Source organism: Pseudomonas sp. ANT_H4, assembly GCF_008369295.1.
GTDB lineage: Bacteria > Pseudomonadota > Gammaproteobacteria > Pseudomonadales > Pseudomonadaceae > Aquipseudomonas.
Genome location: NZ_VOBG01000011.1, coordinates 112,135 through 203,322, shown reverse-complemented (window position 1 = coordinate 203,322; position 91,188 = coordinate 112,135). Strand labels below are relative to the sequence as shown.

Below are 91,188 nucleotides of genomic sequence, written 5' to 3'. Positions count from 1 at the left end.
CGGCGCCGCCGCTCCTGACCCAAAAGCTCACCACTCTTATCGTTGCTATTAGTCATAAACATAACCGTTTGCCTATCCCTTATCGTAAGGGGGAAACGGTGTCCTGTCTTTCATGGGGCTCGTTCAGTTTGATCTTACGCGATCTTGATTACTACCTTACCAAACGCCCCTCTGGCCAAATGTTCGTAAGCTTGGCGTGCTTGATCAAACGGATAGACGTGATCGATTACCGGGCGAATCTTGTGCTCATTCAAGAATTCGTTCATGCGGTCAAATGAGGAGCGTGGAGCAACGGCAATGCCACGAATCGTTGTTTGCCGAAAGATCAGAGGCATCAAGTTCAGCGCAGAGGTTTGGCCCGTCAGAAACCCGATCTGTGCGATACGCCCTCCTGCCTTTGTCGCAGCAATGGATTGATTGATGCCATCCCCGCCTGCCACATCCAGAAGGAGATCCACCCCCTTGCCATTGGTGAGTTTTAGCACTTCTTCTGCCCACTCAGGGTGAGTGCGATAATTCACGCCCGCAACAGCACACAGTTTTTTTACAGCTTCCAGGTTGTCATCTTGACTGGAGGTGACGATAACTTTGGCACCCAGTGCCATTGCAATTTGTGCTGCGAAAACAGAAACACCTCCAGTACCCTGAACCAAAACAGTTTGGCCGGCCTCGATCTGACCAAAATCAACGAGCGCATACCATGCCGTCAGAGCAGCAATTGGAAGGGTCGCCGCTTCTTCATCTGACATGTTGTCGGGGGCACGTACCGCGCTGTCCTCGTGGATGATCATGTATTCCGCCAGCCCGCCCGGTAATGGCGAGCCGAAGCAATAGTTGGGCTCATCTGGCCCTGGCATGCCATCCAGCCACCGCGAGTAAAGGTGTGAGTTCACGCGGTCTCCGATAGCGAAGCGGGTGACGCCATCGCCGACTGCCACGACAGTACCCGCCGCATCGCTTACGGGAATTAGTGGCTTGGGCACCATATGAGGCTCATAAATACCGTCAACGATTGCCTTGTCCCGGAAGTTGAGCGATACAGCGCCCACTTTTACCAGCAGTTCTCCAGCCTTGGGCACAGGTGTTTCAGTCTCCCCCTGTACCAGGTTGTTCAATCCGAAATCTTTCAGAAGCCACGCTTTCATTTTCTGTCTCCAGCAATTTTGAATGTGCAGAGGGAGGCAGGTTCCTCCTTTGCGCTGAGGACATTGTTGAGGTATCGCGACTCTAGATAAATGTGCAGAAACCAACAGGATTGTTATCCTGTTAAGCAATAATCACCCCAATGCCATGCTTGCCGAGAAAGATATTTATGGAGCTTCTACAGTCGATGCAGGTGTTCGCCAAGCTGGCGGAGTTGGGTAGCTTCACCAAAGTTGCTGAGGCCATGCAGGCAGGACGCCCGCACGTCACACGCACCATTCAGGATCTGGAAGCCTCGCTGGGTGTACGTCTGTTTCAACGCACTACGCGTAAAGTGAAACTGACTGCTGAGGGCGAGCGGTTTTATGAGCGTGTCAAAGAGATTTTGGTAACCATCGCAGAAACCACATCCATGTTCGACCGTAGTGGATCGACGTTGCGGGGACGGCTTCGCATTGACATTCCCACTGCATTTGCCCAGCACAGTTTCGTGGAAAGCCTGAGAAGATTTACGGAGGCATTTCCCGAAATCGAGCTTGCGCTGGGCGTGACGGACCGCGCGGTAGATCTCGTAGCCGAGGGCATCGATTGTGCACTGCGAATTGGTGAACTCCCGGACTCAAGCATGGTAGCGAGAGAAATTGGCACCGCCACCATGGTGACCTGTGCATCTGCAGGTTATCTCCAGGCGTGTGGGGTACCCAAAACCCCACAAGATCTAAAAGATCACCGATGCGTCAGCTTCATCTCCGGTCAAAATAACAGACCGCTGCCTTGGCATTTCTCGGTGGACGGCGAAGATCGTCCTCATACGCCTCATGGAGGTATCACGGTGAATCAGTCGAATGCCTACGTGCAATGTGGTGTTGCAGGCTTCGGCATTGTTCAAGCTCCGGGAATCACTGTTGAGACATTCCTAGCAACAGGAGATTTGGTTGAAGTGCTCAGAGCATTTCGTCCAAGGCCGCGCCTTGTATCCGTGCTGTACCCCAGTAGAACGCATCTTGCACCACAGGTGGATGCATTTGTGGACTGGCTGAAGGAGCATTTCCCCGTGCTTCACCCCAACTGGTTCAACGCTCATTAAACTGCGCACGTAGGCTGATTCGGCGGTGAATCATTAAGGCTGAAAAGAGAGCAGAGACAGGTTCTGTTCGTAAGGTGTGTTGGACAGTTAATCGGAAATAACAGTCCTGTTTCTTCCGCTGGATTTGGCGATATAAAGTGCCTTGTCAGCAATGTCGACCAGGTCTTTAGGCGTCTCAGTCATTGTGCCTGACAATGCGCTAATGCCAATGCTAATGGTCACTACTCCCATAGGAGATTCAGTGTGTTGAATTGCATTGCGCTCTAACTCAGTTCGAATTTTTTCGGCTACGAGGAAGGCGCCAACGTAATCTGTGCCTGGAAGTACGATGGCAAATTCTTCTCCGCCGTATCGTGCAGCAAGGTCGCCTGCCCGAGTGACATTCTTTTTTATTATGGTACTCACGATCTTGAGGCATTCATCGCCTTGTACGTGACCGTAATGGTCGTTGTACTTTTTGAAGAAATCAACATCAATCATGATGAGTGCGGTGTCATCTGATTTTCGGTTTTTTCTGCTGATTTCGGCTTCGATAAAAAAGTCGAATTGACGGCGATTGGAAAGTCCCGTTAATCCATCTTCAAGAGCAAGTAGGCCAAGAGCTTTGTTAGCTTCGATGTAAGTTTTTTGTGAGAGCTGTAATTCTTTTTGTGCCTGAATTTGTTGGCTCATGAGTTTTATTAGTCGATATCCCAGGAGGCTCAGCACCACCAATAATAGGGATGATATAAATATGCTGTCGAGGGACTCGCTACGCCAATTCGCAAGTACTTCATTTTTATCAAATGCAGTAATAATTACAAGGGGGTAGCCATTGACACGGCGAAAGCTGACGACTCGCTCTACACCATCGACAACTGATTTTGTTGTTGCAGTCCCCGAATTTACCGAAGGGACTAATAGGGAAAACACTTGTCCGTTTGAAATATCCGTGCCGACGTCAGCGTCACGAAACGGCTTTCGGGCTAAAATTTTCCCCGTTGAGGATGCAAGGTTAATAATGCCATTGCTCCCCATGTCTATGTCATCGTAAAGGGTGATGAAATATTTAAGATAAATCGTAGCTATCGTGACACCGGCAAAGCTGCCGTCAGGATGATTTATTCGTCGCGATACTGTTGTGATCCATTCGTTTGTTGATCGGCTGCGTATAGAGGGGCCAATAAAAGTAGCCGGGTCGGTGTGGTCGCGGTGGTAAATAAAATAATCGCGGTCTGAGTTGTTTGCACCCGCTGGTATTATGCCGTTTGAGTTAAACAGCCAACTCCCATGCTCGTCATAAATAAAGAAGCCATGTATTTGAGGTAGGTGTTTTTGTTGTATTTTTAGTATCCCCCCCAAGCTTTTTAAATTCTCCGCGCTGGTACCTTCTGCTTCCAGCTGTTCCTTGACCCCCAAAATCACTATGTCAGCTTCAGTTAGAGTAGCCCCTATGCTGGATGACAAGGTTTTGGAAAGGTTTGACATCTCGGTTGTTTTGTTGTTCAAGTGGCTCTCTAGAGAGCTAAAAACTCCCCAAATACTTATCACTATCAATGAGAGGCATACCGCGGCAATAAAGAGGACAATATGACTGACTTTGAGTTTGGCATTAGCCCACTCGACGTGAAAAATAGTGGTGATTTTTTTTAACATAAAATCCTCCATGCTTCCTTTCTAGTAATCTTGAGCATATCCGATTTTTTCTGAGGAGAATTTTTTAAAAAAGTGGCGGGTGGATTAGTTGGGTGGGTTGTATTCGGCCTACATGCGGCCTTAGTGTGGCGAATTGGACGGTAGATTCATGATCCCAGGAGACTGAAGGTATTTATCGACCGCCAGAATCGCCCAGGGCTGATCAGCAAGAACAGTCGTGCCTTCGTCAGCCCGAGTGAATGCCAGGCTGAGTTCGATGCGCAGTCGTGTAACACGCCACAACGCCGCGGCCCGTCCGCCCAACAGTGAGGGGCGCGCTCGTGAGGTCGGTGTGTCGTGTTGCCACTGGTGCTGATCGGTGCGCTCGTTGGCGCGGCCGTAGATTGAGTCCCGCTCAATCGAAGCGAAACGAGGCGCCGTAGGCCGAGCCTGGCAGGCGATCACCGCCATCGACGCTGAGGCGCGAGCGCAACGTGCCGGCCTGCGGTCCGCTGCGATACAGCCCGCGCTTTTGCAGCGCCGGGATCACCCATTCGACAAAGTCATCGAGTGAACCGGGACTGATCAGCGGGTTAAGCATGTAGCCACTGGTGCCGGAGATTCTTGCGTGTTCCTCGATCTGTGCCGCCACCTGTTCCGGTGTGCCGACCAGGATCAGGTCGCTGCCGCGGGTCACGTTGGCGAAGCGTTGCCTGACCTCGCCGGCGGTCAGCGGCTTGCCGCTACCATCGGGTTTCATGACGTAGGAGGTCATGCCTTCGGTCTGGGTGGACAGCGCCTCGTTGTCGGCATAGCGACTGATATCAATGCCGGTGTCGCCCGCATAACTCACCAACTGCGCTTGCAGGTGATAGTTGCTTTGCAGGGTTTCGTACTTTTTCTGCGCCTCGATGGCGGTGGCGGCTGTGACGATCCGTAGCACGGTCAGCGACTTGACGTCCTCTGCCCTGCGACCACGGGCTTGGGCCTGGCGCCAGATATCTTCCAGCCCCGCGCGTATTTCCAGTGGGTTGGATTTGGCGATAAACACCAGCTCTGCGTGCTTGGCAGCGAACTGACGCCCACGCGCTGACCAGCCCGCCTGGATCAGCAGCGGTGTGCGTTGCGGCGAGGGTGATGTCAGGTGCGGCCCGGCCACCCGATAATGCTCGCCGGCATGGTGGATGGGCCGCACCCGTGAGCCATTGGCATAGGTCTGTGTGAGCTTGTCGGCCACCACAGCATCATCGGCCCAGCTGCCTTCCCAGAGTTTGTACACCACGTCGAGAAACTCTTCGGCGCGCTCGTAGCGGTCGTCGTGCTTGATCATTTGCTCAAGACCAAAGTTGCGCGCGGCGCTGGACAGATAAGACGTGACGATGTTCCAGCCGATGCGCCCATCGGACAAATGATCCAGGGTGCTGAAGCGCCGGGCATGAGTGAACGGGTGTTCGTAGCTGGTGGTGACGGTGACGCCGAAGGCCAGTTTTTCGGTCAGGGCAACCAGTGCGGGAATGATCGTCAGCGGATCGTTGGCCGGCGCCTCGACGGCCCACTTCAGCGCCATCGCTTCGCTGGCGCCGAACACGTCGTAGAACCCTAGGACGTCGCCGAAGAACATCAGGTCGAGATTGGCTTCATCAGCGGTGCGTGCCAGGTTTGACCAGTATTTCAGGGTGTTGATGCCCAGTCTTTCGTCGGCCGGATGGGTCCACAGGCTGGGCGCGCCGCCGCAGCCGACACTGGCTTGTTCGTAGAGTCCGAATAACAGCGGTTTTGGATCTGACATGGTGCTTCCTGCATGCAAAGTGTGGGCGATGCACTATCGCCCGTGAAGGTAGGCCTTGGCGTAGTGCCGTTCCAGTCGCGCCTGGATCAGCTCCAGGCCAATGGACATCAGCCAGTAGATGACGGCGGCGGTGGTGAGCATTTCGATGTAGCGGTATGACGAGCGTCCGTAGGACTGCGCCAGGAACATCACCTCCCAGACCCCCATGACCGAGACGAGCGAAGAATCCTTGAGCATGGAAATGAATTGGCTGGTGGTCGGTGGAATGATGGTGCGCATCGCCTGGGGCAGGATGATCTGCCAGAACGTCACCGCCGGGCTCATGCCCAGGGCTGCCGCTGCCTGACGTTGGCCCGGCGAGACGCCGATGATGCCGGCGCGAAAGATCTCGCTCAGGTACGCCCCGTAATTGAGCGACAGCGCGATGATTCCGGCACTGATGGCGCCCGGAACCACACCCAACTGCGGCAGGCCGAGGTAGATCAACAGAATCTGGATCAGCAGCGGCGTACCCCGAAAGAACGAGGCGTAGAAACTGGCAATGCCAAAAGCCACCGCGCTTTTCGACAGGCGCGCCAGGGCCGTGGCAAAGCCCAAGGCCAGGGACAACCAGATCGAGCAAAAACACAAGAACAGCGTCAGCGCCGCACCTTGCAAAAAACCGTTGGGTGACAAGTGCAGTCCCACCAGGTTCTGCCACTTGGCGGCAACAATCGCAAACTTCAGGTCGAAGCTCATGAACAGCCCGGCAAACAGGCACAGCATCACGGCCCAGGTCAGCCACAGGCGAACCTGGAATGACAGCCACTGACGCTTGATGGGCGGTGGTTTGACGAGAGAGGGAGGTGTTGGAAATACACTCATTGGCTGATATCTGAACCGATCCATTTTTGGGAGATATTTGCCAACGTGCCATCGCTTTTAAGCTCGGCCAGCACCTGCGTCAGCTTGGCGTCCCACTGCGGGTCACCTTTCTCGGTGGCCACCACGTTGGGCTCGGCGTAAAGCGCAGCACCGGTGATCTTGAAGCGTGGGTCGTGATCAATACGCTCCTTGGCCGTCACCAGGTTGGTGACCATGGCATCCAGGCGTTTGCCGGTGCCCAGAGCCAAATCCTGGAAGGCCACGATTTCATTGTCATACGGCACGGCTTGAACGGTATTGAACGGGTAGTCGATAGGCGTGTTGGCACCCTCGATGACCAGGTCCTTGTTCAGATAGGCCTCATAGGTCGATGCGCTGCCAACACCGACTTTTTTCCCGGAAAGGTCGGCAGCCGACTTGATCGATTGTTCGTCGGCGTTGACCACGACCACCGCCGGGGAGGCGTAATACTCGACCGGAAAGTTGAACACTTGTGCCCGTGCGGCGCTGGGGGTCATGGAACAGATACACACGTCATAACGGCCTTGCCAGCGTCCTGCCGCGATCACTTCCCAGGACGGCGTCTCCAACTTCAACTTGACCCCAAGTTTCTCGGCAACGGCCTTGGCAACATCGACGTCGAATCCATCCAGTTGGTTTTGTTCGTTGAGAAAAGAGAAGGGCGGGTAGTTCTCCATCAGTACGCCGACCAACTGTTTGGATTGGGTGATGCGGTCCAGCGTCGGCCCGGCAAATACTGCCGGGCTCGCCAATAGCAGGGCCAGGCCCAAGGGAACAACAGGGCGTAAATTCATATGGACACCAAGGTAAGTTAATAGGCGTTTTTTATATTAAAACGCGATAACCAATTTATGTTTAATGATTTTATGTGCTGTTGAGTAGGGTTTTAGTTATATGTTTTTTAAACTGTTGCTCAGCCAACAGTGACTATAAGCAACCGATAAATACTGAGTGTGCATTTGTTAATTCGATTCTGGGCTTGGCGTGGGCTTGCGTGACCTGCCGATCAACCGGGTCTTCCAAGCTCAGACCTCATCAAGGATAGGCACATGCGCCTGCGACAACCTTTGCTTCTTCTCTGCCCTCGCCTGCTCGGCTTTGGCGCGGCCATGACCCTCAGCCAACTGGCCCCGGCCCAAGACTCTATAGGGACTCTCCAACTGGCCCCGGTCGAAGTGACCAGCACCGAAATCAGCGAGGGCGAAGCGGCCCAGGCGCAACTGAAAAATGTACCGGGCGCTACCAACTACATCGATCTCGATAGCGTCAAGCAAGGCCGGGTGAGCACCAACGAAGACGTGCTCAAATACCAGGCCGGTGTCTACGCCAAGGCGGCGAACAACGAGGGGGTGAAGATTTCCATTCGTGGTTCGGGGATCAATCGCGGCCCTGGTGGCCATGCGTCCGGGCTGTACGAGACCTTCGACGGCCTGCCACTGACCGGCCCTGGCGGCACGCCTTATGAGCTGAAGGACCCGTTGTGGCTCAGCCGGGTCGAAGTGCTGCGGGGCGCCAACGGTTTTGATCGCGGGGCGCTGGCGTTGGGCGGGGCGATCAACTACGTCACCCGCACTGGCTACGATGCACCCAAGTTGCAAGTGCGCTATGAGGCCGGCAGCCATGGTTACGCTCAGCGGGAGATCAGTTCCGGGCAGGTGCTGGGCGATGCCGACTATTACATCAGCCTGACCGACTCCGAATACGACGGTTTTCAACACCAGAGCGCGGGCAGTGGCAAGGGCGTGGCGGCCAACGTTGGCTACCGCTTCAATCCCGACCTGGAAACCCGTTTCTACTTGCGCTACCGGGAAACCGCCAACGATAGCCCCGGCAAGTTGACCCGCCAGCAGATCAGCCATGACCCTCGCGCGGCTAACGCCCTCAACCAGGCCCGGGACTCCAAACGCCTGCAACCAGGCTCGACCTGGATCGCCAACAAGACCACCTTGCGTCTGGATGACAACGCCAGGATCGAGGCCGGACTGGTTTATCACGATTACCCGATGGACCTGCGCGAAGGCACCAACCGCCTCAAAGTTGCCTACACCGATATCAGCGGCACCTTGAATTACATTCGCCAGGACACCCTGTTCGGTCGCGACAGCAAGACCACTGTCGGCCTGCGTACCACCCAAGGCATGCCCAATAACGGCGCTTCTGAATATGTGCGGGTGCCGACCGACAAGACGGCCCCCTATGCTCCCGGCACCAAGACCCGCGACTATAGCTACCTGGGTTCCGACACCGTGCTGCATATCGGGAATGACCTTGAACTGGTGCCGGACCTTTGGCTGACCACCGGCCTTGCGGCGATCTATACCCGCCGGGAAACCGAGGTCACCTATCCGGATACCCATGCGCCCTTGAGCAAGCACGACTGGGATTACGCCCCCCGCGTCGGTTTGCGCTACGACTTCAACCCGCAACTACAGGTGTACGGCAACCTCAGCCGCTCGGTCGAGCCGCCCCATGCGTGGTCGATGATCTGGGGTTCCAACAAGTTTTTCCCGGATAAAAGTGGTCCGGCCAGCGGCTTGGCGCGTGAAGGCGTGGACCTGCAAAACCAAACCGCAACCACCCTGGAAGTGGGCGGGCGCGGCGAAGAATGGTTTGGGCAATGGGACCTGGCGCTGTATCACTCCGAGGTGCGCCACGAGTTGCTTACCGTGGAAACCCAGGCCGCGAGCCCCACCCAATCTCAGGTGCTCGCCGAGTCAAATGCCAGCCCCACAATTCACCAAGGCATGGAGCTGAGCCTGATCAGCCCGCTGTGGGACGGTGGCAACACCGGCAAGCTCGCCCTGCGCCAGGCCTACACCTACAGCGATTTCCACTACCGCAACGATGACCGTTTTGACGACAACATGCTGCCGGGCATCCCCAAGCACTATTACCAGGCGCAACTGCGCTACAGCCATCCCACCGGTTTTTACACCAGCCTCAATGGCGAGCACTCGTCGCGGGTTGCAGTGGACTATGCCAACTCCTACTACGCGGCGGCCTACACGCTGCTGGGTGCAACCGTCGGCTACGACGCGCCCAAGCAGGACTGGCAAGCCTGGGTTGACCTGCGCAACCTCACCAACAAGCGTTATGCCAATACGATAACGCCGGGTTATGACGACAAGGGCCGCGACGTTGCACGCTCCACGCCCGGTGACGGCATGGGCGTGTACGCCGGGGTTTCATGGAGTTTGCGTTAAGGCCAGGCCTCTACCCGTTTTTTGAGAGTGCTGATATCTGTGGCAAGCCCTAATGCCGGTAAGTTAAGCGAAGGTGATCCACTGTAGGAGCGAGCTTGCTCGCGATGGTCGCTAACGATAACGCGGAAAACCTGGCACCCCGTGGGTGCCTCAAGTTTTTCGCGAGCAAGCTCGCTCCTACAATTCGGCATTAGGGCTTGCCCGCGCTGGGCTGCGCAGCAGGCCTGAAACCAGTCACCACGGACGGTCTGAAAAGTCGTAGTGACCTGATTGGGGGTACTTTGCGGCCCAGTGGGAGCAAACCCCTCGCACCGAAGGCAATTTGCTGGCCCCGCTGTTACAAAATAATCGCCAAAATCACTTTTATTTTCAGGTGGTTAGGTGGGGTTTAAATGCGCATTGTAACAAGCACGCTGATCGCCTTATCCCTGGCGGGCGGGGCTGTGTCTGCCCAGGCAAAAGAGCTGCGCGAGAACGATCGCTTCATGTGCAGTTGGGGGGCGGGCACGGCGGCAAGGGCCCAGGAACTGAAGTTGTCCGGCGTTTCGCTGTATGCCGCACGACAGAAGATTCAGACGTACAAGTTCAACAAGTCCTGGATGCACATGATGGCCATGGGCATTACCGAACAGACCTACGACAGCCCCTCGCGCCTCAAGCCACCGGTAATCCGCAAGAGTTTTTATGAGGAATGCGTCCGGTACAAACTGGCGCGTAAATGACCCGGCCGATTCAGTCGTGGCAGAAGGCGTGGTCGCCTAGCCCCTTACAAAACAACCACAATCATTGTGTTTATTTACCCTCGCGCCACTCCCTACAATCCAGCGTTTCAATGGAGGAGGTGGCTATGACGTCGGTCGTCAGGGTGGCAACGGTTGGGGATATTGAAGTGCTCTTCGAGATCCGCACCTCGGTGGTGCAGAACCATTTGAGTCGTGAGCAAATGACTGAGTTGGGCATAACCCCGCAAGTGCTGGCGGATAGCATCAATGAGTCGCCCTGTGCCTGGATCGCCGAGGTCCAAGGCAAGCCTGTGGCGTTTTCCATGGTGGATCTCGCTGAAGGCGAGGTATTTGCCATGTTTGTCCTGCCTGCTTATGAGAATCGCGGGCTGGGCCGGTTGTTGATGGCCGTGGCCGAGCAGGCGTTGTTCGAACACCACGAAGAGATTTCCCTCATCACCGATGGCCGGGGTGACGTCAGGGCCAACGGGTTTTACCAGCGACTCGGTTGGTCGGTCATCGATGACGTCGACGGTGACGACGTGCGTTACCAGAAGCGTAGGGCCTGAAGCTGCGGCGACACCGCTCAGTGCCCATATTCGATCTGCCGCTGGCCGTCATTGTCAGGAATCAAGTGCTTCCACCGGCATCGGATGAGAGGTCGCTACGTGGTTTTTTTGGCGCCATTGAACAGGCAGTTTTGCGAAATTGTGGGGTAGCTAACACTTTCGTACTAATTGTCCGCGCACGGTGTAAAAGCTCATCTAATCTAGACGGATAAAATCCGCCGAGTCAGGTCCCAGGAAGGGTGTCCAGCATGATCTCGATCGTTGAATTCAGTCGCATCATGGAGTCCGGCTTCCTGCCGCTTTCGTGTGACTGCACCCTGAGCAAGGACGGCTCGCTGCGGATTCGCATCTTTGAACCCGAGTCTGGGCGGGTGGACTTGCTGCTGACGGGTGTGTCCACCAACGTCCTGGACAGCATCCGCTCCATCTCCAATTTGATTGGCGAGCTGCGTACCGAAATCAAGGCCGGTCGCCGGGGTTTTGCGGCGGTGGGGTAGGGGGCGCAGAGCGTTCCAGGGCAATACTATCCGTAGCGTGTGCCTGGCGGCGCCTAGAGGCGGCGCAGAAAGGACCTGACAATACGCTTGGTGGCCTGCGTGGTATCCAGTTGGTCGATGTCTCCGTAGGCGTGCCACTGACAGTCGATGATTTCGCTGCGTGGCTGGGCTTCGTCGATGTTCACCACTGAAGCCTCAAACACGTGATGCACGGTGTTGTCCGCCGTCAACTCCTGCAGATACAGCAAGCCATCGACGTTCAGTCCGGTTTCTTCCTCCAGCTCACGAGCGGCCGCGCCGACCGGCAGTTCATTGCGCTCGACCTTGCCGCCTGGCAGCGCCCATTTCGATCTGGCCTTGCGCACGAAGAGGATGCGCCCTTCGTGTTCGCAGATGACTGTTGCCCGTATTTTCATCGTCTGTGCCCCTGCAGTTGGATGATTGTCATAAAAGTGTAATGCAATTGTCATGATGGATGTTTGAGGCGCAGGCTGGAGAGGACGTGGGAAAACGCAGATACTGCCCCACTGGAAAAAACACGACGAAGAGGGATGCAGATGAACACCGTGCGCTGGGGCATGATCGGCTGTGGCAGTGTCACTGAGATCAAGAGTGGACCGGCATTCTACAAAGCGCCAGGTTCTGCCCTTGTGGCCGTGATGGGGCGCCGGGAGGAGGCGGTGCGCGATTATGCGGCACGCCATGGCATTACCCGGTTCTACACCAATGCCCAGGCGCTGATCGATGATCCCGAGGTGGACGCGGTGTACATCGCCACACCGCCCGACAATCACCTTGAATACAGCCTGCTGGTGGCCGCCGCTGGCAAGCATTGCTGTGTCGAAAAGCCCATGTCGTTGAACGCCGAGCAGAGTGTGCTGATGCAGCGCACGTTCGAGCGGGCAGACCTGCATTTGTTTGTCTCCTACTACAGGCGGTCGCTGCCGCGTTTTCAGCAAGTGCGGGACTGGCTGCTGGACGGGAAAATCGGCGAGTTGCGTCACCTCACCTGGACGTTGTGCAAGCCGCCGTCCCCGGCTGATGAGAGTGCAGGTAACTGGCGTACCGACCCTCAGGTCGCCGGTGGCGGTTATTTTGCTGACCTGGCCAGTCATGGCTTTGATCTGTTTCAGTTCCTGGCGGGGGACATTGTCGATGTTGCCGGTTTCAGTGCCCACCAGGCTGGGCGTTATGCGGCTGAAGATGCCGTGACCGCCAGTTGGCGTTTTGCTTCGGGGGCCCTGGGAATGGGCTGCTGGAACTTTGTTGCGGATCGGCGGGAGGATCGGGTCGAGTTGATCGGCAGCAAGGGGCGCATTACGTTTTCGGTGTTCGATGAGCAACCGTTGCGGCTTGACGGTGTGTTCAACCTGACCCTGGAGGTACCTAACCATGCGCATATCCAGTGGCATCACGTGCTGGGGATGAATGCACATATCCGGGGCGAGGCGCAGCATCCGGCGGTGGCGATCGAGGCGCTGAAGACGGATCGGATCATGGATCGGATTCTGGGCCGTAGTGTGGCCTAGCGAGGCTAGGCTGGCGGCAACACAGCCATAGCGTGTTGAATTTGCTCTTTAGCCAGCTTCACCACGTTTTCCACGGTAAACCCGAACCTGGCCTGCAGCTTGGTCAGCGGTGCCGAGGCGCCGAAGCGGTTCATCACCACCTTGGCCCCGGTCTGCCCCACATAACGATCCCATCCCAGGGGCCCAGCCTGTTCTACGACCACCCGCGCTTTCACCGCCGGCGGCAAGACACTGTCGCGATAGGCTTGGTCCTGCTCTTCAAACAGCTCCCAACTGGGCATCGACACCACCTGCGCTGTCACGCCATCAGCCGTCAGCTGTTCATAGGCGTCCACTGCCAGACTGACTTCGCTGCCGGTGGCGATCAGGATGACTTCGGGCTTCCCGGCGCCGGCCAGCACATAGGCGCCACGGGCCGTACCTGACGCCGCTGCGTATTTCGTGCGGTCCAGGGTCGGCAAGGCCTGGCGCGACAGTACCAGACAACTGGGCCGATGGGTCTGGGCCAGGGCGACTGTCCAAGCCTCCAGGGTTTCATTGGCATCCCCCGGACGCAGGGTCAGCAGCCCCGGCGTGGCGCGAAGTTGGCTTAGGTGCTCGATGGGCTGGTGGGTCGGGCCGTCTTCGCCGACGCCGATGGAGTCATGGGTAAACACGAAAATCACCGGCAGTTCCATGATCGCTGCCAGGCGAATCGGTGGCTTCATGTAGTCGCTGAACACCAGGAAGGTCGAGGTGTACGGGCGCAGATAGGACAGTGCCATGCCGTTGGCAATGGCGCCCATGGCGTGCTCGCGAATGCCGAAGTGCAGGTTGCGCCCACTGTAGTCCTCGGCACTGAACCGCCCGGCACCGTCGAAGGTCAGGTTGGTCTTGGTGGACGGCGACAGGTCTGCCGAACCGCCCAGCAACCAGGGAATCTGCTGGGCGAACGCGTTCAGCACCTCGCCACCCGAAGCGCGGCTGGCGACGCCTTTGGCATCACTGGCAAAACGGGGCAAGCCCTTCTGCCAATGCTCAGGCATTTCCCCGGTGCGCATCCGGCGCAGTTCGTCGGCCAGTTCTGGTTCGTGCTGTTCAAGATGGGCCAGGGTTTGTGTCCAGTGCTTGTACAAAGGCTGGCTGCGCTCCACGAGCGCATCACGCAACACGGTGCGCGCCTCATCAGGCACCAGGAAACTGGAATCCTGAGGCCAGCCATAGACGGCCTTGGTCAGGCGAATTTCCTCGTCCCCCAGGGGCTCGCCATGGGCAGCGGCGGTATTGTGCTTGTGGGGCGAGCCATAACCGATAACGCTATCGACCACGATCAAGGTCGGTGCGCCCGTATTGCGCTGGAACGTTTGCAGGGCGTTGCTCAGGGCCTGCAGGTTATTGGCGTCGGTCACGTGCAAGGTGTGCCAGCCGTAGGCCTGGAAGCGCTTGATCACGTCCTCGCTGAAGGCAAGCTCGGTATGGCCTTCGATGCTGATGGTGTTGTTGTCGTAGATCCAGCACAGGTTATCCAGCTTCAGGTGGCCGGCCATGGACGCGGCTTCGCTGCTGATGCCTTCCATCATGTCGCCGTCGCCGCACAGGGTGTAGACGTTGTAGTCGAACAGCACCTGGTCATCGCGGTTGAAACGCCGGGCCAGCCAACGCTCGGCCATGGCCATGCCGACGCTGTTGGCGCAGCCCTGGCCCAACGGCCCCGTGGTGGTTTCGACGCCGGTGGTCATGCGGTATTCGGGGTGGCCCGGGGTCTTGGAATCCATCTGCCTGAACTGCTTGATGTCATCCAGGCTGATGGCCGGGAGGCCGGAGCGTTTGCCGTGCTCGTCAATCTCCACCACGCCGGCCAGGTGCAGCAGCGAATACAGGAGCATCGAGGCATGACCCACCGACAACACGAAGCGGTCGCGGTTAGGCCAGTCGGCGTGTTCGGGGTGGTAGCGCAGGAAGCGGCTCCACAGGGTGTAACCCACCGGCGCGAGGCCCATGGGCGTGCCGGGATGGCCGGAGTTGGCCTTCTGCACGGCGTCCATGGCCAGGGTGCGAATGGTGTTGATGCATTGGGTGTCGCAAGCGTTGGCGGCGTGATTCATTGAACCGGTTCTCCCTCGGGTGGCGATCTACAGTGGAGGCCGCTGGGGAGTAAAGGTTTTATCCATCAACCTGTGCCGCGACGAACGGGAACGCAAACACGACAGGCTTAATCTCAAACATGACAAAAGCCCCTCGGATGGGCTAGCTTCAAAGTGTATTCAGTCATTGATCAACTTGCGGAGGTACTCCATGCCAGTGAAACACGACCTGTATCAGGACCTGGATCTCACCAAGGAAGACATTCAAAAACGCAGGGCGGACGACAAGTATCTGGATTCGCTGCTCCACCAATACGACAGTGCCGACAAAGAGGTGGTGGACTTTGAGTCATCCGGCGGCGTAGATGAAGAGCTAGAGAAACTGAAAAAGAAACGCTTGTTGGTCAAAGACAAGATCGTTAACCAACTCGGTTCCTGAGGGTCAAGAGGATCGCAAATATTTGTTCAGAATTGTTTGAAGGACAGCGGTGATACCGCTGTCCTATCATGCCAACCGTTCGCCCGACCCTGGGGTACGTTGACTGCGCATGGAATGCGTTGTGGCGTCGGGCGAACTCTTTCCCTTCACGCCAGTGCCGGCAACCCCAGCGCCGTGGCGCACTCAGCGAGCGAGCGTTGTTGGGTCTCGCCATACAGCTGCAGCTCATCAATAGTCCAGCGTCCCAGGGCCTTTTCAAATTCCGCCTGATTGGAGTTGGTCGCATAGTGAGTTTGTGCGGCATCCCCCAGGTTCGACTGGAAAATTCCCGCTGCACTTACCGGCAGGAAATCCTCATATACCAACGGCTCCACATCCACATGACCGGTCGCGATCAGTTCGCTGAGGCTGCATGACGGATCAGCTTGTGCTCCACGACCCTTGTCGGTGACGAAGTAGCGAAAGAACGCCAACCCTTGCTCACGCATCTGCCGATGATCATCCGGGAAGGCCTCGAAGTGCTGCGCCATCAGCTCGGTGTAGCGTGAGGCATTGGCTTCATTGGGAAATGCCCCCAAGTCATCGCGTGCAGCATTCAGCAGTTGGTCGTACAGCGCCCGGCCCTTGGGCGTCAGCGCCACGCCGCGCTGTTCGATCTCGCCGAAGCGTGCACTGTGACTGCCTTTGGCGTCAGTAAAGGTAATGGCTTCGTCCAATGCCTTGAAACTGGTCTGGCGCAACAGGATCGGGCATTGGCGCCGTGGTGGGCCTTCGATCACGGCCTTTGGTGTGATGCCTTTGCCGGGCATGGCGGCCTGCACCTGGTCGATGTCCAGGGTGCGCGGTGTCAGGTGGTTGATGTGCGGGCCCTTGAACGCCACCACATCGGCGACCAACCGGTGCTGATTGCTCAACTGCTGGTACTGGGCAGCGCTGACGGTGGCGGTGTGGTGCCAGCGAAAGGTTTCCAGGGCTTGTTGGATAAACTGGTCGGCGTCTGCCTGCTCAAGGCCGCCGTCGGCTTCACACTGCTCGATCAGCGCCAGGGCGCGAGGGGTGAAGATCGAGCGCTTGGCCAGTGCCGCCTGGGCAAAGGCGCGCAGTTCAGGGTTTTCGATCAGCTCCAGGCGTAGCAACGAGGTGAAGACCCGAAATGGGCTGGTCTGCAACGCGCTTTCATGCACGGCGCGAAAGGCCGTGGAATGCACCGGCACCCCGGCCGGGGTCAGGTCGTAGTAACCCACCGGCTGCATGCCCATCACTGCAAACAGACGGCTAATGGTCGCCAGTTCGAAGGCGGTGCCCAGGCGGATGGCGCCGTGGCGTTCCATGTCCAGGCGCTGGATTTCCCCGGTGCGCTGCAGTTGCCGCGCCAGGCCGGTGTCTGTCGCCAGCACCCGTGCATTGGTCTCGGCTACCAGTTCCATCAACGCGCCATACAGCGGCACTTCATCGCGATACATGTCGGACATGGCCTTGGAGAAGCCTTTGCGGATGTCGTCTGGGCTGACATGACGGGCGGTTGGCATAGAAAAATTCCTGGCAGCTGTTAGAAGGGCTTGGCCGTTTGCGCTGATTTTGTTGGGCGCCGCGATGCCTTGCAAACGAAGATTCCTCTGGACTTCATTCTGCAAATGAATGAGCTGAACCGGAGCTGAACTTGATTGTGTTCCCGTGCATCTGATCGACCGTGGGCTCTACACTGGCCCTTACCTCAGTGCGCGATGGAAGACTCGATGACGGCCAAGCCTTTGACGAACATTCTGCAAACGATTGAAGGCCAGCGCTTAGCTAAAGATGACGCCGAGCGCTGGCGCGACTGGGGCCCCTACCTCAGTGAGCGGCAATGGGGCACGGTGCGCGAGGATTACAGCGCCGATGGCGATGCCTGGCGCTACTTCCCCCACGAACACGCACGCAGCCGCGCCTATCGCTGGGGCGAGGATGGCCTGGCGGGTTTCAGCGACAAGGCGCAGCGCTGGTGCCTGGGCCTGGCGCTGTGGAACGAGCGCGATGGCATCATCAAGGAGCGCCTGTTCGGCCTCAACAATGCCGAGGGCAACCACGGCGAAGACGTCAAGGAACTGTACTTTTTCCTCGATGGCGTTCCCAGCCATGCCTACATGCGCATGCTCTACAAATACCCTCACGCCGCCTTTCCCTATGACGACCTGATCAGCGAAAACGCCCGCCGTGGCTTGGCGGATGCCGAATACGAAATCCTCGACACCGGGGTGTTCGAAGACAATCGCTATTGCGACGTCAGCGTCGAATACGCCAAGCACCAGCCCGACGACCTATTTATGCGGGTGACCGTGCACAATCGTTCCGATCAGCCGACGCGCTTGCAGGTGATGCCGCAGGTGTGGGCGCGCAATGACTGGAGTTGGACGGCCGATGTACCCAAGCCCGAACTGCGTCTTGAGGGCGAGCGGGTGTTGGCGCGTCACCCTGAGTTGCTTGACCGCCACCTCAGTGCCTGGGGCCAGGACGGCGTCGAATGGCTGTTTTGCGAGAACGAAAGCAACTTCCCAATACTTGACGGGCAGCCGGCGCCGGGCCAGTTCAAGGACGGGATCAACGATTACGTGGTGGCCGGCGCTGAGACGGCGATTCGCTGGGACGCGGGGACCAAGGTCGCTGCCCGTTTTATCCTTGAGTTGGCGGGGCTGGAAAGCAAAACCTTATACCTGCGCTTTGCCCCGGTGGATGCGCCACATGTCAACGCGCGCAAGCTGTTCGAGCAGCGCCGCCAGGAGACCGACGATTTCTATGCGACGCTACAACAGGGCATAGCCGACGATGACGCGCGCAATGTTCAGCGCCAGGCTCTGGCGGGGTTGCTGTGGTCCAAACAGCTGTATTACTTCGATGTCAAACAGTGGCTTGATGGCGATCCCGCCCAACCCGCACCGCCGCCCGAGCGCCTGCATATCCGTAATATTCATTGGCGGCACCTGTCCAACTTTGACATCGTCTCCATGCCCGACACCTGGGAGTACCCGTGGTACGCCTCCTGGGACCAGGGTTTCCAGGCGGTGGCCTTTGCCCTGATCGATCCTGGCTACGCCAAGCAGCAATTATTACTACTGGTGAAAGATCGCTTCATGCACCCCAACGGCCAATTGCCGGCCTACGAGTGGCGTTTCGACGATGCCAACCCGCCGGTCCATGCCTGGGCCAGTTGGCGGGTGTATCAGCAGGACAAGGCGTTGACCGGCGTGGGCGACCTGGACTTCCTGGAGCGGATCTTCCACAAGCTACTGCTGAATTTTTCCTGGTGGGTCAACCGCAAGGACGCCGAGGGCCGCAACCTGTTCCAGGGCGGGTTCCTGGGGCTGGACAATATCGCCTTGTTCGACCGCTCGGCCACGTTGCCCCCCGGCTATCAATTGGATCAGGCCGACGGTACCGCCTGGGTTGCTGCCTATGCCCTGGACCTGATGCGCATCGCCCTGGAACTGGCCAAGCGCAATGGCGTGTATGTCGACATTGCGGTGAAGTTCTTCGAGCACTTTCTTTACATTGCTGGCGCCATTAATCGGGTCGATGACAGCGCTGAAGGCCTGTGGGATGAGCACGACCAGTTTTTCTATGACGTGCTGCACCGCCCCGACGGCCACAGCGAGCCGGTACGCCTGCGCTCCATCGTCGGCTTGATGCCGCTGTTTGCCGTGCTGGTGCTGGAGCAGCACGAGCATGAAGGGCTGGAAGGGTTGCGCGAGCGCTTGCTGGGCTTTATGAAGCATCGGCCGGATTTGGCCAAGCTGGTGTCGCGCTGGAACGAGCCGGGGCAGGGCAATCGCCTGTTGCTGGCGTTGCTGCGGGGTGAGCGGACCAAGGATTTGCTCAAGCGCATGCTCGATGACACGGAGTTCCTCTCGGCTTTTGGTGTGCGTTCACTGTCCAAGTCATACGCCGAGCAGCCGCTGGCGCTGAAGATGAATGGCGATACGTTGTGTGCCCGCTATGAGCCGGCGGAGTCCGACTCGCGGCTGTACGGCGGTAACTCCAACTGGCGTGGGCCGTTGTGGATGCCGGTCAACTACATGTTGATTGAGTCGCTGCGCGAATTTCACCGCTATTACGATGACAATTTTTCCGTGGAATACCCGACGGGCAGCGGTTATCTATCCTCTCTGGAAGAGGTGGCCGACAGCCTCAGCCAACGCCTGACGCGACTGTTTTTGCGGGATGAAAATGGCTTGCGCCCGTCGATGGCGAGTTACCCGCAATTGGAGGCAGACCCGCACAGCCGTGACATGGTGTTGTTTCATGAGTACTTTCATGGCGAAACCGGGCGTGGTTTGGGGGCTTCGCATCAGACGGGGTGGAGTGCGTTGGTGGCGTTGCTGTTGCAGCCCAGGGTCTGAAATGAAAAATCCCGCCAGAAGGCGGGATTGGTCTATCCAGGGTTTCCCCTTGGATCAGGCCGGGAACAGCTCGCTCAGCTTCATCGCCAGCATCATGTCGCCTTCGGCGCGCAGTTTGCCGCCCATGAAAGCCTGCATGCCGTCGGTGGAACCGTCGACGATGCCTTTCATGGTCTCGGCGTCCATGACCAGGGTCACTTGGGCGTCGTCATTTACGCCTTCTTTCAGTACGCAGGTGCTGTCCTTGACGATCAGCGAGAAGTTCTCGGTCTCGTCGATACGGAAACCGAACACCAGGTCCAGGCCGGCAGCAGCGGCTGGGTTGAATTTGGCTTTCATTGCTTCTACGGCTTTAGCTACGTCAGTCATGGTTCGATCCTTTTATGGGTGATTCCAGCGACCCAGGGGTCACGGTTGGCCGCAGCTCATCGGAAAGTGATGAGCTGCGGCGCCTTCAACAGTTGCAAGTGGGTATGGCTGTTGAAGGAAGCCAGTGCCACCTCGCGACTACGGAACTTCAAGTGGTTGAGCGAGGTGTTAACGATTTGCCAGTTCAATTCGAAGGCCTGGGTGGCAGGCATTCGGGTAATCAGGTGGAGCAGGGCGGTGATGGTGCCGCCGGAGGTAAACACGGCGATCTTGTCGCGGTTATCGGCGGCTTCAAGGATGCGTTGCAAGCCCCCCTGGACGCGTTCGATAAACCCCAGCCAGCTTTCCAGGCCCGGTGGATCATAAGTGCCGGCGAGCCAGCGTTCGATGATCAGGGCGAAGATGCGCTGGAATTCACTGCGGTTTTGCGCGGCATTGCGCAGGATATCCAGGGCTTCGGGTTCGCTATTGAGCAGGTCAGGGAGCAGGGCCCGGATGATGGCGTCGGCGTCGAATTCGTTGAAGGCACTGTCGATTTCCAGGGTAGGAACTGAAAGGCCGAGGGCGCTGAATTGTTCGAAGGCGCTGGTCGCGGTGTGCTGCTGGCGGCGCAAGTCACCCGAAACACAGCGGTCGAAGGTCAGCCCCAGTTCTGCCAGGTGGCTGCCCAATACTTGCGCCTGCTGCACACCAATGGGCGACAGCACGTCATAGTCGTCTGCACCGAAGGAGGCCTGGCCATGTCGAATCAAATAGATGCTGCCCACGTCCGTTCACCCGGTACGTTGAAAGTCTGGCGAGGTTATGAGGATGCCGAGAAGCTGTCAATGAAAAAACATACGCTTGTTTTAAAAGCTCGTTAGAGGCCCGCTACAAGTGGTTTCATCACTGGCTCCCCGGCAGTCCCGTCGGTATGCTTGGGCAATCCGCGCCCGCACTTGACAGAGGGCGCGCCGCATTTAAGGAGTTGCTGTGGATTTCCTTGCTGAGTACGCAAGTTTTCTGGCTAAAACCGTCACCCTGGTGGTTGCCATTCTGGTGGTCTTGATCAGTTTTGCTGCGCTGCGCAGCAAAGGCCGGCGCAAGAATGCCGGCCAGTTGCAGGTCAGCAAGCTCAATGATTTCTACAAGGGCCTGCGTGAGCGCCTGGAGCAGAACTTGCTGGACAAGGATCAACTCAAGGCCCTGCGCAAGTCTGAAAGCAAGGCCGAAAAGAAGACCAAGAAAAAGCCTGAAGCCAAGCCTCGGGTGTTCGTGCTGGATTTCGACGGCGACATCAAGGCCTCGGCCACCGAAAGCCTGCGTCATGAAATAACCGCGCTGTTGAGCCTGGCCACGCCCAAGGACGAAGTGGTGCTGCGCCTGGAAAGCGGCGGCGGCATGGTCCACAGCTACGGCCTGGCCTCTTCGCAACTGGCGCGGATTCGCCAGGCGGGCGTGCCGTTGACCGTGTGTATCGACAAGGTCGCGGCCAGCGGCGGCTACATGATGGCGTGCATCGGCGAGAAGATCATCAGCGCGCCGTTTGCCATCCTTGGCTCCATTGGCGTCGTAGCGCAGTTGCCCAACGTCAACCGCTTGCTGAAAAAGCACGACATCGACTTCGAAGTGCTGACTGCCGGCGAATACAAACGCACCTTGACGGTGTTTGGCGAAAACACCGAGAAGGGCCGGGAAAAGTTCCAGGAAGACCTGGACATCACCCACCAACTGTTCAAGAATTTCGTTTCCCGCTACCGCCCGCAACTGGCCATTGATGACGTGGCCACCGGCGAAGTCTGGCTCGGCGTCGCGGCGCTGGACAAACAACTGGTGGACGAACTGCAAACCAGCGACGAATACCTGTCCACTCGGGCCAAGACAGCCGAGCTGTACCACCTACACTATGCCGAGCGCAAAAGCCTGCAAGAGCGGGTTGGCCTGGCAGCCAGTGGCTCGGTGGACCGATTGCTGCTGACCTGGTGGAGCCGCTTGACCCAGCAGCGCTTCTGGTAATACGGATCAAGGGTGCGCAGGCCTCGATGAGGCCTGCGGCACTGCTGGTATTGGATGCCTCATCAACGACCCCACCACCAACGCCCCCAGCAAGCCCAACAACCCGCCACACAACACGTTCGGCTGGAGGCGTGTAGGGAAGCAGTTCCAGTCTGCACGAGCGCTTGCTCGATCCAGTCAGGGTCAATCAGGCGGGTGAAACGGTCGAAAGAGGAAGGAGTCAGGTTGGTGGCTTCTTGAAGAGAAAGCTGAAGTGACATCAACCGGCCTAACAGAAAATAAGCGCGCTTCTACAATTGGCTGTGTTGTGTGTCAATTCAGGATGAGCGCTGTCCTGTGGCGAGCGGGCTTGCCCGCGTTGGGCTGCGTAGCGGCCCCCAAACCAGCAGCCTAGGTCGATCAGAGACACCAAAGCGACCGGCCAGGGAGCGCTTCGCACTCCAACGGGAGCAAGCTCCCTCGCCACAGATATAAGCACTCACAAAAAGAAGTGTAGAAACCAATGCTGCAATGGGTGCTATACCAGCCTGGGCTCAATGGAGTCCGCCAGCCTTGTCAGTATCAAGCAGCACGATACGGCCCCGGCATCCAGTACCCCCAACGAACGCTCACCCAACCGGCTGGCTCGACCAATCCTGGCCACCAGATCCTTGGTCGAATCACGCCCCTGTGAGGCGGCGCTTTTCATCGCATCGAGCGCGTCGTTGAAGGACGCGCCCGCCGCGTGGGCCTGCTCAAACGCCTCCACCGCCGGAATCAAGGTGTCCATCAAGCACTTGTCACCCACACCTGCTTCAGTGATGTCCTGCAATGAGGTCAGCCCACCGCGCAGCAAGTGGGCGAAGGTGACAGCATCAATGTCGTCACTGCCCCGCACTTCATCCGCCATGCCGATAAACAGGCTGCCATACAGCGGCCCCATGGAGCCGCCGATGCCTTCCATCAGGCTCAGGGTCAACTCATCCAGCGCCTCGGCCAGGGTCAGTTGCAGGCCTTCAATTGTGCGGCCGCAATGGGCAAAGCCCTTGGCCATGTTGATGCCGTGGTCGCCATCGCCGATGGCGCCGTCGACTTCACTGAGGTATTCGCGGTTGGCGACGATCACGCTCACCAGGTCGGCGACGATGGCGCTGCCGTCGTGGGTGGAGAAATGCTGGCTCATGGTTTATTCCGCCTGGGTCATGCCGATGGAGCGGCAAGGTTGGTCGATCAGGGTTTTCAGTTCGGCGTCCAGGCCCAGCAGGGTCAGGGTCACGCCCATCATTTCCAGGGAGGTGAAGTAGTTGCCGACGTAGCAGCGATGGATCTTCAAACCCTTGGTGGTGAGTTGACGCTCGACCTCGGCGTAGAAAATGTACAGCTCCATCACGGGCGTCGCGCCCAGGCCGGAGACCAGTACCACGACGCTGTCGTCCTGGCTGAAATCACGGTCGGCAAGGATCGGCGCCAGCATCCGTTCAGCCATGGCGGCGGCGGACTCGATGGCGATCACTTCGATGCCGGGTTCGCCGTGGTGGCCGATGCCCAGTTCCATCTTGCCGTCCGGGATCTGGAAGTTGGGCTTGCCCACCGCCGCAATGGTGCACGGCGTCAAGCCGATGCCGATGGAGCGGCAATGATCAACGGCTTTCTGGGCGACGCGAATCACCCCGTCGAGGTCGTAGTGTTGTGCGGCGGCGGCACCGCCGACTTTCCACATGAAGATTTCCCCGGCCACCCCGCGTCTCTTGGCAATGTCGACCTTGGGCGCCGAGGCTACGTCGTCGTTGGCGACCACGGTGCGGATTTGCATGTCTTTGCTGGCGGCCATTTTCATCGCCAGTTTCACGTTCATATTGTCGCCGGCGTAGTTGCCGTACAGGCAGGCCACGCCAGCACCGTGGTCGGCGGCGCGGAAAGCGTCGAAGAAGCTTTTGGCGGTGGGCGAGGAGAAGATCTCACCGACGGCCACGGCGTCTACCAGGCCGGGACCGACATAGCCGAGGAAGGCCGGTTCATGGCCGGAGCCGCCGCCGGTGACGATGCCCACGCGGCCCTGTGGAGACGGCTTGGTCTTGCCGATCACCCGTGGATTGGTTTCGTATTGGCGCAGCTCGGGATGCGCGACCAGAATGCCGCGCAGCATGTCCTCGACTACTTGGTCCGGATCGTTTATCACTCGATTCATAACGCGGTTTCCTGTGTTCTTTTTATAAGGATTGGGCTGCTCACGGTTCCAATACCACTTTAAGCGACTTGTCCCCGCGCTCCATCACCGCAAACGCTTCCTTGAACTGTGCCAGTGGGAATTTGTGGGTCACCACGTCGCGCATGTCAATCTTGCGGTTGCCGATAAAGTCGATGGCTCGTGGGTACATGTACGGTCCCAGGTGCGAACCCAGCACGTCCAGTTCCTTGCGGTCGCCGATGATCGACCAATCCACCGTGGCCTCGTCGTTGAACACGCTGAATTCGACGAAACGTCCCAGCTTGCGCAGCATCGCCAGGCCCTGGTTCACCGCCTTGTGGTGCCCGGTGGCCTCAATATAAATGTCACAACCGTAGCCTTCGGTGATCTCGCGAATCTTCGCCAGCACGTCGACTTCGGCCGGGTTCCAGACTTCGTCGGCGCCCATGCGCAGGGCCAGTTCGGCGCGCTCGGGTTTCATGTCGAGGACGATTAGTTTTTTCGGATTGCGCATGCGCACCGCACCGATGATCCCCAGGCCCAGGGTGCCGGCGCCGGCCACCACCACAATGTCGTCGAAATCGACATTGGCCCGTTCCGCCGCGTGCAGCGAGCAAGCCAGGGGCTCAATGAGGATGGCTTCGTCCGGGGCGATGGAGTCCGGGACATGGTGGATGATGCCTTCCTTGGTGAAGATCATGTATTGGGCCATGGCGCCCTGGACGTTGTTCTGGAAACCGTAAAGGTCATGTTTCTGGCACATCCAGTACTGGCCGTGGTTGCAGAAACGGCAGCCCCAGCACGGCACGATCTGCTCGGAGATCACCCGGTCACCGACCTTCACGCCACGCTTTTCTGCGCCAGGGCCAAGGGCGACTACGCGGCAGACAAATTCATGGCCGGGAATCATTGGCGGTTTGACGTAGCGTGGCTGCTCGGCATCGCCCCAGAACGACGGCGCACCGCGATAGGTCTTGATGTCGCCCATGCAGATGCCACACAGCTCGACCTTGGTGAGGATCTCGTCGGGGCCGGGCGTTGGCACGTCGACGGTTTCCAGGCGGTAGTCTTCCGGGCCGTAGCAGACCACGGCCTGCATGGTGGCGGGGATCACCGGGTTGAGTTGCTCGGGGGTGCGTTCGGTAACGGTGGACATAACGATAAACCTCACGACAAAAAATTGAATTACTGAATGCTGTAGCCGCCGTCGATCACCACGTTTTCACCGGTGATCATCTTCGCGGCGTCGCTGAGCAGGTACAGCGCCAGCCCGGCGATTTCTTCCGGCTGGGCAAAACGGCCCGCAGGGATCTGCAATTTGGCCAGCTCCCCCAGTTCGCCGGCCCAGGCTTTCTTGCCCAGGGCGGTCTCGACGATGGTGGGGGAGATGGCGTTGACGTTGATCTGCGGTGCCCATTCCATGGCCAGGACTTTGGTCATGCCGACGATGGCGGCTTTGCTGGCGCAGTAGGCGACGTGACGGTCCAGGCCGATCACTGCGGCTTGGGACGCGAGGTTGACGATGCGTCCGCTGCCCTGGGCGAGCATGTGCCTGGCGCAGGCCTGGGCCACAAAGAAGCTGGCCTTGAGGTTGATATCGAGGGTGGTGTCCCAGGCGTTTTCGCTGACGTCCAGGGCCTTGTCCAGCAGGGCGACGCCGGCGCTGTTGACCAGGTAATCAATGCGTTTGAAGTGCTCGAACACGTAGTCGACGGAGCTTTGCACCTGGTCCAGTTGGCGCAGGTCGACAGCGATGCCGATATGCCCGGCACCGAGGCTGGCGGCGACTTCGGCCACGGCCGGGTCGCGGTCCAGCAGCGCTACCCGCGCCCCGCGCTCCACCAGCAGGCTGGCACAGGCCAGACCGATCCCGGCGGCCCCGCCGGTGATCACGGCGCAGCGGCCGGTAAGGTCGAAGGCCTGATTCCAGAATCCAGACATGAACATGACTCCTGTGTTGTGGGCTTTCTGTAGGAGCGAGGGGGACGCCTAGTTCTTGCTCGCGAAGGTCGTTAAGGATGACGCGGGAAGCCTGGTACCCCACTGCGCTCTCAGGTTCTTCGCGAGCAAGCTCGCTCCTACAGTGGATCGCGGGTGTTATTTGGTGCCACTGACCTGCTGATACAGTGCATCCGCATTGGCATTGGTCACTGGCACCCACGGCAGGATGTAGTTCTTGTCGGTACCGTCGCCCCATTTCACGTCCTTGGCATAGCGCTCCCAGATCACCGACTGCGGTTTGTAATCCTTGCCGGCCAGCGCGCGCAGGGCGACATCGAGGGCGCCTTGCGACTGGGCCTGGGCGTCTTGCAGGAAGGTGGTGACTTCGTCTTTCTTTGCTGCCTGGATTGCATCCGGCATACCGTCGATAGAGGTGACGGGCACATCCTTGGATGACAAACCATGGGATTTCAGCGCCTGCACGGCGCCGAGGGCCATGTCGTCGTTCTGCGCGATCACCCCGTTGATGCCTTTGGGGTGAGCGTTCAGCCAGTCTTCAGTCAGCGCCAGGGCCTGGGCACGGTCCCAGTTGGCGGTCTTCTTCTCGATGATCTTGATGTCGGGGTGCTTGCCGAGCACTTCCAGTTCACCCTTTTCCCGGTCGATCTGCGCCGACTGGCCAATCGGGCCCTGGATGATCACCACGTTGCCCTTACCCTTGAGCTTGTCGACCATGGCCTGGGCCTGGAGGCGACCGCCCTCCACATCGTCGTTGCCCACATAAGGCACGCTGGCGTCGGCGACCTTGGTGTTGGAGGCGATGACCACCACATCGCTGGCCATGGCCTGTTTCACCGTGCCGACGCCAGCCTTGGTGTCGATCGGCACAAACAGGATTGCGTCGTAGTGCTGGGTCACCATGTTTTCAATCTGGTTGTTCTGGGTCAGCGCGTCGTAGTTGCCATCGAATACGGTTAACTGCACGGTGCCGTCCTTGACCGCTGGGTGCTCCTTCAATTCACGGACCCAATTCTGCATGAACTGGCCCTTGAGCCCGTACACAGCAGCGCCGATTTTGTAGGTCTTGCCATCGGCGGCCAGGGCGATGCTGCTGGCGAGCAGGGAGAGGGCCGCAACAGCGGCAAAGGATGTAGCGAATTTCATGATGAGAACTCCGTTTATTGTTGTGGTCGTTCAGTTCGTTTCAGAGGAAAAGCGACTAGCGTTTTTTCTTGCGCCACACATCAATCAGTACCGCGAACACGATGATCAGGCCCTTGGCGACCTGCTGGTAATAAGAGGAGACACCGAGCAGGTTCAGGCCGTTGTTGATTACGCCGATCAGCAGCGCGCCGAACAGCGTGCCGACAATGCTGCCGGTGCCACCGGACAGGCTGGTGCCACCAATCACCACCGCCGCGATGGCGTCCAACTCATAAGAAGTGCCGGCCTGGGGCAGGGCGGAGGTGGTCCGTGCCGACAACACCACACCGGCCAGGCCTGCGAGCAACCCCGACACCACGTACACCGAAAACATCACCTTGCGCACGCCGATCCCGGAGGTGCGCGCGCTTTTTTCGTTGCCGCCCACCGCATACACGTAGCGCCCGTAGGTGGTGTAGCGCAGCACCATCCAGAAAATCAGCGCGACCACGGCGAAGATGATGATCGGCACGCCAATCGGGCCGATCTTGCCGATGCCCAGCGCCAGGTACGCGTCCGGAAGGTCGGTCACCGGGCTGCCGTCGTTGAGAATAAAGGTCATGCCTCGGGCAATGCTGAGCATGCCCAAGGTGGCGACGAAGGGCGGGATCGACAGGTTGGCGACCATAAAGCCGTTGACCGCGCCGATCGCTGCTCCGGCAAACATCCCGGCGCTGACTGCGGCCAGCAAACCGTAGCCTTGAGCCGCGACGAGCGCGCTGCACAGCCCGGCGAAAGCAAGGATCGAACCCACCGACAGGTCGATGCCCTTGGTCAAAATCACATAGGTCATGCCCACGGCGAGGATGCCGTTGATGGAGGTCTGGCGCAGGATGTCCATCCAGTTACGCCAGGTCATGAAGTATTCGCTGGCGAAGGCCATCACCACGCACAGCAGGATAAACACCAGTGGCAGGCCGAAGCGGTCCAGGGACAAGCGCAGGCGACTGCGCGGGGCAGTGGTGATAGGCGCAGCAATGGTTTTGGCATTCATGAGGCAAGACTCAACAAGGCTTCCTGGGAAAGGGCGGTGTCGCTGCTGATAGTCACCAGCCGGCCGCCCTTGAACACAGCGATACGATCGCTCAAGTGCAGCAGTTCCGGGGCTTCCGACGACACCACAATGGCCGCGCCGCCAGCGCGCACGAACTGGTCCAGCAGGTGATAGATCTCCTGCTTGGCGCCTTCATCGATGCCCCGTGTCGGTTCATCGCACAGCAGGCAGACCGGCTGGGTCGACAGGCACTTGGCGAGCACCACTTTTTGCTGGTTGCCGCCGCTCATGGATTCCACCGGCAGATCCAGGGACGTGGTCTTGATTTGCAGGCGCTTGACCATGTCCTGGGCTAACTGGTTTTCCTTGCGCGCATTGATCAGCGACCAGTTCGACAGCTGCTTGTACGCCGACAACGCGATGTTGGAGAGGATGCTGCCACTGAGCACCAGGCCGCTGTCCTTGCGATCTTCGGTGACCAGCGACATACCGGCGCTGATGGCCGCCTTGGGCAACCCGACTGGCATGGGTTTTCCTTGCAGGGTGACGGTGCCGGAGTCTGGCGTGGTCAGGCCATAGATACAGTTGAGGAACTCGCTGCGCCCCGAACCCATCAGTCCATAGATGCCGAGGATTTCGCCCTGGCGCAGTTGCAGGCTGATGTCCTGGAATTCGCCGCTGCGGCTCAGGCTGTCCACCTCCAGGCAGCACTCGGCGGCGCATTCGCGGCCGACCTTGTGGTCGATCCGCACCAACTCCTGGCCGACGATGCCGCGCACCAAGTGGGCGCGGTCGATATCGGCCATGCGCCCGGTTTCGACGAAAGCGCCATCGCGAAAGATGCTGTAGTCATCGGCAATCTGCGCCAGTTCGCTGAGGCGGTGGGACACATAAACAATGCCGGCGCCGCGAGCGGTGAGGCGGCGGATGGCCTTGAACAGAGTTTCTGCTTCGCGTTCGCCGATGGCCGAGGTGGGCTCGTCCATGATCATCACCTGGCAGTCATGGCTGAACGCCTTGGCGATCTCCACCAGTTGGATCTGCGCCACGCTCAAACGGTGCATGGGGCTGGTCGCGTCGACCTCGAATTCCAGGCTTTCCAGCAGCGCATGAGTGCGCCGGTTGAGCTCCTTGCTATCGACGATGCAACCGGCGCGGCGCGGTTCGCGGCCCAGCCAGATGTTTTCGGCGACGCTCATGTAGGGAATGGGTTCCAGTTCCTGGGTGATCATCGCGATCCCCGAGGCCAGGGCTTCACTGGGCCGGTTGAATTGCACCGGTGAGCCGTTGAGCAGGATGGTGCCGGTATCACGCTGGGTGATGCCCATCAGGATGCTGAGGAAGGTGGATTTACCTGCGCCATTGCCGCCGCACAGGGCATGCACGCTACCGGCACGCAGCGAGAGGCGACCCTCGCGCAGGGCGGGAATGCCGGCGTAGGCCTTGGCGACGTGTTCAGCCTGGAGCAGTAATGGCGTGGCCATCGGCGTGTCCTCGTGCTGTGAGTTCTTATTAGGTGCACAGTCGTGTTGCTCTGTGAGCATATGTGTATCAAATGAAATTCTGATCAGTCAATCTCTTTCACTTAAAAGTTGTAAAAGCCAGGATTTGCGCAAAGCATGCCCTTTTATAGGGCTTTGACTAAAGAGTCAGCTAAATCATGCTTGACAGGAGGAGTGGAATATCCGAGAAATGACTGAGTGAAATTTCACTGATTGATCATCTGATCAGTCTTAAGCACGACCACGGCAGCGGAGCCAAACGCCATGAACACACCTTTCCCGGTGGCTATCGGATGCGATGAAGCGGGTTATGAGCTCAAAGAGCTGTTGAAGCGCTATATCGAAGCGCTGGGCTATCCGGTGACCGACTTCGGCACCCATTCCACTGCGCCGGTGCTCTACCCGGACATTGCCCTGGCGGTGGCCACGGCCATCAATGCCGGGCAGCAGCGCCTGGGCGTGCTGGTGTGTGGCACGGGGATCGGCATGGCCATCTCGGCCAACAAGGTGCTGGGGATTCGCGCGGCCCAGGCCCATGACACCTATTCAGCAGAGCGGGCGCGCAAGAGCAACGATGCGCAAATTCTCTCTATCGGTGCGCGGGTGATCGGCGTGGAGCTGGCGAAAAGCATCGTCAAGTCGTTCCTGGAGTCGGAGTTCGAAGCAGCGCGCTCCGGGGCCAAGGTCGATCGCATCAATGCCATCGAGCGCGATGGGCATCAGTAGTGGACGTGACGGGGCAAGAGTCGGGAGAATGCGCCTTTGACGCCGAAACGGAAGCCCGTCCCCATGAGTGACAGTACCCAGCGCATTGCCAGCGATATCGATCTGATGACCGAAGTGGCGATGCTCTATTACCTTGAGAACGTCACTCAGGAAGCTATCGCCAAGCGCTTCGACCTGTCCCGGGCAAAAGTTAGTCGCCTGCTCAAGCGCGCGCGCGATGAAGGGATTGTCGAGGTGCGGGTGCTGCAGCATCCGGCCATGAACAACGAGCTGGAGCAGGCGTTGGTGGCGCGTTTCCAACTGGATCGCGCGCTGATTGCGGTCGATCACAGCGACCCGGACACCCAGCGTTCGGCCGTGGCCAGCCTGGTGGCCAACTACCTGAATAAAACCTTGAGCGACGGCATGATTGTCGCCGTCGGCATGGGGCGCAATGTCGGCGCGGTAGCCGATAACGTGTTTTTGCCGGTGACTCGCAACTGTACGTTTGTTTGTGCCATCGGCGGTTCTCTCAAGGCCGGCGAATACATGAACCCTGACCATATCTGCCGTCGCCTGGCCCTGCGCTTTGGCGGTGAGAGTGAAAGCTTGTACGCCCCGGCCCTGGTGGCTAACCCGGAACTGCGTGGCGTGCTGATCAGCAACGACACCGTGCGCTCGACTCTGGACCGCGCTCGCCGCGCCGACATGGCCTTGATCGGCATTGGCGATATGAGCGAGAACAGCAACATGGTGCGCATGGGCTGGTTCTCGCCTCAGGAAATCGCCCAGGCGCGGTTGTCCGGTACGGTGGGAGACATGATGGGGTATGACTTTATCGACATTCACGGGCAGCCGGCGGTCAACGCGATTCAAGGGCGGGTGATCGGGTTGACGGTGCAGGAGTTGTTTCGCATTCCCGATGTGGTGGCGATTGCCAGTGAAAACACTAAGGCGGCTGCGACGCTGGGGGCGCTGCGGTCGGGGGTGATCAATACTCTGGCGACCACTGTTACCAATGCGCACACCATTCTGGCGTTGGATGATGCGACCCGTAAAAGCTGAGTGCTGATCGGTGGCGAGCGGGCTTGTCGGATCGCCGCACCGCCCTGCGAAGCAGTCCTAAAACCAACTACTGCGGCCTGACCTTATTGGGGCCGCTGCGCGCCCCAGCGCGGGCAAGCCCGCTCGCCACAGGGCGGGGCATTATTTTTTATAGGGGGCTGTTACAGATCTTGTAATAGTTTTGCGTGGTAGGGGATTTGGCTTTCGGTTGTAGGATTCAAGTCCTTTTTCCGCTACAGGACTTGCATGAACACCCTCTCGGAGCCCCCCAGTCGTCTTTCTCCAAGACATCCGCTGCCGCTGTTCCCGCTGAACGCCTGCCTCCAGGCCAAGCATCCCGTTTTCCGATTGCCCACTGTTTCCCGGCCTTCTGGTCGTGCCTTGCCGTGTCTGGCATTCTGAAATCAATAACGAGATAGAGATATTTATATGGAATGGTTAGCGGATCCAACGGCCTGGCTCGGCCTGTTGACCTTGATTGTGCTGGAATTGGTTCTGGGTATCGACAACCTGGTGTTTATCGCGATCCTGGCGGACAAGTTGCCGCCGGAGCAGCGCGACCGTGCGCGCTTGATCGGTTTGTCCCTGGCGCTGTTGATGCGCCTGGGCCTGCTGGCGAGTATTTCCTGGCTGGTGACCCTGACCCAGCCGTTGTTCGAGGTGTTCGACAAGAGCTTCTCCGGACGAGACCTGATCATGTTGTTCGGTGGTGTGTTCCTGTTGTTCAAGGCCACCATGGAACTGCATGAGCGCCTGGAAGGCCATATCGCCCAGCGCACCGGCAACGCCGCCTATGCGATGTTCTGGCCCATTGTTGCGCAGATCGTGGTGCTGGACGCCGTGTTCTCCCTTGATGCGGTAGTTACCGCCGTGGGCATGGTGGATGAGTTGGCGGTGATGATGATCGCCGTGATCATCTCCATTGGTGTGATGATCATTGCCAGCAAGCCGCTGACCCGCTTCGTCAACGCGCACCCGACGGTGATCATGCTGTGCCTGGGCTTTTTGATGATGATCGGCTTTGCGCTGACCGCCGAAGGCCTGGGCTTCCATATTCCTAAAGGCTACCTCTATGCGGCCATTGGCTTCTCGATCCTGATCGAGGTGTTCAACCAGATCGCCCGGGCCCGGCGCAAGAAATCTGCGCAAGGTACGCGGCCGATCCGCGAGCGTACTGCCCATGCAGTGATGCGCTTGTTGGGCGGGCGAAACCTGGCAGTGGAAGAGGTGGGTGAAGATGTTAGCGACCTGCTGGGTGATGCTCAGGCCAACGAAGGCCCGTTGTTCGACCGCCGTGAGCGGGTGATGATCAGTGGCGTGTTGCAGCTGGCCGAGCGGCCGATCCGCACCTTGATGACGCCGCGAGCCAATGTCGACTATATCGATCTGGCGGATGATCCCGACACCATCCGCTTGAAACTGATGCATTCGTCCTACTCGCGGCTGCCGTTGATCCGCAATGGTGCTATCGACGAGCCCTTGGGCTTTGTGCACAAGAAGGAATTGCTCAAGGAATACCTGGCCGGCAACGAGCCAAACCTGGAGCACCTGGCGCGCCGGGCGATCAACCTGTTGGAGAGCTTTTCGATCCTTAACGCCCTGGAGCAAATGCGCCAGGAATCGACCCACATCGCCTTCGTGATCAACGAATTCGGTGACTTCATGGGCGTGTTGAGCATGACCGACATTCTTGAATCCATTGCCGGTGAATTGCCCGATGCCAGTGAAGTCGAAGGTCCGGACATCGTCGAAGAACAAAGCGGTTTCCGCGTCAACGGTGCCTTGAATCTCAACCTGATCCGCCAGCGCACCGGCTTTCAGGCACAGGCGACCGAGGATTACCAGACCCTTGCCGGCCTGGTCATGAGCCTGCTGGATCGCTTGCCGGTGGTGGGCGATAGCCTGGAGCATGAAGGCTGGCGCCTGACGGTGGCGACGGTGGCGGAGCGGCGGGTGACCCAAGTGCTGCTGGCGCCCGCCGACCCCGTGTAAGAGCGAGGGGGGCGCCTAGTTCTTGCTCGCGAAAAACGGCAGGGCGCCACGTTTTTCAGGCAGCCTGCCGTAGCGGCTAAATGTCTGCTCCAAGGTTGGCTCCTGGGTCCCCCAGGTGCCGAACCCTTTAAGCTTCTCGACCATTTCGCCATTCTGGAAAATCAGTAGGGTGGGGGTGCCAGTCACCTCCGGGTGCCTGGGGGTTTGGGCGGTGTCGAGCACCAGACTTTCCACGGTTTCGGTATATTTTCCGGCAATGCGCATAAAGAGCGGCACGGCTTCCTCGCACGCCGGGCAGTGCTGTGAGACAAACAGCATGAAGACCGCTTTTGGCGTCTTCAGGACCCGCTGGTAATCCTCGTTACTGGCAATAACTGCGGTGGCAATTCCCATGATGATCTCCTTCTCGAAAGCCCGATGGCTCCTGCACTCAAGCTAAGCCAGCAAGCGGATACGGTCTACTGTCAGAACTCACAGGTAGCCAACTGATCCCGGCGGCTATACCTGCATCTCTTTTGTGCGCGTAAAAGACTCACGTGTGCACCCAAATGTGACTTGTCACCGATACGTGGGGCCATCGGTAGCAATCCGAGTTTCGTTATTGGCTTAACGGCGCTTCGTTCGTAAGTCTCTATCTATCTGATTTACAACAAATTTAATCCTTGAATGTTTTTCTGCTACGGCCTGTGGCACACTTTCTGCTGTCTATTCCGTTGTTACATACCAAGTTCCGGTATAGCGGAATATACAACTCCTGGAGTGCTTGTCATGCATCAGCGACCTTCCGTATTCAAAGCGTGTGCTTTTCTCTTCGCCGCATCGGCTTCCCTCGCAAGCGTTGTGCAAGCGGCGGACAGCAAGCTCGACAGCGTGCTCTCCCGTGGGCATCTGATCGTGGGTACAGGCAGTACCAATGCGCCGTGGCACTTCCAGGGAGCGGATGGCAAGTTGCAAGGTTTTGATATCGACATCGGCCGAATCGTGGCCAAGGGGTTGTTCAACGACCCCAGTAAGGTCGAGTTTGTGGTGCAGTCCTCCGACGCGCGGATTCCCAACCTGCTGACCGACAAGGTCGACATGAGCTGCCAATTCATCACCATCACTGCCAGCCGTGCGCAGCAAGTGGCGTTCACCCTGCCGTACTACCGCGAGGGCGTCGCCCTGCTGCTGGCGACCAACAGCAAATACAAGGAAATCGAAGACCTGCAAGCCGCAGGCGACGACGTCACCGTGGCCGTGCTGCAAAACGTCTACGCCGAAGAGCTGGTGCACCAGGCGCTGCCCAAGGCCAAGGTCGACCAGTACGACAGTGTCGACCTGATGTACCAGGCCGTGAACTCCGGCCGTGCCGACGCCGCCGCCACCGACCAGTCTTCGGTTAAGTACCTGATGGTGCAGAACCCCGGCCGCTACCGCAGCCCAGCCTACGCCTGGAGCCCGCAAACCTACGGCTGCGCCGTCAAGCGTGGCGACCAGGACTGGCTGAACTTCGTCAACACCGCGCTGCATGAGGCCATGACTGGTGTCGAGTTCCCGATGTACGCGGCGTCGTTCAAGCAGTGGTTCGGTGTTGACCTGCCAACGCCAGCAATTGGTTTTCCCGTCGAATTCAAATGATCGTGAGCGCGGGGCGGTGCTGCTGGCGCCCCGATTAAGGTACTGCTGACCATGAATTATCAGTTGAATTTTGCCGCCGTATGGCGCGATTTTGACAGTTTGCTGGTGGGGCTCGGTTTGGGCCTTCAACTGGCATTGCTGTCGATTGCCATTGGTTGCGTGATCGGCCTGCTAGCGGCCTTTGCCATGCTGTCCAAACACCGTGCGCTGCGAATCCTGGCGTCGGTGTATGTGACGGTGGTCCGCAATACGCCGATCCTGGTGCTGATCCTGTTGATCTACTTTGCCTTGCCGAGCCTGGGGATTCGCCTGGACAAAATCCCCTCGTTCATCATCACTCTGTCGCTGTACGCCGGTGCCTACCTGACCGAAGTGTTCCGCGCCGGGCTGTTGAATATTCCCAAAGGTTTGCGTGAAGCGGGGTTGGCCATCGGCCTGGGCGAGTGGCGCATTCGTGCCTACATCACCGTGCCGGTGATGCTGCGCAACGTGCTGCCGGCGCTGTCGAACAACTTCATCTCGCTGTTCAAGGACACCTCCCTGGCGGCCGCAATCGCGGTGCCAGAGCTGACCTATTACGCCCGCAAGATCAACGTCGAAAGCTACCGGGTGATTGAAACCTGGATGGTCACGACCGCGCTCTACGTGGCCGCCTGTTACCTCATCGCCATGCTGCTCCGTTACCTGGAACAGCGTCTGGCAATTCGCCGCTAAGGAGGCCCCATGTACGAATCCCCCAGCTGGCTGCATGAGTTGTGGATCGCCCGGGAAACCCTCTGGGCGGGGTTCCAGACCAGCGTTTATTGCTCGGTACTGGCGATTATTTTTGGCACGCTGATCGGCATTGTCGCCGGGCTGGTGCTGACCTACGGCAAGTTCTGGATGCGCGCGCCGTTTCGCCTGTATGTCGACCTGCTCCGTGGCACACCGGTGTTTGTACTGGTATTGGCCTGCTTCTACATGGCTCCGGCCCTGGGTTGGCAGATCAGCGCGTTCCAGGCCGGCGCATTGGGCCTGACGCTGTTTTGCGGTTCACACGTTGCCGAAATCGTCCGTGGCTCGCTGCAGGCTATTCCTCGTGGGCAACTGGAAGCGGGCAAGGCCATCGGCCTGACGTTCTACCAGTCTCTCGGTTATGTACTGTTACCCCAGGCATTGCGGCAGATCCTGCCGACCTGGGTCAACTCGTCCACGGAAATCGTCAAGGCCTCCACACTGCTGTCGGTGATAGGTGTCGCCGAGTTGCTGCTCAGCACGCAACAGGTGATCGCCCGGACCTTCATGACCCTGGAGTTCTACCTGTTCGCTGGTTTTCTGTTCTTTGTCATCAACTACGCCATCGAGTTATTCGGGCGCTACATTGAAAAACGGGTGGCCTTGCCATGACTCCTTCTTACACAACTGCAGTAAACAATAGCCACCCGCTGCTGGACATTCGCGGCCTGCGTAAACAATACGGCCCGGTGGAAGTGCTCAAGGGCGTCGACCTGGCCATGGATCGCGGCAACGTGGTCACGCTGATCGGTTCCAGTGGCTCGGGCAAGACCACGCTGTTGCGCTGTGTCAACCTGCTGGAAGAGTTCCAGGGTGGGCAGATTACCCTCGACGGTGAGTCCATCGGTTACAACGAAGTCAACGGCAAGCGCGTGCGCCACGCCGAGAAAGTCATCGCCCAGCATCGCGCGATGACTGGCATGGCGTTCCAGCAGTTCAACCTGTTCCCGCATTTGAGCGCATTGCAAAACGTCACCCTGGGCCTGCTCAAGGTCAAGAAAATGGGCAAGGACGAGGCGGTAGCGCTGGCGGAAAAATGGCTGGAGCGTGTAGGCCTTCTGGAACGCCGTAACCACTTTCCAGGTCAGTTATCTGGCGGCCAGCAACAGCGTGTGGCGATTGCCCGGGCGATTGCCATGAATCCCAGCCTGATGCTGTTCGACGAAGTGACCTCGGCCCTCGATCCGGAATTGGTGGGCGAAGTGCTCAGCGTCATCAAGGGCCTGGCGGAGGAGGGCATGACCATGTTGCTGGTCACCCACGAAATGCGTTTTGCCTATGAGGTCTCGGACAAGATCGTCTTCATGAACCAGGGTCGCATTGAAGAGCAGGGGCCGCCGAAGGACATCTTTGAGCGCCCGCAATCGCCACGCCTGGCGGAATTTCTCAAGAACATTCGTTTTTAATTGTTTTAATCAGGAGAACCATTATGAGCATTACTCGTTACGGCGCAGGCAGTACCGCTGGCGGTGGCCAGCCGCGCCCTTTCGCCCGCGCCGTAGAAGCGGATGGCTGGTTGTATGTGTCGGGCCAGGTGCCGGCGGTGGATGGCGAAATCATCCAGGGCGGGATCGTCGAACAGACTCGCCAGACCATGCGCAACGTCGTCGCCATTCTCGAAGAGGCCGGCTATGAGCTCAAGGATGTGGTGCGTGTTGGTGTGTGGCTGGAAGACCCACGGGATTTCTGGAGTTTCAATAAGGTGTTTGGCGAGTACTTCAGCCCGGAGCACGCCCCGGCACGGGCCTGTGTGCAGGCGAACATGATGGTCGATTGCAAGGTTGAGATTGATTGCGTGGCCTACAAGAAAAAAGGCTAAATGCCCGATTGACCTGTGGATAGGGGGCAAGCCCCCTATCGACAAGGTTTTGCCAGTTTTCAAAGATGTGTAGATGCCCATGCACACATTAAGCCTTTGACGGGACCCGACACTGCCATGACCGAAGACACCATCAAGCGCCGCGCCAAAGGCCTGGACCGGGCGTTCGATATCCTCGATTTCCTCAAGGAAGTTGGCCAGCCCCTGCGCCCCAACGATATTGCCAGCGGCATCGGCAGCCCGAAATCCACGGTCTACGAACTGGTCGCTTCGCTGCTGGAACGACGGATTCTCGAAACCGTGGGCAAGGACGGTCACGTCTACCTCGGCCGTCAGTTGTACTTCCTTGGTCAGGCGCATTTGCGTCATTTCGACCTGACCCGCGAGGCCGATCACGCCTTGCAGGAAATCGTCAGCCAGACCCACGAAACCGCGCAGATGTGCCTGCTTAACGGGCGCAAATACACCGTGGCGCTGATGCGTGAAGGCGAGCGGCATTTTCGCATTTCCTCGGACATCGGCGAGAACGCGCCGATCCCCTGGACCGCCTCCGGACGCTTGTTGCTGGGGCATCTGAGTGACCAGCAAATCATCGACCTGATCGACCATGACGACTTCATTCTGCCGGACGGTCAGCGCCTGCCCCTGGAGACCTTCCTCGGGCAAATCCGTCAGGCCAGCGTCGATGGGTTTTTCTCCTTCGACAGTGTGGCCGACACCTTTACCCATTGCTTTGCCGCCCCGGTACGGGACGCGCAGGGCATCAGCATTGCGACCCTGTGCATCGTTGCCCCGCGGGCTGATGCCAAGAACAACTACAACGACTATCGCCGGGTGTTGATTGAAAGCGCTAACAACCTGGCCCGTCGCATCAATGAATAGGAGATTGTCCATGACTGCCTTCAATGCTGTCGAAAAAGGCGCCGCTCAAATCGGTGCCCACCTGGTGCGCGACGTCAGCCTGCCAGCGCTGGTACTGCACCGCGACGCCCTGGAACACAACATTCGCTGGATGCAGGATTTCGTCAGCAGCAGTGGCGCGCAATTGGCGCCACACGGCAAGACCAGCATGATGCCGGCGCTGTTCCAGCGTCAGCTTGAGCAGGGCGCCTGGGGTATCACCCTGGCCACTGCGGTGCAGACTCGCGCCGCCTATGTCGGTGGCGTGCGGCGGGTGCTGATGGCCAACCAATTGGTGGGTGCGCCGAACATGGCGCTGATCGCCGAGTTGCTGGCCAACCCTGAGTTCGACTTCCACTGCATGGTCGATCACCCGGACAACGTTGCCGACCTGGGGGCCTTCTTCGCTGCACGCGGCCTGCGCCTGAACGTGATGATCGAATACGGCGTGGTCGGCGGGCGTTGTGGCTGCCGCAGCGAGCAGGAAGTATTGAACCTGGCCAACGCGATCAAGGCGCAGCCAGCCCTGGCGTTGACCGGTATTGAAGGCTATGAAGGTGTGATCCACGGCGATCAGGCCGTCAGCGGCATCCGTGAATTCGCCGCCTCGCTGGTGCGCCTGGCGGTGGACCTGCAAAACAGTGGTTCTTTCGACCTTGGCAAGCCGATCATTACCGCGTCGGGTTCGGCCTGGTACGACCTGATTGCCGAATCATTCGAAGCGCAAAACGCTGCCGGTCGCTTCCTCAGTGTGCTGCGTCCGGGCAGCTACGTGGCGCACGACCATGGCATCTATAAAGAGGCGCAATGCTGCGTGCTCGACCGTCGCAGTGACCTCAATGAAGGCCTGCGCCCGGCGCTGGAAGTCTGGGCGCACGTGCAGTCGTTGCCGGAACCAGGCTTTGCGGTGATAGCCCTGGGCAAGCGCGACGTGGCCTACGACGCCGGGTTGCCGGTGCCGCTGCTGCGTTACAAAGCTGGCGTGGTACCTGCGGTGGGCGATGATGTCAGCGCCTGCAAGGTCACGGCAGTGATGGACCAGCATGCGTTCATGACTGTAGCGCCTGGGGTTGAGTTGCGTATCGGCGACATCATCTCCTTCGGCACTTCCCATCCGTGCCTGACCTTCGACAAATGGCAAGTGGGTTGCCTGGTGGATGAGCAGTTGCAGGTGATCGAGGCCCTGCATACCTGCTTCTAGACCTAAAGCACACCATGAGAACCAAGGCATGAACACCCCCCCCCGCATCGCCCTGATCGGCGAATGCATGATCGAACTGCAACACCGCGCCGACGGCAGCCTGCAACAAAGCTTCGGCGGCGACACCCTGAACGCCGCTGTTTACCTGCGACGTGAACTGGGCGAAGGCGCCAGCGTTGATTACGTCACGGCCCTGGGCGATGACAGCTTTAGCGACGCCATGTGCAAGCAGTGGTCTGAAGAAGGCCTCGGCCTCGGCCTGGGCATGGTCCAGCGCTTGCCGGGTCGTCTGCCGGGCTTGTACTGCATCCAGACCGACGCCCGCGGCGAGCGCAAGTTTCTCTACTGGCGCAACGAAGCGGCGGTGCGCGACTGTTTCACCACGTCGGCGGCGGAACCTATTCTGGCCGCATTACCGGCTTACGATGTGCTGTATTTCAGCGGCATCACCCTGGCGGTATTGGGCGAAGTGGGGCGTGAGCGTCTGTTGGAAACCCTGATCGAAGCCCGCAAGCGTGGCGCCAAGGTGGTGTTCGACAACAACTACCGGCCGCGCTTGTGGGCCAGTGTCGAGGCGGCGCGAACGGCTTATCACCCAGTGTTGGCGCAGGTAGATATCGCCTTGTTGACCGAGGATGACGAGCGGGCGCTGTTTGGCTATGAGGACAGCGAGCAGGTGTTTGCTGCTTATCCGGCGATTGGCGAAGTGGTGCTCAAGCGCGGCGCGGATGAGTGTCTGATTCGCTGTGACGGCGAGCGTTTTACCGTCCCGGCCCTGGTGGTCGAGAAGGTGGTGGACACCACGGCGGCGGGGGATTCGTTCAGTGCGGCATATCTGGCCAGTCGGCTCAAGGGCGGCACGCCGCAGCAGGCAGCATTGGCCGGGCATCGCTTGGCGAGCCGGGTGATTCAGGTGCCTGGAGCGCTTATCCCAAGGGAATAGAACGACCTAACCTGTGGCGAGCGGGCAAGCCCGCTCGCCACAACAAGTCTGCTGGCCATAAAGGCTCATTAGTCGCGGTAAAACACCTGCACCAGGTGATAGCCAAACTTGCTCTTGATAGGCCCATGCACTACCCGCAGAGGCTTTTTGAAGATCACCGCATCAATCACCCCGACCATCTGCCCTGGTTGCACTTCACCCAGGTCGCCGCCGCGCTTGCCGGACGGGCAGGTGGAGTACTTCTTCGCCAGCACATCAAAGGCTTCGCCCTTGGCAATACGCTGCTTGAGCTGTTCGGCTTCTTCGCTGGTCTTCACCAGGATGTGACGGGCTTGGGCTTTCATTGATCAATTACCTGGCTTGCTTATGTCGTAAGGCGTAGGGCGCGCGATTATGCCTGAACTCATTTCTTGGTGCTGATCATGCTGCGGATTTTATTGGCCAACAGGTCAATGGAGAACGGCTTGGCCACCATGTCCATGCCTTCTTCCAAAAAGCCCTGGCGCTCGGCGGCCATCTCGGCATAACCGGTCATGAACAGCACCTTGAGCCCGGGGCGATGCTGACGGGCGATCTCGGCCAATTGCCGGCCATTCATCCCCGGCAACCCGACATCGGTCACCAGCAAGTCCACCCGCAGATCAGATTCCAGCAACGGCAACGCCGCCCGCGCATCGGCGGCCTGGTGGGCGGTGTAACCCAGTTCATCCAACACATTGACCACCAGCATGCGCACCGCGGGATCGTCCTCGACCACTACCACAGCTTCGCCAGCCAGGGCCACTGGGGCTTCCCCGAGGCTGGTGGGCACGGTTTTTTCAAGCGCGGTGCCATGCAGGCGCGGCATGTACAGGCGCACGCAAGTGCCCTGGCCCGGCTCGCTTTGAATCGTTACGTGGCCGCCGGATTGCTGGGCAAAGCCATAAATCATCGACAGCCCAAGGCCTGTGCCCTGGCCGATGGGCTTGGTGGTGAAGAATGGATCGAAGGCCTTGGCCAGGATCTTGGCGCTCATGCCAGCGCCGTTGTCGCTAACACCGAGCATCACGTAGTCGCCGGCCTTGACCGGCTCCAGGGTGGAGATGTCGGTGCCGTCCAGGTAGCTGTTGGCGGTCTCGATGCACAGTTCGCCGCCATCGGGCATGGCGTCGCGGGCGTTGATCACAAGGTTGAGCAGGGCGTTTTCCAGTTGGCTGGCATCGGTATTAACCGGCCAGATATCGGTGCCCAGCCGCACCTTGAGTTCGATATGGGCGCCCTTGGTGCGGCGAAATAGCTCTTCCAGGGAGGCGACCAGTTGGTTGGGGTCGATAGGTCGTCGGTCCAGCGATTGGCGCCGGGAAAAGGCCAGCAGGCGGTGGGTCAGCGCTGCCGCCCGATGGGCCGAGGACACGGCGGCGTCGGTGAAGCGGCCAATCTCATCGCTGCGCCCGGCGGCGATGTAGCGCTGCATCAAGTCCAGGCTGCCGATGATGCCGGTGAGCATGTTGTTGAAGTCATGGGCGATACCGCCGGTGAGCTGGCCGACCGCTTCCATTTTTTGCGCATGGCGCAGGGCGTCCTCGGCGCGTTCGCGTTCGTACATCTCGTTTTGCAGGCGCTGGTTGGCCTCGGCCAGGGCCTGGGTGCGCTGGCTGACCCGCTCTTCGAGGTTATCGTTGAGGTGGCGCAACGCCTCTTCGGTGAGTTTGCGTTCGGTTTCATCGATCACAAAAATGTAGAAGCCATTCACCGAACCATCGCCGCTGAAGCGCGGCAAATACTTCATTAGCGCATGCCGTGGCCGGCCATCCCGATGGGGGGTCACGGTGACAAAGCTACAGGCCTTGCCCTTGAGCGCGGCGGCAATTTTATTGGCACGCCCGGCATAGACCTCCTCACCGAGTACTTCGCGAATGGTCTTGCCATACAGCTCTTGCGGGGTTTTGCCGTACCAGTCCAGGTAGGCGCTGTTGTTCAGGCGAAAGCGTTGTTCGTGGTCGACGTAGCCAATGAGCACCGGCATGGCGTTGATGATCAGTTGCAGCTCGGTCTGGCTTTGGCGCAGCGCTTGTTCGGTGTGTTTGCGTTCAGTCAGGTCCAGGGCGGCGCCGAGAAAACGCGCCGGGCGGCCATTATGATCCTTGTAGCAGCGGCCACGGGCGAACACCCAGCGCACCTTGCCGTCGGCCTGCAGCAGGCGGTATTCCTCGGCGTACTCGGTGCCGTGGGTGATGCAATGCTTGATGCTGCGGGCGACCATGCCGCGGTCTTCAGGGTGTACGCCGTGCAGGTAGTCGCTGATGGGCAACAGGCTCGCTTCATGGGGATCGACCCCGTACAGTTGCGCGAAGTGGGCGTCAGCGATGAAGCGGTCTTCGCTGATGTCCCAGTCCCAGGTGCCCACGGCATCGGTGGCCGCCAGGGCCAGTTGCAGGCGTTGTTCGGTGTTGTGCTGAGCCTTGAGGCTTTCTTCGGAGCGTTGTTGCAACTCCAGGGTGATACGCCGGCGCTCGCTGGTCTCGATGGCGGTGACCAAAATGCCGGCGACGTTGCCGCGCTCGTCGCGGATCGGGCTATAGGTCAGGTCCAGCCAGATATCGGTGTCGCGGTGGTTGCGTTGCAGGACGAAGCGCTGCTCGGTGAACGCGCGTACCTGGCCGGCGAGTACCGCACTGTAGATCGGGTCGGTAAAAGGTTTCATCTCCGGCCAGACCAGGTCCACCGGCTGGCCGAAGGCAGCAGGGTGCTTATTGCCGGCCAGCAGGGCGAAGCCGTCGTTGTAGATCTGGGTAAGTGACGGGCCCCATAGCAACAGCATTGGCATGGGCGAGTGGATCACGATGTCGACGGCAGTACGCAGGCTTTGCGGCCAGTCGCTGGCATCACCGAGGGGGCTTTTGGCCCAGTCTAGCCGGGTAATCAGTGCTGCGGCCTCGCTGCCGGCGGGTGATCCGTTCATGTAAAAGCCCTGTGCGTAACGCTTTGAAAAATGACAAAAACCGATTATCCCGCGAGACGGGAAAGGCTTTCTACCCTCGAAAAATAGCATGCTTGAGGGGTTTGTCTTCAAATGAGTGCGCCAAGGCTAAAGCGTTTTACCTTTCTGTCAGGTCAGGTGGTCAGCTCCTGGCGATTGCGAAACTGCTCCAGCGCCTCAGGATTGGCCAGGGCGTCGGTGTTCTTGACCGCCTCGCCATGCACCACGTTGCGCACCGCCAGTTCGACGATTTTGCCGCTGATAGTGCGCGCAATGTCCGTCACCGCGAGGATCTTCGCTGGCACGTGGCGGGGCGTGGTGTTGGCGCGGATCACCTCGCGGATCTGCTGTTGCAGCGCCTCATCCAGCTCTATCCCGTCATTGAGGCGGACAAACAGCACCACCCGCACATCGTCCTGCCAGCGCTGACCGATGGCCAGGCTTTCCAGTACCTGGGGTACTTTCTCCACCTGGCGGTAAATCTCTGCCGTGCCGATGCGCACGCCGCCGGGGTTGAGCACTGCGTCGGAGCGGCCATGGATCAGCAGGCTACCGTTGGGCCGTTGCTCGGCATAGTCGCCCTGCGCCCAGACGCCGGGAAACTGGCTGAAATAAGAGGCGCACAGCTTTTCCTGGTGCGGGTCGTTCCACAGGCCGATGGGCATCGCCGGGAAGTGTCGGGTGCACACCAGTTCACCCTTTTCACCGATCAGGGGGCGTCCCTGGTCGTCCCACACTTCGATGGACATTCCCAGGCTCTTGCACTGCATTTCGCCGCGTCGTACGGGCAGCACAGGGTTGCCGATCACAAAGCAGGAGACGATATCGGTGCCGCCGGACATGGACGACAGGCACAGTTCTTCCTTGACCTCGCGGTACACGTAGTCGTAGCTCTGGGGCGACAGTGGCGAACCAGTGGAAATCAGGCCCTTGAGGCTACTCAGGTCGTGGCTCAGGCGCGGCTTGAGGCCAGCCTTTTCCAGGGTTGCGAGGTATTTCGGGCTGGTGCCGAAGATGCTAATTTTTTCCTGGTCGATCAGGTCAATCAACCGCTCCGGCCCGGGATGAAACGGCGAGCCGTCATACAGCACCGCCGTGGCGCCGATAGCCAGTACCGAGACCAGCCAGTTCCACATCATCCAGCCGCAGGTGGTGTAGTAGAACAGGCAGTCGTCCCTGGACAGGTCGGCGTGCAGGCCGTGTTCCTTGAGGTGGGTCAGCAGCACGCCGCCGGTGCCGTGGATGATGCACTTGGGTACGCCAGTGGTGCCGCTGGAATAGAGGATGTACAGCGGGTGATCGAAGGGTACGGCGACGAATTCGGGCTCACCGCCGACGGTGTAGAAATCTTCCCACAGCGCAACCTTGGCCTGGGTCCGATAATCCTCAGCGCGTGCCTCGGGCCGGGCGTAAGGCACGATGATCAGTTGTTGCAGGGACGGCAGGCGTTCGAGGATTTCATTGAGCTTGGCGCTCTGGTCGATGACCTTGCCGGCGTAGCGGTAACCGGCGCAGGTGATCAGCACCTTGGGTTCGATTTGGCCGAAGCGGTCGATCACCCCTTGAGTGCCGAAGTCCGGCGAAGAGCAGGACCAGATCGCACCCAGGCTGGTAGTGGCGAGCATGCCCACCAGGGTTTGCCAGGTGTTGGGCATGCAGGCGGCAACCCGATCCCCCGTGCCAACACCGGCTGCCTGCAGGCTGTGTTGAAGGCCGGCGACGTGCTGGGCCAGTTCGGCGTAGGTCAGTTGTTCGCGCTGTCCGTCTTCGCTGATGGCTACCACCGCCGGATGATCATCACGACGGCGCAGCAGATGCTCGGCGAAGTTCAGGGTGGCGCCGGGAAACCAATGGGCGCTGGGCATCTGCGCGTCTTCGATCAGTGCCGCGCTGGGCGGGGTACGGAACTGCACGTCGAAGAACGCGACAATCGCGCGCCAGAAGTCCGGGCGCTCATCGATGCTCCATTGGTGTAGGGCCGGATAGTCATTGATCTGCACGCCGTGGCGCTCATTGATAAAGCGCCGGAACTGGTCCATTCGGGTGGTGCGGATGCGTTCGGGGCTGGGTTGCCAGAGGATGTTGGACATGATTGGCCTATTGTTATTTTTCGATAGTGCAGTACTGACTATGGCGAGGGGGTAAGCCCTCCTCGCCACAAAAGTGCTTTTGTCATGGCAGGTTTACTGGGCCAGCCAACCACCATCAATATTCCACGCCGCGCCACGCACCTGGCTGCCGGCTTCGCTGCACAAGAACAGCACCAACTCGCCCAACTGTGGCGGCGTCACAAACTCCAGGGACGGCTGCTTTTCAGCCAGCAAATCATGCTGCGCCTGCTGCGGATCAACCCCGGCGGCAATACGATCATCAATCTGCTTCTGCACCAGCGGGGTCAGTACCCAGCCTGGGCAAATGGCGTTGCAGGTGACGTTGCTGGTGGCGGTTTCCAGGCCCACTACCTTGGTCAGGCCGATTACCCCGTGCTTGGCGGCCACGTAAGCCGCCTTACCCACCGAGCCGACCTGGCCGTGCACCGAGGCGATGTTGACGATCCGTCCCCAGCCCTTGGCCTTCATGCCTGGCAGGCTCAGGCGCGTGCTGTGAAACACCGAGGACAGGTTGATGGCGATGATCGAATCCCAGCGTTCCACCGGGAAGTCTTCCACGGCGGCTACGTGCTGGATGCCGGCGTTGTTCACCAGGATGTCGACGCCGCCGAACTCGCGATCGGCATAGGCGATCATCTCGGCGATTTGCGCCGGGTCACTGACATCCGCCGGGTGATGGCCGACCTTGCCGCCGAACGCCTGCACCTGGGCGATCACCGCACTGGCGTCGCCGAAGCCATTGAGGATCAGGTTGGCGCCGGCCTTGGCCAGGCTCAGGGCAATCCCCAGGCCGATGCCGCTGGTGGAACCGGTGACCAGGGCGGTCTTGCCGTTCAATGTCGTCATGAAAACCTCACACAATACCGGTGGCATAGAAAGTACCGATCACCACGAACACCGCAAGGGTCTTGATGATGGTGATGCCGAAAATGTCTTTATAGGCTTCGCGGTGGGTCAGCCCGGTCACCGCCAGCAGCGTGATGACGGCGCCGTTGTGGGGCAGGGTGTCCATGCCGCCGCTGGCCATGGCCGCGACCCGGTGCAGCACTTCAAGGGGGATATTGGCCGCATGCGCTGCCGAAATAAAACTCTCGGACATCGCCGCCAGGGCGATGCTCATGCCGCCGGATGCAGAACCGGTGATGCCGGCCAGCAGGGTCACGGTAATCGCTTCGTTGACCAGTGGGTCGGGGATGCCCTTGAGCCAGTCCGCCAGCACCAGGAAACCCGGCAAGGAGGCGATCACCGCGCCAAAGCCGTATTCCGAAGCGGTGTTCATTGCCGCCAGCAGCGCACCGCTGACCGCGCTTTTACTGCCTTCGGCCAGCTTGCTGCGGATCGCCGAAAAGCCGAACACCAGCACCATGATGATCCCCACCAACAGCGCCGCCTGCACTGCCCAGATTGCCGTGAGCTTAGCGATCTCGGTCTGCACCGGCACGCTCATGCCCGGCAGGCTGAGGCTGTGGGTCTTGCCGTACCACAGAGGAATCCAGTGGGTGAACAGCAGGTTCATGACCCCTACCAGTAGCAGCGGCGACAGGGCGATCCACGGGTTGGGCAGCTTGATGTCTTCAGCGGTTTCCGGTTCGTTGCGCAGTTCGGTGCCGTAGCCTTCACCGGCGCGCTGGGCCTTGTTGCGCTGGCGGGCCAGGTAGAGCATGCCGGCGCAGAACACGAAGATGGCGCCGATCACGCCCAGCAACGGGGCAGCCCAGGCGGTGGTGTTGAAAAAGGTGCTGGGGATGATGTTCTGGATCTGCGGCGTGCCGGGCAGTGCGTCCATGGTGAATGAAAATGCACCGAGGGCGATGGTCGCCGGGATCAGGCGCTTGGGGATATTGCTCTGGCGGAACATCTCGGCGGCAAACGGGTACACCGCGAACACCACCACAAACAACGACACGCCGCCGTAGGTCAGCAAAGCGCAGACCAGCACGATTACCAGCATCGCCTGGCGAGTGCCGAGCAAACGAATGGCGGCGGCGACGATGGAGCGCGAGAAACCGGAAATTTCGATCAGCTTGCCGAACACCGCACCCAGCAGGAACACCGGAAAGTACAGTTTGATAAAGCCGACCATTTTTTCCATGAACACCCCGGTGAAGGCGGGCGCGACGGCGGAAGGGTCGGTGAGCAATACGGCGCCGAGGGCGGCAATGGGAGCAAACAGGATGACGCTGTAGCCACGGTAGGCCGCCAGCATCAGCAGCGCGAGGGCTGCGAGGGCAATGATCACACTCATGGAGTGTCTCCAATCGGATTGTTATTTTTGTGGGGGTGAAGCTGTGGAAAGGGGCTATAGCGGGATTTGTGCCAAGTTGTTAACTTGTTGAAATATATGGATATTATTTTATTTTAGTAAAAGTTATTCAGCAGTTATCTCTGTTTTGAGACGAGTACTGGCCCACTGTAGGAGCGAGCTTGCTCGCGATGGTCGTCAACGATAACGCTGTCACCCAGGATGCATGCGGTGCCTTTGCGCTTTTTGCGAGCAAGCTCGCTCTTACAAGGGGTGTCTCTATTTCGGGATTTTCATCTCTTTATTGAGATTGTTCGATGCCCAACGCCACCATTTTCTTGTACAGCGTCGACCTGCCCAGCTCCAACCGCTTCGCTGCTTCAACCACATTCCCCTCACACGCCTTAAGCGCCGCCCCAATCATCTGCCGATCAAACCGCTCCCGCGCCGCACTGAAGGTTTCACCTTCAACCGACTCCACGGCACTGCGCTCCACCGGACTGAACGTGCCAATCGCCGCGCGAATCTCGCGGGCATCCAGCACCAGGTCATCACTGAGCAGCGCCGCCCGCTCCAGCACGTTGCGCAACTCGCGGATATTCCCCGGCCAGGCGTGCTGTGCCAGGAGCGCCAAGGCCTCGCGATCCAGTTCATGCTCGCTGCGCAGTTCCTCCAGGATTGCTTCACTCAACGCCGGCAGGTCGTCCAGGCGGTCGCGTAAGGGCGGGACCTGGATCGGCAGGACGTTAAGGCGGTAATACAAGTCCGCCCGAAACTCGCCGCGTTTGATCGCGGCTTCCAGGTCCATGGACGTCGCGGCGATCACCCGCACGTCGCTGTGGATCATCTCGTTGGAGCCCACCGGCTCGAACTCCTTCTCCTGCAACACCCGCAGCAATTTGCTTTGCAGCGGCAGCGGCATGTCGCCGATTTCATCGAGAAACAACGTGCCGCCCTGGGCGATCTGCAACTTGCCGGGGCGACCCTTGCGGTCGGCGCCGGTGAAGGCGCCGGGGGCGGTGCCGAAGAATTCGGCTTCCAGCAGGTCATGGGGGATCGCCGCACTGTTGATGCTGACAAACGCCTTGTGGGCGCGTGGTGAGGCGCCGTGAATGGCCTGGGCTAACAATTCTTTGCCGGTACCGGTTTCCCCCAGCAGCAACACCGGGGATTCGGCGCTGGCGCTGCGTCGGGCGCGGCGTTTGACTTCCAGGCTGGCGGCGCTGGTGCCGATAAAGTGCGCGAAGTTGTACTTGCTCTGGCGTGAGCGCAGCAGCGAGCGGGTGGAGGCCAGCTCCTGCTGCATGCTCAGGTAACGTTCGATCAGCGGCGACAGGTTGCGCAGCTCATCGAACAGGGCAAAACCAATGGCGCCGATCACCGCGCCGGCATCGTCATGGATCGGCAGGCGCATCACCACCAGCGGGCCTTTGGGGGTGTCCTGGATATCCAGCAGGATGGGCAGGTCTGTGCGCACCACCTGGCGCAACAGGCTGTTGGAAATCACCTGCTCGCACGGTTGACCGATGGCCTGGTCGGCGCTTTTGAGGCCGAAGCGCTTGGCGTAGCGCTCGTTCATCCAGACGATATTGGCGTCGCTGTCGACAATCACCGTGCCTTCGCTGGACTGCTCGATGATCTTGAACAACGAGCGGATCGCCAGGGCGCGAACGCGTTGGTAGTCCTTGAGGCTTTCGGTGGTGTTCATGTCAGGCAATCCGTTTTACACGCATGCAGCGGCGAGAAGTTCTTGGGTGTAAGGATGCTGTGGCGATTCAAATACGTCATGGCTCGGCCCGCGCTCCACCACCTTGCCGTCCTTGATCACGATCATGTCATGGGCCAGGGCGCGCACCACCGCCAGGTCATGGCTGATAAACAGGTAGGTCAGGCCGTATTTTTCCTGGAGCTCACGCAGCAGAGCGACCACTTGTTTCTGCACCGTACGGTCAAGTGCCGAGGTCGGTTCATCCAGCAACATCAACGCTGGCTTGAGCACCAGGGCGCGGGCGATGGCGATGCGTTGGCGCTGGCCGCCGGAGAATTCGTGGGGGTAGCGATGGCGGCTGGCGGGGTCCAGGCCTACGTCTTCGAGCACCTGAATCACCTGCGCCTCGCGGTCCTTGAGGCTGCACGGGGCATGGACTTCCAGGCCTTCGCTGATGATCTGCTCCACCGACATGCGCGGGCTGAGGCTGCCGAAGGGGTCCTGGAACACCACTTGCATTTGCTTGCGCCAGGGGCGCATTTGCTTGTGGGTCAGGCCGTCGAGGGCTTCACCCTGGAAGCGAATGCCGCCGCTGGAATCCAGCAACCGCAGGATCGCCTGGCCGAGGGTCGACTTGCCGGAGCCGGATTCGCCAACGATCCCGAGGGTCTTGCCGCGCTGCACGCTCAGGCTGATACCGTCCACTGCCCGCAGGTATTGCTTGCGTCGAAACAGGCCGCCGCCGATCTGGAACTGCACGCTCAAGTCATCTACCTGCAGCACGGTCTCGTACTCGTCGCGGCACAACGGGGCGCCAGCCGGTTCGGCGTCCAGCAACAGGCGGCTGTAGGGATGTTGCGGGGCGCTGAACAGGGTTTGGCAGTCGGCCTGCTCGACGATTTCCCCGGCACGCATCACGCAGACTCGCTGGGCAATACTGCGCACCAGATTGAGGTCGTGGCTGATCAGCAACAGCGACATGCCCAGGCGTTGTTGCAGGGACTTGAGCAGCACCAGGATCTTGCGCTGCACCGTCACATCCAGTGCCGTGGTGGGTTCGTCGGCGATCAACAGTTCCGGTTCGCAGGCCAGCGCCATGGCGATCATCACCCGCTGGCGCTGGCCGCCGGACAGTTGATGGGGATAGGCCTTGAGCCGTTCCTGGGGTTTCTGGATGCCTACCAGTCCCAGCAGCTCAAGGATGCGTGCTTGCGCCGCCTTGCCACTCAGGCCCTTGTGCAGCAGCAGGGTTTCGCCGATCTGTTTTTCGATGCTGTGCAGCGGGTTGAGGGAGGTCATCGGCTCCTGGAAGATCATCGCAATCCGGTTGCCCCGCAGCTTTTGCAGGGTGGAGGCGGATGCCCCAATCAACTCCTGGCCGCGATAACGCACGGAGCCTATGGTTTCAGTGCCGACTTCGGGCAGCAGTTGCAGGATCGAGTGGGCGGTCACCGACTTGCCGGAACCAGATTCACCCACTAGCGCCAGGCACTCGCCGGGGCGCACATCCAGGCACAGCTTGCGCACCACGGTCTGGCCGCTGAAGGCGACGCACAGGTCGCGGATCTCGATCAGGTTGTCGGTCATAAGTTCGCTGCCTTTCATGATCGTGGGTCGAAGGCGTCACGCAACGCCTCGCCGATAAACACCAGCAGCGACAGAATCAGCGCCAGGGTGAAAAACGCCGTCAGCCCCAGCCAGGGCGCTTGCAGGTTCTGTTTGCCTTGGGCGATTAGTTCACCCAATGAGGCGCTGCCCGCCGGCATGCCGAAACCGAGGAAGTCCAGGGCGCTCAAGGTTGAAATCGCCCCGGTCAGAATGAATGGCAAATAGCTCAAGGTGGCATTCATTGCGTTGGGCAGGATATGCCGGCGGATGATCTTGGCGTCGCTCAGGCCCAACGCCCGTGCGGCTTTGACGTATTCGAGATTGCGACCGCGCAGGAATTCGGCGCGTACCACGTCCACCAGGGCCAGCCACGAGAACAGCGCCATGATACCCAGCAGCCACCAGAAATTCGGCTCGACAAACCCTGAGAGAATGATCAGCAGGTACAGCACCGGTAATCCCGACCACACTTCCAGTATTCGTTGGCCGAGCAGGTCTACCCAGCCGCCGTAGTAACCCTGCAAGGCCCCGGCGGCAATGCCGATGGCGCCGCTGATGACAGTCAGGGCCAGGGCGAAGAGGATTGACACCCGCGCACCGAAGATCACCCGCGCCAGTACGTCGCGGGACTGGTCGTCGGTGCCCAGCCAGTTCACCGTCGACGGTGGGCTTGGGGCAGGGCGGGTCAGTTCATAGTTGGGGGTGTCGTCGCTGAAGGGGATCGGCGGTAACAGCATCCAGCCGCCGTCTTTCTTGATCAGCTTTTGCACGTAGTCGCTGCGGTAGTCAGCCTGGAACGGCAGTTGGCCGCCGAACTGCTGTTCGGTGTAGCGCTTGAAGGCCGGGAAGTACAGTTCGTCCTGGTAACTGAGTACCAAGGGCTTGTCATTGGCGACCAACTCGCCGCCCAGGGTCAGGATGAACAGGCCGATAAACAGCCACAGCGACCACCAGCCGCGCCGGTTTTTCTTGAAACGTTCAAAGCGCCGGCGAGCTACGGGGGACAGTCTGAGCATCAGGCGTTCCTCGCGGCGAAGTCGATGCGCGGGTCCACCAGGGTGTAGCAGAGGTCACCGATGAGTTTTATCAAAAGGCCGAACAAGGTGAAGATAAACAACGAGCCGAACACCACCGGGTAATCCCGCGAGACGGCGGCTTCGTAGCTCATGCGGCCCAGGCCGTCGAGGGAGAAGATCACCTCGATCAGCAGGGAGCCTGCGAAGAACACGCTGATGAACGCCTGGGGAATGCCGGCGATCACCAGCAGCATCGCGTTGCGAAACACATGGCCGTAGAGCACGCGGCGTTCGCTCAGGCCCTTGGCGCGGGCGGTGACCACGTATTGGCGGGTGATTTCATTGAGGAACGAGTTTTTGGTGAGGATGGTTAAGGTGGCAAAGCCGCCGATCACCAGGGCGCTGACCGGCAACACCAGGTGCCAGAAGTAGTCGGCGATCTTGCCGATAGTGCTTAACTGGTCGAAATTTTCCGAGACCAGGCCACGCACCGGGAACCAGTTCAGCGAGGTGCCTCCGGCAAAGACCACGATCAGGAACATCGCAAACAGGAACGCCGGCATTGCATAACCGATGACGATGGCCGTGCTGCTCCATATGTCGAACTGGCTGCCATGGCGCACGGCCTTGCGAATTCCCAGGGGAATCGATACGAGGTAGGTGATCAGCGTCGCCCACAGGCCCAGGGAAATGGTCACGGGCATTTTTTCCAGAATCAGATCAATCACCGTCGAGCCGCGAAAGAAGCTGTTGCCGAAATCCAGTTGGGCGTAGCTCTTGAGCATCAGCCACAGGCGCTCCGGCGCTGGCTTGTCGAAGCCGTACTGTTTTTCGATGTCCTTGATCAGTTTCGGGTCCAGCCCACGACTGGCCCGTGAGCCGTTGCCGATGCTTTCGCCGGACGAGCCGCCAATGCCACCGCCGCCAATCCCTTGCAGGTGGGCGATGGCCTGTTCCACCGGGCCGCCCGGCGCGGCCTGGACGATGACGAAATTCACCAGGAGGATGATCACCAGGGTGGGGATGATCAGCAGCAGGCGCTGCACGATATAGGTAAACATCAGTGGGCACCTCCCGACTGGCCGCGCTTGATCAGCTCGGCGTCCATTTGCTCATTGGTCAGCGGGGTGTGGCTGACTTCCCACCAGGTTTCCAGGGCTTCGTCATTGCTGGCTGCCACGGCCGGGCGACCGAAGCGGTTCCACCATGCCGCCGATGAGCCGGGCGGGTAGTAATTGGGGATCCAGTAGTAATTCCATTGCAGCACCCGGTCCAGGGCGTGGGCATAGCTGAGCATCTGCGCCTGGGTGGTAGCGCGGACCAGCCCGGTGATCAGGGTATCCACCGCCGGGTTTTTCAACACCATGTAGTTGTTGGCGCCGGGATCGAAGGCGGCAGACGAGCCGAAGTAGTTGTATAGCTCCATCCCCGGCGAGGTGGTGACCGGGAAGCCGGTGACGATCATGTCGTAGTCCCGGGCCATCATGCGATTGACGTACTGCGAGGAGTCGATACGGCGGATATTGAGAGTGATGCCGATCTGCGCCAGGTTGCGCTTGTAGGGCAACAATAGGCGTTCAAGGCCGCCTTGGGCATTGAGGAAGGTGAACTCCAGCGGTTCGCCGGCGGCGTTGACCAGTTTGTCGCCTTTAGGCTTCCAGCCGGCCTGTTCCAGCAGTTCCAGGGCTTGCAGTTGTTTGTCGCGGATCATGCCGGTGCCGTCGGTGGTCGGCGCCTTGAACACTTTGGTGAAGACTTCGTCGGGAATCTGCCCGCGTAGGGGTTCGAGAATCGCCAACTCCTGAGCGTCCGGCAACTGAGTGGCCGCCAGCGGGCTGTTGGAGAAATAGCTTTGCTGGCGGATGTACATATTGCGCATCATCTGCCGGTTCGCCCACTCGAAATCCCAGAGCATGGCCAGAGCCTGACGCACGCGGCGGTCCTGGAATATCGGTTTTTGCGTGTTGAACACGTAGCCCTGGGCCGGTTGCGGCGCGTCCTTGGCCAGGTGCGCTCGTTGCAGGCGGCCGTCGTCCAGGGCCGGGCCGTTGTAGCCGATGGAGTAGCCGGTGGCGGAGAATTCGCGGTTCAAATCGTAGGCGCCACCCCGCAGGACTTGGCGCGCGACTTCGGTGTCACCGAAGTACTCCAGGCTCAGGTGATCGAAGTTGTACAGGCCACGGCTGATGGGGAGGTCCTTGCCCCACCAGTCAGGGTTGCGCTGGAAACTGATGGTGTTGCCCGAATCGACCTTGCTGACGCGGTACGGGCCGCTACCCAGTGGCGCTTCGTAGCCGCCGCCGTTGGCGAAGTCACGGGTTTTCCACCAGTGCTCGGGGAAGACCGGCAGGGTGGCGATATCCAGGGGCAGGGTGCGGTTTTCGTTGCTGGAAAAGTCGAAGCGCACTTGCCGAGGGCCTTCCACTTCGACGTGCTTGACGTCGGCGAACAGGGTTCTGTAGCGCAGGCTGCCCTGGGTCATCAGCAGGTCAAAGGTGTAGCGCACGTCTTCGGCGGTGATCGGCGTGTTATCGGCAAACTTGGCTTTGGGGTTGAGGTAGAAACGCAGAGACAGACCATCGTCTGAGCGCTCCATTTTTTCCGCCACCAGGCCATAGACGGTATAGGGCTCATCCAGAGAGCGCTGGGCCAGGGGCGAGTACACCCAGCCGTCGAGTTGGCTGACGCCGATGCCTTTATCGATATACGGCAGGACGTGGTCGAAACGGCCGATCTCCACGGCCGAGCGTCGCAGGCTACCGCCCTTGGGGGCCTTGGGATTGGCGTAGGCAAAGTGACTGAAGCCGGCGGGGTATTTCGCCGGTTCTCCGTAGACGGTCAATGCCTGTTGCGGCGCGGCGACAACGGCTGCGCTCGCCATTAGCAGGGCCAGGGTGGAGCAAAGCAGGGTCGAGCCAAATAAGGTGAAGAAGTCCAGTCGCATTATCAGCCTTGGGCGCCGGGTGAAGAAGGAAGGGGATTTGTACGCTAACCGCGCACGCGTCGCCAGTCGCCATGCTGTCGCACAAACACAACGGCCCACCAAAAGGCGGGCCGTTGTTTTATGCATCAGTGTGCACGGATCAGTCCTGGCGGCTGGTCACTTCCAGCAGGTGATAACCGAACTGGGTTTTCACCGGGCCTTGCACGGTGTTGACCGGGGCGCTGAAGACCACGGCGTCGAACTCCTTGACCATCTGGCCTGGACCGAACGAGCCCAGGTCGCCACCTTGACGGCTGGATGGGCAAGAGGAGTTGGCTTTGGCAACTTCGGCGAAATCGGCGCCGCCTTCGATCTGGGTCTTCAGTTCGTTGCACTTGTCTTCAGTGGCAACCAGGATGTGGCGGGCGGTGGCTTTGGCCATGAGGGGTAACTCCTTGAATAAAAAAGGTGAGCGTACCGGATTCAGGCGGTTATTTCCCGGCAAAGTTCCGATGATGTTCACGCAGCCGATGGGCAGCGTCGCGCAGCAACTGGTCTGTCCCGTTCCAGCCCAGGCAACCGTCTGTCACCGATACCCCGTAGCGCATCGACGGGCCCAGTGGTTGACAGCCTTCGAAAAGGTGGCTTTCCAGCATCATGCCGATCAGTGATGTGTCGCCTTGCAAGCGCTGCTCCAGCACATCATTGAACACTGCCGGTTGGCGTAAAGGGTCCTTGCCACTGTTGGCGTGGCTGCAATCGACCATGATCCGAGTGGCTACCTTGGTTTTCGCCAGGTCGTCTTTCACTTGGGCCACGCTCTGGCGGTCGTAGTTCGGCCCACGGTGGCCGCCGCGCAACACCAGGTGGGTGTCGGGGTTGCCCTGGGTCTGGATGATCGCCGGATGCCCCTGGCTGTCGACACCGAAGTGGCGGTGCGGATGAGCGGCAGAGCGCATGGCGTCGCAGGCGATGGCCACGCCGCCGTCGGTGCCATTCTTGAAGCCCACGGGTATGCCCAGGCCGCTGGCCATTTCCCGGTGGATCTGCGATTCGGTGGTGCGTGCGCCAATGGCGACCCAACTGAGCAGGTCATCGAAGTAGCCGCCGGCCATCGGTTGCAGCACCTCGGTGGCGACCGGCAGGCCCAGGCGCAGCATTTCGCGCATCAATTCACGGGACAGGGTCAGGCCGGCGGCCATGTCGTCGCTGCCATCCAGGCGCGGGTCGTAGGCAAGACCCTTCCAGCCGATGGTGGTGCGGGGCTTTTCGACATAGGCGCGGATCACCAGCAGCATCTGGTCACGGACCTCATTGGCCAGTTTTTTCAGGTTGCGGGCGTATTCCATGGCCGATTCAGGGTCGTGGATCGAGCAAGGGCCAACGATGACCAGCAGGCGTGAGTCCTTGCCATCGAGAATGGCGCGCACGGCCTGGCGATGGGCGCTGACTTGCTCGGTCAGGAACGGGCTCAGGGGCAGTTGCTGCTTGAGTTCAAGGGAACTGGGCAAACGCTGGGTCAGCGTTTCATTGGCACAGGACAAGGTGCAAACAGGCAGGGCGGCGATGGACGAGTTCATATTCGGGCTTCCTGGGCAAGCGGCGGGCTGTTCCCGCACGCTCGGCCCTACTGGGGTGTTCGACAATTGGCCAGACTGGCTACGTGTGTTGGCTTGCCACCTGTAGGTGACCGGTCGGAGGCGGCAGGCTGTCCCGAGCGGAGCTTGCTAAATCGCCAGGCGGTGCAAGTGTCGTAGCGGTAATAAGTGATGCAGTTCATGTCGCGATTCCTTTAAGTATTCTGGATCAAGCAAAAAGTGAGGGGCCGAAAAAACAAAACCCCCGGTCGGGGAGCCGACCGGGGGTTAGATTTCTCTGGCAGGCGACCCCTTGATTCGTGGGCGCCGATTTCAGGTATCAGGCGCGCCAGTGGCTAAACCAATAACCAAAATAAAAGCTGACCAGTGCGCTCAAACCGTTCACGCGGGTAGCCACGACCGAACGCTGGGCGTTGGCGGTAGGGCGAACCTTAGTTTGGGTGAGTTGCAACATGGTGTGTCTCCAAATGATAGGTGGAGCTTAACTGAGGCGTGCGGGTGGATTCAATCAGTAATTTCTATTGCGCTTGGGTACTTACGGCTATGGCTCAACTGCCGATATGCTGCATGAAACTTCACGATGATTGCTGGGACGCGACCACATGACTGCCTTGACCCTTGCTGCTGCTCAATCCATGCCCATTGCTGGTGGCGTGCCAGCGAACATCGCCCGCAGAAATGCCGGGCGGTGGAGCGGGCAGCAGGTGGTGATTTGATCTAAGGGAGCGCATTCATATGGCGTTTCAACTGCGGGTCGCGACGGACGAGTACTTGGCGTTTGCCCGAACCCTGACGCATCAGGCGATGGGCAATTACTACCGTCAATATGATTTGTCGTGGTCCGACAAGGGCTTCGATACCGCCTGGGTCGGCCGGGAAAATTGGCTGATCTGCCGAGACGACACAGTATTGGGCTTTTTCAGCCTGAGTCGGGATGCCGAGGCGCTCTATATTCGCGAATTGCACATCCTCGACGCCTTTCGCCGGCAAGGGGCGGGTGCCTGGGCCCTGGAGCAAATGACGCTCAAGGCGCACACGGAAGGGCTTGGCCTGCTACGGCTGACAGTATTCAAGACCAATCCGGCGAAAAGACTCTATCAGCGCATGGGCTTGGCTATCGTGGGCGAGGAAGACTGTTTCTGGCGCATGGAGCTTGATTGTTTGCCCGTCAACGTGCGGTGAACAGGTGGGTAATCCACTCATTTCAGCAAAACAGGCACTCGATTCTAATAAGCGCATACTGACCCTACGAGACGACTTCCTGATCGTACTTCGGGGTTTCATCCACTGACGCGATGATGCCGTCTTTCATGCCCAGCAGGACTGCAACCTTATGGGCCCTCCACGCCGTCTCTTTTTGCGCCCGGCGAACGCTTGAAAAGACTTGCCTTGATGCCCCAGCCAGGCCGTGGCTTGTGTGCAGCAGTGCGAGTACCGGGCATAGTTCAAAACCGTTCAGGTTTGTGTAAAACGAGATGAGTGTGTCACCTCTAGGGGTGTGCAGAACAGGATATTACATCCAAATGAGTGGAATCGGTTCGCGGTTAAGGCTGGAAAGAGAGCGGCTTGGCCTGTCGCAAAAAAACTTTGGCGAAATAGGAGGCGTAGAAGCGAACGCGCAAGGTAAATATGAAAACGGTGATCGGGCGCCGAAAGCCGACTACTTGTCCCGTGTGGCTGAAAGAGGTGTGGATATCCTGTACGTGTTGACAGGTAGCCCTACGCCCATCCAATTGGATAACTTGAGCCAGGTCGAAGAGAAAGTGCTGGGTAACTACCGAGCAATGTTCAAGGAAGACCAAGACGCAATCCGCCGATTGACTGCTACCCTGGCGGAGCATTCATTCGCGTTTAATGGAAAAGCCAAGCCGGCGGCCCAGGATTCCTGACCCTTTGCTTGGGAAAGAACCCCGTCTGCCGCTCGGTAGACGCTCGTAGTGTATTGAAACTCTATATATATGACGCTTGCAGCTAGGTCTGTGCCTTGGTTTTTTGCTAAGGTGTTCAGCAACCTATAAGACCATATCGCGAGGTGTCTGCTTGATTAGGGTGCTAGTAGTCGATGACCATGATCTCGTTCGTACAGGCATTACACGAATGCTGGCTGACATCGATGGCCTGCAAGTAGTCGGCCAGGCCGAGTCAGGGGAGGAGTCCCTGATCAAGGCTCGGGAGTTGAAGCCTGATGTGGTTTTGATGGACGTCAAAATGCCCGGTATCGGCGGTCTTGGCGCCACTTGCAAGCTGTTGCGCAGCCATCCGGACATCAAGGTCGTCGTAGTCACTGTGTGTGAGGAAGATCCATTTCCTACGCGGCTTCTACAAGCGGGTGCCGCCGGCTACCTGACAAAAGGCGCGGGTCTGGCAGAGATGGTCCAGGCCATTCGCCTGGTGTTTGCCGGCCAGCGTTACATCAGCCCACAGATTGCCCAACAGTTGGCTATCAAATCGTTCCAGCCCACCAGCGACTCGCCGTTCGATGCGCTGTCGGAGCGGGAGATCCAGATCGCCTTGATGATTGTCGGCTGCCAGAAGGTTCAGTCGATTTCCGACAAGCTGTGCCTGTCGCCGAAAACCGTGAACACCTACCGTTATCGAATTTTCGAGAAGCTGTCCATTAGCAGCGATGTTGAATTGACCCTGCTGGCGGTTCGCCACGGCATGGTGGACGCCAGCGCCTGAAATGTCGGTATCTGAAATGCCAAGCGCTGAAATACCAAGCTCTGAAATACTAAGCTCTGAAATAAGTGCCCCGTTTAATTCGAGTGCCTTTCTCGCAACCTGCAGTGGCCGTCCCGGCGTGTATCGCATGTTCGACAGTGATGCGCGCCTGCTTTACGTCGGTAAAGCCAAAAACCTGAAGAGCCGCTTGGCGAGTTATTTTCGCAAGTCCGGCCTGGCGCCGAAAACCGCTGCGCTGGTGGGGCGTATCGCCCAGGTGGAAACCACCATCACTGCCAACGAAACCGAGGCGCTGCTGCTTGAGCAGACGTTGATCAAGGAATGGCGGCCGCCCTACAACATCCTACTGCGTGACGATAAATCCTACCCGTATGTATTTTTATCGGACGGTGATTTTCCGCGCCTGAGCATCCATCGTGGCGCAAAGAAGCAGAAGGGCAAGTACTTTGGACCTTACCCCAGCGCCGGCGCGATCCGTGAAAGCTTGAGCCTACTGCAAAAGGCTTTCTTTGTGCGCCAGTGCGAAGACAGCTTCTACAAGAACCGTACCCGTCCGTGCCTGCAATACCAGATCAAGCGCTGCAAGGCGCCATGCGTGGGCCTGGTCGAGCCCCAGGAATATGCCGAGGACGTGCGTCACTCGGTGATGTTCCTCGAAGGGCGCAGCAATGCCCTGGCCGACGAGCTGTCCGGCGCCATGGAGCAGGCGGCCAGCACCCTGGATTTCGAGCGCGCTGCCGAACTGCGTGACCAAGTGTCGTTTCTGCGTCGGGTCCAGGACCAGCAAAGCATGGAAGGTGGCACCGGCGACGTCGATGTCATCGCCGCCTTCGTTAACCCGGGCGGCGCCTGTGTGCACTTGATCAGCGTGCGTGGCGGGCGGGTATTGGGCAGCAAGAACTTCTTCCCGCAAACCGGTATACAAGAAGAGGTCGCCGAGGTCATGGCGGCGTTCCTGGGCCAATACTACGTCAGCAGCCCCGAGCGCGACTTGCCTGGCGAACTGATCGTCAACGTGGCCCATGAGGACTTCCCTGCGCTGATCGAGGCGATTTACAAACTGCGCGGCCGCGAACTGGACATCAGTCACCGGGTACGTGGCACCCGTGCCCGCTGGCAGCAGTTGGCCGTGACCAACGCCGAACAGGCCTTGAGCGCGCGCCTGGCGAATCGACAGCACGTCGCTGCGCGTTTTGAAGCCTTGGCCGACGTCCTCAAGCTCGATGAGCCGCCCCAGCGCCTGGAGTGCTACGACATCAGCCACTCCAGCGGCGAGGCGACGGTGGCGTCCTGCGTGGTATTTGGGCCGGAAGGACCGATCAAGTCCGATTATCGGCGCTACAACATCGAAGGTATCACCGCTGGCGATGACTACGCGGCCATGCATCAGGCCTTGACCCGGCGCTTCAGCAAACTGAAGGATGGCGAGGGCAAGCTGCCGGATATCCTGCTGGTGGACGGCGGCAAGGGCCAGCTGTCCATGGCCCGCGATGTGCTCAATGAGCTGGCGGTGCCTGACCTGATCCTGCTCGGCGTGGCCAAGGGTGCTACCCGCAAGGCCGGTTTTGAAACGTTGTACTTGAATGATGCGGCTCATGAGTTCACTTTGCGGGGAGATTCGCCGGCGCTGCACTTGATTCAGCAGATCCGTGATGAAGCTCACCGTTTTGCCATTACCGGCCACCGTGCCCGACGCGGAAAAACCCGGCGTACCTCAACCCTGGAAGGGATCGCAGGCGTGGGGCCCAAGCGTCGGCGGGAACTGTTAAAACATTTTGGTGGCTTGCAGGAACTATCGCGTGCCAGCATCGACGAAATAGCCAAAGCCCCTGGTATCAGTAAAAAGCTCGCTGAGTTGATTTATGCAAACCTGCATAGCGAGTAGAATGCCAACTCACCTCGTAGCCAGTTGTGCCGATGAATATCCCTAATCTGATCACCGTACTACGCGTCCTGCTCATTCCGATTTTCATTTTGCTGTTTTACCTGCCGTACGAATGGAGTTACATGGCCTCCAGTTCGGTCTTCGCCTTTGCGGCGGCGACCGACTGGCTGGACGGCTACCTGGCCCGTCGCCTGGAGCAGAGCACGCCGTTTGGCGCGTTTCTCGATCCCGTGGCCGACAAGCTGATGGTGGCGGTTGCCCTGGTGCTGCTGGTGCAGGAACACGGCAATCTCTGGCTGACCCTGCCAGCCGCCGTGATCATCGGTCGTGAGATCGTCGTCTCTGCCTTGCGCGAATGGATGGCCGAAATCGGCGCACGCGCCCACGTGGCGGTCTCCAATATGGGCAAATGGAAAACCGCGGCGCAAATGCTCGCCCTGGTGATCCTGCTGGCTAATCCGTCGAACTTCACCTTCTGGGTGCTGCTGGGCTATGCTTTGCTGCTGATTGCCGCAGGCCTGACCCTGTGGTCCATGATCCAATACCTGCGCGCCGCCTGGCCTCATCTGCGGACCACCGTTGAAAAGAAATAAAACTTTTTTGAATCAAGGGGTTGACGGGTGATGTGGATTCTATAGAATGCGCACCACCAAGACGCGGGAATAGCTCAGTTGGTAGAGCACGACCTTGCCAAGGTCGGGGTCGCGAGTTCGAGTCTCGTTTCCCGCTCCAAATTATGATCTATAGACGTCCACTGAAGCCTATAAGTCATTGAAGTAAGGGCCGTAAGGCCCTTTTTTCGTTCCAGTGAAATCCACTGTAAACCACCCCCAGCCAGGACGTTTGAGTCCAGTTTTAAGTCCATCTTACGGGGCGCGTGGTTTCCGGATTGTTGCTGGAGGAGCGTGGCCTGCGAGACAAGCATCTAGCCCTGACCTATGTTCAGGAGCTATACCATGGCGCTCACAGACGTCACTGTCCGGCAGGCTCGGGCGACTGGCAAAGACTATACCCTCACCGACTTCGATGGCCTTTCTCTGGCGGTATCTGCCGCTGGCGGAAAGTCTTGGCACTTCAGATATTACTGGGCTACCAAACAGAAACGAATGTCGCTGGGCACCTATCCGAAGGTTAGCCTTCGGGAAGCACGTGCATTACGCGATGAGGCCCGCGCCCTGGTGGCGAAAGGCATCAATCCCAAGATTGATCGTAAGCAAAAACTTCGAGCTGTCTGTTTCGCGACGGAGAACAGCTTCAAGGTGGTGTATCTGCAGTGGCTTGCGCACCGAAAGCTGGAACTCAAGGAAGGCAGGCAAAGTACCCTCTCGCAGATCCAGCGTATCTTCGATAAAGACGTGTTGCCCGCGTTAGGCTCCGTATCCATCTTTGATATTTGCCGTCCCGACCTGTTGGACGTGCTCGTGAGTATCGAGCAGCGCAGGGCATTTACCACTGCCGAGAAAGTGCGCACCTGGCTCAGGCAGTTGTTCCGCTTTGCGATGGTGAAAGTCGCAGGGCTGGAAAGCAATCCAGCATCGGACTTGGATGTTGTTGCTATCCCCAAGCCACCTGTGGTCAATAATCCCTTCCTGCGGCTACCTGAACTGCCCAATCTGCTGAACAAGCTACGCCGCTATAGAGGCAGGTTCACCACGCAACTTGGTATTCGTCTGCTGTTGTTGACGGGTGTGCGTACTGGTGAGCTGCGCCTGGCGACCCCTGATCAGTTCGATCTTGAGCGCGGCTTATGGATCATTCCCCCCGAGGTGGTCAAGCAACTCCAGGATGGCATGCGCAAGCGTGGACAGAGGCCGCAGGATATTCCGCCCTATATCGTGCCGTTATCGGTCCAGGCCATCGAGATCGTTCGCTATCTGCTGGAGCAGACCAAGCCAGCCCAGCGCTATCTACTTGCACACCGAAGCGAGCTGAGAATGCGCATTAGCGAGAACACGCTGAACGGCGCGATCAAGCGCATGGGCTATAAAGATTTGCTCACTGGTCACGGCATCCGTGGCACGCTCTCCACGGCGCTCAACGAGTTTGGTTACCCCAAGAACTGGGTGGACGCCCAGCTCTCGCACGCGGACCCCAACAAGGTCAGCGCCACGTACAACCACGCTCTGTATGTGGAGCCCCGCCGGAAAATGATGCAAGACTGGGCCGATCGGCTCGATTTGTTAGAGCAGAACAAGGTCAAAGCGGCCAGTACGCACCTTACTATCCGCTTCGATGGTATGCGGCTGCTGGACCAAGGTGCGGAAATGTCCGTCGAGCCTGTTGATGATGGTAAGTCGCTAGTTCTGGTCTCGTCAGTTGGTGGGCCTATTGAGCGCCTGTCGATGGTGGCTAGAGCTTAGATTTCAGTTATTGCGGTGTGCTTGGCCTGAAAGGGATGTTGGGCCGGCACCGCCGGCTGCTCTGATGACAGTAGGCTGTAGCGGCGATTGCATTTCCGTTAGCTTGCTGGCTAGCCAGGGGTAGAACACGCCCCTCCAGAAGTGAAGGGGCTAATCTAGATTCGGCCGTTGGCTTGGTGCAGGCGTTTGACGAAACTCTCAGCGTCGGTTTCGCCAACAGTGCGGAGATCTTGCCATTCTTCGCCATTGGGAGCGAATAACTGCAGTGCCGGTGGGCCGAACAGCTGGTAGCGGTCGAGCAGGGTGCGTTGCTCGGCATCGCTACGCGTTATGTCGAAGCGCACCAGCCGGTAACCGGTTAGTTGCTCACGCACGGCGGGCGCTGCCAGCACTTCTCGTTCAATTACCTTGCAACTGATGCACCAGTCGGCGTACCAATCCAATAGCAGTGGTTGGTCGGCATCTTTCGCTGACAGCAGAGCGGCATCCAGAGCAGCTGGTGTATCCACAGTCTGCCAGCCGGCGTTAGCGCCGGTCGGAAGTACGGCATTGGCGTCCAGCTGACCCAGCGGTCGCAGCGGATCGGATTGACCTTGCAAAGCGCCGAGCCAGGCGCTGACACCGTAGACCAGTAGTGCCACACCGAGTAGTTGGGCGAGTCTTTGCCGGCCGGACTTGAGGGTGAACTCCAATGCACCGAGCCAAATCGCGCTGCCAACTGCCAAAAGGCCCCACAAGGCCAAAGCCACTGGAGCGGGTAGCACGCGTTCCAGCAGCCATACAGAGACAGCCAGTAGCATCACGCCGAAGGCTTTACGCACACCGACCATCCAAGTGCCAGACTTGGGTAGCAATGCTCCGCCGCCGATGGCGAACAATACCAACGGCGCGCCCATGCCCAACCCGAGGGCAAACAGCTTAAGGCCGCCACCCAGTGCGTCGCCGGTGGTGCTGATGTAGAGCAGTGCGCCGACCAGAGGGGCAGTCACACAGGGCGAAACCAGCAGGCTCGACAGTACGCCGAGCGTGGCGGCGCCCAACATTGAACCCCCGCGGGTTTGGCCAGCCAGGCGATCCAGTCGTTCGGTGATCAAGCGCGGCATGCGCAACTCGAATACGCCAAACATGGCCAGAGCGAAAACAGTGAAGAACATTGCAAAGGGCACCAACAGCCACGGTGACTGCAGGCGCGCTTGTAGGTTGAGTCCAGCGCCGAACATGCCCATTAGCGCACCAAGCAGGGCGAAGCTGGCAGCCATGGGGAGTACATAGGCAAGCGATAGGCGTAATCCACGCATTCCGCCGAGTTTTCCGCGTAATACCACGCCAGACAGAATTGGCAGCATCGGCAGCACGCAGGGTGTGAAAGTCAGGCCCAGGCCAGCCAGGAAGAACAGCGCCAGACTACGCCAGTCAATGGCAACCCCTTGTTGCACGGCTGCAATGAGGGAGGGATCACCTACCTCGAAGCTGCGAATCTCTGGCGGATAGCACAGCCCCAGATCAGCGCAGCCCTGATAGCTCACCTGTAAGGTGAACGGTGTGTTCAGGGGGTTATTAACGGGTAGCAGCAAGTCGGTAACGCCGTAGAACACCTCGACATCGCCGAAAAATTCATCGGTTTTCGGTTCGGCCGCGGGCCATTGCGGGGTGCCGATTGACACTTGCGGGTGGTCGCTGGTGAATGCGAAGCGATGTTTATAGAGGTAATAACCCTCGGCATTTATGAAGCGCAGGCGGACACTGTCCTTACCGGTTTCCAACAGGTCGAGGCGGAAGGCCCTGTCTACCGGAAGGAAATCCTGGCTGTTATTCAGCGGAGTGCCGAACAGAGCCGACTGAGGACGCGAAGAATCAAATATCTCGGCGTTGGCTGGCAAGGTAAGCAGTAGCAGCAGCAGACACAGCAGGAGGCGGGACATGACCATCTCGCGGGCTAATAACGAAAAGGAGGTGAATTTCAGCTTGTTAACGGAGCCGGGCTTTTTGAAGTGCGGGCTGGGGATGGTCTCCGCTGCGATTCAGTGCATCGCAGGATGCCAGCCAGTACCAGCCCGCCCGGCGAGCTGCTATTAATTCGGGGCTTGTTCCAGCGGATAATTGGCAATGACCTTTTCTCGGCCAGTGCGAGTTATCCCGATCACCTGGTAGGGATGTTTGACGTCGCCATACTCCATGCCTGGTGAGCCAGCCGGCATGCCTGGCACGGCGATGCCCAGCAGGTCAGGGCGCTTGCGAAGCTCCAAAATCTGCGCAACGGGCACGTGGCCTTCAACGAACTTTCCATCGATCACGCCTGTATGGCAGGAAGCCAGACGCGGTTTCACGCCGAGGTCTTGCTTGACCGTGTTCATGTTGCGTTCGACGTGATCGCGGACTTCGAAGCCGTTGTTCTCCAGGTAGGTAATCCAGTCCTTGCAGCACCCACAGTTGGCGTCGCGGTGCACATCAATGATCAGGGGTTGCGCGGCCTGGGCGGCGCCACTTAGCAGCAGGGCGGCGAGCGCCGCGGTAGTCAGTGTTCTGGACATAAAAAACCTGTTTCCAATGGTTTGCTCACTTGCAACAGCAGCCACCGCTGCCACCGCATCCGGTTTTCCTGGCGGGGCTAGATGAGGCCGCCGGACTGCTCAGTTGGGCGGGGTATCCAGCATCACCCAGGGCGGCGACAAGCACATCGCTGTCGCACTCAGCGCTGACCCGCACACTGGCCGCTTGCAGATCGACGTCGACCTCGGTGACGCCTTCAACTGCGTTGAGCGCCTCGGTGACATGCAGGACGCATGAGCCGCAGCTCATGCCTTTGACACTCAATTCAACGGTGCTCATGACAATCTCCTTGCGAGGTTGCTGCTGGGGTTGAGGCAATTCTCAACCTTGCCAAGGTGGCAAGGTCAAGAGTTTCAGTCGATTGATACCTTGCGCAGTCTCAAGGCGTTGAACACCACCGAAGCGGAGCTCATGCTCATCGCCAGCGCTGCGATTATTGGTGACAGCAGGAGGCCGGTCAGCGGGTAGAGCAGGCCGGCTGCCAAAGGAATGCCCAGAGCGTTGTAAAGAAAGGCGAAGGTCAGGTTCTGGTGCATGTTGCGCACGGTGGCCACCGACAGGCTGCGCGCGCGCAGGATGCCGAGCAGGTCGCCCTTGACCAGCGTGACCTGGGCGCTGTTCATCGCCACATCGGTGCCGGTGCCCATGGCAATGCCGATATCGGCGCGCGCCAGGGCCGGGGCGTCGTTGATGCCGTCGCCGGCCATGGCCACGCGGTGCCCTTGCTGTTGCAGCGAGGCGGTCAGGCGTTCCTTGTCCTGCGGCTTGACCTCGCCGTGCACCTCCTCGATACCCAGTTCGCGGGCTACGGCACGGGCAGTCGTCAGGCCATCGCCGGTGGCCATGATCACCCGTATGCCGTCTGCCTGCAGGCGCTGGATCGCCAGTTTTGAGGTCGGTTTGATCGGGTCGGAAACCGCCAGCAGACCGGCCAGTACGTTGTCCACGGCCAGGAACATGATGCTCACGCCTTCGCCGCGCAGCTGTTCGGCATGCCCCTTGAGCGGGCTGGCATCCACGCCGGCATCATTCATCAGCGCGGTGTTGCCCAACTGCAAGTCGCGGCCGTCAACCTTGCCACGCACGCCGATGCCGGAGGCCGATTCGAAGGTTTCAGGCGTGCTCAGCGCAAGGCCCTGGGCACGGGCATGATCGACGATGGCGTGTGCCAGGGGATGTTCGCTGCCCTGATCCAACCGGATAATGCCGCTATCCGTCTAACTTGCGATGCAGATCCTCATTGCGGGTCTGGTTGCAAATAGACAACCGAAGGAGGACCCAACCGGGCTGCACGGTAGTGGCCTCAATAGCTGTAGCACCCCTTGATGCTAATTTCTTGGCCTGTTACCGTTCGCCCCCCCTTTGGGGAGTAGCCTGCTTCTGATCCGCTCAGGAGCGTCCGTATCAACATTCTCGGCAACCTGCCGTGGTGCGGACACCTTTCGGTTGGCGAGACCATCGGCATATCCACCCCAGAGCCGGGCGTGTGGGTATGTCGTGGACTCGATGCCCGGCTGGAAGTGTTTATGAATCCGTTTTCCCTAGTAATGCTCGCTCTAGCCATGTCTACGGATGCCTTTGCCGCTGCTGTCGGTAAAGGCTCGAGCCTGCACAAGCCTCACATTACCGAAGCACTGCGCATGGGTTTGATCTTCGGCATAGTCGAAGCAATCACGCCCATCATCGGCTGGCTGATCGGCCAAGCGGCGTCGCAATTTGTCGCAAGCTGGGATCACTGGATCGCCTTCACGCTGCTGCTAATCCTCGGTTTGCACATGATGTACAACGGTTTCAAGGCGCCTGAGGAAGAGCCCGCGAAAACCAAGCAACATTCCGTGTTTCTGCTGATAGTCACCGCCACTGCCACCAGTATCGATGCTCTGGCAGTAGGTGTGGGCTTGGCGTTTATCGACGTCAACATTCTTGTCGCCGCGGTGGCCATTGGCTTCGCCACCATGACCATGGTGACCCTTGGCGTCATGCTTGGAAGGGTTATCGGCGCGCTCGTCGGGCGCCGAGCGGAGATTGTAGGCGGCGTGGTTTTGGTCCTTGTTGGCGCGACCATCCTCTACGAGCACTTGGCGTAATGATGCCAGTACCGCCACAGCCCTCTAACTACGCCCGTAGAACGCTGAGAATCGACCGGCACTTAGCGCATTTTTCCGCGAATTCTTTCGGCTTCCCAAAATAGATGAGGATTCCATGCTGGAAAACACCACGACCCGGAGCCGTTGATTTAACCGCCCTGAGCCTGCGCAATAACCATCGGATTCGTAACCGGCCATGGTGCTTCCTGTCCTATACGCGTGTGTTCGGTATGCGGCTGGGTTGACGTCCTATTCATATTCCTTTGACAAGAATTTCATCGTCCCACCGGTACAGTTTTAGCTATCTCCTTCCTAGGGGCTGTTGCCGTTTCGCGCTAACCAGTTGATATATAAGAGCAAACTCGTATCGTTGAAGCTCTGATCCAACATCGATACGAGTTTGTAATGCCCCGATTATTGCTCAGTGATGAGCATTGGTCGAAGCTGCGGGAAATTCTGCTGCACAAGGCCATCTACAACAAGCGTGATCTACGAATGACTGTGGAGGGCATGCTGTACCGCATGCGCACGGGATGTCCCTGGAAAGATCTACCCGAAGCGTTCGGTAACTGGAATAAGGTCTATAAACGCTTCAATGCGTGGTCCGCAACTGGAAAATGGCTCAAGGTTTTCAAGGCGCTTGTGGCGCAGCCCGACATGGAATGGGTGTTCATTGATGGCAGCTATGCCAAGGCTCACCAACACAGTGCAGGCGCTGCCAGTGGCAACGATGAGGCCATAGGAAAAAGTCGAGCTGGCAATACCAGCAAGATTCACCTGGCAGTTGATGCTCATGGACTGCCCATCGAGTTTGAAATTACGGGGGGTCAAATCAATGATTGCACCCAGGCTCCCGCATTGATTGCCAAGCTCCCGGAGGCAGAAACCATTGTCGCGGACAAGGGCTATGACAGCGAGAGAGTTCGGGAGCAGGTTGAGCAACAAGGGGCCAAGGCCGTGATCCCGAGAAAGCGTAACTCCGTGAAAGGCAATGCGGATCTGGACAGAGGTCTTTACCGCAACCGGCACTTGGTGGAGAACGCCTTCGCCCGGCTAAAGCACTACCGGGCGGTGGCATCTCGGTTCGACAAACTCAAGAGAAATTACGAAAGCGTCGTGGCCATGGCCTGTGCCTTTCTCTGGTTACCTATGTGAAACGGCAACAGACCCTAGCGCAATCGCCTCGACAAGCAAACGGTCGGCCGTTCGTCCACCTGTCAGGAGCCGTTTCGGCGTCTGGCTTGTCCCATCTTCTGTAAGTGGGTATTTGCCCTGAGCTCAGGCTTCACTGAGGAGGCTTGCGGATGAACACCCTGAGCATCGACGGTTGGCGCAAGGCCGACAATGACAGCAAATCCATCCCCATCGGGACCCTGCAGTTCTATGTCAGCGAGGCCGAGCACCTGCGCCTGGAGCAGGCCGAGGAGCAGCTGCAACGCAGCGGGCTCAGAGACACGATGATCGACGCCGAGATGCAGACACTGGAGCTGGTCATGCCCGACGGCTTCGGCCCGCTGAGCGAATGCAAATGGCGCGTGTACCTTGGCGGCGAGGAAGGGCGTGGCCAGTTTCATCTGGTCGGCTACAGCGCCGAAGATGGCTGCCTGATCTACAGCAATGCGGTGATGGTCGATCTGCTGGGCTGACCGGCACAGGCAAAACCTTGCCCTGCGGTGGCAAGTCGCTGCCGCGAATGTGTGTGCAACCCGCGTAGTGACTGGCCGGCAGCGACTGGCCCGGAATCTGCTTTGCATCAGGCGAACGGATTTCGCGGAGGCCTCATGACCAGTATCAACAACAGCACGCCTGCCATGCTCAGCTACTACGGTAGCCAGCTCAACAATCGCTCGACTGTGACCAGCGGCGAAGCCGACGGTCAGGCCAGTCAGGATCCAGTTGCCGACTTGCGGCGTTTTGCCAAACAGGTGGTGGCGCGCAGTGAGGGTGGACTACTACGCGCGATGAATGGTGGCGCGGCGCAGCCCAGCAATACCGTGCAGCGCAGTGGCGACAGTCAGCCGACTAGGCCTTCGGTGATTCAATTGCCGGATGTGACGCAGCTCGATCGCGACGATGCCGCCAAGCTGCTGGCGCAGGTGCAGAAGATGGTGGATGCCGGCATGGATGGCAGCGTGCGCATCGCCGGTTACAACGGCGACCAGCAGACCGACTCGCTGGAAACCTACCGCCAGTGGCTGCAGGAAAAGGGCGGAGTCAGCATCTACGTCTGATCCGCAGCCGTTCAGCCCAGAATGGGTTCTACCTCCTCTCGGGTGATCACCCGGTTACGCCCGGCGCGCTTGGCCGCGTAGGTGCGCCTGTCTGCCGCCAGCATCAGCTCGTCCAGTGATTGCCCATCTACCCCGAAACAGGCCACGCCAGCGCTCAACGTCATGTGCAGCGTGGTTTCATCCACCGTCAGCGATTGCGCAACCAGGCGTTCGCGCAGGCTTTCGGCGATTTCCCGAGCTTGCGCTGCCTTGCTGCCTGGCAGCAGCACCGCAAATTCCTCACCGCCCAGGCGGCAGAACAGATCATTGACCCGTAAACGCTGCGCCAGCACCTTGGCGAAGTGAACCAGGGCACGGTCACCGACTTCGTGGCCAAAGCGGTCGTTGATCTGCTTGAAGTGGTCGATATCGACGAATACCAGCGAAAGCGGCGTGCCATTGCGCAACGCATGGGCACGCTCACGCTCGAATACCTCGGCCAGCTTCAGGCGGTTTGGCTGGCTGGTCAGAGAGCCGGTGGTCGCCTGCTCGGTCAGGCGCTGCTCATTGAGCAGGCGGCTGCGCTCGTAGATGTGCGCGAAAATCATCACCGCCAAGCTGGCGAGGCCGAGATTGGCGATGATCTCGACGTTTTGCAGCAATTCATCGGACGAAAACCGCTGACTGAAGACGAACAGGCCGACACCGACGAACACGATCGAGCCGTACATCCCCAGGCGCAACCCCAGTAATAGGTAGCAGATGATCGGAATTGTCTGGATCCAGGCGAACACCGCGAAGGTAGTGGTGGTCTGAGAGTATGCGCTCCATAGACCCCATCTTCAACTGACCTCTCCGTATCCCGGATGCTGGGCTCCCTATTTTCCCGTGGAGTTCCGTCATGATGCGTCCCGACGCCAAAGTGCAGAAGGTCTATCTCTACCCAAAGCCCGTCGACTTCCGCAAATCCATCAATGGACTGGCCGCGCTGGTCGAGCTGGACATCAAGGTGGAGATATTCAACCCTGTGCTGTTCGTGTTCCTCAATCGCACACGCAGCCAGGTCAAGATTCTCTACTGGGAGCGCAATGGCTTCTGCCTGTGGCTCAAGCGACTGGAAGCCGAGCGTTTCAAGACCAAACCCGATGCCGGTGACGAGGCCATTGAGCTGACGGTCGACGAACTGAACTGGCTGCTCGACGGTATCGACCTGTGGCGTAACCGTCCGCATCAGGTTCTGACGCCGCGTTACGTGGCCTGAGCCGGTATAATCCGGCGCCATGAAATTTGGCGCCGACAACCTTCCCGATGATCCCGTCCTGCTCAAGCAGATGCTGCTGTTGGCTCAGGGAAAGGTGGCGCAACTCCAGGAACAAGTCGCCCTGCTGCGCCACAAGCTGTTCTCGCCCAAGTCCGAGCGCAGCCCTGAAGACGCCGACTCGCCGCAGTTGGCCATGTTCAACGAGGTCGAAGAGCTGATCGAAGCGCCGGCCGCCGAGCCAGCCGAAGCCGAAGCCGAAGAAGTCGTTGCGCCGGTCAAGCGCCGTGGCAAACGCAAGCCGCTGCCGGCCAACCTGCCGCGTATGGAGGTCATCCATGAGCTGCCCGAGCATGAGCGCACCTGCGCCTGCGGTGCCTGCAAGCAGGTGATCGGCGAGGAGACCAGCGAGCAGCTGGAGATCATCCCGATGCAGGTGCGGGTCATCCGCCACATCCGCAAGACCTATGCCTGCAAGGCCTGTGAAACCGCGCCGGTCACCGCCGACAAGCCGGCACAACTGATCGAGAAGAGCCTGGCCAGCCCCAGCGTGCTGGCGATGCTGCTGACCACCAAGTACGCCGACGGCATCCCGCTGTACCGCTTCGAAAAGATGCTCAGCCGCCACGGCGTCGACATCCCACGCCAGACCCTGGCGCGTTGGGTGATCCAAAGTGGCGAGCAACTGCAACCGCTGCTCAACCTGATGCGCGACAAACTGTTCGAATACCCCGTGCTGCACTGCGACGAAACGCGCTTACCTTGAGGTATTCACCAACCGTTCGAACCGGCATGAGAAAACCACAGCGCTGGCGGATCAGTTCTCGCACCGCATCACGCGTCCAGAGCGCAAAGCCGAGCTTGAGTTGGTCGGGCATCTTATCGGTCATCAAGGTGCGAATCAGCACTTCCTGGCTGGAGCTCAAACTGCGGCGATCACCCTGGCGCACACCACGCTGGCCGCCGGCAATGGCAGCCTTTTCGCCTTTATGTTCTGCGACCTGCGCCCAGTGAGCAATAGTGCGGGGGTGAACACCAACCGCTTCGCCAATAGCCTTGTAGGTGTAACCCTGCTCACGCATGCGTAGGGCCGTGGAGCGCTTTTCACGTTGTTCTTGGGGGCTGAGTTTACGGGCATCTATTTTCATGGAGACAGATTATCTAATATGCCCTATTTATTTGCCAGGTTAATAAGTGACTTCGGCCGGCAGGCGCACCAGCAACAAAAATGTGAATTCAGCCTCACTCATCAGGCGATTATGCGATGGCCATTCGACTCTGCCCGAGCAAAACGCTAGGATGCTGCCACCCGCGGCGACGCAGATTGCCCGGCACACCCTTTAGTCTTTAACCGCCAGGCCGTTGTCTTGTGCCACTTTACGGGTCGTACACGAATATCGCGCACATGCACGATATGCCCGCGACCGTCTAGCACGTTGACTTGCGGGACTTGGCGACTAAAGTCTAAAGGCTGAAACAATGATGAAATGTTTTATTGCATGTCGCCGTAAGAGCGACCTTCAGAGCATCATCCAACGAGGAGAACAAGAAATGCTCAAGACCCCAATCGCCCGGGGCGTGGCCCTGGCCACTCTGGGAGCAACCCTAGCCATTCCTTCCATGGCTCAAGCTGCTTTTATCGAAGATACAAAGGCTGGCCTGGAGCTGCGTAACTTCTACATGAACAGTGATAGCCGCCAAGACGGCGCAGCCCAATCTAAAAGAGACGAGTGGGCTCAGGGCTTCCTGCTACGAGTTGAGTCAGGATTCACCGAAGGCACTGTCGGCTTCGGCGTCGATGCTCTGGGTCTGTTGGGGGTAAAACTCGACTCCAGCCCTGACCGCACCGGAACAAACTTACTGCCGGTCGATAATGATGGGTCTGCACCCGATGATTATTCCCAGCTTGGCCTAACGGCCAAAGCAAAAATCTCCAAGACAATTCTGAAAGTTGGCACGCTTGAGCCAAATAACATGGCTCTTTCCCGCAGTGACGTTCGCCTGCTCCCACAAACCTTCAAAGGCGGACAGATCGTCTCCAATGAAGTTGAAGGATTGACATTAGATGCGGGTTACATAACGGAAGTTAACCAGCGTGACAGCTCGAACTATGAAGACCTGACAGCAATTCTGAACGGTGCTTCATTAGGCGGCGGTAGCATTGATGATTTCATTTTTGCTGGTGCTACTTACAAGTTGATGGACAACCTTACCGGTGCCTATTACTACAGCAATCTTGAAGAAGCCTACAAGCAGCACTCTTTCAATCTGATTCATGTTCTACCGCTTGGTGAGAAGCAGTCGCTGAAAACCGATCTGCGCTATGCCCGCTCGACAGACGATGGTTCTTCTAATGTCGACAACAAGGCCTTGGGCGCAATGGTCACCTACTCGGTCAGCGGCCATAGCTTTGGCTTGGGCTATCAGGAAATGAATGGTGATACCGGCTTCGCCTTCGTCGGCGGCTGGTCCAATGCTTATCTGGTGAACTTTGTAACGATTGGTCCGGACTTTGCCAAAGCTGATGAAAAATCATGGCAGGCCCGCTACGACTTCAACTTTGCCTCCATCGGCATTCCCGGCCTGATCCTGATGACCCGCTACATCACCGGTGATGGCTTCGATAGAACTGACGGCTCCAACGGTAAAGAGTGGGAGCGCGACACCGATATCAGCTACGTATTCCAAGAAGGCGCCTTGAAGGGTCTCGGTGTTAAATGGCGTAACGGTACATATCGCAGCAACTACAGCCGCGGCGATATTGATGAGAACCGTCTGATCGTCAGCTACACCATCCCGCTGATGTAATAGCGGCTAACCCTGCTCACGCATGCGTAGGGCCGTGGAGCGCTTTTCACGTTGTTCTTGGGGGCTGAGTTTACGGGCATCTATTTTCATGGAGACAGATTATCTAATATGCCCTATTTATTTGCCAGGTTAATATCAGGCCGCGATGTCGTGATCTTCGAGGACATCGACCGCTTCAACGACTCACACATCTTCGAGACACTTCGAGCGCTGAACACGCTGCTCAACGTTTCACCTCAGATCAAGAAGCCAATTCGATTCATCTATGCCATCAAGGACAGTATCTTCGACCGTACCGACACCGCGCAGAACGTGGTGCTGATCGGTGGGCCAGGCACCGGTAAAACCCACCTAGCCACCGCGCTGGCCGTGTCCGGCATCACCCGGCATGGCAAGCGCGTGCGCTTCTACTCCACGGTCGATCTGGTCAATCTGCTGGAGCGCGAAAAACACGACGGCAAAGCCGGGCGGATCGCCCAGGCACTGCTGCGCATGGATCTGGTCATCCTCGACGAACTGGGTTATCTGCCGTTCAGCCAGGCTGGCGGTGCGTTGCTGTTTCACCTGCTGTCCAAGCTGTACGAACACACCAGCGTGGTGATCACCACCAACCTGAGCTTCGCCGAATGGTCGAGCGTGTTCGGCGACGCCAAGATGACCACCGCCCTGCTGGATCGGCTGATGGTCCAGCCCTCGATGCCGCTCAGCCGGTGTGACGAACCGGATGCGGCTATGTCGGTGCTCGTTGTTGTACCACCGCATAAAATTCCTCACCCAAGCCCGAGCAGCATCCAGACTGGCAAAACCATCCAGCGGCCATTGCGGGCAGTATTTCAGCGTTCTAAACAGCGACTCCGAGTAGGGATTGTCGTTGCTCACACGCGGTCGGCCCCGCGAAGGCGTGATGCCCAGGTCGTACATCTTGCTCAGCAGCGTCACCGATTTCATCGGCGCTCCGTTGTCCGAGTGCAGCACCAGCGGTTCGTGTAAACACTGCTCACCGATCACGCTGCGTTGCAGCAGCGCGGCGGCTTTTTCACCGCTTTCCGCGTCGTAGACCTCCCAGCCCACGGCCTTGCGGCTGTAAATATCCTCGATCAGATAGAGGTAGTAATACTTTCCGCGTATCGGCGAGGGCAGATACGTGATGTCCCACGACCACACCTGATTGGGCGCTTTGGCCGCATGCGTTGTCGGTGCTGCGTGCCTTCTGGGCCGCTGGCTGCGGCCTCGATGTTGTTGTTGGCCTGCCGCACGTAGAACGCGATAAAACGTCGCCTCCGACGCCACATAACGCCCTTGATCGGCCAGCCGCGGCACGATCTGGCTCGGCGGCAAGTGGGCGTACTCCGGGCTGTTACACAGCGTCACAATGGTCTGACGCTCGACTTCGCTCAGTGCATTTCGCGGTGTTGGCCGTGTGACAATCGTTCGGGCATCGGCCTGGATAACCTCTGTTTCAGTCCAACGTTGCAAAGTCCGCAGCGATAGACCGATTTCCTGGCACGCCCTGATTTTTCTGGCTCCTGCCGCCACCGCGCTACCCAGCCAGGCAACGATTAACTGGCGCTCTGGCAAAGATGTTAGTTGTCCTCGTTGTCGTTCGTCCCCCAGTAGTCGTTGAGCTTTTTTCGCAGCACCAACAACGCGGCTGTTTCAGCGAGCGCCTTGTCTTTGCGGCGCAGTTCGCGCTCAAGTTCCTGGATGCGTTTCTTGTCCTTGCGAGATTGCTCGCGATCTTCTTTTTGCTGAGCCTTTGTCGATTTCTGGCCGGTGATAAAAGCTTGTCGCCAAGCCGTGATTTGTTCGGGGTAAAGACCTTTGCGGCGGCAATACTCGCCGAGGTCGATCTCGGACAAACCGGCGGCTTCAAGCACGACAGCAAACTTGGTTTCGGCTGACCAGTTCTCGGTCAACGGCTTGTTTTCGGACACTGCATTTCCTTCAGAACTGAGCTGCTTGCGCCAGTTGGACAAAGACATTTCGCTGACCCCTTCGCGCCGGGAAACCTCGGCCATCGACAGGTTCAGCGGGGGAAGCAGCATTTTAAGTAATGCGGCTCTGCGTTCAGGTGAATAGTACGGCACGACCAGTCTCTTTCCGCCCCCGATATGCTTTTTTAGGAAAAATCGGAGAGGCGACAACTATCCTGACACCGGGGGCCACAGACGGGAGACTAAGAATGTATTACAACGATGTTTGTATTCCCTATCATGAAAAGGAGTATCACCATGCAAAGTGAAACGTTGAATGTAACCGGTATGACGTGTGGCGGCTGCGCCAGCAATGTGGCGAACGCGCTGAAAGCAATTCCCGGAGTCGATGACGTAGTAGTGTCGCTCTCGACCGGCGAGGCTGCCGTGCGTTATGACGAGCAACTCACCTCGCCCGATCAACTGAAATCGGCCGTGAAAGGCGCGGGCTATGGAGTGAGTGCGGCCAAGGCCACGCCCAATCATTAATCCAAGGGTGGTTGCTGCGGTTAACTCGTCCCTATGATGCTCAGAAGTTGGACCGCAGGCATGACTCGATGGCCTGCGGCTACATGAAGGTCACCAGCGCGCGCTCAGCAGGTTTGCCCGTAGCGACTACGGCCGCGCTTATGCTCGGCGTGTTCACTGTGTCGGTTGGTTTTGGCATCGTGCTTCCGCTTTTACCCTACCTAATTGAGCGACTCTTGGGAGCTGAAAGTGATGCTGCGCTAGTTTCCCAGCACACTGGGTTACTGACTGCTGTCTACACTCTCTCACTTTTTTTATTTGCACCCATGTGGGGCCGACTTTCCGATCAGCGCGGCCCGCGAGGTGTACTACTTGTAGGACTTCTCGGCTTTGGCGTAACCATGCTGGTTTTCTCTTTTGTTGAGTCTCATCGCTGTTTACGCCGAGCGCTTCATAAGCGGCATGTTTGCTGCAGCGGTGACGCCTGTTGCAGCGGCTGTATTCGGCAACGTCGCGACGACCGAGCAGGGACGGGCCCGTCGGCTTGCGTTCGTCAGCATGACAGGGATTAGCGGCTTCCTGCTTGGACCGATGCTGAGCGTGTTCGTAACGCGCTTTGCCGGCAGGATCCGTCGCGGTTCCGCTCGCGGTGACGGGACTGTTCGCCTTTTTAGTGGCCGGTGGAGTTGCGTTTTCAGTACCAAGTATTGAAGGCCTTGGTCGGACAAAGAAGATATCTAATGCCTTGGCCGATCAAAAAGCATGGCTCGTGCCAAAACTACTCATCCTCACTTTCATCGTTTCGGTGGGCGTCGGGACCTTCGAGGTCGGGCTCGCCCTGCGTGGGAAACAGGAACTAGGTTTGAGTCCATATCAGATTGCGCTGATGTTCACCGAGTGCAGCCTGGTCATGTTTGGGATGCAAGCAATCGTATTCTCACCTTGGTTTAAGCCGGACACGACCCGATGGCTCATCGCACCCGCATTCTCCGTGCTGGCTGCTGGGTTGTTCCTTGTACCTTGGGCATCTGATTTTATGTTGATGCTGGTCGTGATCGGTGCGGTCGCTGCCAGCGCCGGCATCCTGTCGCCGATCCTCACTTACTGGATCTCGGCCAAGCCTGGAAGCGCGCAGGGCTGGTACTACGCTGAACGCGCGGGGCCTGACATTCAAGTGAGTATCGCGGACCAACAAGAAATCTTCATTTCCTCGTGGCACTAACCGCTCTAACGCAGCCTTTTCGATCAAACGGCGCTGTCATCGAACTGCTATCACATTGCCACTTTTCTGTAATGGTCTCCGGTAATAATGGCGCCAGTTTTTAGAGCGCGGGATAACTAGTCCTTTTTTACGCGTCTTTAAGGCTGGCTTTTTCTTGAGGTGGCCTGCGCCATCTCATCTTATTTTGGAGATCAATATGCGTTTTGTTTCTACACGAATTGCAGCGGGCTTGTGTGGTGGCTTGGTGTTGGCCATGAGTGTTCCGGCCGGTGCCGCAGTCGATGCGAAACTGCTCGAAATGCTCAAAGCCAATGGCTCCATTACGCCAGCGCAGTATTCTGAGTTGAAGACCGAGTTGAATCGTGACATGCAAGCCAACCAACAATTGGCCGGTCAACAAATCAAGAAGGAAGACTTGACGGCGTTTGAACAGAAGTTGGCCTGGGCTGCCAAGACCCAAATCAAAGGCGACGTGCGCGTGCGTCAAGAGACAATCAAGATTGACGGTGAACCCAACAACGGTGGTCGCGACAAGGATCGCCAGCGTATCCGTGCTCGTCTCGGTGCCTATAGCGAAGTCAACCCACAAGTTGACGCCGGTATCCGCATCGCTACAGGAGGTGGTGACGATGCCCGCTCCACCAACCAGGACCTGGACAACTACTTCGACAAGAAACAACTGTGGTTGGACCAGGCCTACATCGATTTCCACCCTACAGCCGTGAAGAACCTTCATATTATCGGCGGCAAGATGGCGCAGCCATGGGTGAGCATGGGAGATGTGATCTGGGACGGTGACATTAATCCTGAAGGTTTAGCTGCCACCTACAAATACCCGCTCGGTGACGCAGAGCTATTCGGCAGCGCTGGTCACTACACGCTCAAGGACAGCGTAGATGGCGAGGGTGTGCAATTTCGCCACGATCTGCGCTTGTACGCCGGCCAGCTCGGTGCCCGCTTCGCTCCGTCCGACAACCTCAAGGTCACCTTGGGCGGTAGCGTCTATAGCTATGACAACGACAAGGACAGCCGCTGCACCAGCACCAGCACGCCGTGTGCGCTGGCTGTCAATGGCAACTCCACTAACGAGTTTCGCCTGTACGAAGGCTTTGGCCAAATCGACATCAGCGGCTTGCCAATCCCACTCTCCCTCTATGGGCAATATGTGGTCAACAACGAGACCGACAGCAACCAGGACACCGCTTGGTTGACGGGCCTCAAGACTCGGGTGTATGACTTCAACCTCGATTACAACTACCGCGATGTTCAGCGCAACGCTGTGGTCGGCGCCTTCACTGATTCCGATTTTGCCTACGGTACTACCGGCTCGCGTGGACACAAATTCAAGGTGGGTTACGACATCGACAAGAACTTTGGGATCGGTGCTACATACTTCTTGGCTGATGCAGATTACTCCAGCCGCTCTCAGCAGAACGCCGATACCAACACCCTGCAGTTGGATCTGGAAGCGAAATTCTAAGGTCTGCCCTTGCGTCGTGATCGGAACGCTGAAGTCATTCAGCGTTTTCCGCTATATATCGGCGAGTATTGGCGTGTAGATCCTCATCACATCAATCAATTGCGAGCGCGCCATACTGAGACATTTACTGACCAGCTTCACTGGTCGTCCCCCGGCAACAAGTGTGAGTGCGCGATTCATTTTCGCGAGCGGGTGATCTCCGTCGCTTTTTGAGGGGGTGTACCGAATTTTGTGTGCGAAATAATTTACCCATTAGCTTGTGTAGTGGTCAACTAATCCCGGACACGACGTTAAGTTTTTCTTCGGCCCGAGCTGGCGCCAGCCCACCGTTGAATTGATGGGGTCGAATCCAGTTGTATCTATGCATCAAGAAATGGCTGATATCGCGCTGGGCTTCTTGAGCCGTTCTGTAACCCGTGGTCGGTATCCATTCCGTTTTCAAGCTGCGGAACACGCGCTCCATTGGCGCGTTGTCCCAGCAATTCCCCCGGCGACTCATGCTCTGGCGCATGCGATAACGCCATAGCCGCTGGCGAAATAAACGACTCGCATACTGCGACCCTTGATCCGAGTGAAACAGCAGACCCTGAGGCCTTCCTCGTTGTTCGTAAGCCATGTCCAGCGCCTTGATAACCAGATCGGCGTCCGGCTTTTCCGACAACCCCCAGCCCACCACCCGGCGTGTGCAAAGATCCAGCACGACCGCCAGGTAATGCCATTTCCCTTGGGCCCAGATGTAGGTGATGTCACCGCACCACACTTGGTTGGGTGCCGGAACATCGAATTCCCGATTCAAGATGTTCGGGATATCCAACCGTTCAACCGTCGCTCGTTTATAGGCATGTGATCCGGGCTGTTTACTGATGAGGTCAAGCTCGCGCATCAGACTGCGCACTTTGAATCGACCGAGCTGCTCACCGTCGTCACGCATCAGCGACAGGATGCTGCGGCTGCCCGCAGCATTGCGACTTTGCGTGAACAACTCGCTCACCCGACTGCGCAACCGAAGCCGTTCAACATCTGGCGTGCGGCGCCTAAGGCGCTGGGCGTAGTAGCACGAACGGGGGACTTCAAATACTTTGCACAGCCAATCCACCGGCTCATGGACGCTCAGCTGATTGATCAGCGCGTACGCTCGTGATCTTCCGACATCAAGAGCGCGGTAGCCTTTTTTAATATCGACTTCTCCCGTTCAAGGCGGGCGATCCGGGCTTCCAGCTCCTGGATTTTCTGTTGTTCCGGCGTCAGCGCTTTGCTCTGCGGGGTGACGCCTTGGCGCTCCTGCTGAACCTGATCGACCCAGCGGCGCAGGGCCGACTCGCCGACGCCGAGTGAACGGCTGGCTTCGATGTAGCTGTAGTTTTGCTTGAGCACGAGGTCGGCAGCCTCGCGTTTGAATTCAGCAGAAAAGGAACGGCGTTGTTTGGTCATCTGACACCTCGATCTGGCGAGCATTCTCGCCTAAATGGGTGTCCGGTTTCATTAAACCACTACAAGGTAATTCGCTAGTGGCCTGAGCGGTTAATCCATTAATTTATTTTTTATCACGCTCAGCTTCGCCTTATGTACCGAGCTAATGATGGCCTCAGCCGTTTTATTCCACTTAAACGGCTTGGCTGAATGCTCATTGTGAGCCTCGATAAATTGGCGGATAGCCGCCTTCAGGTCGGCGACGCTGGTGAAGGCGGCTCGGTACAGCGCTCGTATTTCCAGTTGCGCAAACCAGCCTTCCACGGCGTTCAGCCAAGACGCGCTGGTCGGTGTGAAGTGCAATTTGAACCGCGGATGTTTTTCCTGCCACTGCTTGATTGCAGCCGTTTTGTGGGTCGAACTATTATCCAGGATCACATGCAGATCCAGTCCGGCTGGCGTGCCGCGTTCAATCTGTTGCAGAAATACCAGAAATTCCTTGACTCGATGGCGCTGGGTAATCTGTCCGATGACTTGGCCGGTCATGATGTCGAAAGCCGCGTTCAGACTCGCCGTACCATGGCGTTTCTAATCGTGCGTGCGACGTTCAACTTGACCTGGGCGTAGCGGCAGCATCGGTTGGGTGCGATTCAACGCCTGGATCTGGGTTTTTTCGTCAACCGACAACACCAGGGCGTTATCCGGTAGGTTCATAGAGTTCGACCACATCGACTACCTTATCGGCGAAATGAGGATCGTTGCTGATTTTGAAGGTCTTCAGACGATGGGTTTGAGGTCGGAAGCGTGCCAGACCTGGCGAACCTGCCACATGGTGACCCGCGCATACTTGGCCATCAAACGAACGCTCCACTGAGTGGCTTCCTGGGGACGCCGGGTGGCCATTGTCAGGATCTCGTTGATTTTTTCGGGTCCCAGTTTGAGTGGCTGGCCGCTGCGCCGCAGATCGCTCAAGCCTTAAATTCCCGCCTCCAGATAACGTTTTCGCCATTTGAATACCGTCGGCGGCGTGACCTGCAACTGCTCGCTGACAGCCTTGGGCGTCAATCCATCAGCCAGTAGAAGCAGGATGCGCGCACGCTGGGCGAGGCTCTGTTCCAGCGTACTCATACGCAACCAACTTTGCAGGGCGATGAGATCAGAAGGCGTTAAAGCGAAGGGGGAAGTCGGTCGGGCCATGTGCATAACCAATCCATGACATTGGACGCACAGTATATCGTTACCAATAAATAAATAAATTAACCGCTCAGTCCACTAGTGTGCTGTCTCGTAATTAAGCTCTCCTATGCCTGCGAGGCCATTGCCTCACAGGCATGAGGAGCTTTGTTTGTGAGACAGCACACTAGCAACGTGACCGGTCATTTCGGTAAGGGCGTGACCGGCTGTTTCGGAACAGGCAGAAATCGGTCACGCAAGGTGTGATTGGCGGACGCTTAGTGCGCCAGTTAGCTGGCGGAGGATAGTCGATGAAAGTTCGATACTGGTAAGAAATGGCGAATCAACCAGACCCCGAGTCATGCACGTTGCACCGTGAGGTGCAGGGTGAAGCGTTGACAGGGGAAACCGATGGGCCAGCCATTGAGCCGCGAAATCAGGAACGCCGATGCTGTTATGCGAAGCAGAAGGCAATGCGGAGCATGGCGTTATACGCCAGTCATGCTCTGGTCCCGCGCGGTTGGAGATGGGACTTGAAGGTGTACGTGAAGCAGCCCGGAGGGACAAGGGCATGCATTTCACTGCATTGCTGCACCACATCACACCGCAGCTACCCGTGTGGTCAGTGGATATTTCAACTACCACACGGTGCCGGGAAACCTGATACGCCTTGGCGGTTTTCGGTTGGCGGTATGCCGTCTATGGCGGCAAGCCCTCAAGCGGCGCAGCCAGCGTAACCGACTCCAATGGTGGCGCTACGGACGCCTTGCAGGCCTCTATATACCCAGACCCAGAGATGCACTGCCTTACCCTGAGGAACGCTCGCGTCACGTACCTGAGGCAGGAGCCGTATGCGGTAGTTCCGCACGTACGGACCTATTGGTATGGACGCCCCATCCACAAACCAAAGGTCTCAACGTGCAATAGTGGAAGGGCTTCAGAAACCACAAACCAAGAGGAGCGTTCGGTATGAAAATTATGACCGTTGGTATCGACTTGGCGAAAAATGTATTTCAGGTGCAAGGTGTTAATGAACATGGCAAGACCGTTCTGAGGAAGCAACTCAAACGCGACCAGGTCGCCACCTTTTTTGCCATCATGCCGCAGTGTCTGATTGGTATGGAGGTCTGTGGAAGCGCCCACCATTGGGCTCGCAAGCTGCGCAGCTTGGGTCACGATGTGAGGCTGATGGCCCCGCAATTCGTAAAGCCATACGTGAAAACGAACAAAAACGATGTAGCTGACGCTGAGGCTATCTGCGAAGCGGTGGGTCGGCCAACCATGCGTTTTGTGCCGATCAAGGACATTGAGCAACAGGCCGTGCTGTCGCTGCATCGGGTTCGTCAAGGATTCGTGAAGGCACGGACAGCGCAAGCTAATCAGATCCGCGTGCTACTTGTCAACACCGGTTGAAAACTGACCCACCCTACCGAAGTAAAACTGACCCACCCCGGCGGTGTTTGATGTCTGTTTATTTCTGTGGCGAGGCCGTTTCTCTCGGCACCACCTGACCTGATTTCAGCTTGTCCTTCAGTCGATAACTCTGTCCGCTGACCTGGACGATATGCGCATGGTGCAGAAGTCGATCCAGCAGCGCAGCGGTCAATGTCGAGTCGTCCGCGAAGGTCGTTGCCCACTGGCTGAACGGCAAGTTACTGGTCAGCACCAAGCTGCCATGTTCGTACCGTTTGGCGATTACGTTGAAGAACAAGTTGGCTTCGTCACGGCCAAACGGCAAATAGCCGATCTCATCGATTACCAGCAGTTTCGAGCGTTGAACAACGCGACTGAAATACTGAGCCAGGCGCCCTTGATGGTGCGCGGCGACGAGTTGCAACGTCAGGTCGGCGGCGGAGATGAACCGGGTGGAAATGCCTGCCATGATCGCCCGATGAGCCAGAGCGCTGGCCAAGTGTGTTTTGCCAACGCCCGAAGGCCCCAGCAGCACCACATTTTCCTTTCGCTCGATGAAGGCCAGCCCGGCCAGTTCCAGGATCTGACTTTGCGGTGCGCCGCTGGCGAATTTGAAGTCGTATTGTTCAACCGTTTTCACCGCCGGCAGCCCGGACTGTTGCAGCAGCGCTTGCCGCCGCCGCTCGTTTCGAGCGCGATCCTCGCTCAGCAGAAGCTGTTCCAGGAAGTCGGCATAGCTCGTTTCTTTTTCGGCCGCTTGCTGGGCCAGTGCCGGCAAGTCCGTCGCAAAAGTGTCCAGCTTGAACTGTTGGCAAAGAGACTCGATGCGCAGATGTTGAAGGTTCATGGACGTACCTCAAGCAGTGCCTGATAGACCGAGAGCGGATGCTGCAAGCTTTCCACCGGCATGGGTTGGACGACCGAAATCATGCTGCTCGCAACCCCTTGGATCTCTGGCAGGGGCAACAAGTGGTGCACTTCGGTATCCAGTCGGTGTTGCGGTATTTCGCCCGTCGTCGCATGTGTTCGGGCGTTGGCGACCTCCATCAACCAAGGGCCGATCTTGCTGTTCGCGACATCAACGTCCAACAGCAAGTTGACCTGGTTAAGTGACGCGGCCAGTGGCACTACGAAGCTGTTTTTCAGGTAGTGGTTGAAGCGCTCGACCTTGCCCTTGGTCTGCGCCCGATAAGGCCGGCAGACTTTCGGTGTGAAGCCGTAGCGCTCTGCCAAATTCAATAGTGCAGGATTCCAGCGGTGCTGACCGGGGCCATAAACATCGCGTTCCTGGATGATGGTTTTGGCGTTGTCGAAGAGTAGCTTTCGCGGCGTACCGCCGAAGAAACGCAGCGCCTTTTCGATACCGGAACACCAGGCTGCGGAGTCTTCGCGACGGGAGAAAACGACGTAGGTCGCACGGCTCCAGCCCAACGTTGCAACGAATGCCAACAACGGATCGCGGCCACGCCGAATGACGGTGAAGTCCACCTGCATCTGCTCACCGGGCTCGGTTTCAAAGCGAACGACGGCTTCGTTTGCCTTGGATTTCAAGGTCAGCAGAAAGCTGGTGAGAATTGAGTACCCGCCTTCGTAACCCTGTTCGCGGATCTCCCTCAACAGCACGATGGCGGGAATCCAATGTGGTCGAGCGGCTTCTACGCGCTGGCGCAGATAGGCCTCGAAAGGCACAAGCTTGCCCACGCGCTGCGCGCGCGGGCCATAGACGACGGGCTGGCGCTGGGCCTGTAATTTGAGGTGGCGTCGAATGGTATTGCGAGAGCAGCCCATCTGCCGAGCGATGGCCCGGATAGACAAACCCTGACGAATAAGAACACTGATTTCCACGTGTTGCTCCTGGGACAGCATGGGCAGCTCGCAAAAGCTGCATTTTGCCCAAGTGGGTCAGTTTTCAACCGGTAGGGTGGGTCAGTTTTGCATCGGTACTGACAGCTACTAGCCGATTTGGTCTTGTAATCCCGCAGGGCATCGCACATGTGGCCAAGCGCGTGCCGGAGTTTATTGAGGATGAGCGCAACGAGTTGCCGGGCTCGTTTCGTCTGCTTGTGCAGCGTCTACTGGAACAGTTGAAGGGGTTCGATCATCAGGTTCATGAGATCGAGAATCAAATTGTCGCTTGGCATCGCGCGAATGAAAACAGCTGCAAGCTGGCGAAGATGCCAGGCATCGGGCCGATCACGGCCAGTGCATGGTAGCCTCTCTTGGCGATGCCAAGAGTTTCAAGAATGGCCGAGAGGTGAGTGCTTGGCTTGGGCTGGTGCCGAAGCAGAACTCCACTGGCGGTAAGACGGTGCTGTTGGGGATGAGTAAGCGGGGGGACTCCTATTTACGGACGCTACTGATCCAAGGGGCACGGTCGATGATCTACGCAGCACAGCGAAAAGAGATTTCTGACAGCTGGCTTAGCCGGCTACTTAAGCGGCGTAACGCCAATGTGGCAGCCGTTGCACTGGCTAATAAAAACGCCCGAATTATATGGGCCTTGTTGGCCGGTGACCGCGAGTTCCGTTCCGATTACACGACCGTTGTCGCGTACGAAGCGGCTTGAAGACGTCAACTTAACCCCGTAGCGGACCAACTCTATTGATTGCTCAGGTGATCATGAATTGATGGCAAAACTGGTAAGACCGTGGCCAAGAAAATCTGACCCGCACAGCGTGCCCTGAGCACACGGATCTATTGAGAACTCGGCCAGCGGATTCCATCTGGGATAGCGGCAACGCCGCACCGAAAGTCCGGATGTATGAGTGCAATCTCTACCATCAGGCCGTCACAGATTGAAAGCTTGGCAACCCGGGGGCGTGGGGCAGGTAACTACCATTCCTACCGCGACCGCTTCACTTCGTTCACTGTGGTCAGCTTACGAGGGGACTTTCACCCACAAAATCCCGGCCCCCCCGGCGTACATAAAAAAAGGCGCCACAAGGGCGCCTAAGCCGCCTCCCACCAAAGGAGCAACAAGGAGACGGGTTGTACCTGGTTAGCGAACGTCTATGAAGACGTTCGTCAGAACTCCATTTATAGAAGTTGCAGTGGGTACTCCACGATCAGGCGGACCTCATCCAGATCAGATTCAAAGTCGGTGGCCCGTGTCGTTGCTTGGCGCACACGGAAGGACATATCTTTCAGAGAGCCGGTTTGAATGATGTACTTAGCCTCGATGTCACGCTCCCAACGCTTCTGGTCCTGCAGTGGGGCGCCATCAGCTCCTCGGCGCATATAGACGTTGTTCGCATTCGAGTAGTCAGCATCCCAGCCCTTTGCGTAACGAGTCATGAAGCTCAGGCCAGGAATGCCAAAGGGCTGCATATTCAAGTCATAGCGTAGCTGCAAGGATTGCTCTTTCGGGGAGTTGAAATCGCTGTATTGGATAGAGTTATCCAGGAAAATCGAATCAGATTGGCGCAGGTAATCAAAATCGTCATCCCCATTGCTGCGCTGGTAGCCAACGGTCAGCGTGTGGGCGCCAAACTGGACACCGGTCTTACCGCTCCAGATGTTGTTATCGAAGCTGCCCAGCAGTTTTTTCCCCTCGTCGACTGCTCGGTAGTAGTTCAGGCTACCAATCAGCGCGACATTCTCGGAAAGTGGGTAGCTTAACGTAGTGCCTGCATAGTACTGGTTCCACACATCTTTGAAGCGGCTGGTATAGAGACTCACACCGACATTTTTGTTGACGGCGTAATCGCCACCCAGGTAGGCGATCCAAGGCGCGTCGACAGATCCTGCATAGAACGTGGCAAAACCGTCGCGCATGCTGCTTGAGTTCGGTTGGCTCATCGCATGCAGGCGACCACCCTGCAAGGTCAGGCCTTCAATGCTGGTGTTGGCAAACGTGGCGCCACGAAAGCTCTCAGGCAGCAGTCGTGAGTCCCCATACGCCACAACAGGCGTGGAAGGAAATACGTCCCCAACCTTGATGACCGTATCTAGCAAGCGAAGCTTGGCTGCTCCACCGACTTTTGAATAGGTATCCTCAGGTTGACCTTTGCTGTTGTAGGGCATGATGTCTATTGTGCCACCGGCTCCAGAACGGCCATCACCCGAGTCAAGCTTGATCCCTTGCATTGCGAATGCATCAATGCCGAAGCCCACAGTGCCCTGGGTGAAGCCTGACTCAAAACGTCCGATGATTCCGTGAGCCCACTCTTCGGAGTAACCATTTCCAGTTCGACTGGACTGACCGTTGCGAAAGTCGCGATTGAAGTAGAGATTGCGGTTGAGAATGTTAGTAAGCGTCCGAACTACACCGCCTTGCATCTCAGACCTTAATCCCCTTTAACCGCTGATTGACGCGCTCACACTCAAAAACTGCGAAATTGCACCCCACTTGACCACCCATTTGCGTTGCAACTGACCAATCATTTGCATTCGAAGTGATCAGGACTCTCGGCTCTGTAGGGTAAGAGCGTGGCTAAAAGCAGACCGTAGGTTTGGCCAGTCAACGGGGCTCATTGAGCGCCGCTCTTTTCCTGTTCAAGCCGACAAACAGGGGGGCAATGAAACGGGAAATCGTAGGCTAAGGCGCGAAGTTTTCGTGGCTATCTATTCCATGCAGCGAATCGATCAGCGGGCAGCTAACCGTCCCGTGGCTCGCGCAACAGTCATCAACCAACTGCGCCAGGACCAACTCGATCCGCCGCAGATCCGCAAGTTTCCCCCGCACGTCTTCGAGCTTCTGCTCGGCGTGCACACGCGCATCATTGCAGTGCGTACCGTCATCGAGCCGCAACAGTCCGGCCACTTCATCGAGGCTGAAGCCCAGCCGTTGTGCGGACTTCACGAATTTCACCCGTGCAATATCCGCCTCGCCGTAGCGACGAATGCTGCCGTAGGGCTTGTCCGGTTCGGGCAACAGCCCTTTGCGTTGATAGAACCGAATGGTTTCCACGTTAACCCCGGCTGCCTTGGCAAAGACGCCAATGGTCAGGCTTTCCGCAGTGTTTTTCATACCGCTTGACTCCGTACCTGACTACGGAAATAACCTTAACCCATCGATCAAACATTCGAAAGGTTGAACCCATGTCTGAATCACAAAAGGGCCGTGGTGCACTCCTCGCTGGAGGTCTGGCGGCGATCCTTGCGTCCACCTGCTGCCTGGGCCCGCTGGTGCTAATTGCCCTGGGCTTCAGCGGCGCCTGGATCGGTAATCTCACCGTTCTGGAGCCCTACCGCCCGTTTTTCATCGGCGCGGCATTGTTGGCGCTGTTCTTCGCTTACCGGCGCATTTTCCGCCCGGCTCAAGCCTGCAAACCCGGTGAGACCTGCGCAATTCCGCAGGTACGAACTACCTACAAGTTCATTTTCTGGCTCGTGATGGCACTCGTGCTGGTCGCGCTCGGTTTCCCCTACATCCTCCCGTTGTTTTACTGATCAGGCAGGAGTCTCCCATGAAAAAGCTGTTTGCCGCTCTCGCGCTCATTGCCGTGGTTTCCCCGGTGTGGGCCGCCATCCAAACCGTCACCCTGTCGGTACCGGGCATGACCTGCGCCGCCTGTCCGATCACGGTCAAGAAAGCGCTGACCCAGGTCGAGGGCGTGACCAAGACCGAGGTGAGTTTCGAGAAACGCGAAGCCATCGTGACCTTCGACGATGCCAAGACCAACTCCGAGGCCCTGACCAAGGCGACCGAGGATGCCGGCTATCCATCTACCATCAAGCAATAGGAGGAAATACCAATGAGAAATCCTCTCAATCTGTTCACGCGGATCGGTGACAAAGCCAGTTCCGTCGGTGTGCTGGTTTCAGCCCTAGGCTGCGCCGCGTGTTTTCCTGCTCTGGCTAGCTTAGGCGCTGCAATCGGTCTGGGCTTTTTGAGCCAGTGGGAAGGCCTGTTCATCACCACGCTACTGCCCTTGTTTGCGGCCCTGGCGCTGCTCGTCAATTCCCTTGGCTGGCTCAAACATCGGCAGTGGCAGCGAACTGCACTCGGCCTGATAGGCCCTGTCCTGGTCTTGGCTGCGGTGTTTTTGATGCGGGCTTATGGCTGGCGGAGCGGTTGGCTGCTCTATATCGGTCTGGCCCTCATGCTTGGGGGCTCGATCTGGGATCTCGTGTCGCCCGCCCACCCCCGTTGCGCCCCGGGTGCCTGCCCACCACAGCCAAAACAGTAATGCCGCAAAGAGACCCATTTGAGGAAGTAAACGCTATGACCACACTGCGAATCCACGGTATGACCTGCGCCTCCTGTGCCGACCGCGTCAGAGATGCTCTGGAGGGAATCTCCGGCGTGCACCGGGCGGACGTCTCCTACGCCGGTGGGAAGGCCGAAATGACGGCCGACGCGGCTGTCAGCCGTGAACAAATGCAAGCCGCCGTCGAGGCCCTTGGGTATCAAGCGTCGTTCGAAGTCGCCTCGCTACAACCGCGCCCCGGCCAGCTCGATAAGGCGCTGGGCTGGTTGCGCAGCGACACCGAGGTCGGCAAAAACGGCGACGCGCTACACATTGCAGTCATAGGCAGCGGCGGTGCGGCAATGGCGGCCGCCTTGAAGGCGGTGGAAGCCGGCGCCCGCGTCACTCTGATCGAGCGCGGCACCATCGGCGGCACTTGCGTCAACGTCGGCTGCGTGCCGTCGAAAATCATGATTCGCGCCGCGCATGTGGCTCATTTGCGCCGCGAGAGTCCGTTCGATGACGGAATGCCCGCCACGCCGCCGACCGTCCTGCGCGAGCGGCTGCTCGCGCAACAGCAAGGCCTTGTCGACGAACTGCGTCACGCCAAGTACGAAGGCATTCTGGAGAGCACACCAGCCATCACCGTGCTGCGTGGCACCGCTCGCTTCCAGGACGGCCACACGCTCAGCGTCGAACTGGTCGAGGGGGGCGGGCGCGAAGTCGCGTTCGACCGCTGCCTGATCGCTACCGGCGCCGGTGCGGCCGTGCCGCCGATTCGCGGGCTGCAAGACACCCCCTATTGGACCTCGG

78 protein-coding genes, 1 tRNA gene, 14 pseudogenes and 1 riboswitch (1 of these 94 only partly in view) are annotated in these 91,188 nt (G+C 58.6%); of the genes and pseudogenes, 47 read left to right on the top strand and 46 right to left on the bottom strand.

Annotation, left to right across the window (positions count from 1 at the left end; translation table 11 throughout):
* Positions 1-134: 134 nt before the first annotated feature.
* Positions 135-1,145, bottom strand: coding sequence for an NAD(P)-dependent alcohol dehydrogenase (locus tag FQ182_RS16575; RefSeq protein WP_149413908.1), 1,011 nt, complete (start codon positions 1,143-1,145; stop codon positions 135-137).
* Positions 1,146-1,330: 185 nt separating this feature from the next.
* Between FQ182_RS16575 and FQ182_RS16570 the strand changes: the two genes are divergently transcribed.
* On the top strand, positions 1,331-2,230 hold the full coding sequence (locus FQ182_RS16570; protein ID WP_149413909.1) for a LysR family transcriptional regulator: 900 nt from the start codon (positions 1,331-1,333) through the stop codon (positions 2,228-2,230).
* 87 nt (positions 2,231-2,317) lie between these two features.
* On the opposite strand, the gene FQ182_RS16565 is transcribed toward FQ182_RS16570, so the two are convergent.
* The 4 genes from FQ182_RS16565 to FQ182_RS16550 all read right to left on the bottom strand — a co-directional run bounded on the left by FQ182_RS16565 (position 2,318) and on the right by FQ182_RS16550 (position 7,312).
* Positions 2,318-3,865: a sensor domain-containing diguanylate cyclase gene (locus tag FQ182_RS16565; RefSeq protein ID WP_149413910.1), complete on the bottom strand. Its 1,548-nt coding sequence runs from the start codon at positions 3,863-3,865 to the stop codon at positions 2,318-2,320.
* A 394-nt stretch (positions 3,866-4,259) separates the two neighbouring features.
* A complete protein-coding gene (locus tag FQ182_RS16560; RefSeq protein WP_149413911.1) occupies positions 4,260-5,633 on the bottom strand; it encodes an LLM class flavin-dependent oxidoreductase in 1,374 nt (457 codons plus the stop codon).
* Between the two features lie 33 nt (positions 5,634-5,666).
* Positions 5,667-6,497, bottom strand: a complete 831-nt coding sequence (locus tag FQ182_RS16555; RefSeq protein ID WP_149413912.1) for an amino acid ABC transporter permease — start codon at positions 6,495-6,497, stop codon at positions 5,667-5,669.
* Positions 6,494-7,312, bottom strand: a complete 819-nt coding sequence (locus tag FQ182_RS16550) for a transporter substrate-binding domain-containing protein (RefSeq protein WP_149413913.1) — start codon at positions 7,310-7,312, stop codon at positions 6,494-6,496. The genes FQ182_RS16555 and FQ182_RS16550 overlap by 4 nt, the downstream gene beginning before the upstream one ends.
* 255 nt (positions 7,313-7,567) lie before the next feature.
* On the opposite strand from FQ182_RS16550, the gene FQ182_RS16545 reads away from it, so the two are divergent.
* The 5 genes and pseudogenes from FQ182_RS16545 to FQ182_RS16525 all read left to right on the top strand — a co-directional run bounded on the left by FQ182_RS16545 (position 7,568) and on the right by FQ182_RS16525 (position 11,509).
* The gene (locus FQ182_RS16545; RefSeq protein WP_149413914.1) at positions 7,568-9,721 is read left to right on the top strand and encodes a TonB-dependent receptor domain-containing protein; all 2,154 of its coding nucleotides are present in this window, start codon (positions 7,568-7,570) and stop codon (positions 9,719-9,721) included.
* A 104-nt stretch (positions 9,722-9,825) separates the two neighbouring features.
* A pseudogene (locus FQ182_RS30985) lies at positions 9,826-9,906 on the top strand (outer membrane lipoprotein carrier protein LolA); the annotation flags it as partial.
* 207 nt (positions 9,907-10,113) lie between these two features.
* The gene (locus FQ182_RS16535) at positions 10,114-10,443 is read left to right on the top strand and encodes a hypothetical protein (protein ID WP_149413915.1); all 330 of its coding nucleotides are present in this window, start codon (positions 10,114-10,116) and stop codon (positions 10,441-10,443) included.
* Positions 10,444-10,568: 125 nt separating this feature from the next.
* Positions 10,569-11,012, top strand: coding sequence for a GNAT family N-acetyltransferase (locus tag FQ182_RS16530; protein WP_149413916.1), 444 nt, complete (start codon positions 10,569-10,571; stop codon positions 11,010-11,012).
* Positions 11,013-11,260: 248 nt separating this feature from the next.
* Positions 11,261-11,509: a DUF1652 domain-containing protein gene (locus FQ182_RS16525; RefSeq protein ID WP_149413917.1), complete on the top strand. Its 249-nt coding sequence runs from the start codon at positions 11,261-11,263 to the stop codon at positions 11,507-11,509.
* Between the two features lie 53 nt (positions 11,510-11,562).
* Here FQ182_RS16525 and FQ182_RS16520 read toward each other — a convergent pair whose 3' ends face one another.
* Entirely contained in the window at positions 11,563-11,925 is a 363-nt protein-coding gene (locus FQ182_RS16520; RefSeq protein WP_149413918.1) for an NUDIX hydrolase, read from the bottom strand.
* 141 nt (positions 11,926-12,066) lie between these two features.
* Between FQ182_RS16520 and FQ182_RS16515 the strand changes: the two genes are divergently transcribed.
* On the top strand, positions 12,067-13,038 hold the full coding sequence (locus FQ182_RS16515; RefSeq protein ID WP_149413919.1) for a Gfo/Idh/MocA family protein: 972 nt from the start codon (positions 12,067-12,069) through the stop codon (positions 13,036-13,038).
* Between the two features lie 5 nt (positions 13,039-13,043).
* Here the strand turns inward: FQ182_RS16515 and tkt are convergent, their stop codons facing one another.
* Positions 13,044-15,122, bottom strand: a complete 2,079-nt coding sequence (tkt, locus tag FQ182_RS16510) for a transketolase (protein WP_149413920.1) — start codon at positions 15,120-15,122, stop codon at positions 13,044-13,046.
* A gap of 190 nt (positions 15,123-15,312) precedes the next feature.
* Between tkt and FQ182_RS16505 the strand changes: the two genes are divergently transcribed.
* Positions 15,313-15,540 carry a DUF465 domain-containing protein gene (locus tag FQ182_RS16505; RefSeq protein WP_149413921.1) on the top strand — a complete coding sequence of 76 codons (228 nt, stop codon included), beginning with the start codon at positions 15,313-15,315 and terminating at the stop codon, positions 15,538-15,540.
* Positions 15,541-15,686: 146 nt separating this feature from the next.
* On the opposite strand, the gene FQ182_RS16500 is transcribed toward FQ182_RS16505, so the two are convergent.
* Positions 15,687-17,069 (bottom strand): VOC family protein, encoded by a 1,383-nt coding sequence (locus FQ182_RS16500; RefSeq protein WP_149413922.1) that lies wholly within the window; start codon positions 17,067-17,069, stop codon positions 15,687-15,689.
* Positions 17,070-17,276: 207 nt separating this feature from the next.
* On the opposite strand from FQ182_RS16500, the gene FQ182_RS16495 reads away from it, so the two are divergent.
* Positions 17,277-19,913, top strand: a complete 2,637-nt coding sequence (locus FQ182_RS16495; protein ID WP_149413923.1) for a glucosidase — start codon at positions 17,277-17,279, stop codon at positions 19,911-19,913.
* A 54-nt stretch (positions 19,914-19,967) separates the two neighbouring features.
* On the opposite strand, the gene FQ182_RS16490 is transcribed toward FQ182_RS16495, so the two are convergent.
* Both FQ182_RS16490 and FQ182_RS16485 read right to left on the bottom strand, forming a co-directional pair.
* A complete protein-coding gene (locus tag FQ182_RS16490) occupies positions 19,968-20,282 on the bottom strand; it encodes an SCP2 sterol-binding domain-containing protein (RefSeq protein ID WP_149413924.1) in 315 nt (104 codons plus the stop codon).
* A gap of 56 nt (positions 20,283-20,338) precedes the next feature.
* Complete coding sequence (locus FQ182_RS16485; RefSeq protein ID WP_149413925.1) at positions 20,339-21,049, bottom strand: histidine phosphatase family protein; 711 nt, start codon at positions 21,047-21,049, stop codon at positions 20,339-20,341.
* Between the two features lie 205 nt (positions 21,050-21,254).
* Between FQ182_RS16485 and sohB the strand changes: the two genes are divergently transcribed.
* The gene (gene sohB / locus FQ182_RS16480; protein WP_149413926.1) at positions 21,255-22,277 is read left to right on the top strand and encodes a protease SohB; all 1,023 of its coding nucleotides are present in this window, start codon (positions 21,255-21,257) and stop codon (positions 22,275-22,277) included.
* A 517-nt stretch (positions 22,278-22,794) separates the two neighbouring features.
* Here the strand turns inward: sohB and dhaL are convergent.
* From dhaL to FQ182_RS16460, 4 genes are read right to left on the bottom strand one after another with little or no spacing between them, the layout of a single operon-like run.
* On the bottom strand, positions 22,795-23,439 hold the full coding sequence (dhaL, locus tag FQ182_RS16475; RefSeq protein ID WP_149413927.1) for a dihydroxyacetone kinase subunit DhaL: 645 nt from the start codon (positions 23,437-23,439) through the stop codon (positions 22,795-22,797).
* Between the two features lie 3 nt (positions 23,440-23,442).
* A complete protein-coding gene (locus tag FQ182_RS16470; protein ID WP_149413928.1) occupies positions 23,443-24,444 on the bottom strand; it encodes a dihydroxyacetone kinase subunit DhaK in 1,002 nt (333 codons plus the stop codon).
* A 40-nt stretch (positions 24,445-24,484) separates the two neighbouring features.
* Positions 24,485-25,600: a zinc-binding dehydrogenase gene (locus FQ182_RS16465; protein WP_149413929.1), complete on the bottom strand. Its 1,116-nt coding sequence runs from the start codon at positions 25,598-25,600 to the stop codon at positions 24,485-24,487.
* Between the two features lie 29 nt (positions 25,601-25,629).
* Positions 25,630-26,385: an SDR family oxidoreductase gene (locus FQ182_RS16460; RefSeq protein ID WP_149413930.1), complete on the bottom strand. Its 756-nt coding sequence runs from the start codon at positions 26,383-26,385 to the stop codon at positions 25,630-25,632.
* A gap of 55 nt (positions 26,386-26,440) precedes the next feature.
* Between FQ182_RS16460 and FQ182_RS30350 the strand changes: the two are divergent.
* Positions 26,441-26,530 (top strand): annotated as a pseudogene (locus FQ182_RS30350) (outer membrane lipoprotein carrier protein LolA); the annotation flags it as partial.
* Positions 26,531-26,541: 11 nt separating this feature from the next.
* Here the strand turns inward: FQ182_RS30350 and FQ182_RS16455 are convergent.
* From FQ182_RS16455 to FQ182_RS16445, 3 genes are read right to left on the bottom strand one after another with little or no spacing between them, the layout of a single operon-like run.
* A complete protein-coding gene (locus FQ182_RS16455; RefSeq protein WP_149413931.1) occupies positions 26,542-27,549 on the bottom strand; it encodes a substrate-binding domain-containing protein in 1,008 nt (335 codons plus the stop codon).
* 55 nt (positions 27,550-27,604) lie between these two features.
* Positions 27,605-28,582, bottom strand: coding sequence for an ABC transporter permease (locus tag FQ182_RS16450; RefSeq protein ID WP_149413932.1), 978 nt, complete (start codon positions 28,580-28,582; stop codon positions 27,605-27,607).
* Positions 28,579-30,066: a sugar ABC transporter ATP-binding protein gene (locus FQ182_RS16445; protein ID WP_149413933.1), complete on the bottom strand. Its 1,488-nt coding sequence runs from the start codon at positions 30,064-30,066 to the stop codon at positions 28,579-28,581. The genes FQ182_RS16450 and FQ182_RS16445 overlap by 4 nt, the downstream gene beginning before the upstream one ends.
* 282 nt (positions 30,067-30,348) lie before the next feature.
* Here FQ182_RS16445 and rpiB point away from each other — a divergent pair, with 282 nt between their 5' ends.
* The 3 genes from rpiB to FQ182_RS16430 all read left to right on the top strand — a co-directional run bounded on the left by rpiB (position 30,349) and on the right by FQ182_RS16430 (position 33,846).
* Positions 30,349-30,810, top strand: a complete 462-nt coding sequence (rpiB, locus tag FQ182_RS16440; RefSeq protein WP_133100166.1) for a ribose 5-phosphate isomerase B — start codon at positions 30,349-30,351, stop codon at positions 30,808-30,810.
* A 63-nt stretch (positions 30,811-30,873) separates the two neighbouring features.
* A complete protein-coding gene (locus FQ182_RS16435; RefSeq protein ID WP_149413934.1) occupies positions 30,874-31,854 on the top strand; it encodes a sugar-binding transcriptional regulator in 981 nt (326 codons plus the stop codon).
* Positions 31,855-32,283: 429 nt separating this feature from the next.
* On the top strand, positions 32,284-33,846 hold the full coding sequence (locus FQ182_RS16430) for a TerC family protein (RefSeq protein ID WP_149413935.1): 1,563 nt from the start codon (positions 32,284-32,286) through the stop codon (positions 33,844-33,846).
* Positions 33,847-33,861: 15 nt separating this feature from the next.
* On the opposite strand, the gene FQ182_RS16425 is transcribed toward FQ182_RS16430, so the two are convergent.
* Entirely contained in the window at positions 33,862-34,239 is a 378-nt protein-coding gene (locus FQ182_RS16425) for a co-chaperone YbbN (RefSeq protein WP_149413936.1), read from the bottom strand.
* 375 nt (positions 34,240-34,614) lie between these two features.
* On the opposite strand from FQ182_RS16425, the gene FQ182_RS16420 reads away from it, so the two are divergent.
* The 8 genes from FQ182_RS16420 (at position 34,615) to FQ182_RS16385 (ending at position 41,100) form a co-directional block, all read left to right on the top strand.
* Positions 34,615-35,463 (top strand): transporter substrate-binding domain-containing protein, encoded by an 849-nt coding sequence (locus FQ182_RS16420; protein WP_149413937.1) that lies wholly within the window; start codon positions 34,615-34,617, stop codon positions 35,461-35,463.
* Between the two features lie 51 nt (positions 35,464-35,514).
* Complete coding sequence (locus tag FQ182_RS16415) at positions 35,515-36,177, top strand: amino acid ABC transporter permease (RefSeq protein WP_133100161.1); 663 nt, start codon at positions 35,515-35,517, stop codon at positions 36,175-36,177.
* Between the two features lie 9 nt (positions 36,178-36,186).
* Positions 36,187-36,849: an amino acid ABC transporter permease gene (locus tag FQ182_RS16410; protein ID WP_149413938.1), complete on the top strand. Its 663-nt coding sequence runs from the start codon at positions 36,187-36,189 to the stop codon at positions 36,847-36,849.
* Positions 36,846-37,643, top strand: a complete 798-nt coding sequence (locus tag FQ182_RS16405; protein ID WP_149413939.1) for an amino acid ABC transporter ATP-binding protein — start codon at positions 36,846-36,848, stop codon at positions 37,641-37,643. Before FQ182_RS16410 ends, FQ182_RS16405 begins: the two co-directional genes overlap by 4 nt.
* Before the next feature lie 23 nt (positions 37,644-37,666).
* A complete protein-coding gene (locus FQ182_RS16400) occupies positions 37,667-38,056 on the top strand; it encodes a RidA family protein (protein WP_149413940.1) in 390 nt (129 codons plus the stop codon).
* 117 nt (positions 38,057-38,173) lie between these two features.
* The gene (locus FQ182_RS16395; RefSeq protein WP_149413941.1) at positions 38,174-38,938 is read left to right on the top strand and encodes an IclR family transcriptional regulator; all 765 of its coding nucleotides are present in this window, start codon (positions 38,174-38,176) and stop codon (positions 38,936-38,938) included.
* Positions 38,939-38,948: 10 nt separating this feature from the next.
* On the top strand, positions 38,949-40,157 hold the full coding sequence (locus tag FQ182_RS16390; protein ID WP_149413942.1) for an amino acid deaminase: 1,209 nt from the start codon (positions 38,949-38,951) through the stop codon (positions 40,155-40,157).
* A gap of 28 nt (positions 40,158-40,185) precedes the next feature.
* Positions 40,186-41,100, top strand: a complete 915-nt coding sequence (locus FQ182_RS16385) for a sugar kinase (protein ID WP_149413943.1) — start codon at positions 40,186-40,188, stop codon at positions 41,098-41,100.
* A gap of 68 nt (positions 41,101-41,168) precedes the next feature.
* Here FQ182_RS16385 and FQ182_RS16380 read toward each other — a convergent pair whose 3' ends face one another.
* The 13 genes from FQ182_RS16380 to FQ182_RS30345 form a co-directional block, all read right to left on the bottom strand.
* Positions 41,169-41,444: a peptidylprolyl isomerase gene (locus FQ182_RS16380; RefSeq protein WP_149413944.1), complete on the bottom strand. Its 276-nt coding sequence runs from the start codon at positions 41,442-41,444 to the stop codon at positions 41,169-41,171.
* A gap of 59 nt (positions 41,445-41,503) precedes the next feature.
* Positions 41,504-44,041, bottom strand: coding sequence for a PAS domain-containing protein (locus FQ182_RS16375; protein WP_149413945.1), 2,538 nt, complete (start codon positions 44,039-44,041; stop codon positions 41,504-41,506).
* 152 nt (positions 44,042-44,193) lie between these two features.
* Entirely contained in the window at positions 44,194-46,149 is a 1,956-nt protein-coding gene (locus tag FQ182_RS16370) for an acetoacetate--CoA ligase (protein ID WP_149413946.1), read from the bottom strand.
* Positions 46,150-46,242: 93 nt separating this feature from the next.
* Positions 46,243-47,016 (bottom strand): 3-hydroxybutyrate dehydrogenase, encoded by a 774-nt coding sequence (locus tag FQ182_RS16365; RefSeq protein WP_149413947.1) that lies wholly within the window; start codon positions 47,014-47,016, stop codon positions 46,243-46,245.
* 7 nt (positions 47,017-47,023) lie between these two features.
* Positions 47,024-48,415, bottom strand: coding sequence for a GntP family permease (locus FQ182_RS16360; protein ID WP_149413948.1), 1,392 nt, complete (start codon positions 48,413-48,415; stop codon positions 47,024-47,026).
* 298 nt (positions 48,416-48,713) lie between these two features.
* Positions 48,714-50,120 (bottom strand): sigma-54-dependent Fis family transcriptional regulator, encoded by a 1,407-nt coding sequence (locus tag FQ182_RS16355; RefSeq protein ID WP_149413949.1) that lies wholly within the window; start codon positions 50,118-50,120, stop codon positions 48,714-48,716.
* Positions 50,121-50,135: 15 nt separating this feature from the next.
* The gene (locus FQ182_RS16350) at positions 50,136-51,707 is read right to left on the bottom strand and encodes an ABC transporter ATP-binding protein (protein WP_149413950.1); all 1,572 of its coding nucleotides are present in this window, start codon (positions 51,705-51,707) and stop codon (positions 50,136-50,138) included.
* Between the two features lie 14 nt (positions 51,708-51,721).
* Complete coding sequence (locus tag FQ182_RS16345; RefSeq protein ID WP_149413951.1) at positions 51,722-52,744, bottom strand: ABC transporter permease; 1,023 nt, start codon at positions 52,742-52,744, stop codon at positions 51,722-51,724.
* Positions 52,744-53,805 carry a microcin C ABC transporter permease YejB gene (locus tag FQ182_RS16340; RefSeq protein ID WP_149413952.1) on the bottom strand — a complete coding sequence of 354 codons (1,062 nt, stop codon included), beginning with the start codon at positions 53,803-53,805 and terminating at the stop codon, positions 52,744-52,746. Before FQ182_RS16340 ends, FQ182_RS16345 begins: the two co-directional genes overlap by 1 nt.
* On the bottom strand, positions 53,805-55,688 hold the full coding sequence (locus FQ182_RS16335; protein ID WP_149413953.1) for an extracellular solute-binding protein: 1,884 nt from the start codon (positions 55,686-55,688) through the stop codon (positions 53,805-53,807). The genes FQ182_RS16340 and FQ182_RS16335 overlap by 1 nt, the downstream gene beginning before the upstream one ends.
* Positions 55,689-55,827: 139 nt before the next feature.
* A complete protein-coding gene (locus FQ182_RS16330) occupies positions 55,828-56,109 on the bottom strand; it encodes a peptidylprolyl isomerase (protein WP_149413954.1) in 282 nt (93 codons plus the stop codon).
* 49 nt (positions 56,110-56,158) lie between these two features.
* Positions 56,159-57,247, bottom strand: a complete 1,089-nt coding sequence (locus FQ182_RS16325) for a 3-deoxy-7-phosphoheptulonate synthase (protein ID WP_149413955.1) — start codon at positions 57,245-57,247, stop codon at positions 56,159-56,161.
* A gap of 337 nt (positions 57,248-57,584) precedes the next feature.
* The gene (locus FQ182_RS30345; RefSeq protein WP_256666320.1) at positions 57,585-57,719 is read right to left on the bottom strand and encodes a hypothetical protein; all 135 of its coding nucleotides are present in this window, start codon (positions 57,717-57,719) and stop codon (positions 57,585-57,587) included.
* A 281-nt stretch (positions 57,720-58,000) separates the two neighbouring features.
* Here FQ182_RS30345 and FQ182_RS16320 point away from each other — a divergent pair, with 281 nt between their 5' ends.
* Complete coding sequence (locus FQ182_RS16320) at positions 58,001-58,447, top strand: GNAT family N-acetyltransferase (RefSeq protein WP_149413956.1); 447 nt, start codon at positions 58,001-58,003, stop codon at positions 58,445-58,447.
* Between the two features lie 64 nt (positions 58,448-58,511).
* On the opposite strand, the pseudogene FQ182_RS30340 reads toward FQ182_RS16320, so the two are convergent.
* Positions 58,512-58,707: pseudogene (locus FQ182_RS30340) on the bottom strand (DNA-binding protein).
* Between the two features lie 81 nt (positions 58,708-58,788).
* Between FQ182_RS30340 and FQ182_RS16310 the strand changes: the two are divergent.
* From FQ182_RS16310 to FQ182_RS16285, 6 genes and pseudogenes are all read left to right on the top strand, one after another.
* The gene (locus tag FQ182_RS16310; protein WP_149413957.1) at positions 58,789-59,154 is read left to right on the top strand and encodes a helix-turn-helix domain-containing protein; all 366 of its coding nucleotides are present in this window, start codon (positions 58,789-58,791) and stop codon (positions 59,152-59,154) included.
* Between the two features lie 151 nt (positions 59,155-59,305).
* Positions 59,306-59,947 (top strand): UvrY/SirA/GacA family response regulator transcription factor, encoded by a 642-nt coding sequence (gene uvrY / locus FQ182_RS16305; protein ID WP_133100139.1) that lies wholly within the window; start codon positions 59,306-59,308, stop codon positions 59,945-59,947.
* Positions 59,948-60,008: 61 nt separating this feature from the next.
* Complete coding sequence (gene uvrC / locus FQ182_RS16300) at positions 60,009-61,832, top strand: excinuclease ABC subunit UvrC (RefSeq protein ID WP_149413966.1); 1,824 nt, start codon at positions 60,009-60,011, stop codon at positions 61,830-61,832.
* A gap of 32 nt (positions 61,833-61,864) precedes the next feature.
* Positions 61,865-62,425 carry a CDP-diacylglycerol--glycerol-3-phosphate 3-phosphatidyltransferase gene (gene pgsA, locus FQ182_RS16295; RefSeq protein ID WP_133100138.1) on the top strand — a complete coding sequence of 187 codons (561 nt, stop codon included), beginning with the start codon at positions 61,865-61,867 and terminating at the stop codon, positions 62,423-62,425.
* A gap of 63 nt (positions 62,426-62,488) precedes the next feature.
* A tRNA-Gly gene (locus FQ182_RS16290) sits at positions 62,489-62,564 on the top strand.
* A 224-nt stretch (positions 62,565-62,788) separates the two neighbouring features.
* A pseudogene (locus FQ182_RS16285) lies at positions 62,789-64,055 on the top strand (tyrosine-type recombinase/integrase); the annotation flags it as partial.
* A gap of 292 nt (positions 64,056-64,347) precedes the next feature.
* Here the strand turns inward: FQ182_RS16285 and FQ182_RS16280 are convergent.
* The 4 genes and pseudogenes from FQ182_RS16280 to FQ182_RS16265 form a co-directional block, all read right to left on the bottom strand.
* Positions 64,348-66,114 carry a protein-disulfide reductase DsbD gene (locus tag FQ182_RS16280; RefSeq protein WP_178114471.1) on the bottom strand — a complete coding sequence of 589 codons (1,767 nt, stop codon included), beginning with the start codon at positions 66,112-66,114 and terminating at the stop codon, positions 64,348-64,350.
* Between the two features lie 150 nt (positions 66,115-66,264).
* On the bottom strand, positions 66,265-66,723 hold the full coding sequence (locus FQ182_RS16275; RefSeq protein ID WP_003280447.1) for a DUF411 domain-containing protein: 459 nt from the start codon (positions 66,721-66,723) through the stop codon (positions 66,265-66,267).
* Positions 66,724-66,748: 25 nt separating this feature from the next.
* Positions 66,749-67,021: a heavy-metal-associated domain-containing protein gene (locus tag FQ182_RS16270; protein ID WP_003280450.1), complete on the bottom strand. Its 273-nt coding sequence runs from the start codon at positions 67,019-67,021 to the stop codon at positions 66,749-66,751.
* A 74-nt stretch (positions 67,022-67,095) separates the two neighbouring features.
* A pseudogene (locus tag FQ182_RS16265) lies at positions 67,096-67,938 on the bottom strand (HAD-IC family P-type ATPase); the annotation flags it as partial.
* 161 nt (positions 67,939-68,099) lie between these two features.
* Positions 68,100-68,263, top strand: a riboswitch (yybP-ykoY riboswitch).
* Positions 68,264-68,268: 5 nt separating this feature from the next.
* On the opposite strand from FQ182_RS16265, the gene mntP reads away from it, so the two are divergent.
* The 4 genes from mntP to FQ182_RS16245 all read left to right on the top strand — a co-directional run bounded on the left by mntP (position 68,269) and on the right by FQ182_RS16245 (position 71,060).
* The gene (gene mntP, locus FQ182_RS16260) at positions 68,269-68,829 is read left to right on the top strand and encodes a manganese efflux pump MntP (protein ID WP_149413960.1); all 561 of its coding nucleotides are present in this window, start codon (positions 68,269-68,271) and stop codon (positions 68,827-68,829) included.
* A gap of 405 nt (positions 68,830-69,234) precedes the next feature.
* Positions 69,235-69,984: an IS5 family transposase gene (locus tag FQ182_RS16255; protein WP_149413961.1), complete on the top strand. Its 750-nt coding sequence runs from the start codon at positions 69,235-69,237 to the stop codon at positions 69,982-69,984.
* Positions 69,985-70,133: 149 nt separating this feature from the next.
* The gene (locus FQ182_RS16250; protein ID WP_149413962.1) at positions 70,134-70,475 is read left to right on the top strand and encodes a hypothetical protein; all 342 of its coding nucleotides are present in this window, start codon (positions 70,134-70,136) and stop codon (positions 70,473-70,475) included.
* Positions 70,476-70,610: 135 nt separating this feature from the next.
* Positions 70,611-71,060, top strand: a complete 450-nt coding sequence (locus tag FQ182_RS16245) for a hypothetical protein (RefSeq protein ID WP_149413963.1) — start codon at positions 70,611-70,613, stop codon at positions 71,058-71,060.
* Between the two features lie 11 nt (positions 71,061-71,071).
* Here FQ182_RS16245 and FQ182_RS16240 read toward each other — a convergent pair whose 3' ends face one another.
* The gene (locus tag FQ182_RS16240; RefSeq protein WP_371923889.1) at positions 71,072-71,614 is read right to left on the bottom strand and encodes a GGDEF domain-containing protein; all 543 of its coding nucleotides are present in this window, start codon (positions 71,612-71,614) and stop codon (positions 71,072-71,074) included.
* A pseudogene (locus FQ182_RS30980) lies at positions 71,606-71,848 on the bottom strand (GGDEF domain-containing protein); the annotation flags it as partial. The pseudogene FQ182_RS30980 and the gene FQ182_RS16240, both read right to left, overlap by 9 nt.
* A gap of 92 nt (positions 71,849-71,940) precedes the next feature.
* Here FQ182_RS30980 and tnpB point away from each other — a divergent pair.
* Positions 71,941-72,300 (top strand): IS66 family insertion sequence element accessory protein TnpB, encoded by a 360-nt coding sequence (tnpB, locus tag FQ182_RS16235; protein ID WP_256666322.1) that lies wholly within the window; start codon positions 71,941-71,943, stop codon positions 72,298-72,300.
* Between the two features lie 19 nt (positions 72,301-72,319).
* A pseudogene (locus FQ182_RS16230) lies at positions 72,320-73,057 on the top strand (transposase); the annotation flags it as partial.
* A 1-nt stretch (position 73,058) separates the two neighbouring features.
* Here FQ182_RS16230 and FQ182_RS16225 read toward each other — a convergent pair.
* Positions 73,059-73,445: pseudogene (locus FQ182_RS16225) on the bottom strand (helix-turn-helix domain-containing protein); the annotation flags it as partial.
* 403 nt (positions 73,446-73,848) lie between these two features.
* Between FQ182_RS16225 and FQ182_RS16220 the strand changes: the two are divergent.
* Positions 73,849-75,105: an OprD family porin gene (locus tag FQ182_RS16220; RefSeq protein ID WP_149413964.1), complete on the top strand. Its 1,257-nt coding sequence runs from the start codon at positions 73,849-73,851 to the stop codon at positions 75,103-75,105.
* A gap of 108 nt (positions 75,106-75,213) precedes the next feature.
* Positions 75,214-75,786 (top strand): annotated as a pseudogene (locus FQ182_RS16215) (ATP-binding protein); the annotation flags it as partial.
* On the opposite strand, the pseudogene FQ182_RS16210 reads toward FQ182_RS16215, so the two are convergent.
* Positions 75,784-77,192 (bottom strand): annotated as a pseudogene (locus tag FQ182_RS16210) (IS3 family transposase); the annotation flags it as partial. The pseudogenes FQ182_RS16215 and FQ182_RS16210 sit on opposite strands and share 3 nt — an antisense overlap.
* A 144-nt stretch (positions 77,193-77,336) precedes the next feature.
* On the opposite strand from FQ182_RS16210, the gene FQ182_RS16205 reads away from it, so the two are divergent.
* The 4 genes from FQ182_RS16205 to FQ182_RS16195 all read left to right on the top strand — a co-directional run bounded on the left by FQ182_RS16205 (position 77,337) and on the right by FQ182_RS16195 (position 80,248).
* Positions 77,337-77,567, top strand: a complete 231-nt coding sequence (locus FQ182_RS16205) for a heavy-metal-associated domain-containing protein (RefSeq protein WP_092234807.1) — start codon at positions 77,337-77,339, stop codon at positions 77,565-77,567.
* A gap of 68 nt (positions 77,568-77,635) precedes the next feature.
* Positions 77,636-78,118: an MFS transporter gene (locus FQ182_RS30975; protein WP_197228371.1), complete on the top strand. Its 483-nt coding sequence runs from the start codon at positions 77,636-77,638 to the stop codon at positions 78,116-78,118.
* Between the two features lie 77 nt (positions 78,119-78,195).
* Positions 78,196-78,768, top strand: coding sequence for a hypothetical protein (locus FQ182_RS30025; RefSeq protein WP_176692322.1), 573 nt, complete (start codon positions 78,196-78,198; stop codon positions 78,766-78,768).
* A 196-nt stretch (positions 78,769-78,964) separates the two neighbouring features.
* Positions 78,965-80,248, top strand: a complete 1,284-nt coding sequence (locus FQ182_RS16195; RefSeq protein ID WP_092234810.1) for a putative porin — start codon at positions 78,965-78,967, stop codon at positions 80,246-80,248.
* Positions 80,249-80,516: 268 nt separating this feature from the next.
* On the opposite strand, the gene FQ182_RS16190 is transcribed toward FQ182_RS16195, so the two are convergent.
* Both FQ182_RS16190 and FQ182_RS16185 read right to left on the bottom strand, forming a co-directional pair.
* Positions 80,517-81,679, bottom strand: a protein-coding gene (locus tag FQ182_RS16190; protein ID WP_149494033.1) for an IS3 family transposase whose coding sequence is annotated in 2 segments (ribosomal slippage) — positions 80,517-81,424 and positions 81,424-81,679 — 1,164 coding nt in all. Because the reading frame shifts where the segments join, the coding sequence is not laid out codon by codon here.
* Positions 81,680-81,769: 90 nt separating this feature from the next.
* Positions 81,770-82,855: pseudogene (locus FQ182_RS16185) on the bottom strand (IS630 family transposase).
* 945 nt (positions 82,856-83,800) lie between these two features.
* On the opposite strand from FQ182_RS16185, the pseudogene FQ182_RS16175 reads away from it, so the two are divergent.
* Positions 83,801-84,241: pseudogene (locus FQ182_RS16175) on the top strand (IS110 family transposase); the annotation flags it as partial.
* 61 nt (positions 84,242-84,302) lie between these two features.
* Here FQ182_RS16175 and istB read toward each other — a convergent pair.
* Both istB and istA read right to left on the bottom strand, forming a co-directional pair.
* On the bottom strand, positions 84,303-85,091 hold the full coding sequence (istB, locus tag FQ182_RS16170; RefSeq protein WP_149413307.1) for an IS21-like element helper ATPase IstB: 789 nt from the start codon (positions 85,089-85,091) through the stop codon (positions 84,303-84,305).
* Positions 85,088-86,110, bottom strand: coding sequence for an IS21 family transposase (gene istA, locus FQ182_RS16165; RefSeq protein WP_149413306.1), 1,023 nt, complete (start codon positions 86,108-86,110; stop codon positions 85,088-85,090). The genes istB and istA overlap by 4 nt, the downstream gene beginning before the upstream one ends.
* 89 nt (positions 86,111-86,199) lie before the next feature.
* Here istA and FQ182_RS16160 point away from each other — a divergent pair.
* Positions 86,200-86,810, top strand: a pseudogene (locus FQ182_RS16160) (IS110 family transposase); the annotation flags it as partial.
* 470 nt (positions 86,811-87,280) lie between these two features.
* Here the strand turns inward: FQ182_RS16160 and FQ182_RS16155 are convergent.
* Both FQ182_RS16155 and merR read right to left on the bottom strand, forming a co-directional pair.
* Positions 87,281-88,492: pseudogene (locus FQ182_RS16155) on the bottom strand (OprD family porin); the annotation flags it as partial.
* A gap of 289 nt (positions 88,493-88,781) precedes the next feature.
* Positions 88,782-89,213 (bottom strand): Hg(II)-responsive transcriptional regulator, encoded by a 432-nt coding sequence (gene merR, locus FQ182_RS16150; RefSeq protein ID WP_003425050.1) that lies wholly within the window; start codon positions 89,211-89,213, stop codon positions 88,782-88,784.
* Between the two features lie 71 nt (positions 89,214-89,284).
* Between merR and merT the strand changes: the two genes are divergently transcribed.
* The 4 genes in view from merT to merA are tightly spaced (at most 35 nt apart) and all read left to right on the top strand, a layout consistent with a single transcriptional unit that may run on beyond the window.
* The gene (merT, locus tag FQ182_RS16145; RefSeq protein WP_003425049.1) at positions 89,285-89,635 is read left to right on the top strand and encodes a mercuric ion transporter MerT; all 351 of its coding nucleotides are present in this window, start codon (positions 89,285-89,287) and stop codon (positions 89,633-89,635) included.
* A 17-nt stretch (positions 89,636-89,652) separates the two neighbouring features.
* Positions 89,653-89,928: a mercury resistance system periplasmic binding protein MerP gene (gene merP, locus FQ182_RS16140; protein WP_003425048.1), complete on the top strand. Its 276-nt coding sequence runs from the start codon at positions 89,653-89,655 to the stop codon at positions 89,926-89,928.
* A 12-nt stretch (positions 89,929-89,940) separates the two neighbouring features.
* A complete protein-coding gene (gene merC / locus FQ182_RS16135) occupies positions 89,941-90,375 on the top strand; it encodes an organomercurial transporter MerC (RefSeq protein ID WP_003425046.1) in 435 nt (144 codons plus the stop codon).
* Between the two features lie 35 nt (positions 90,376-90,410).
* A protein-coding gene (gene merA / locus FQ182_RS16130; RefSeq protein WP_003425044.1) for a mercury(II) reductase crosses the window boundary here: on the top strand, positions 90,411-91,188 show its beginning. It continues 905 nt past the right edge of the window; only the first 778 of its 1,683 coding nucleotides appear in the window; it begins with the start codon at positions 90,411-90,413; its stop codon lies beyond the right edge, outside the window.

Coding starts and splice junctions, on each gene's coding strand:
- FQ182_RS16395 (WP_149413941.1), top strand. CDS start 38,174: ATGACCGAAGACACCATCAAGCGCCGCGCCAAAGGCCTGGACCGGGCG.
- FQ182_RS16560 (WP_149413911.1), bottom strand. CDS start 5,633: ATGTCAGATCCAAAACCGCTGTTATTCGGACTCTACGAACAAGCCAGT.
- FQ182_RS16460 (WP_149413930.1), bottom strand. CDS start 26,385: ATGTCTGGATTCTGGAATCAGGCCTTCGACCTTACCGGCCGCTGCGCC.
- FQ182_RS16490 (WP_149413924.1), bottom strand. CDS start 20,282: ATGACTGACGTAGCTAAAGCCGTAGAAGCAATGAAAGCCAAATTCAAC.
- rpiB (WP_133100166.1), top strand. CDS start 30,349: ATGAACACACCTTTCCCGGTGGCTATCGGATGCGATGAAGCGGGTTAT.
- merP (WP_003425048.1), top strand. CDS start 89,653: ATGAAAAAGCTGTTTGCCGCTCTCGCGCTCATTGCCGTGGTTTCCCCG.
- merT (WP_003425049.1), top strand. CDS start 89,285: ATGTCTGAATCACAAAAGGGCCGTGGTGCACTCCTCGCTGGAGGTCTG.
- merC (WP_003425046.1), top strand. CDS start 89,941: ATGAGAAATCCTCTCAATCTGTTCACGCGGATCGGTGACAAAGCCAGT.
- FQ182_RS16495 (WP_149413923.1), top strand. CDS start 17,277: ATGACGGCCAAGCCTTTGACGAACATTCTGCAAACGATTGAAGGCCAG.
- FQ182_RS16545 (WP_149413914.1), top strand. CDS start 7,568: ATGCGCCTGCGACAACCTTTGCTTCTTCTCTGCCCTCGCCTGCTCGGC.
- tnpB (WP_256666322.1), top strand. CDS start 71,941: ATGATGCGTCCCGACGCCAAAGTGCAGAAGGTCTATCTCTACCCAAAG.
- FQ182_RS16470 (WP_149413928.1), bottom strand. CDS start 24,444: ATGAATCGAGTGATAAACGATCCGGACCAAGTAGTCGAGGACATGCTG.
- FQ182_RS16445 (WP_149413933.1), bottom strand. CDS start 30,066: ATGGCCACGCCATTACTGCTCCAGGCTGAACACGTCGCCAAGGCCTAC.
- FQ182_RS16430 (WP_149413935.1), top strand. CDS start 32,284: ATGGAATGGTTAGCGGATCCAACGGCCTGGCTCGGCCTGTTGACCTTG.
- FQ182_RS16385 (WP_149413943.1), top strand. CDS start 40,186: ATGAACACCCCCCCCCGCATCGCCCTGATCGGCGAATGCATGATCGAA.
- FQ182_RS16310 (WP_149413957.1), top strand. CDS start 58,789: ATGAGTGGAATCGGTTCGCGGTTAAGGCTGGAAAGAGAGCGGCTTGGC.
- FQ182_RS16505 (WP_149413921.1), top strand. CDS start 15,313: ATGCCAGTGAAACACGACCTGTATCAGGACCTGGATCTCACCAAGGAA.
- FQ182_RS16250 (WP_149413962.1), top strand. CDS start 70,134: ATGAACACCCTGAGCATCGACGGTTGGCGCAAGGCCGACAATGACAGC.
- FQ182_RS16535 (WP_149413915.1), top strand. CDS start 10,114: ATGCGCATTGTAACAAGCACGCTGATCGCCTTATCCCTGGCGGGCGGG.
- mntP (WP_149413960.1), top strand. CDS start 68,269: ATGAATCCGTTTTCCCTAGTAATGCTCGCTCTAGCCATGTCTACGGAT.
- FQ182_RS16465 (WP_149413929.1), bottom strand. CDS start 25,600: ATGTCCACCGTTACCGAACGCACCCCCGAGCAACTCAACCCGGTGATC.
- FQ182_RS16370 (WP_149413946.1), bottom strand. CDS start 46,149: ATGTCCAACATCCTCTGGCAACCCAGCCCCGAACGCATCCGCACCACC.
- FQ182_RS16390 (WP_149413942.1), top strand. CDS start 38,949: ATGACTGCCTTCAATGCTGTCGAAAAAGGCGCCGCTCAAATCGGTGCC.
- FQ182_RS16380 (WP_149413944.1), bottom strand. CDS start 41,444: ATGAAAGCCCAAGCCCGTCACATCCTGGTGAAGACCAGCGAAGAAGCC.
- FQ182_RS16570 (WP_149413909.1), top strand. CDS start 1,331: ATGCAGGTGTTCGCCAAGCTGGCGGAGTTGGGTAGCTTCACCAAAGTT.
- FQ182_RS16525 (WP_149413917.1), top strand. CDS start 11,261: ATGATCTCGATCGTTGAATTCAGTCGCATCATGGAGTCCGGCTTCCTG.
- FQ182_RS16270 (WP_003280450.1), bottom strand. CDS start 67,021: ATGAGCACCGTTGAATTGAGTGTCAAAGGCATGAGCTGCGGCTCATGC.
- FQ182_RS16255 (WP_149413961.1), top strand. CDS start 69,235: ATGCCCCGATTATTGCTCAGTGATGAGCATTGGTCGAAGCTGCGGGAA.
- FQ182_RS16565 (WP_149413910.1), bottom strand. CDS start 3,865: ATGTTAAAAAAAATCACCACTATTTTTCACGTCGAGTGGGCTAATGCC.
- FQ182_RS16360 (WP_149413948.1), bottom strand. CDS start 48,415: ATGAGTGTGATCATTGCCCTCGCAGCCCTCGCGCTGCTGATGCTGGCG.
- FQ182_RS16375 (WP_149413945.1), bottom strand. CDS start 44,041: ATGAACGGATCACCCGCCGGCAGCGAGGCCGCAGCACTGATTACCCGG.
- dhaL (WP_149413927.1), bottom strand. CDS start 23,439: ATGAGCCAGCATTTCTCCACCCACGACGGCAGCGCCATCGTCGCCGAC.
- FQ182_RS16365 (WP_149413947.1), bottom strand. CDS start 47,016: ATGACGACATTGAACGGCAAGACCGCCCTGGTCACCGGTTCCACCAGC.
- FQ182_RS16450 (WP_149413932.1), bottom strand. CDS start 28,582: ATGAATGCCAAAACCATTGCTGCGCCTATCACCACTGCCCCGCGCAGT.
- FQ182_RS30975 (WP_197228371.1), top strand. CDS start 77,636: ATGGCCTGCGGCTACATGAAGGTCACCAGCGCGCGCTCAGCAGGTTTG.
- FQ182_RS16435 (WP_149413934.1), top strand. CDS start 30,874: ATGAGTGACAGTACCCAGCGCATTGCCAGCGATATCGATCTGATGACC.
- FQ182_RS16275 (WP_003280447.1), bottom strand. CDS start 66,723: ATGTCCAGAACACTGACTACCGCGGCGCTCGCCGCCCTGCTGCTAAGT.
- FQ182_RS16575 (WP_149413908.1), bottom strand. CDS start 1,145: ATGAAAGCGTGGCTTCTGAAAGATTTCGGATTGAACAACCTGGTACAG.
- FQ182_RS16320 (WP_149413956.1), top strand. CDS start 58,001: ATGGCGTTTCAACTGCGGGTCGCGACGGACGAGTACTTGGCGTTTGCC.
- FQ182_RS16400 (WP_149413940.1), top strand. CDS start 37,667: ATGAGCATTACTCGTTACGGCGCAGGCAGTACCGCTGGCGGTGGCCAG.
- FQ182_RS16340 (WP_149413952.1), bottom strand. CDS start 53,805: ATGTTTACCTATATCGTGCAGCGCCTGCTGCTGATCATCCCCACCCTG.
- FQ182_RS16425 (WP_149413936.1), bottom strand. CDS start 34,239: ATGGGAATTGCCACCGCAGTTATTGCCAGTAACGAGGATTACCAGCGG.
- FQ182_RS16280 (WP_178114471.1), bottom strand. CDS start 66,114: ATGTCCCGCCTCCTGCTGTGTCTGCTGCTGCTACTGCTTACCTTGCCA.
- FQ182_RS16325 (WP_149413955.1), bottom strand. CDS start 57,247: ATGAACTCGTCCATCGCCGCCCTGCCTGTTTGCACCTTGTCCTGTGCC.
- FQ182_RS16220 (WP_149413964.1), top strand. CDS start 73,849: ATGCTCAAGACCCCAATCGCCCGGGGCGTGGCCCTGGCCACTCTGGGA.
- FQ182_RS16420 (WP_149413937.1), top strand. CDS start 34,615: ATGCATCAGCGACCTTCCGTATTCAAAGCGTGTGCTTTTCTCTTCGCC.
- FQ182_RS16530 (WP_149413916.1), top strand. CDS start 10,569: ATGACGTCGGTCGTCAGGGTGGCAACGGTTGGGGATATTGAAGTGCTC.
- FQ182_RS16455 (WP_149413931.1), bottom strand. CDS start 27,549: ATGAAATTCGCTACATCCTTTGCCGCTGTTGCGGCCCTCTCCCTGCTC.
- pgsA (WP_133100138.1), top strand. CDS start 61,865: ATGAATATCCCTAATCTGATCACCGTACTACGCGTCCTGCTCATTCCG.
- FQ182_RS16205 (WP_092234807.1), top strand. CDS start 77,337: ATGCAAAGTGAAACGTTGAATGTAACCGGTATGACGTGTGGCGGCTGC.
- FQ182_RS16405 (WP_149413939.1), top strand. CDS start 36,846: ATGACTCCTTCTTACACAACTGCAGTAAACAATAGCCACCCGCTGCTG.
- FQ182_RS16245 (WP_149413963.1), top strand. CDS start 70,611: ATGACCAGTATCAACAACAGCACGCCTGCCATGCTCAGCTACTACGGT.
- FQ182_RS16350 (WP_149413950.1), bottom strand. CDS start 51,707: ATGACCGACAACCTGATCGAGATCCGCGACCTGTGCGTCGCCTTCAGC.
- istB (WP_149413307.1), bottom strand. CDS start 85,091: ATGAACCTTCAACATCTGCGCATCGAGTCTCTTTGCCAACAGTTCAAG.
- FQ182_RS16500 (WP_149413922.1), bottom strand. CDS start 17,069: ATGCCAACCGCCCGTCATGTCAGCCCAGACGACATCCGCAAAGGCTTC.
- tkt (WP_149413920.1), bottom strand. CDS start 15,122: ATGAATCACGCCGCCAACGCTTGCGACACCCAATGCATCAACACCATT.
- FQ182_RS16550 (WP_149413913.1), bottom strand. CDS start 7,312: ATGAATTTACGCCCTGTTGTTCCCTTGGGCCTGGCCCTGCTATTGGCG.
- FQ182_RS16415 (WP_133100161.1), top strand. CDS start 35,515: ATGAATTATCAGTTGAATTTTGCCGCCGTATGGCGCGATTTTGACAGT.
- FQ182_RS16520 (WP_149413918.1), bottom strand. CDS start 11,925: ATGAAAATACGGGCAACAGTCATCTGCGAACACGAAGGGCGCATCCTC.
- FQ182_RS16555 (WP_149413912.1), bottom strand. CDS start 6,497: ATGAGTGTATTTCCAACACCTCCCTCTCTCGTCAAACCACCGCCCATC.
- FQ182_RS16195 (WP_092234810.1), top strand. CDS start 78,965: ATGCGTTTTGTTTCTACACGAATTGCAGCGGGCTTGTGTGGTGGCTTG.
- FQ182_RS16335 (WP_149413953.1), bottom strand. CDS start 55,688: ATGCGACTGGACTTCTTCACCTTATTTGGCTCGACCCTGCTTTGCTCC.
- FQ182_RS30345 (WP_256666320.1), bottom strand. CDS start 57,719: ATGTTGCAACTCACCCAAACTAAGGTTCGCCCTACCGCCAACGCCCAG.
- istA (WP_149413306.1), bottom strand. CDS start 86,110: ATGCTGTCCCAGGAGCAACACGTGGAAATCAGTGTTCTTATTCGTCAG.
- FQ182_RS16345 (WP_149413951.1), bottom strand. CDS start 52,744: ATGCTCAGACTGTCCCCCGTAGCTCGCCGGCGCTTTGAACGTTTCAAG.
- FQ182_RS16410 (WP_149413938.1), top strand. CDS start 36,187: ATGTACGAATCCCCCAGCTGGCTGCATGAGTTGTGGATCGCCCGGGAA.
- FQ182_RS16515 (WP_149413919.1), top strand. CDS start 12,067: ATGAACACCGTGCGCTGGGGCATGATCGGCTGTGGCAGTGTCACTGAG.
- merR (WP_003425050.1), bottom strand. CDS start 89,213: ATGAAAAACACTGCGGAAAGCCTGACCATTGGCGTCTTTGCCAAGGCA.
- FQ182_RS16330 (WP_149413954.1), bottom strand. CDS start 56,109: ATGGCCAAAGCCACCGCCCGCCACATCCTGGTTGCCACTGAAGACAAG.
- FQ182_RS16355 (WP_149413949.1), bottom strand. CDS start 50,120: ATGAACACCACCGAAAGCCTCAAGGACTACCAACGCGTTCGCGCCCTG.